A 115,343-nucleotide genomic window follows, 5' to 3' on the forward strand; every position below is an offset into this window, starting at 1 on the left:
CAGCTCGGTGTAAATTTAACACTGTCACTTGGGTTGAGTTTTATCGCACTTAGAGGGTAAAGCATGAAGGTTCTACACTTACCTTATGCATTGGTGCTTAGTAGCAACGATCGTTGAGTTCTCAATTACTGTAATGCTGCAGGTTTCAGGTTTTAATGAGTGAAGTTTGGCGTTCCTGTTGTTGTCGTAACGAAGTTTAAAGCAGCATTGATACCGCTGCTTATACCAATCCGCAATAATACTCAATCATTTTGCGGGGCTAAACGTGCCGCTACCTGTGTTAAAAAATTCTCATTTAGAGCAACTAAATAGCGAATTTTTTGCCTAGCTATCCCCCCGTTTTTCCTGCCTCAAAATAGACCGCTTAATTAAGCGAATTGGTATTAAAAATTAACGAGGCTATTTTAAGGCTTGTTTATCGTTATTTAAGTTGGAACGTTGTTATAATAGGTAATAATTAAATAGTCAGTAGCGCAGAGAGTCCAATGGAACTTGAACAAGATAGCAATTTAACACTTCCTTTATTTATTCTAGATGAAACACTAAGTACCCGTGACTTAGCGCAGCCTGACTTGGAAATTTCAGTTATCTTAAGTGATGAGCTGCTTACTCAACTATGCCAGAACCCCAGTGCTGACAGTAGTATAGGCATTAGCATTGCAGACTATGAGTTGAATATCATCAATTCAAGCTTTGCTACCATAGCGCATAGCGAGCATGACGCTCAATTAACCATAACACAGGGCCCTCTATTAAGCGCTGTGGTGACTACTGTTGAAAACCTAACATTCGTATCACCGCAAATCGATATGATGCCTACATTCGATTTAGGTGATGAGACTGAATAATGAAAAAAAATATTATAGGTACTTTTGTACTGATTATCTTAAGTGGTTGTGCTTACTTAGGTAATGCACATTACAATGAATTATTCGGTCCTGAGAAAACACAAGATCGTATGGTTGCTCATAATAGCGGTGCTGGGGCTGAGTTTTTACAGCAAGTAAAGCCTGTACTCGATAACCGCTGCGTGGTTTGTCATGGCTGTTATGATGCGCCTTGCCAATTAAAACTCTCTTCTCCTGAAGGTATCGACAGAGGCCTCAGTAAAGAGTTGGTTTACGATGGTACTCGGTTGTTAGCCTCAACGCCGAGCCGATTATTATTTGATGCAACCACCACTGAGCAATGGCGTGATAAAGAATTTAGCCCGGTATTAAACGAGCGAGCACAAACTGAAGAAGCCAATTTAGCGGGTAGTGTGTTATTTAATACGCTGGTATTAAAGCAAAGTTCACCCTTGCCAGAAGATGAAGTATTAGATGAACGTTTTGATTTTTCACTTAGCCGCAACCAAAGTTGTGCGACGATGGGTGAGTTTGACCAATTAGCGGATGAGCAACCGCATGCGGGTATGCCTTATGGCTTGCCTGGAGTGACTGCTGCTGAATTTCAGCACTTACAAAACTGGATCAAAAAAGGCGGGAAAATGGCGCACATCAAGCCGCCATCAGCTGCTGAGCTTGCGCAAGTAAAAAACTGGGAAGCATTTTTAAATCAAGATGGTTTGAAGTACCAATTATCAGCGCGCTATATTTATGAGCATTGGTTTTTAGCACACATCTATTTTAGTGATGCACAATCACCTAACTTTTTTAAGTTGGTACGCTCAAGTACTCCCCCTGGTGAAGACATTAAACTAATAAGTTCTCGTCGCCCTTACGATAATCCAAACGTTGAGCGTGTTTATTATCGACTGCTTCACGACCGTTCTACTATTTTATCAAAAACGCATTTACCGCTTAAACTTAATGATGAAAAGTTGGCACGTATTTACCAGCAATTTATTGCGCCAAATTACACTGTATCTAGTTTACCAAGCTATGAGCCTACCCTTGCATCAAACCCGTTTAAAACGTTTGAAGCACTGCCTATAGATGCAAAATATCAATTTATGCTCGATGAAGCTGAGCTAATTATTATGGGCTTTATTAAAGGCCCTGTTTGTCGTGGTCAAATAGCACTCAATGTGATTAATGATCATTTTTGGGTGGCGTTTGCTGATCCTAAGAAGGTAGCGACTCCGGCGGTAGGTAAAATGCTGGTGCAACATGAGGATGCATTAGAGTTGCCCGCAGCAGAGGAAAGTAATGCGTTACCGATTTCTAATTGGGTCAAATACTCGGTTCGCGAAAAACGTTACTTAAAAGCCAAGGTAGAGCTTGCTAATAATCTGTTCAAAAACGGCGAGCATTTAACCACCGACTTATTGTGGAAAGGGGATGGGCACAATCAAAATGCGGCACTGACTATTTTTCGACACTTTGATAGTGCAACTGTAGTTAAAGGCTTTATTGGCCAACAACCTAAAACTATGTGGGTGCTTGATTACGCGCTGTTTGAGCGTATTCATTACTTGTTAGTTGCGGGCTTTGATGTGTATGGCAATATTGGCCATCAATTAATAACGCGCTTATACATGGACTTTTTACGTTTAGAAGGTGAGCACAACTTTTTAGCTTTGTTACCTGAAGCTCAGCGAGAGACAATTAAACAGAGTTGGTATCGAAAATCACCACCTAGTTTGTCGACCTTTTTTGAAAACAATCGTGAGTTTAGTCAACCCAGCGGTATTAACTATCAAACAGATGAACCGCAATCAGAGCTATATGGCTTAATTAAAGAGGCATTAGAGCCCGTTTTAAGTCCTCGTTATGACTATAAAAAAGTACCCGCACCATTAAGTGCGATTAATACCATGCCTGCTAAAGCAGTTAACTTACTGCCACAGCTATCTTATGTGCTAGTGAAAGAGCAGGATGGCCACACAGGCTATACGATTATTCACCATAACGCGCACTATAATATTTCGAGTCTACTAAACGAAGATGGACAGCGCGCCTATGAAGAAGATACGGTGACAATTGTTCCGGGCTTTATTGGTGATTACCCTTCTGCAATTTGGTATTTAAATAACGCCCAACAGGTTTCGGCCTTTGCAGAACAGTTACCGCTAATGCAAGTGGAAGCTGATTATCGCGCTTTAAAGTCTAAGTTTGCGATTCGTCGAACTCACCCGCAATTTTGGCAATACAGCGATATTTTACATCAGGTTGCCCGCCAGTACCGAGGTGTTGAATTTGGCATGTTTGATTATAATCGACTAGAAAATCGTTAGGTACACGCTAAACGGTTACAAGAGCCCAGCTTAACTAGCTGGGTTTTTTATATTTAATAATTTAGTAATTAGTTTGCTAAGCTTAGGCTACAGTTAAAACAAAAAAAGTAACCTAGTGTATGTTCAACATTGTTAAGAGTATTCGCAAACGTTACCGTTGGGCTTTAGTTGCTATTGCCTTGTTGGTCAGCGTATCTGCATTACTGATGCAATACTTCTTTTCAGTGCAAAAATACGATGCAAAAATTATCAATATAGCTGGCAAGCAACGTATGCTTTCGCAAAAAATAGCTTGGCATAGCAATGCATTAATTAATCAAACGGATAATCACGCACAACATCTTCAATCGTTAAAACACTCCCTTGAGTTATTTGAACAAGCCCATGAATATTTACTCACTAAAGATGAACAAGGTGACGCAGTTTATCTAAATACACCTTTATTTGATTTATATTATGCCCCCCCAAGCAACTTAGATGCAGAAGTGTTGGCCTTTATAACGCAAGCTAAAAATTTGGTTTCTCAAAAGGAGCCTATTAATTTGGCTTCGTTTTCCGTGAGCGAAGTTGAAGCATTACTTAAAAAATTAGACACTGCGGTGAGCTTATTTGAGCAACAAGCGGTAAAAAAGGTTGATTGGATCTCTAGTATTGAACTGCTTTGTTGGTTTTTTACTCTGGCATTATTGTTTTTAGAACTTAGATTTGTGTTTATGCCGATGGAAAAACGAGTTCTGCAGACCTTACAAAAGTATCAACAACAAAAAGAATTTGCAGAGCAGGTAAGTAATAACAAAGAGCACTTTATTGCACGAGCCAGTCATGAATTTAGAACCCCATTACAGGGGTTAATTACCTCGATCGATGAGCTAAAAATTCCCACTTCACAGCAGGATATACAACGCCAAGCTCGGTATTGCTCGGCGAGGTTGTTGGCGATGTTAGATGAATTACAAGATTTACAAGCGCTGAGTTTAAATCGTTGGTCGTTAAACCCGACCTCTGACAACTTACTAACCACCATAAATAAAGTGTTAGTTGTGTATGAATATGGTTGTACTGAGAAAGGGTTAAAGTTAATCAGAGAGTTAGCAGCGAGCTTAGACTGCGCGGTGATTGTAGATCATGCACGCCTACAACAAATAGTTAATGAGCTACTTAGTAATGCATTAAAGTTTACAGAGCAAGGAGAGGTGAAAGTCATCGCTACGCTCAACAATAACCAACTATCGCTGAGCGTCGAGGACACCGGCTGTGGCTTTGATCACCTTATCGAGCAATTAGAATTAGACAGCACTGAGCAAAGTAACCATTTTCAAGGACTCAGAACAGGCCTTACCCGTGTACAATATATTGTTGACGCATTAAAGGGTGAAATTCGTTTTGAAAATAATCATCAGCAAGGGGCCTCTGTATTTTTAACATTACCATTAGAGATGGATACTACTTTAAGCAAGTCATCGTCAATTCCTGATAACTTACATTGTTTAGTGGTTGAAGATAACCCACTTAATATGCTGGTACTCACTAAGCTATTAACCGCATTGAACATACACGCTGAATGCGCTGAGAATGGCAAAATAGCGTGTGAAATGGTCGCCAAAAAATCTTATGACGTCATCTTTATGGATTTAAATATGCCGGTTATGGATGGGTTTGAAGCTACTAAAATCTTGCATGATAACGATAAAACACTGCCGATTATTGTGGTTACCGCAAACACCTCTGATAGTGATCTTGCTCGCGCTAAAGCTTGTGGAGCAATAGGTCATATTCATAAACCCATAGATCAGCAAAGCATAATCGCGGCGCTAAACGATGCTTTTCTACCTGAGGTTGATTAAATCTCACTTGCCTAATTATTCCTTATTACGTTAGTTTGAGTTTTTAAGCTCTGTTTTGGGATCTAACGTGCGCTCAATTTTACTACAGCAATTTAGTGGTTATTTATCTACCGATGACAGTGTTCGGTATTATATCGACGATTTAACTTGGCAAGTAAAACAGGGTGAACATTGGGTCTTACTCGGGGGTAATGGTGCTGGAAAATCAGCACTCGCAGCAGCGTTAATTGGTGAAGCAAAACAACAAAGCGGGCAACGTCATAGTACCTTTAACAAGCTACAATTAGTGTCAAGTGATCTACAAAAGCAGTTACTTAACACGCATCGTAAAAGTGAAAAGCCACAAAAAGTAACAGACATGCTCTTTGCTGAGCCTCAAATAAATAGCGATTTATGCCAACAGTTAATCACCGCTTTTAATTTTGATGCCTTACTTAATCGTGATTTTACTGATTTATCTACTGGCGAAACGCGTAAATTATTATTAATTAAAGCGCTATCTGCTAACAGTGATTTAGTTGTGCTTGATGAACCATTTGATGGCTTAGACTCTGAATCGGTTGGACAGCTAAACCGCCTATTACAGCAGTTGAGCGCACAAACCTGCTTTGTGTTTGTGCTAAACCGTGTTGACGAAATTCCAGCGTTTGTTGATCACTTTGCTTATGTGAATAATGGTCGTTTACAACATAGCTTGGCAAAACCGTGTGCAGCAAAACAAGCGGATTTATTCAAATTACTTCATTTAGAGCATACATCATTAAGTATTCCCGATGCGCCTGAGCGCTGTTTTAAATCAGCGACAAACACGCCACTCGTTAAGCTCACTAATGTTCATGTGCGTTACAGCGAACAAACAATTTTTGAAAATTTAAACTGGACGATTAACCAATATCAGCACTGGCAACTCACCGGGAAAAATGGCTCAGGTAAAACTTGTTTATTAAATTTAATTACAGGTGATAACCCTCAGTGCTATAACAATGAGATTGAAGTGTTTGGTTTTAAGCGTGGCACAGGGGAGAGTATTTGGGATATAAAACAGCACATTGGTTATATTTCAAATACGCTACATTTGCAGTATCGAGTGAGTATTTCGGCGCTTAATACTATTATTTCAGGGTTTTTCGATAGTATAGGTTTATATCAACAAGCCAGTGAGTTACAAACGCGTTTAGCTAAAGAGTGGTTGGCACTAATTGGTTTAAGTGACAAAACAAATAGTGCTTTTACCCAGCTATCGTATGGCGATCAGCGACTATTACTGATTGTGCGCGCAATGGTTAAACATCCTGCTTTGCTTATTTTAGATGAGCCATGTTTAGGGCTTGATGAGGCAAATCGTCAACGCGTTTTACTGCTGATTGAAAAGGTGTGTGCTGCAAAAACGAGTACCGTTATTTATGTAAACCATCATGCAGCAGATACCATTAAAGGGATTGAACACACCTTAAAAATGGAAGATTTTAAACCGGCTCACTATGGGCAACATGCTGCTCATAGTGAGACGCTTATGTAAGCTTGTTTATAACTGAGTAACCTTAAACCCTTGGTCGCGAAGTTGTTTAATTAAACCATGCTGCTCAACTAAGTGCAGAGCACCTACCGCAATAAACACCTTGCCTTGTTCAAGTTTAGGCGTGAGCTGAGTGACCCAATTATTATTGCGCTCAATCAGCATAACTTGCTCGCTTTGTTGACCGTATTGGCTGTCATCAAAACTGGTGTGGTAATAGCCGGTTAGGGTTTGCATATCGCCCTTTTTCCATGCATCCACTAGGGTGATAAAGTAGGTATTAATATCGCTTAGTTGCTCAAAAGTTTCTGCTATCATGGCATTGCTTAATGACTCTAAGCCATTAAACATCTGTAGTTGTTGCTCTATGGTTTCAAGCTCCGCAATGTTAATACTGTGCTTTTGCGCGTACTCGAGTATTTGCTTATCGATGCCGTTTTTATCTGAATAGCCCGCGTTTTGAAACTCAATTTGCATCATGGTCAACATAACAGCCCAAGGTTTGAAACTGTTGAACATGGCAATATCAATCGATTTTTTAGCAAAGTAGTTTTTGAGGAGTTGATAATTTTTTTCTGAAAGCTCGCTCTGTAGCTTACGCCCGTTAGTAAGCAGCATAAACGGCATAGAACGTTGCTGCATTTGTAATGGTGATAGTTTACTAATATCCACTTCAACAACAACTTGATTACTGTTATCCAGTGCGTGAGTCACTTTTTGTGGTAGCCCTTTCATGCTGGCATCACCCACATGCACGGTGCCAAATAAATACGAGCTAGCGCCTTGCTTTTCTATTTTGAATAGAGCTGGTGCTGCATAGCCATTGACGCTAAAGGCTAAAAGTAATAACACCATAAATAAATGACTAATACGTAATGACACGTTCATAAAATCCTATCCAAGTTTAAGTCGTTTTATAAATACTAACTTAGTTTACTTTATAGGTAACGTAAAAATGCCTGATTAATCAATCAGGCATTTATCGGTGTTATTGATACCAATTATTGCTGTAGGCCATGTTGCCATAATTAGCCACCGCACGAGCTTGCTTGATGAGTGCGCTATCGTTATGTCTGGGGTGTAATTGCTTATTTTTATAAATATAGGTGGTTGCCGGTTTATCTGGCTGCAAAATAACAACGTTATCATTTTGCATGTAAGCAAAGTTTTTATCGTACTGCATCATTGCACGCTGCTTATTTTTGGCCACAGGGCGAGTGAGATCGTGACCAATCATTGGGTGTTCACCGCTGGCGCCAATAAGCGACAGTAAGGTGGTAGGAATATCCAGCTGACTGGCTAATTGATGATCGCGTTTGGGCTTAATACCGTTTCCAAAAATAACCGCAGGAATTCTAAAGTGATCAATAGGTACAAGGCTGGAACCAGACACGCGTGAGTCGTGATCAGCAATCACTATAAACACAGTATCGTCCCAGAAAGATGATTTTTTCGCCTTTTCAATGAATGTGCCTAGGGCATAATCTGCATATTTAGCTGCGTTATTACGGCTTTGCTTTGGTTGCTCAAACAGGGCTATTTTACCGTCCGGAAATTCATAAGGGCTATGATTAGAACTACTAAAAATCAGACTAAAAAATGGCTTTTGCTGTTGTTGTAATTTATTCAGCTCTTTATCTGCTTGAGTAAATAAATCTTCGTCAGATGCGCCCCATGAACCATTAAAGTTAATGTTAGCGAAGCTTTCACTATCAACAATATCACTAAAGCCGTTACCCAAAAAGAAGCTACGCATGTTGTCAAAGTGACTTTCTCCACCATAAATAAACTGAGTATGGTAGTCCTGCTTTGCTAAAAAACTAGCCAAGGTAAAAAAGTCACGTTGTGATTTATCGAGTTTTACAACCGCGCGTGAGGGAGTCGGTGTAAAACCGGTTATAACTGCTTCAATACCGCGTACAGAGCGAGTGCCGGTAGCGTATAAGTTATCAAATCCCCAGCCCTGTTGATAAAGTGCATCTATATTGGGCGTTAAGGGTAAGCCACCTAAGATACCTACATAACGAGCGCCCAAGCTTTCTTGCAGAATAATAACCAGGTTTTTCTTTTTACCTTGGTAGCTTGCCTGATGAAAAGTGCGGGTAGGGGCATTTGGATTATTAAATATTGCTTGAGGATTTTGCATGGTACTGCGTACTGTGGCGAGTAACTCCTCTTGAGGGACCTTGCCATAATATGCCTGACTTGATTGCTCATTGGAGAGCTGTTTTAACGCAAATGCTACGCTATATAGTGAATTAAGCGTGAGGTCATTCAGCAAGTGGTCGGTAGAAAATGCCACCATAGCGGGGTTTAATGGACGATGGCCTAATGAATTTCGAGCGCCTAACAGTGTTAGGCTACATATAATAACAGCTAATAGTGATAGTTTTATTGCCCCTAGGGACGAGCGGTTTTGCCATTGCTGAGTAAGAATTTTGTTAGCAAATTTAATGGTGAAAACGAGCGCTAAAACAGCGAAGAGGACTTCGAGTTTGTAACCTGAAAAAATCATTTTAGAGACTTCTTTAGGATAAATAAGGTATTCAATAAATAGGCGATTAGGGCGTAAGTCGTATTCGTTAATAAACGTGGGTGTAATAACCTCAAAAAACACTAACATCGCAGCCATTATTACTAAATACCACTTTACGACTCCTCGAATATAAGCAGTTAATTTGAGAGCATGTGCTGCAAGTGTTAGTAACAAAGCGGGGGTTATGATGTAGCATAATGTTGCTATATCAACACGTAAACCGCCTACAAAAACAAAGTGCCAGGCGCCTTCGGTAAATACACGGCCACTTTGCCACAAACTTAAACCTAATCGCGCAAAAGTTAGCAAGCATAGGAGTGCGAAAAAAAATACCGCTAAAACCCACAATGGCCCCAGTACTTTTTTAGTGCTACTGATTAAGTCCATAGCACAGACCACCAAACTAAAATAGCAATAAGCATGGCGATAAAGACACTGGCGGATGCAATATCTTTAGCTAGGCCTGATAGTTCATGATATTCGCTACCGATGCGATCAACCACCACTTCGACTGCGGTATTGACCAACTCAGCAAATAACACAAACAATAAGCTGGCAATCAATATTAATTTGCTACTTAAAGTAATTTCTTGCAAGCAGGCAAATACGCCTAGCAAACTAAATAAAACCAACTCTTGCTGAAAAGCAGCCTCAAATCGGCTCATCCATTTTAGGCCGTTAAATGTATGGCTTAAGGTAAAAATTAGGCGCATTAGGCCTTGGCGTTTTATAACGGTTTTATTATTCATATTTTAGTTTCGCTATGGTTAATCGTTTGACATGACGCGAGTAAATCTTCAGAGGTTTGGTAGGTTTTACTCGCAACACCGGTTAAGCTTAAAAGGGTATGAAAAATAGCATCGTGTGATTGCGCTAAAGTGCTATTTAAGTTGTTTAGACACTTGGCTGTAATGCGCTGATTATGCTCATCAGCCCAGATGTAAAGAGGCACATGGGTTTGAGCTGTTGGTGCAAATGCATAGGGAAAGCCATGTAAGTATGCGCCATTTTCACCGAGCGACTCGCCATGGTCTGACACATACAGTAACTGCTTATCAATATTAGCTGGCAGTGCCTTTAACTGTTCAATAACTTGAGCGTTGATAAAATCACTATAAGCAATTGTATTATCGTAGGTGTTAACCAGTTCTTCAGCGCTACAGTTTTGAATATCGCTGCGGTCGCAGGTTGGACTAAACTGTTTAAATTTTTCAGGGTAGCGCTTAAAGTAAGTAGGGCCATGTGAACCCATCATATGCAGCACTATAACCGTATTAGCCTGACTCAAATTGGCAAGCTTGTGCTTTAGTGGGGCTAGTAACGCTTCATCAAAACAGTATTTACCATCACATAGTTCAGATGCTTTGGTATCAATACTAATAGTAGGTACGCGCGTGCAGACGTTTTTACAGCCACTATTATTATCAACCCACAAGACATCTGCGCCTGCTTGTTGTATCAAATCAATCACGTTTTGCTGATTATCACTGTCTAAACGAGAAAAATTGGCATGAGTTTGCAGTGAAAACATACATGGTACTGACGCTGCTGTGGCCGTGCCACACGACGATACGTTATCGAAATAAGTGACATTATGTTTTTGCGTGTATTGGTTGGTATTACGCTCATAGCCTTGGTAGGAAAAATTTTCAGCTCGAGCGGTTTCACCTACCACGATGACAGTAACTCGTGTTGTGCTTGGTGATGCTAAAGTTGGCGTGGTATCAATATTTTTAAATTCAATATCGCTATAAAGTAACTGGTCACGGGCGTATTTGTAGCCACTAGAGAGATATTGAAATGGAATAATTTCTTTTTTAAGAATACGGTTATTACGACCCGTTGCCGCGTAATCGGCGTAAAAGTTAACGACCACTAATGCAATCAGTGCAAAGCTTGCTAAAAGCAGTTTAAGACGGCTAATAACTTCTTTGTATGGGCGAGCGCAGTTTATTTTTATTCTACTCAAAATAAAGACAGGTAATGCGGCAAAAAGCAGTAAAAAGCCAACAAGTTGCAGGTTTAAATAGCTTAACGCTTCACTAGAGTCAGTTTCGACGGTGTTTTGTATCATGGAATAATCAAACACCACACCATAGTTCAATGAGCCATATAACGCCGCACTCGAGAGCACTAGCAGCAAGTAGTTAATGGGTTTTAGTATTCCCCGAATAGAAACCACTGAAAAGAATATGATTAGCAAACAAATCAGTAGTAACGGCACAGAAAACAAAAATAGCCATGAAAATGTGTGCAACGAGGTAATAGCGCTAAACGCACCATGCATAAATGGAATATTAATAACTAAGCCGTAATAACAAGCCATAAAAATAATGAATGCATTAGCACTGCAATTAAAATAAAAGCGTTTTTTAGTATTTGCTTGCGGTTGCTTACTGAGTTTGAAAGTTAAGTTCATAACACGCCTCTTTTTAGTGAACGTTGTTATGCTAGGCTGCCACGCTTAAGAAACTCTTAAGGAATCGATTTATTTTAATTTTGTTAGATAAAAATGAGGCGGCTTACTAAAAATTAATCAAACCAGAATTCAGTGTTATAAGAATAGTGAATTTCCTGAGTTGAAATGAAGGGATAAAAAATCTATTTAATCTGGCTTAATTGAATTTTAAAACCTGAGTAAGTGTGTTTTTATAATTATTATGAATTGAATTTGGTGTTGACTTAGCGCCCTGAGCGCGGTACTAATATAAAAAGACAGCGAAACAAGATGTTCGCAATGACTAAATCTTAAATGGTACTGAATTTTATGCTTAAAAATGCACTTAACCTAGTCCTAATTATTATCGTGGTGATTATTCCCGCGAGGGCTTCGTAGTGCTTTAAAAAACTAAGCATTGAAAAGCCCTCCGCACTTAACCGTCCGGGGGGCTTTTTAGTTTTAGAGTTAAATTTTTAATGGGTTGTCACACAGGAATGAGGATTTACTAATGACAGGCGCAGAACTAACAATCGATTTACTCGCCAAACACGGCGTAGATGAAGTATTTGGCTACCCAGGTGGTGCTATTATGCCCATTTACGATGCCTTGTATGGTGCGCCTGTAAAACATTATCTTACTCGTCATGAGCAAGGTGCAGGGTTTGCCGCCGTGGGCTATGCACGCAGTACTGGACGTTTAGGTGTGTGCTTGGCAACATCAGGCCCTGGAGCGACTAATTTAATTACCGCATTGGCAGATGCCATGATGGACTCAGTGCCTTTACTTGCTATTACAGGGCAAGTACCAACCGCTGCTATTGGCTCTGATGCTTTTCAGGAAATTGACGTGCTTGGCATGTCGCTTTCGTGTACTAAACACAGTTACATGGTTGAGCGAGCAGAAGATTTAGCCGAAATATTACAAGAAGCGATGCATTTAGCACAAAGCGGCCGTCCAGGCCCCGTTTTAGTTGATATCCCCAAAGACATTCAAATGGCGCAGGTGCCTTTTAAACCTTGGTTAGCAGCTGATGAATACTTACCGCAACTTGATTTAAACCAAGTTGCTATCGCCAATCAATTACTCAGTGAAGCCAAACGGCCTGTTGCCTATGTTGGTGGGGGCGTTCATGCCGCTGATGCGCAAAATGAATTAATGCAATTTTTAAATAAAACGCAAATGCCTGCGGTTTCAACCCTTAAAGCATTGGGCAGTGTATTACCTGATTACGAATATGATTTAGGCATGCTAGGTATGCATGGCGGTCAAGCGGCTAATTTAGCCGTGCAAGAATGTGATGTATTAGTGTGTATTGGCGCTCGCTTTGATGACCGTGTAACAGGTAACTTAGCTAAGTTTGCTGCAAAAGCAAACGTGATTCATTTAGACATAGATGCAGCCGAGGTTGGTAAACGCAAACCCGCAAAGGCTTCTTTAATTGCTGATTTAAAAACCTCACTTCCCGCCCTTGAGTGCGTCGTTACGCCAAAAGCGTGGTGCGATCATAATAAACAAATGATGGTTAAGCATGCATGGCGCTACGACTATCCGGGTGAAAAAGTATTTGCCCCTTATTTACTTAATCAACTAAGCCAGCGTATGCCAAGCACCAGTGTTGTTTGCTGCGATGTGGGTCAGCACCAAATGTGGGTTGCGCAGCATATGAAATTTAACCATCCATGCAACCACTTAAGCAGTGGCGGTGCAGGCACCATGGGATTTGGTTTACCTGCGGCAATCGGCGCACAAATAGCGAGAAAAGATGACTTTGTGATCACCGTATCAGGTGATGGTTCAATCATGATGAATATCCAAGAGCTTGCCACTATTCGTCGTAATAATTTACCAGTAAAAATACTGATACTTGATAACCAGCGTTTAGGCATGGTTCGCCAATGGCAGGAGTTATTTTTTGAAGGGCGCTATAGCGAAACCAACTTGTCAGATAACCCTGACTTTGTACAGCTAGCGGCTGTTTTTGGTATTGCGGGGCAAACGATTACCCATGCCAATCAAGTGGATGATGCAATCACAGCCTTATTAAATAGCGATGGGCCTTACATTGTTCATGCTTGTATTGATGATAAAGAAAACGTATGGCCACTTGTTCCACCTGGGGCTGCTAACGATGAAATGATGACGGAGAAAGCACAATGAAACACAGTTTAACTATTGCCTTAAAAAGCCAAAGTGTCGCAATCGAGCGCTTTTTACGTGTCGTGCGTCATCGTGGTTTTGATTTAACTCACTTGCAGCTCAATATGGACGATGGCCAATATAATATGGCCATGACGGTTGATAGCGATAAACCAATTTATTTGCTTACCAGTCAACTAAATAAATTGGTTGATGTGAAACATGTCACGCTGCAAAGCTTACAGCAACAAGCTGTATAACAAAAAATTTAACAGATTTTACGAGTAACTGTTCACGTGGTTACTCATCAATTTTAAGAATGAGGAATGCCCGCATTTATTGCGGCAAATACTGAGGTAACTATGGCTAAATTAAGAAGTGCAACGACTACTGAAGGACGTAAACGCGCAGGCGCAAGAGCATTATGGCGTGCAACAGGCATGACCGACACCGACTTTGGTAAACCCATTATTGCTGTGGTTAACTCATTTACACAATTTGTGCCGGGGCATGTGCATCTTAATCAGCTCAGTGAACTTATGGCTGAAACCATCACCCAAGCGGGCGGTGTTCCAAAAGAATTTAATACCATCGCCATAGATGACGGTATTGCCATGGGGCACGGCGGTATGCTTTATTCACTGCCATCGCGCGATTTAATAGCCGACTCAGTAGAGTACATGGTCAATGGCCATTGTGCTGATGCGATGATTTGTATCTCAAACTGCGACAAAATCACCCCTGGGATGATGTTAGCGGCGCTGCGTTTAAATATACCGGTTATTTTTGTATCGGGTGGCCCTATGGAAGCGGGTAAAACTAAATTAGCCAATATCGATATTAAACTCGATTTAGTAGATGCCATGGTTAAAGGTGCCGATGAATCGGTAAGTGATGCCGACTCAGAGCAAGTTGAACGCTCTGCATGCCCTACCTGTGGGTCGTGTTCAGGGATGTTTACTGCCAACTCAATGAACTGTTTATTAGAAGCAATAGGCCTTGCGCTGCCGGGTAACGGTACCACGCTTGCGACCCACAAAGACCGTAAACAATTGTATGTTGAAGCAGGTGCTCGCATCGTTGATTTATGCCGCGAGTATTACCAAAAAGATAACCAAGACGTACTGCCTCGTGCCATCGCTAATAAAACCGCATTTATGAACTCTATGGTGGTTGATATTGCCATGGGCGGCTCATCAAATACGGTATTACATTTACTCGCAGCGGCACAAGAAGCCGGTGTAGATTTTGATATGTCACACATTGATGAACTTTCACGTAAAACCCCGTTTTTATGTAAAGTTGCTCCAGCTACCGCGCAATACCATATTGAAGACGTACACCGCGCTGGTGGCATGATGGCCATAGTACGCGAGCTTGGTAAAGCCGGCTTGGTTGATTTATCGGTTAATCATGTTGCCGGCATGACCATGGGTGAGCTGGTAAAAAAATGGGATGCAACGGATCCTAATAACGAAGTGGCGCGAAAGTTTTACCGCGCGGGTCCCGCTGGTATTCGTACTACTAAAGCCATGAGCCAAGATTGCCGTTGGGACGAAGGGGATAATGACCGTGAACATGGTTGTATTCGCAGTGTTGAACATGCATTTCGTCAAGATGGCGGCCTCGCGGTACTTTCAGGTAATTTAGCGGTTGATGGCTGTATTGTTAAAAGTGCCGGCGTTGTCGATGAAATGCTGCACTTTGAAGGCACTGCTGTTGTTTATGAGTCTCAAGATGACTCTGTAGAAGGGATTTTAAATGGTGAAGTAAAAGCCGGCGATGTAGTTGTAATTCGTTACGAAGGCCCTAAAGGCGGCCCAGGCATGCAAGAAATGCTATACCCAACCAGCTACTTAAAATCAAAAGGCTTGGCTGAAAAATGTGCCTTGATCACCGATGGTCGCTTCTCGGGTGGTACGTCAGGTTTATCGATTGGCCATGTGTCTCCCGAGGCAGCCAGCGGTGGCGCGATAGCTTATGTTGAAAATGGCGATAAAATTATCATCGATATCGCTACTCGAGAAATTACTTTAGCATTAAGCGATGAGGAACTCGAAGCTCGCAGGCAAAAACAATTGGCTCGTGGTAAACAAGCTTATAAGCCGCTTAACCGCGATCGTTATGTGTCATCTGCGCTTAAAGCGTATGCGCTACTAGCAACCAGTGCCGATAAAGGTGCGGTGCGTGATTTAGCCAAACTGGAGGAGCTTAGTTAGGTATGGTTTCTCAAGAACTCGATTATTTTCGCGCTATTATCCAAGCCAATATGGAGCCTTTAGCTAAGGTGACTGAGGTGAGTGAAATGGCCGAATTGAGTGCACGATTAGGTAATCATGTTTGGTTAAAGCGTGAAGATCAGCAACCGGTGTACTCGTTTAAATTACGCGGTGCTTTTAATAAATTAAATAAGCTGCCAAAGGGCTCGGTCGTGATAACCGCATCGGCAGGCAATCATGCTCAAGGGGTGGCGCTGAGTGCTTCACACCTAGGGCATCAAGCCACCATTGTTATGCCCGTAACGACGCCTGAAATTAAGGTTAATGCGGTAAGGGCATTGGGCGGGGAAGTCGTGTTACATGGTCATCAATTTGATGCCGCAAAGGCGTATGCGCTTGAATTAACTGAGCAGCGAAACGGCGTATTTGTACCTCCATTTGATGACCCTGATGTCATTGTTGGTCAAGGCACGGTTGCCCGTGAACTAATGCAGCAGCTGAACGACTTAGACGTGGTATTTATTCCCGTTGGCGGCGGCGGATTGCTGGCGGGTATGGCGGTATACATTAAATCGCTGCGCCCAGATATCAAAGTGATTGGGGTCGAGGCTAATGAAAGCGCTTGTTTAAAAGCTGCCATGGACGCGGGTGAACCTGTAGAGCTAGAGAGAGTAGGAAGCTTTGCCGATGGTGTTGCCGTAAAAATAATTGGTAGCGAAACATTTAGACTGGCGCAAAAGTTTTGCGACGAAGTGGTGACCGTATCAGACGATGAAATATGTGCAGCCATGCAAGATATTTTTGTATCAACCCGTGCCATTGCAGAGCCTTCAGGTGCACTTGCTACCGCTGGGCTTAAAAAATGGTCTCAGCAGTCGGGTTTAAAGGGGTTAAATTTAGCGGCTATTTTGTCTGGTGCTAATTTAAATTTTGATCGCTTACGCTATGTAGCTGAACGTACTGCATTGGGTGAGAAGAACGAAGCATTATTAGCGGTAACAATTGATGAAAAACGCGGTAGCTTTAAACAATTTTGTGCATCACTAGGTGGGCGCGCTATTACCGAATTTAACTATCGTTATGCGGGGCCTGGCGAGGCGCAAATTTTTGTTGGTATTGCACTGCGCCAAGGATTAGCAGAACTTGAGGAGCTTAAACTAAGCCTAACTGATAATGGCTATACGTTTTGCGACTTGTCAGATAACGAATTAGCAAAACTTCATGTACGGTATATGGTTGGTGGTAAAGCGCCAGAGCAGCTACATGAACGCTTACTGCGGTTTGAGTTTCCAGAGTACCCAGGTGCATTAGCGCGCTTTTTAGATACACTGGGTAGTAATTGGAATATCACTTTATTTCACTACCGTAATCATGGCGGTTCAACGGGTAATGTATTGGCAGGTTTTGCTATTGAACCAAGTCAATATGAGATGTTTAATGAGCACTTAAACCGCCTAGGTTACAGTGTTCAAGACGAAACCCATAACCCGTGTTTCACCCAGTTTTTAACCACACAACCTCAAGCAGAAAAGCTCGAAAAAATCGCTCTAGCCTAACTCTATCCTAAGCAAGCATCTTATCCCGATGCTTGCTTTATTAGTTGTTTTACATATAGTTATAATTAATTATCATGTTTATGGAAGCCTGCTTTGCTACTTAAAGGAATAATAATTAGCACCTGCTTTTTTTGTAGCCAGTTAATGGCGCAGGAATCAATCACGTTACAATTAAAGTGGACGCACCAATTTCAATTCGCTGGCTATTATATGGCCAAACAAAAAGGCTTTTATAATGAGGCCGGTTTAGACGTCACTATTGTGCCTGCCGATCCAAAACGGCCAAATAGTTTTGGTGCGGTAGAGCGAGGAGAGGCGCAATTTGGTGTAGCACATTCAGGTATATTAGAACGCCGTATTGCCGGTGAACCCTTTGTAGCCATGGCTGCCATATTACAGTTTTCTCCTTACTGTTGGATGGTAAAAGAAAGCTCTGATATTTTTCATGCCCGTGATTTTGTCAATAAACGTGTAAGTGAAGTGAGTAAAGAGAGCAATTCTGAGTTGTTAACTATGCTCAAGCGCAGCGGTATAAATATCGAAAAGTTGGCTATATACAAAGGCGATAAATTACAAAAAGCATGGATGGTAAATAAAATAGATGCCATCGAAGTCTATGTTACCGACTTACCTTATTATATGGATCAGCAAGGTATTGCTCATCGACTTATATGTCCACAACGTTATGGTATGGACGTATACGCAGATATTTTATTTACCAGTGATAACATGATTAAGTACCACCCCGATACGGTAGAAAAGTTTTACCAAGCGAGTTTAAAAGGGTGGCGCTATGCGGTAATGAATATGGATGAAGCCATCGCCATTACTCAGCAGTTTTATGCCCCTGAGCGTAGTTTTCATCAATTAGCTTATGAGGCCGAAGTGCTAAAAGACTATATTGCGCCACCAAGCACCAATGTGGGTAATATGTCGATGGCCAAATGGCGTTTAATTGCTGATTTATATGAGATTGACCAAACAAAGTTTGACGAAGTAAAATCCGATTTTATTTATAAATATAAAAAACAAGAAACGTTGCAGCTTTCTTGGATGCTGATTGCGGCCATTATTATTAGTATTATTTCTATTCCCCTTTATTTACGGTTAATGTTCAAAGCACGCTAATGGCTAATTTAACCAATAGAAAAGGTGGGAAAGTTAAGTAATCCCCTTGCTCTGCGAGGTTAAAAAAATAACCGCTTAATTAGGCGTGAGTGTACTGGTATAATTTATTGCCTTTTTAATATTTTAAGCTGTTATGACCTTAACTGAGCAATTTACTGCCCTCGATTCGTTACTGATGAATACGCGCTCGTATTGGCAATGTACTGCGTTTGATTTTGACTGTTTACCGTGGCCTGAATTACACGACCCCCTAACTGCTTTAACTGATCAGGACGTTGCTGAGTTAGATACTGATCAAGCGCAACTTTATCAGTTTTTTTCACCTTACATACCCGGTATTGAGCAATTAAGCCGATTAGCTTCACTCCCTGTCATAACAAGCAGTCGAACGGATTATCCGTTTTGGATTAGTAACGGTATTAAAGGACGAAAGTTTACACAGCTACAAGACTTTGTTGGTGCGCTACCTGCCAATGATCAGCCTATTTTAGAGTGGTGTGCAGGCAAAGGCCATTTAGGACGAATGTTAGCTTTTAATGGTGCGCCGAGCGTGCACAGTATTGAGCTACAATCTCACTTATGTGAGCAAGGACAAAAAAGTGCGCAGCAACAGGGGCTTGCTATGCAATTTAGCCAAGCTGATGTACTCACAGATAACACTCAGGATTTTTTTAACCCACAAACCCATGCCGTTGCTTTACATGCCTGCGGTGCGTTACATCAAACTTTTATGCATCAAGCCAGTGCGGCCAAAGTAACACAAATTAGTTTTTCACCTTGTTGCTATCACTTGTTTACCGAGAATAATTATCAAGCAATGAGCGAACAGGCGAAGCGAAGTGCGCTTAATTTAACTCATCGAGATTTAAAACTCGCCTTGCAAGAAACCGTCACAGCTCCATCGCGAGTGGGCAAAGTACGAAAAACAGAAGTTGAGTGGCGACTCGGGTTTGATGCTTTAAGAAAGTCACTCACCGGTGAGTCGGCGTATGTTAGTGTGCCCTCAGTGAATAAAGCAATATTTTCAGATTCGTTTGAATCATTTTGTAAGTGGGCGGCAGATAAAAAAGCCTTAAAACTGCCAAAAGATATTGATTACAATAAATTTTTATTGATTGGGCAGGCGCGAAAAAAGATAACCGAGCGAGTTGAACTGGTTCGACATGTGTTTAGAAGAGCAATAGAAGTTTGGCTTGTGCTCGATCGTGCTTTATATTTGCAACAGCAAGGCTATAACGTCAGTGTTAGTACATTTTGTGAGAAGCAATTAACACCCCGTAATATTTTAATTTTAGCCAGTTTAACGCCCTCGACCTAAAAGAGATGTAATGAGAAATTTAAATAACCTACTAGAAAATAATAAACGCTGGGCATCTAGAACGAGCGAAGCTAATCCCGAATTTTTTAAAGTTTTATCGATGCAACAAAATCCAGAATATTTATGGATTGGTTGTTCTGACTCACGAGTTCCTGCTAATCAAATTGTTGATTTATTACCAGGTGAATTGTTTGTGCATCGTAATGTTGCCAACGTGGTAGTGCACACAGATCATAATTGCTTATCGGTTATGCAGTATGCGGTTGAAGTATTAAAAGTTAAACATATTATGGTTGTTGGCCACTACGGTTGTGGTGGTGTACAAGCGGTATTAAACGAAGATCGCTTTGGCTTTATTGATAACTGGCTACGCCACGTTGGTGATGTAAAAGAAAAGCATTTAGAGCAACTTAATGCTCTACCAGAAAAACAGCGTCTTGATCGTTTAATTGAGCTTAATGTGATTGAGCAAGTGCGTAACGTATCGCGCACTAGCATTGTTCAAGATGCTTGGTTACGAGGTCAAGAGCTCACAGTGCATGGCTGGGTATATGGATTAGAAAACGGTCACCTGCATGATTTAGAGTCGGTAGTTAGCTGCGCTGAAGAAGAATGCACTAGCTATAAAAAAGCAGTACAACATGTACTGAACAAGTCAGCGGGTAGTCACGCTTAATATGGCCAAAACGGCGCTAATAATCGGCAGTACCGGCTTAGTTGGCAGCCAGCTATTACAACAGCTGTTAGCATCTTCTAGCTATTCGCAGGTAGTGAGCTTATCGCGCCGCCAATTAGACTTTTCTCATCCTAAATTAATTAGCCATGTTATTGATTTTGAGAACCTGACACATTACGTTGAGTTATTCAAAGGTGACGTGTTTTTTTCCTGCTTAGGCACCACGCTAAAGCAAGCTGGAAGCGCAGCAGCACAGCGTAAAGTTGATTTTGAATACCAATTTATTTGTGCGCAAATGGCGGCCAATAACGGTGTTCCTCATTATTGTTTGGTTTCATCAAGTGGCGCAAATGCGCATAGCATGAGCCGTTACCTAAAAATCAAAGGGGAACTTGAGCAGCAGGTAAAGCAGCTTGGTTTTTTGCGCTTGAGTATATTGCAACCGTCTTTGTTAGTCGGCGAGCGATCAGAGCTTAGAATTGCAGAAAAGTTAGTTGAGGTGGTACTGCCACTGTTAACGCGTTTTGGCATCTTCAAACGGTATAGACCAATAACCGGTGAGCAAGTAGCTAATAAATTGCTAAGGGTGAGCATAGAGCAGCAACAAGCAACGGGTTGCTATGTGCTCGACGAGCTATTTGAATAACTGAGTGATTAGCGCCATAAAGCAGGTTCGTCTATGGCGTTATATTTATTATTCTGCGTCTGTTTTTGCCGATAATTGCTGTTCAAGTATCGCTACTTTTGCTTCTAATTCAGTCAGCTTTTCACGGGTGCGGATCAGCACTTGGCTTTGAATATCAAACTCTTCACGGCTTACAAAGTCCATTTCGGCAAGCTTATTTTGTAACACTTGCTTGGTTTTACCTTCAAGTGTATCAGCCAGGTTTTTTACACCTTGTGGCATATTGTTGGTGATTTGTTTCGCAATTTCTTCAAGTTTTGCTGGGTTAATCATAGTCGTCCTTTGCCTGTTGCCTAAAATGATAATAACTAATATTACCTTATTGGCTAGGCGTATTGTAGTGATTACGTTAAAATTGCCCGTCTTTTTGCAATCACCTGGTCGTTATGAAACTCAATCCTAAACAAGATGAAGCGGTAAAGTACATTAGTGGTCCTTGCTTGGTATTAGCTGGCGCAGGCTCGGGTAAAACGCGAGTTATTACCAATAAAATCGCTTACTTAGTACAGAAATGTGAGTATCAAGCGCGTAACATTGCGGCGGTTACCTTTACCAACAAAGCGGCTAAAGAAATGCGCGAGCGGGTTTTGCAAACCTTAGGAAAGCAAGAGTCTAAAGGTTTATGGGTCTCTACATTTCATACGCTAGGGCTTGAGATCATCAAAAAAGAGTTAAAAACACTCGGGTTTAAACCTGGTTTTTCGCTGTTTGACGACCAGGATACGAATCAATTACTCGGTGATTTAACCGAAGATGAGCTTAAAAAAGACAAAGACTTACTTAATCTACTTAAAATGCAAATTGGTAGCTGGAAGAATGAGCTCATTTTACCAGAGCAAGCTATTCGCGAAGCCAGAGAGCCACAAAAAGCCTTGTTTGCTCAATTATATGCGCGCTATCAAAACCAACTTCGCGCTTATAATGCACTCGACTTTGATGATTTAATTATGATCCCCACGCTGCTTTTAAGCAGTAATGCCACTTCACGTGAACGTTGGCAGCAGCGTTTTCGCTATTTACTGGTGGATGAATACCAAGATACTAATACCAGCCAATACCAATTAGTAAAATTGCTGGTTGGTGAGCGTGCACGGTTTACCGTGGTAGGAGATGACGATCAGTCTATTTACTCTTGGCGTGGTGCTCGCCCACAAAATTTGGTGTTATTAAGTAAAGACTATCCAGGATTAAGATTAATAAAACTAGAGCAAAACTACCGTAGTGCAGGGCGTATTCTTAAAGCGGCTAATATATTGATTGCGAATAACCCCCATGAGTTTGAAAAAAAGCTCTTTAGTGAACTTGGCTATGGTGAGCAAATTAAAGTCATTGGCTGTCGTGATGAAGAGCATGAGTCTGAGCGTGTGGTTGCAGAAATTATTTCGCATAAGTTTATGAAGCGCACTAGTTATAAAGATTACGCGATTTTGTACCGAGGTAACCACCAAGCGCGTGGTTTTGAAAAGTCGTTAATGAGTAACCGTATACCCTATAAAATTAGTGGCGGGATGTCGTTTTTTTCACGTTCTGAAATTAAAGATATTATGGCTTACTTACGCTTATTAGTGAACCAAGATGATGACAATGCCTTTTTAAGGATCGTGAATACGCCACGGCGTGAAATAGGCACGGTGACGCTTGAAAAACTAGGCACCTTAGCCAATGAAAAACATCAAAGCTTGTTTGCCACCTGTTTTGATAACGACTTAGGGTACAGACTAAAAGGACGTGGTTTTAATGCGTTAGCTGGATTTGCCCGTTGGGTGGTTGAGCTGTCGGATAACGCAGTTCGCAGCGATACCTTAGAAGCGGTAAAAGATTTAGTGCGAAATATTAATTATGAAGCCTATTTATATGAATCATCACCGAGTGCAAAAGCCGCCGAAATGCGCATGAAAAATGTCTCGGAGCTGTACCGTTGGATCACCGATATGCTGACTGGCGATGCCGATAACCCGCCAATGACGTTAGCTGAAGTGGTTAGTAAATTGACCCTACGCGATATGCTAGAGCGTAACGAGGAAGAAGATGAAGCAGATGCAGTACAATTACTTACGCTGCATGCTTCAAAGGGACTCGAGTACCCTTATGTATTTATGGTAGGCATGGAAGAGGGGCTATTGCCACACCAAGTAAGCATTGATGAGGATAATGTAGATGAAGAGCGCCGCCTTGCCTATGTAGGTATTACCCGCGCGCAGCAAGAGCTAACCTTAACGTATGCTAAAATTCGTCGTCAATTTGGTGAAACATCGCAAACGGAGCTCAGCCGGTTTGTGCAAGAGCTACCACAAGATGACTTAGCCTTTGAAAACAAAAAAGCGCCTAATACTCAAGCTGAACGCATGGAAAAAGGCCAAGCTCGGGTTGCAAATTTAAGGGCAATGCTAAAAAAACCACAATAGCATGTGTTTAGCGTTATTTTGATTCTGAGCTTATAAGTGTTGAACGTATCGCGCTTTTAAGTGGGTGCTGTTTGGCAACAAACAAGTTCAAGCCATGCTTATCTAAAAGGGCTCTGAAGTTTAATATTGACGGGCCTTTAGCAATCACTTTAATGTGTTTAAGTTTAGTGATAGCCAGCAAACCTTGTAGCTGCAAGTCATAGCATTCCTGCTGCAATATTCGTTTACTGAAAGTGGAGCTTAATAGTAAGTAATCAAATCCTATCTCGGTCACTAAATTAAGCTCGCATTTATCCTTTGCGAAATTATTTAGACCAATAGAGTAGCCCAGTGCTTTAAGCTGTTTTAAGTTTTCTAGTTGCAGCGCACTGGCGTAACGTAATTCTTGATCATCAAACAACAAACAAAGTGGATCAATGTTTAATGGCTGCTTTAGTGCAGTAGTTAATAAAGAGAACTCATGCTTTTCTAAAAGCAGACTTGAGCAAGGCAGAAGAGCAACGCTTATTTCAGAGTCTTTCGCTTGTTGATACGCTTGTAAAATCAGTTGGAGTTCTACTTTTATATGCTGTTCTTTATCACTTGCAAATTTCTTTAAAATATCAAAACTAGTAAAGCCAAGTACAGGGTGTTCACCAAACGCTTCAAATAATGAGGCATATTGATAATGCTCATCCATAGAAATAATATCTGAGCTACGAAACGTCATAGGTAATACATCAAGATGGTGCAATGTTTGTGACTCATGTTGCAGCATTGGCTCTGTGAGTAACGGGTGAAATAATTCGAAGCGATTTTTACCAGAGTTTTTAGCGTAATACATTGCGGCATCTGCATCTCTAATAATTTCATCTGTATGTTTATAGCTTTGTTTTGAATAAGTGATACCAATACTCGCGCCGCTTTGCACACAAATACCTTTTGTACAAAAAGGCTTTCGCATGATGTTGATGATTCGATTTGCAACATCTTCAGCTTGGTTTGGCTCGGTTAAATGAGTGAGTAAAATTACAAATTCATCTCCTCCTAAGCGTGCTAATAAATCATGCTCACGGATACATTGAGAGAACAACTGACCCACGCTAATTAAAAATTCGTCTCCGGCATGGTGCCCAAGCTGGTCGTTTATATCTTTAAATTTATCAAGATCAATAAACAGTACCGCAAAGTGCTCATCAGGGTGACGTTGGTAAAACTGTAGCGTTTTTTCTAGCTGCGTTAAAAATAAATTACGATTAGGCAAGCTTGTTAATGAGTCATGGTGCGCATCGTGATACAGCTGCTGCTCTATTTTTTTACGCTCATCAATTTGCATCTGTAAATGCAAATTTGCTTGGCTTAGCTCTTTGGTTTTTTCGTTTACTCGAGAAGCGAGCTCTTGGTGGCTCTTTTTCAGCGCCTGTGAGGCTAATTTTGTTTGTAATACCGTGGCAATTTGATGCGATACAAAGGTTATGAGTTCTGCATCATCTTGTGTGAAAAGGTGTTCATTATTATAAGCTTGGCAAACAATTAAACCTATAACTCCTTGCGATGTTTTTAGCGGAGCGCCAAGCCAGCTGGTGGCTCTTCTAGATTCATCAATTGGTTTTTCACGCTCTACAATGCCACTATCTAATAACTCTTGTGCTCTTTGCGGGTGAATTATTTGTGTTTCTTCGGTGCTGATCACCAGCTCACTGTACCCTTTTGCAAAGCGCCTTGGTTGGGTGCTGCCTTGAAATTCGTCAACACTGTAAGGAAAACTAATCCAGCCCGTTTCTTTATCATACAAGGCAATATAAAGATTTTTTGCGTAAGTGATGGTTTTTATTATTTCGTGTATTTGAAAATAAGCATCATCTAGGTTTTTAGCTTGAGTTGTCAGCTCTGAAATTTTAAATAATATTTGCTGGCGTTGCAGGGCGCTTTTTCGCTGTTGTATTTCAACATTTAAAGCATCATTGCTTTGCGTTAATGCACGGGTTCTTAGTTTTACTTCTGATTCGAGCAACTCTCGTTTCTTAACGCGTTCAATAGCTGTCGCTAAATAAAGTGACATTGCTTCAAGTAGGTTTATTTGTTGCGAACTATAACCTTGCTCAGTGTCGTAACTTTGCGCTGCTAATACGCCAATAATATTTTTTTCTTGATAAACTGGAACGCCTACCCAGTGTTCTGCAGGTGTACCTAATGCTTTGAATAAGCCTTGCTGTGCAGCATCATGCATTTGTTGCTTAGTGAAATAAGTGGTCTTTCCTTGCTTAAACACATAACCCGTTGCGCCTTCTTCAAAATTATTCTCCCGATTAAGTGGTACAGAAATTCCATCTTTTTCATCAGAAAAATAAGACAGTTCCAACTGTTGCGATTGCGGCTCAACAAGCACCACATAAAAGCTTTTACTCGGGACATACTTTTGTAAAATGTCATGAATAGCTGGGTAAAGTAAGGTTAATTCGGCAACAGTACTTGCTTGCTCTGATAGCTGTATCAGGGCATTGTGGAGGTGGTAGGCATGTTTGTACTTTTTCAATAGTGCTTTTAGTCGTTTATTTTGGCGCACTACGCTACTCGGTACAATGAGTTTATCTTCCAATGATGTTTAACCAGTTATAATTTTTTGTATAGTTATTAATCATTATAGTTCCACTTTTAACATTTTGCGTCAAGTAGATATTTATCTTAATTATGCTGCGAAAAGTCGATAATTAGAAACCAAAAAGGCTTACTGTGAGTAAGCCTTTCATTTATAGTTTTAGCCTGACTGATTTTATTTAGCAGTCATAAAGTCGATTGCTGCGCTTATTTCATCATCAGAACAATCCATACATGTACCACGTGGCGGCATTGCATTGAAGCCGTTGATTGCATGATCTAATAAGGTATCTTTTCCTTTAGCAATACGAGGAGCCCAATCGTCAGCTGATTTAGGAGCGCCTAAAGCACCTGTACCATGACAAGCAAAACAGGCCGCTTGATATACTTGCTCGCCTGAACGAGGCCCTGTTGGTGCAGCAACCGCTACTTTTTCACCTTCAAGGTAAACAGCACCGATAGGCGCTAAACGTTTTTTAATTGCATCTTCAGTCATAGAGTTATCATATGGCTGTGCGTATGCGGTGGTTGCTAGCACAAGTAATGCTGCAGCTGATAGTTTTTTCATTTTGCCTTGCCCACTTCAATTTGAACGTGATCAATCACGATTTTAAATGACGGAATTTAAACCAATTATAACTCCACTAAGTCATTTATAAAATGCTCAGAGTCGATTTTATTTAGAAATACGACTAATGATTGTCTTAACTCAATAAAATTACATGGTTTAGCGCATAGTTAAATTATAAAACGGGATCATCACGCCTTTAATGCGATCAAAGCCCTTACGACTAACTCATAGCTAATACGTTACGCACTAACTTATCGATTCCTGCATCTGCATCCATAATAGATTGTGCCAACATATAGGCCGGTGTCGTAACGAGTTTATTGCTTTTATCAATAACAATATCATTCACTTTACACTCTACGTGTTCAGCGCCTAATGTGCTAAGAGCCTCGGCTGTGTCGCTATTATTACCAATAGTAAGCTGAGGTTTATGATAAATAAAAGGCAATAGAGCCGGTGCAATACACATGTAACCAGTGGCTTTTTTTGCATCCGCAAACGCTTTACAAGCGCTAAGTACTGCCTCGTTTACTTTAGCGTTAGTGCCATTAATAGCAAAGTCAGATAGATTTTTAGCTACCCCGAAGCCCCCAGGGACAATGAGTGCATCAAATTGTGTAACGTCTAATTCAGCGAGTGACTTTATATTGCCACGGGTGATGCGAGCTGATTCAATTAATACATTTCGCGGCTGTGCTATTTCTTCACCAGTGATGTGATTAATGGTGTGGTACTGCTCTATATCAGGTGCAAAGCACTGATACTGAGCATTATTTTTTTCAATGTGTAATAAAGTCAGTACCACCTCATTAATTTCACTACCATCAAACACACCACAACCTGCTAAAATTACAGCTATATTTTTCATATCATTTCGCTCCATTAAAGTCTCTTAAATAAAGTTTAACACGATGAATCAGCCGATTTAAAAATTTATTTGCTCGTTTTTTAGGCGCAAAGCACGTTGTTATGCGCTATATGCCATTTAGTGATTAGTAGCCATGAAAAAAATTATAAAGGATCGCTATGATCTTTGATCCATTATGCTAGAATGCTCATCCAGTTATTTAAATGGACGTAAATAATTAAGGTGGGTTATAAAACCAGTGACGGTATAAATGCTTTTTCCACATTAATAAAAAAATAATAAAAAAGAACCTCTAATTATCTTTTTTTAAACAAAACAATAAATTACAAATTAATCTAGGCATTTCAAGATGCTTCGGATGAATTGCTTGTGGGTGTTATCTACATAGTTATCCACAACTTACTAAAAATGTAGCGCGATTACTCACATTAATTCACAGTCGTTTTATTTACTGCCTTATGGCATGCTTACACTCATATTACTTTTTTGTATTTAGGATCCAATTTTACCATGGCTCAGATCCCCGAAAACCCGCTTATTTTAGTTGATGGCTCTTCATATTTGTTTCGTGCTTATCATTCACCACCACATCTAACGAACTCTAAGGGTGAGGCCACCGGTGCCATTTATGGCGTGGTAAACATGCTTAAAAGTTTGATCAAACAATATGATCCCTCACATATGGTGGTGGTATTTGACGCCAAAGGTAAAACCTTCAGAAATGATATGTACAGTGAGTATAAAGCGAACCGTCCGCCAATGCCTGATGATCTGCGTACTCAAATAGCGCCGCTGCACAGTATTATCAAAGCAATGGGTTTTCCGTTAATTAGTATTGAGGGCGTGGAAGCCGATGACGTAATCGGTACTTTTGCACGGATTGCCTCTGAGCAACAACGTCATGTGCTGGTATCGACTGGTGATAAAGATATGGCGCAGTTGGTCAATGAGCATGTAACCTTGATTAATACCATGACCGACAGTATTTCAGATCCCGAAACTGTGGTTGAAAAGTTTGGTGTTGGACCTGAACTTATTATCGATTATTTAGCTTTAATGGGCGACAAAGTAGATAATATTCCTGGCGTTGAGGGTTGTGGACCTAAAACAGCAGTTAAATGGTTACAAAAGTACGGATCGCTTCAGGGCGTAATTGATAATGCTTCTGATATAAAAGGTAAAATAGGCGAGAAACTGGCAAAAGCGATTGATCATTTACCGTTAAGCTATGAGCTTGCCACTATTAAATGTGATGTTGAGGTTGAATCTGATCTTGATACTTTTAAATTACAAACACCGAATAAAGACGAATTAATTGCCTTATACGGTGAATGTGAGTTTCGTCGTTGGCTAGCTGAATTGCTAGACAACCCAAAAGATGCCGACACACATTTAGCAGTACCAACGCAAGAGAATGAGCTGCCAAAAGTTGAAGCTGCGCACTATGAAACTATTTTAACTGAGGCCCAATTTGAGACATTAATAGAACAGCTTAATGAAGCTGAGCTATTTGCTTTTGATACAGAAACAACCAGTTTAGAGTATATGAAAGCGCAATTGGTCGGTATGAGCTTTGCGGTTAAAGCAGGGGAAGCGGCTTATTTACCAATAGCACACGATTACCCCGGTGCGCCCGAGCAGTTAAGCCTTGAATTTGTGATGCAAAAGTTGGGGCCGATATTAGCAGACGAAAATAAAGCTAAAGTAGGTCAAAATCTAAAATACGATAAAAGCGTGCTTGCCAATGCAGGCTACGAATTAAATGGTATTAAGTTCGACACTATGCTGGAGTCTTATGTATTTAATAGCGTAGGCACCCGTCATGATATGGACTCGTTGGCGCTTAAATACTTAGGCCACAAAAATATTAGTTTTGAGGATATTGCTGGTAAAGGTAAAAAGCAGCTTACATTTAATCAAATAGAACTTGAAAAAGCAGCGCCTTATGCCGCTGAAGATGCCGATATTACTTTGCGTTTGCACCAAGTGTTATGGCCGAAACTTGAAGCGGATGAAAAACTAAAATCGGTGTTTGAAGATATAGAAATGCCACTAGTAAGTGTTATTTCTGATATTGAGCGCACCGGTGTTGCTATCGACAGCAACATGTTGGCCACGCATAGCCAACGTTTAGGTGAGCGATTACTTGAGCTTGAAAAAGAAGCGTTTGAAATCGCGGGCGAACCGTTTAACTTAAGCTCACCAAAGCAACTACAGGTGCTGTTATTTGAAAAGCTCGAATTGCCCGTTATCAAAAAAACACCTAAAGGCGCGCCCTCTACAGCAGAAGAAGTACTACAAGAGTTAGCGCATGATTACCCATTGCCTAAAGTGATTATTGAGCATCGTGGTTTATCTAAGCTCAAATCAACCTACACCGATAAGTTACCCTTGATAGTCAATGAACGCACGCAGCGAGTGCATACTTCTTATCACCAAGCGGTAACAGCAACAGGTCGATTAAGCTCAAGCGATCCTAATTTACAAAATATTCCTATTCGTTCAGAGGAAGGGCGTCGTATTCGTGAAGCGTTTATTGCCGCAGATGGGTATAAAATTGTGGCTGCCGATTACAGCCAAATAGAACTGCGTATTATGGCGCATCTCTCGCAAGATAAGGGATTACTAAGCGCATTTGCTAATGGCTTAGATGTTCACAGTGCCACGGCTGCTGAAGTATTTGGGGTTGAGCTTGAAGAGGTAACATCAGATATGCGCCGTAAAGCTAAAGCGGTAAACTTTGGCTTAATTTATGGCATGTCAGCATTTGGCTTAGCACGTCAACTTGATGTACCACGCCATGAAGCGCAGCATTATATTGATAAATATTTTGAGCGTTTTCCGGGTGTTTTAGAATACATGGAAACAACGCGTGAGAAAGCGGCCGAAAATGGCTATGTAGAAACAATTTTTGGCCGTCGCTTACATTTACCAGAAATAAATGCGCGCAATGGCGCTCGCCGCAAAGGCGCTGAGCGCGCAGCAATTAATGCACCGATGCAAGGCACTGCGGCTGATATTATTAAAAAAGCGATGTTAAGCGTGCATGCTTGGGTTAATCAGCAAGCACCTAATACAGTTAAGCTGCTCATGCAGGTACACGATGAATTGGTATTTGAGATTAAAACAGAATGTACTGAGCAATATACCAAACAGATTTGTGAGCTGATGTCACAAGCGGCGCAGTTAGATGTACCACTTATTGTTGAAGCTGACGAAGGTGATAACTGGGAACAAGCACACTAATTTAGCGCTACTGTACTGGTTTTAATATAGGCCAAATACAGAGTCCAAAAAGAGAATCATAAAGCGCCGCTAGGCGCTTTTTCTTCATCTTGCAGGTTAAAAAAAAGTTAAATTAAACAGCAGTTTGTATTAAATCGTTAGAGGTTCGTCAATTCGCTACGATTATCAATAATATGCTTGTATTTTTACACTTGCTTTTGGTAAAGTGCCGCCCGTCCTCATCCTGTAGGACATCCTGTTGATGATGCATCGTAAGATGCAACGTATTAATAGCTTCTCCCCAGTTTGCTATATCGGCCTATCATATATTTGATGGGCCGTTTTTTTATTGTCTTGCATCCAAGCGTTAAATTTATTCTCTAATTGCACTTAGCGTTTCAAGTGATACCATCAGTCTACTTAGCATTTTCGATTTACCACACAGTAACTAATGATTTTCAGCTGGGCTGATCAAAGTATTATTTTTACCGGTATAAGTCTTTTTATTTTAGGAGTGCATTATGTTTAAAACGTTAGCTATCGCAGGTTTATCTTTATCATGTTTACTAGTTTCAGGTGCTGCATCGGCAAACTGGCAACTATTGAACGATAAAAGCCAATTAAGTTTTGTATCAATTAAAAAAAATAGCATTGCTGAGGCAAGTCACTTTACTCAGTTAGCAGGGCAGCTGAGCGATCAGGGTCAATTTAGCGTAAACGTTGATTTAACCTCAGCCGAAACCTTTATCCCTATCCGTAACGAACGTTTAAGTAAGATATTGTTTGAGTCTGACACGTTTGCAAACGCAGTACTAACCGCTGACTTATCTGATAAGTTGTCACTTATTAAGCAACCAGGGCAGTACGTATTAAAAGGTATTAGCGCTGAGCTAGACTTTCATGGTCATAAAAAGCCACTTGCTGTTGATGTACTCGTAAGCAGTGCGGCCAATGGAGATTTAAGTGTGGCATCATTCACCCCTATCATTATCAACAGTGATGACTTTAAGATCACCGAAGGGGTAATGCAGTTACAAAAATTAGCCGGATTACCTTCAATTGCTACTGCCGTGCCAGTTACTTTTGCACTGACATTTAAAAAACAGTGATTTCACTTAACGAGCTTAGCAAGCAACTCAGCGAGCCAAGCAAACCTTTTGAACAATGGCAGCCCGCTCACTGCGGGCAGTTAACATTATTGATTGATGAGCAAGGTAAATGGTTTTACGCAGGTAGTGAAATTACTCGTCACTCAATGGTGAAACTTTTTGCCAGTGTATTATGTAACGAAGATGGGCAGTTTTACTTAAAAACACCCGTTGAAAAAATCGCGATCGAGGTGAAGGATGCGCCTTTTATTATTGTAAATTGGCATAGTGAAAAGACATCAGAGGGAAGTGTTATTTGTTGTATTGATAACTTAAACCGTACATGGTTATTAAGTCGTTCTGAGTCACTTTATATCAATGACTACAAAGGCGCGGCTGTGCCTTATATGCAGTTACCCTACGGCTGCTTTGCGCGAGTTGCGCGAAATGTGTTTTATCAGTGGGCTGAAATAGCCGAAACAGATGAGCTCGGCTATTTTATTACCTCCGCACAGCAGAAATTTTACTTACAGTAATTATTCGCTATCTGGCGCTACTAAATCAGCAGGTGGAACGGCCACTATTGGGCCTAAATACCACTCATCTAGCTTTTTAGCGACTTCTGGTAAGCCGGTGCCTTTGAGTGATGAAAATGCATGAACCGTAATATCGCCATCTAATTCACTTAACTCACGACGTACGCTAAGAACTTGTGATTTACGCGGACCTTGCTTTAGCTTATCGGCTTTGGTTAATAGTGCCAATACCGGAATTTCACTGCCTACAGCCCAATTAATTAAATCACGGTCTAAATCTTTTAATGGATGACGAATATCCATCAATACCACAATACCTTTTAAGCTTTGACGTTTTTGTAGGTATTCGCCTAGCGACTTTTGCCATTTCTTTTTCATTTCAATTGGCACTTTCGCAAAGCCATAACCTGGTAAGTCAATTAGGCGCATATTATCTACATCGGCAAGTTCAAATGTGTTGATCAGCTGAGTACGGCCGGGTGTTTTACTGGTTCGTGCTAACTTTTGATCGGTTAGGGCATTTAGCGCACTTGATTTACCTGCATTAGAGCGACCGGCAAACGCGACTTCAATTCCCGTATCAGCAGGTAATTTAGTGATGTCTGGCGCGCTTGTAACAAAAGACGCAGTGTTATACTTGATACGAGATTTGAGCACAGGCTCTCCTAAAACTTAAAAAAATAACATTGGGTAAACCAAATTCACCCGTGGCGCGTATTTTATACTATAAAGTAGCTATTAAAAAGTGTATTTGAGCATGTAAGATCATTGCTGACAGTACATTTTAACTGGCTTAGCGTTTAATTTTACTCAAAACCCTATAATTTATAGGTTTAATGTGTGTAGAAAACGTGCCAGAGAATTTAATATCGTGTAGAATATAAAAATCACAACATCCATATTGTAGATGATACAGGGTCGGAAACAGAGAATTCACCATGAAAAAAATAGCACTATCTTTAACTATATTGCTTGGTGCGTTGTCAGCAAGCAACGCAACAGCATTTGATGGCGATGTAAACGCAGGTAAAGAAAAATCAGCAACGTGTGCGGCTTGTCACGGCCCAGACGGTAATGCGCCGGTTAACATCTACCCAAAAATTGCAGGCCAACACGCAGATTACATATATAAGCAACTTACTGAATTTAAATTAGGTATGACTTCGGGCGGTAAAGAAGGTCGAATGAATCCAGTAATGAGCGGTATGGCAATGCCATTGAGCGATCAAGATATGAAAGACTTGGCTGCTTACTTTGCTTCTTTGAACATGTCTGAAGGTGCTACACCGAAAGATGTTCAAGAAACAGGCGCCATGTTGTATAAAGCAGGTGATGCTGAGCGCGGTATCCCATCATGTGCGGCTTGTCATGGTCCACGTGGTAATGGCTCTTCACTTGCTAAATTCCCAAAGATTTCTTTCCAACATCCAGAATACATCAAGTCACAACTTGAACAGTTCAGAGATGGTGTTCGTAATAACGACCTAAATGGTGTTATGCAGGACATTGCTCAGAAATTAACTGATAAAGACATTGAAACACTCTCTAAATACCTTGGTGGTCTACACTAAAGTCGTATTTATTTAGATGTTGTTAACATAATATAATGTTAATTAGTGAAAAAGGCAGCTTTAGCTGCTTTTTTTGTGCGTGCTGAGACCGATAAAGCTCCTTCCCTTGTAAGACATTGACCATACTTTGTTGTAAGAAAAATCTCATTTTATTTTTATTTTTTAATGTAACTTATTGTAAATTATACTTTTAGTGTTTTTTGTCATATGTAGTACAAGAAAAAAGATATAAATTAGTTGTAACAAAATTATTAACGAGTAAATTAACCCCTGTCGCAAAAACAATAACAAATAGGAAAACGTTATAAGGATAGTAGCGCGGCACGACTGAATAGCACATAGAGTGTGCTACCAAAGGAAATATCAAAAAAGTGTTAGGAAGACCGAAAATAATAAAATACTCATGGAAGTTTAATAATAAAAACAAAATGGAATGCTACACGGAAGATAAATAATAAAAATACGGATAGAAAATAATAATAAAAACAATAAAGACTAAAAAGTCGAAGGGAGAAGTGTCCATATAATGGCGCTCAGATTAGTAGGCGGTAGAGATGTTTTCTCTACCGCCTTTTTATTTGTCCTGTTACAATACCCCCCGTTAAAAAAAAGCACCTTAACTGTGCTTTGGCGCGCAAAACGCCCAAACTGAATTCTCCTGGCTAGGCCAGCACCGCGATGCCCATTGAGTTGCGCCTCGCTCAAAACCTCTTAAGTGAGACGATCAAAATATGAGTAGAAAGAAAAAGTCACGTAAAATTCCATCAAATGGTCCCGTTCGTTTAAGTCAAGATAAGCTTAAAGAAATGCGCGCATTGAAAGAGCAACGTGTTAAAAAAACTAAGGGCGCTAAACCTGGTTCACGTAATGCACCGGATGCATTGAGTAATGACACTCAAAAAGCAGGTTCGGCTGCTAAAGATAAACGCGTTGGTAGTAAAAAAGCAGTGCCATTAGTTGCACCTGCTGCTGAACCAAAAATCGAAATGAAACGTAACCTTAAACCTGTAGCAGAGCTTAAAAAGGCTGTTGAACCAGAATTAACGCCTGAACAAGAGTTAGAAGCCCTTGAAAATGATGAGCGCTTACTTAAATTAGTTGAGCGTCATGAGCAAGGTGAAATGCTAACGGGTAAAGATGCAAAATACTTTAATAGCCGCATAGCGCGTCACCAAGTGCTTTGTAAATTATTAGGCATTGAAGATGAAGAAGAGTTTGAAGATGACTTCAGCGATGAAGACAGCAATTCAGACTTTGATCAATACCTATCAAACGATCTAGCGAATGAATGGCTAGATGACGACGAAGATAAGTAATAAGGACACGCAATGAGTACAGCAGTGATCTTAGCCTTAGTTGTAGGTGCTGCTATTATAGCGGGCTTGGCATTTTATGCGGGTCAGTTGCTCTACAAGCTAAATGTGCAAAAAAAGCTAATTAGCAAAAAACAGGCAGAGCAACAGCAAAAGCTAAAACAGTCGCGTTTAAAGCGTAATGCGAAGTTAGCCGATAGTATTCATTTAATTGCACGTGCTATGAATGAAAAGCAATGTGATTACTCTGAGGGGTGCTTGCGTATTTGGGTGCTTATGTCGCAATATAGTTTTGATACTGAGCGCGACCTAACGAGTGCATACCCGGGCATTTATAAAATGTACGACGTGGTAAAAGAAATGCCAACCCATGATTCGCGCAAAAAATACGCTAAAAAAGAAATTTTTAAGCAAGACACCGCACGCTGGCGCGCAGAAGAATCACTGAGTGATGAAATTGAAGCTGACTGTAAAAAAATTATTGTTGAGTTTAAAGCAGCCCAAGGCAGCGAAAACGTGGTTTTTAATTAATTTTACGGCATAAATAAAAAAAGCAGACCTTGGTCTGCTTTTTTTATGCGTGCTAGTTTTAAATTATATAACGCGTGAGAAGCGAGTGGCATTTATTTGTTTTTGTAAATGCGCATCAAAGCACATACAAATAATACGAATAAATAAATTCCCTTTTGGTGTTATGCTAATTAGGTTGTTTTCTATTGTTACCATTTCATCGGCAATTAATGGTGCGAGTGCCTCTAAGGCATCTTTAAAATAGTCATTAAAACTAATTTTATATTTATGAGCGAAGGTAGTCATATTAAGCTCAAACTGGCAAATAAGCTGCTTAATCGCATCGGCGCGAATAAGATCATCTTGGGTTAAATGCATGCCTTTATTAATGGCACTGCCTGCTTGCTCGTCAACTGCTTGATAATAATGTTTTAACTCTTTTTTGTTTTGTAATATGGCCGTGCCTATTTGCGAAATAGACGAGACACCTAAGCCCAATAAGTCGCACTCGCCATGAGTGGTGTAGCCTTGAAAATTACGATGCAGCTGACCAGTATTTTGTGCAATAGCTAACTCATTATCAACTTTTGCAAAGTGATCCATACCTATAAATTGATAGCCCGCCTGCGTCATTTGCTCTAGGGTATTTTTAAACATGGTGAGCTTATTATGCGCACTGGGTAAATCGGCGTCTTTAATTTTACGTTGGGCGGCAAAACGTTCTGGTAAATGAGCGTAGTTAAATACTGAAACGCGGTCAGGGTTTAAGGCAATAAGTTGCTCAATCGTTTGCGTAAAGCTCTCAGGTGTTTGTAGTGGCAGGCCATAAATCATATCAGCATTAATTGATTTAAAGCCCAACTGTTTTGCTTGGGTAATTAATTGCTTTACCTCATCAACATGCTGAGGGCGATTAACAGCCAGCTGAACCTGATCATTAAAATCTTGAATACCAAATGACACACGATTAAACCCCAACTCGCTTAAATCAACCAGCATATTGTCAGCCAGTGAGCGAGGGTCGATTTCGATACCGCGCTCGCAGGTATCGCTAAAGTTAAAGTGTTGCTCTAGCAGCTTTACTAAGCGCGTCATTTGCGCTGCGGTTAAAAAAGTTGGTGTGCCGCCCCCCAAATGTAATTGCTCAACCCGATAATCTTGAAACAGCGGCGCTTGTGCTGCAATTTCTTTAGCTAAAAAGTCTAGGTAGGTATCGGCTTTAGATTGGTGGCGAGTAATGACTTTATTACAGCCACAGTAATAACAAAGCTGACTACAAAAAGGAATATGAATATATAAAGACAACGAACGGGTTTGCGATGATTCAATAGCGCTAATCAAATCTTGTTGCTGATAACCATCAGCTAACGAAAGTGCGGTCGGGTAAGACGTGTAACGCGGGCCCGATACATTATATTTGTTTATTAAAGTTTGATCCCATTGAGGAAGTTTAATCATCACGCGCACCTTATCTTTTAAGTTGCTGCGTATTGTAAAAAAGCAAAGGGGAGGAGGTTTTGATCTACAACAAAAAAAGGTGCCGCAGCACCTTTTTAATATATAACGCGGCTGCGTTACATTATGGCGTCTTTTAAATACTGAAATAACTCTTTGTAGCCTCTCGCTGGTTTTTCAGCTTTTACTTCTTTGGCGGCATTACGCACCATTTGGCGCATTTTTTGGCGCTCAAGCGCAGGGTATTGTTCAATTGTTTCGTTGATTAAGTCATCGCCTTGTTCAATTAAATCACTGCGCAGTTGCTCAATTTTTTTGATCATAACCTCAGCTTGGTTATTTTTATTAAGCATGACATCAATAATCGCTTTAATATCTTCAATATTTTCTACAGTACGAAGAGTTTTTGCGATGTAATTTAAGTGGCGGCGGTAGGCATCACTTTTATTACTAATTTTATCAGCAACCACCATTGCTTCTTTTAAGTCATCATTGAGCGGCAAGCGTTCGCGCTGCTTTTTACCCATTTTGGCAATTTCAGATCCTAACTGATGAAACTCTTGCGCTTCGCGCTTAAGTTCACTTTTTGATACATATATAATTTCTTCTTCAATTTCAGCAGGCTTGCCTTTTTTCTTCGCCATGGGGTGCTCTTAAATAAAAATAACTTCATCTATTATACGCGATTCTTTTAGTGATTAATATTAGCTGATGTGGTGCAGTGAGTGTGTTAGCATTTAAATATAAAAAATGTGTGCAATATGGCCTTCAGGGCTCAGGACAGAATTTATGAAAAGCCAACACCAAGATCCAATTTATTCGCAAATCTCTCAAGTAAAAGACGCTGTATCAGAAGTACTTGAACATGCTAAAAAACTAGGCGCTACAGCTGCAGAAGCTGCTATGTCGAGCACTTCGGGGCTGTCGGTAAGTACGCGTATGGGTGAGGTAGAAACCATTGAGTTTAACCAAGACGGTGGTTTAGGTATTAGCGTGTATGTTGGCAATAACAAAGGCTCGGCATCAACGGCTGATTTAAATCCTAAAACATTACGTGCTGTGGTCGAAAAAGCCATCGATATTGCTAAATTCACCTCAGACGATCCATGTAATGGCATTGCTGATAAAGAACTGCTTGAGTTTGCCCCTAAAGATTTAGACTTGTTTCATCCTTGGGATGTAAGCCCAGAGCAAGGGATTGATTTATGTCATGCCGCAGAGCAAGCCGCATTAAACGCCGATGAGCGAATAGTGAATTCAGATGGCGCTAGCTTTTCATCGCATCAAGGTTTGCGAGTGTATGGTAATAGCCATGGTTTAATTGCAGGCTTCCCTCGAACCCGTCACAGCATTAGCACTATGGTGATAGGTAAAGAGGGCGAGCATATGCAGCGCGACTCAGCCTACACGATTTCTCGCGATCAAGCGGGGTTAAAAGATGCTGCAAGTGTTGGACTTGAAGCCGCGGCAGAAACCCTAGCAAAACTAGACAGCCAAAAACTAGGCACCATGAAAGTGCCGGTTATTTTTAGAGCTGATATTGCTAATTCATTGTTTGGCCATTTAGTATCAGCAATTGGTGGTGGCGCACTGTATCGTAAATCCAGCTTTTTACTTGATAGCTTAGGCACACAGGTATTTAGTAAAACGGTTAATATTTCAGAGCGTCCGCATTTACTTAAAGGCTTAGCGTCATCGCCATTTGATAGTGAAGGGGTTAAAACTCTCGACAGAGAAATAATTCACGGCGGCGAGCTGCAAACGTATTTATTAGCAAGCTATGCAGCACGTAAAATGAATATGACCCCAACCGGGCATGCTGGCGGTATTCATAATTGGTTAGTAGAGCAAACGCATCAAGATTTAACTGCATTATTAAAAACCATGGGTACGGGCTTATTAGTTACGGAACTGATGGGGCAGGGTGTGAATACCGTAACGGGTGACTACTCTCGCGGTGCGGCTGGTTTTTGGATTGAAAATGGGGAAATACAATACCCAGTAAGCGAAATTACGATTGCTGGTAATTTAAAAGATATGTTCAAAGGTATTTCCGCTATAGGTGGCGACATAGAGCGTCGCGGTGGGATTCAAACGGGCTCAGTGCTGATTGAACAAATGCAAGTGGCGGGTGCTTAATACCCATTCGCAATAATACTTAATTCAGCGAATTGGTATAACCCCACTTTGTTTGCTTAAATTAAACTTAATTTAAGCAAACCTTCTTTTGATGTTTTTAAGGTGTGATATGGCTAAAGATAGATATGCGCCAAAACCGTTAACCGATATTATGGCAGGACTGAACAACCGTTTAGCAGCCTATGCGGGAAAAAGCCGAGCACTGGATACACAGCAACAATTGTTGCGCGATTTTTTAGGCCCCAAGTTAGGTGAAAAGTGCCGAGTGAGTAATTACCGCGATGGCACCTTAATGATAGAAGCCGTCTCTGCACCTATTGCGCTTAGGCTTAATTATTTAAAAATGGACATGCAATCGCATTTTAGAGCTGCAGGTATGGCTGAGCTTGGGCAAATAAAAATTACCGCCAATCCACAGGCAACTCAACGATTAAGCACCCGACCTAAAGCGGCTGATGGCAAACCAACGAACTCCCTTAAAATGAGTGAACAAACGGCTGATTATTTAAATGCTATCGCCGATTCTGCTCCACCGTCATTAAAAGAAAAGCTTCAGCGCTTAGCTTTACATGGTAAAAATAAACCTTAGTTAAATACCATTTAGCTCCTTCCTCGGTTTGTTTTACTGGCTTTAAAATACTTTGTTACATATTCGATTTTATTGTTATTTAAATCAGGTTTATGATGCTTAGTTAGTACTTCCTAAATTAGGTTGTAGCTGATGCGTATTTCATTAAGCAGATAATAGACTGCATCCTATTGTTGTTTTTTTGAGTTATCAAATCTTAATGAAATGCGTATTTATTCTAATTAATATACGGAATTATTATGAAACAAATAACAATGACTGCCGCCAGTATTGCATTGGCGTTAGGTTTGGTTGGTTGCGGCGAAAAGCCACAAGAAATGCAAGCAGAAGCAACAACAGTAACCGCACCGGTGGCAACCCCTCGTGCCTTAGGTGTTGATTTACAAAATATCGATGAAAGTGTTCGTGCACAGGATGATTTTTACTATCACGTAAATGGTCAATGGTTAGAAAAAACTGAAATCCCTGGCGATAAGTCAAACTATGGGTCGTTCTCACAGTTATATGATGAATCGCAAAAAGCAATGAAAACAGTACTAGAAAATGCCAGTACCAATAGCAGCGCAAAGCCAGGTTCGGATGAATATAAGATCGGCGCATTTTATACTAGCTACATGGCTGAAAATGCTCGTGAAGAGTTAGGGATGTTACCACTTGAGCCGGCTATTAAAAGCATTGATACAGTGAAAGATAAAGCCGCGTTGGTCACACTGATGGCACAGCTACAAGTTAAAGGCGGAGATCTTCCTTTTGGCTGGTATGTTAATAATGACGCTAAAAACTCAAGTGAAAATGCGCTTTATGCCTATCAAGCGGGACTTGGTTTACCTGACCGTGATTATTATTTAAAAGATGATGAAAAATTCACAAAAATTCGCGCGGCTTATCAAACCTATATCACCGATATTTTAGCTAAAGCTGGCGTTAAAAATGCCGCTGATGCAGCCAAAGCGATACTTGCCCTTGAAACGACACTTGCTGATGCACAGTGGAGCCGAGTACAAAGTCGTGATGCAACAAAATCTTATAATAAAATGAGTGTTGCTGCCGCTAACGAGCTAATGGGTGAATTTGATTTAAGTGCTTACTTTGAAGCAGTTGGTGTTGATGCCGAAGAACTGATTGTGAGCCAACCGAGTTACTTTGAAAAATTTGCAGACATTTTCAAAAATACAGACTTAACGGTTTGGCAAAACTACTTAAAATTCCATTTCGTTAGTAATTACGCGCAGTTGCTAAATAAAGATTTAGTGGATTTAAAATTTAATTTTTACAGCACCACGTTACGCGGTGTTGAAGAGCAAGCGCCACTTTGGAAGCAAGCCGTTGATGCATCAAACAGTGTACTGGGTGAAATTTTAGGTAAAGTTTACGTTAAAGAAAACTTCCCGCCAGAAGCGAAAGCGCGCATGGAAGAATTAGTTGATAACGTGATTAAAGGCTATTCAGTGGCAATTGAAAACCTTGAGTGGATGAGCCCTGAAACAAAAGTTGCGGCGCAAGAAAAGCTGAATAAGTTTACGCCTAAAATTGGTTACCCAGATAAATGGAAAGATTATTCAGATTTAGCGATTAACCCCGATGAACTAGTAGGTAACTATATTCGCTACAGTGAGTGGGCTTATGCAGATATGATTGCTAAATTAGGTAAGCCAGTTGATCGCTCTGAGTGGCATATGACGCCACAAACAGTGAATGCTTACTACAACCCAGTGAATAACGAAATAGTATTCCCTGCGGCGATTCTACAGCCTCCTTTCTTTAATTTAGAAGCAGATGATGCGGTTAACTATGGTGCTATTGGTGCGGTTATTGGCCATGAGTTAGGCCATGGCTTTGACGACCAAGGTGCAAAATACGACGGTGATGGCAATTTACGTAATTGGTGGAGCGAGTCAGACCTTAAGCAGTTTGAACAGCGAAGTGCTGCCTTAGTTGCGCAGTATAATCAATATAAACCGTTTGAAGATGCCAGCGTTAATGGTGAGCTGACACTGGGTGAAAACATTGGTGATTTAGGCGGCTTAACCGTCGCTTATAAAGCGTATCAATTATCGCTGGGTGATTCTAAAGCGCCCATTATTGAAGGCTATACGGGCGACCAACGCTTCTTTATGGGCTGGTCGCAAATTTGGCGTCGTAAATACCGTGATGAAGCATTGCGCAATCGTTTAATGACCGATTCACATTCACCGAGTCATTATCGCGTGATTGGTATTTTGTCGAACATGCCGGAATTTTACCAAGCGTTTGATGTTAAAGAGGGCGATAAAATGTATATCAAGCCTGAAGATCGCGTAAAAATTTGGTAATTTAAGCTGAAATTAGCTTAAGCGGTTAGCCCCACTAATCGCAAAATAAAAAGCCAGTGAGCATGATGCTCACTGGCTTTTTAGTTACTTTTATACCTGATGATAAAACTAGCTATATTTCGTTTTTATGGCGCTGATAATCTCGACATTGGCTGCAGGAAAATCATAGTTATCTAGTTCGTCTATACTTACCCATTCGCTTGGTTGCCCTTCTGCGCCATGAGCTTGACCATTAAAGTTACTGACCACGTGTACATTAAGTCGTACGCATTTATCGCCATAGTCGTGCTCTATAGTGACAAGTTCGCTTGAGCTATGAATAGTCAGTCCTACTTCTTCAAATAATTCGCGCTTCAGTGCTTGAAAAACACTTTCTCCGGCTTCAACTTTTCCGCCTGGAAATTCCCATAAGCCGCCTTGGTGCTGTTCATCTGCACGTTTACAAATAAACACATTGTTGTTTTTTTTAATTACACCCACAGCAACATTGATGATTACTTTAGTCATTATCTCTCCCTTAAATAGCATAAAAAAAGCGACGCAAGCGTCGCTTTTTATCTAACTTAACAAAGTGGTGTTATTTTAATTTACCACAACATTGTTTGTATTTTTGACCTGAACCACATGGACATGGATCGTTACGACCCACTTTTGGCTCGCTACGCGCCATAACCTGAGCGCTTTGTGGTGCTTCACCACCTACGTGCTCTGCTTCTTCATGTTGATATTCGCGAGGGGCATTTTCACTTTTACGGTGTTGCTCTTCTACTTTTTCAACATCTTCTTCAGCGCGAACTTGCACTTTACTTAAAATACCGACGACATCGACTTTTAAGTTTTCTAGCATTTCAGAGAACAATTCAAACGACTCACGTTTGTATTCTTGCTTAGGATTCTTTTGTGCATAACCACGTAAGTGAATACCTTGGCGTAAGTGATCCATTGCAGCAAGATGGTCTTTCCAATGTTGGTCAAGACTTTGAAGCATAATGGCTTTTTCAAACTGACGTAGTACAGAATCGCCAACCATTTCTTCTTTTTGCTTGTAAGCTTGTTCAACCGCTTCTTCAATACGCTCACGCAGTTTTTCTTCGTACAGTTTATTGTCATCAGCTAACCACTGAGTAATTGGTAACTCAATTAAGAAGTCTTGTTTTAAGCGTTCTTCAAGTCCTGGTATATCCCACATTTCAGCCAAGCTTTGTGGAGCAATGTATTGATCAATCACACCAGCGAGCACATCACCACGGATAGCAGTAATCGTTTCTGAAATATCACCTTCTTCAAGCAATTCATTACGTTGAGAGTAAACAACACGACGTTGGTCGTTTGCTACATCATCGTACTCAAGTAGCTGTTTACGCACATCAAAGTTACGTGCTTCTACTTTACGCTGAGCGTTTTCGATTGCGCGGTTAACCCATGGATGTTCAATCGCTTCGCCGCGTTGCATACCTAGTTTACGCATCATATTAGTCATGCGCTCACCAGCAAAAATACGCATTAACGCATCGTCCATCGATAGGTAGAAACGGCTTGAACCGGCATCACCTTGACGGCCAGAACGACCACGTAATTGGTTATCAATACGACGTGATTCATGACGCTCAGTACCAATAATGTGTAAGCCGCCAGCATCAATTACCGCATCATGACGAATTTTCCATGCTGCTTTTATTTCAGCAATTTGTTCGTCAGTTGGGTTCTCAAGTTTTTCAACTTCGCTGTTCCAATTACCACCAAGTACAATATCGGTACCACGACCGGCCATGTTGGTGGCAATGGTGACTGTGCCTGGTAAGCCCGCATCAGAAACAATGTCTGCTTCTTGTGCGTGGAATTTAGCATTAAGTACGTTGTGCTTAATTTTTTCTTTGCGTAAAAACTGCGATAAGTACTCAGAGCTTTCAATTGAGATAGTACCTACAAGTACCGGCTGACCACGTTCTTGACAGTCTTTAATGTCTGCTAAAATCGCTTCGTACTTTTCTTCTTGCGTTAAGTAAACTAAATCAGCGCGATCATCGCGGATCATTGGTTTATTGGTTGGCATAACCACAGTGTCTAAACCGTAGATAGACTGAAACTCAAACGCTTCTGTGTCGGCTGTGCCTGTCATACCTGCTAGCGTTTCGTACAAGCGGAAGTAATTTTGGAACGTAATAGAGGCTAATGTTTGGTTCTCGTTTTGAATTTTCACACCTTCTTTTGCCTCTACAGCTTGGTGTAAACCTTCTGACCAACGACGCCCTTCCATTGAACGACCCGTGTGTTCATCAATAATGATAACTTCGTTTTCTTTAATAACGTAGTCAACATCTTTTTGGTAAAGCTTATGCGCACGAAGAGCTGCATAAACGTGGCTAAGTAGCGTGATGCTCGCTGCTGAATACAGTGAGTCACCTTCTTCAATTAGGCCGCGCTCGGTAAGTAACTCTTCTACTTTTATTTGCCCACGCTCAGTAAGATGAACTTGCTTAGATTTTTCATCGATGGTGAAATCGCCATCGCCTTCAATTCCTTCCTCGTCTTCTTTTTCTTGTAATTCAAGTAGAGGAACAATGGTATTAATTTCAGTGTATAGCTCAGAGCTATCTTCAGCGGGACCAGAAATAATCAGTGGCGTACGTGCTTCATCAATAAGGATTGAATCCACTTCATCCACTACAGCATAAAATAATGGGCGTTGTACGCGCTCATCAATACTAAATGCCATGTTGTCACGCAGGTAATCAAAACCAAATTCGTTATTGGTACCGTAAGTGATGTCAGCTGCATAAGCTTGTTTTTTCTGTTGTGGCATCATGCCCGGAACATTACAGCCTACGGTTAACCCTAAAAATTCAAATAATGGGCGATTGGTTTCAGCATCACGCTTAGCCAAGTAGTCATTTACGGTAATGACATGAACACCTTTACCTGTTAAGCCATTTAAATATGCTGGAAGTGTCGCGGTTAGGGTTTTACCTTCACCAGTACGCATTTCTGCAATACGGCCTTGTTGTAAAACCATACCACCTAATAATTGCACGTCGAAGTGACGCATACCGTTTACACGCTTTGACGCCTCACGTACCACAGCAAATGCTTCTGGTAGAATATCGCTTAGGCTTTGTCCGTTATCGTAACGTTCTCTAAACTCAGCTGTTTTAGCTTTTAAATCTTCATCTGAAAGCGCTTCTAGTTGCGTTTCAAGTGCATTGATCAGTGCGACCGTCTTTCTTAGGTTTTTAATAGTGCGGTCATTGCGACTACCAAAAATCTTGGTAAATAAATTAGATATCATGATAAAACCGTTACAATGTGTTTTTTTGCTAGCCGTGCATCGGCTAACCCATTTTTTACAATTGATAATTAATGTATTCTTTGAATTAACCTTTAGGACACATTAATTAGCAATTTTGTATTAAGCTGCTTAAAAAGCACTGTTTATTACCTGCGCTACTATACCAGACTCTGCTAAACATCAAACTACCTCAATAAAAAGATCTTCATTTAAAACAGAAAAATGAGATCTCGCTCATAAAAATAGCATTATGTAGCTAAAGTTGATTAGAAATGCTTTAAAGATATGGTGTTGAATAAATTAAAAACAAGAGCAAAGCGCTTAAATTTCACCCTTAAATGCCTTGTTTGTCGCTATCGTTTTTTAATCCTTAAATTGAGCAATAATTTTATTAATTAATCTCGGTAGGTCACTTAAGTCATGCGGTTTATCGGCAGATATGTATGCACGGAAGCCTTATCATTAAAGAGGTTGTTAATCGTAAAAAAGGTGTATGTTAATATCTTCTGTAACCAGCGTTTGCTAATATTATTTTTAGTAGCATAGAGTTAGTCATCTTTTTTATTGCTATATAACACGTTGATTGAGTTTAATAAAAGGGTAATAAAGTGCAAACCAACAAAGATAACTTAGTAGTCCTTGGCGCTGGTTGGCTTGGCCAAGCCTTATGTATTGATGCACAAAAACAAGGTTGGCAAGTGCAAGGAACTCATCGAAGTGACACTCATCAATTTGATTTTGAGCGTCAGTTTGTTCTACAAAACGGCGAGCTGCAGCACCAAGTGGATTTACAAAACGCGTACTGGGTGTGTGCTATACCTCCGCGCAGTCGTGACAGCGAAAGTGATTATTCTCAAGTGCTGGAGCAGGGGTTAAAGCTGGCAACTGAACTTAATTGCAAAGGTTTTTTATTGTGCTCATCGACTGGGGTATATGACCAAGAACCTGGCGTTTATAGTGAAAGTAGCGATATATCTGGCACTAACGAGCGACAAATAAACCTCTATGATGCTGAAGAGCAAGTACTTGAACAGCAAGGTAAAGTTCTAAGATTAGCCGGATTGTTGGGGCCAAACAGAGAGCCGGGTCGTTTTGTGGCAGGTAAAGAGCTCAACACCTCTAGTCAGCAAGTGGTGAACATGGTGCATCAACAAGATGTGATCAATGCCATTTATGCGGTACTCAACAATTGGTCACAAGGGCAAAGTATTTATAATGTAGTTAACCCTGCGCACCCGAGCAAAGCAGATTATTATGCAAAAAAGTGTGAGCTGTATGGCACACAAATGCCAAGTTTTAGTAGTGATGAAGTCGCTGAGCGCAAAGTTATTGGCTCAGCGATAGAAGCGTTGGGTTTTAGTTATCAGTATGGTATTTAATAAGAAGGTAAGGGGGAGTGGCTTATGAAGTCACACAACTTACCTTCACTTAGTAGCGTGTTGGCCGCTTCAATATCGGGAGCAAAATACCGGTCTTTGTCGTAATAGCTAACATGTTGGCGTAGCAGTGCTTTGGCACTTTCTACTTTATCACACGCGCGTAGTGGTGCTCTAAATTCAAGCCCTTGGGCAGCACTTAGCCATTCTATGGCTAGTACGCCCTGCGTATTATTAGCCATATCAACCAGTCGTCGTGCTGCAAACGTTGCCATGGAAACATGGTCTTCCTGATTAGCTGAAGTCGGTAAGCTATCTACCGAAGCTGGGTGTGCTAAGGATTTGTTTTCAGAGGCCAGTGCAGCAGCGGTGACTTGAGCAATCATAAATCCTGAATTTACCCCGCCGTTTTTTACTAAAAATGGCGGTAATTTTGATAAATTAGAGTCAATCAGTAGGGCAATACGTCGCTCAGCTAAGGCGCCAATTTCAGCAATAGCAATCGCCAGGTTATCAGCGGCCATAGCAACGGGCTCAGCATGAAAGTTTCCGCCTGAAATAATATCCCCTACATCGGCGAATACGAGAGGGTTATCGGTTACTCCGTTTGATTCACACAGTAGTACTTCGGCGGCTTGACGTATTTGGGTTAAACATGCACCAAGAACTTGCGGCTGGCAGCGCAGGCAATATGGGTCTTGTACTTTTTCACAATTAATATGTGAGTCACTAATTTGTGAGTGGGTATCGAGTAATTCTCTAAATACGTGAGCCGTATCTATTTGCCCTTGCTGACCACGAATGTAATGAATACGCGCATCAAATGGCGCGCGACTGCCCATGGCCGCTTCTATACTGATAGAGCCAATAACACAGCTTTGTGCGTACAAGTCTTCGGCTCTAAATAAGCCTTGTAGTGCAAATGCAGTGGATGCTTGGGTGCCATTCAATAAGGCTAACCCTTCTTTTGCAGCTAATGTTAGTGGCTCAAGACCTGCAATTTTTAGCCCTTGTGTAGCGCTTATCAGCTCACCTTGATAACGCATTTTACCCTCACCTAATAAAGGCAAACACATATGCGCAAGCGGTGCTAAATCGCCCGATGCACCCACTGAGCCCTTTTTAGGCACGCAAGGGTAAACTTCACTTTTAAGCAGCTGCATAAAAAACTCAAGCACAGCTAAGCGAATACCAGAATAACCGCGCGATAAAGAGTTTATTTTTAGCGTGATCATCAATCTAACGGTGCTGTCATCCATTAACTCACCAATACCTGCGGCGTGTGAAAGCACGATACTACGTTGTAATAGTTCGAGTTCATCGTCAGCGATTTTAGTATTGGCCAATAACCCAAAGCCGGTATTAATACCATATACAGTGCGATGCTCGTTTATCACGTTTTGTACTGTTTGGGCACTGGCTGCTATTTGCGCCTGTGCATCATTGGCCAGAGTTAAGTGTATGGCTGATTTGTTAATTTTTCTTAGCGTGTTTAAATCAAGCTGACCCGGTTTGAGTGTATATGAAATCATGACTTGTCCTCATTAAGCATTGGTAAGTCTAGCTGCTGCTGTTGCGCGCAGTTTTTTGCAATTTCATAACCCGCATCAGCATGGCGCATTACACCGGTGGCGGGATCGTTCCATAATACTCGAGCAAGACGCTGTTCTGCTTCATCGGTACCATCGGCAACAATCACTACGCCTGAGTGCTGGCTAAACCCCATGCCTACACCACCGCCATGGTGAAGCGATACCCAAGTAGCACCGCCTGCGGTATTAAGCAGGGCATTTAATAGTGGCCAATCGGAGACCGCGTCAGAGCCATCTTTCATACTTTCAGTTTCACGGTTAGGACTGGCAACTGAGCCTGAATCGAGATGATCTCGTCCAATAACTACCGGCGCTTTAAGCTCACCGCTTTTAACCATATCGTTAAAGGCAACAGCTAGGCGCGCTCTGTCTTTTAAACCTACCCAACAAATACGTGCAGGTAAGCCTTGAAATTGAATTCGCTCACGCGCCATATCAAGCCAATTATGAAGATGTTTATCATCTGGAATTAGCTCTTTTACTTTTGCATCGGTTTTATAAATATCTTCAGGATCGCCAGATAGCGCTACCCACCTAAACGGGCCAATACCTTCACAAAATAATGGACGAATATACGCAGGCACAAACCCAGGGAAATCAAATGCATTACTCACGCCTTCTTCTAGCGCCATTTGACGAATATTATTGCCATAGTCGGTAGTCGCTGCCCCCGCTTTTTGTAATGCCAGCATCGCCTTTACTTGGACTGCCATTGACTGTTTAGCCGCTTTTACAACTGCTTGTGGGTTATCGATTCGCATTTTAGCTGCGTATTCCATACTCCAATCTTGTGGCAGGTAACCGTTAAGTGGATCATGAGCTGAGGTTTGATCGGTAACTATATCGGGGGTCACCCCACTTTTTACTAAGGTACTAAACACATCGGCGGCATTACCTAGTAAACCAACAGAAAGCGCTTCACCTTTTATGCAAGCATCTGTTATTAATTTTAGTGCATGCTCAAGATCTGTGGCTTTTACATCGACATATCCTGTTTTTATCCGAAAATCGATACGGCTTTCATCACATTCCACCACCAAGGCACTAAAGCCTGCCATAGTAGCCGCTAATGGTTGCGCCCCCCCCATACCTCCAAGGCCACCCGTTAATACCCACTTACCTTTAGCATTATCAGCAAAATGTTGTTTTGCCATAGCCACAAAGGTTTCGTAAGTGCCTTGAACAATCCCTTGAGAACCAATATAAATCCAAGAGCCAGCGGTCATTTGACCGTACATCATCAAGCCTTTTTTATCTAACTCGTTAAAGTGCTCCCAGTTTGCCCAGTGCGGAACAAGGTTAGAATTTGCAATTAATACCCGCGGTGCATTGCTATGAGTTTTAAATACACCCACCGGTTTGCCAGATTGCACTAATAGGGTTTCGTCATCTTCTAGGCGTTCAAGCGTTTCAATTATTTTGTCATAGCTTGGCCAGTCACGCGCAGCACGGCCAATCCCGCCATACACCACCAAAGCTTGAGGGTGCTCGGCAACATCAGGGTCTAAATTATTCATTAGCATGCGTTTAGCTGCTTCAGTTTGCCAGCTTTTTGTGGTTATTTGATTACCATGTTGCGCGCGTATTGTGCGCTGTGTGTCCAGTCGATGATTCATTTTTCACTCCTGTTAAATAGTGTTAAGCGTTATGCGCTTTTATTATTATTTTTAAATGTTAATTGTCCGCCTAAGCGATACTTACTGCCCGGCGATATAAGTCGTGCAAAGCTTACAATTCCGTTTACCGACCAAGTACGGCGTATTACTTGTAAACAGGGCTCTTCATTATATAAGTTAAGCCATTGGCACATTTCACTGCTTGGTGTAATAGCCTCTACCGTGTGCCTTGCTTGTGTTAAAGGGGCAACTGTTGATAAGTATTCGTGTGGGGTAAGGGCGGTAAAATCTTGTTGTAAATAATCTTTTGCAAGGGGCGGATTTACAAAGCGCTCTTCGACTTGTAAGGGGCTGTCGTTTTCGTTATGAATAATGACACTTCGGTACACCACGCTATCTACCTCCACACCTAAAGCAATTGCAATTGGCGCCACGGCATTAATCGATTCTAATACTTGCACTGTGCAGCTGTAGTTTCCGTTTCGCTCTTTTACTTCATTGGCGATGTTTTTAATTTCAAGTAATGACGACTGTGATTTGAAGCTTGCTACAAACGTACCTAGCCCTTGGCTACGGGTTAAAATGCCTGTATCAGTTAGCTCACTTAACGCTCGACGTGCGGTCATTCTGCTTACCGAAAACTGCTTTGCCAGTTCATTTTCTGAGGGCACGCGTTGGTTTTCAAGCCAAAGCCCACTGCGTATTTTGTCCACAATAAACTGTTTTATTTGTGTAAATTTAGGTGTTGGCATAAACGCTTTTGGTGTATTAAAAATAAACAATACTTAATAAGATGGCATAATTACCTTGTATATACAAGATGTGTTGTTAAACTCGTTTGAACATTATCGCGGAGAAACTTATGCAAGCCACAGAATCTACAGAACAGTTAAATGATATCGATTTATTGCTCACAGATGCCAACATTGCGACCATGGATAGCAATATTGATGCGCCTTATGGGGCGATAGAAAATGCGGCATTAGCTATTAAAAATGGCAAAATAGTGTGGCTAGGTAAGCAAGCTGACTTACCTAATTTTGATGTGTTAGCCACCCCGATATTAAGTGTAAAAGGGCAATGGTTAACCCCAGGCTTAATTGATTGCCATACACATTTAGTGTTTGCCGGTTCTCGTGCGCAAGAGTTTGAGCAGCGTTTGCAGGGCGTGAGCTATCAGCAAATAGCCGCGCAGGGAGGGGGAATAGCAAGTACAGTTAAAGCAACCCGAGAGGCTGACCACGAACAGTTATTTGTAGCAGCAAAAGAGCGTTTAAATGCATTGTTAGCTGAAGGGGTGACGACGGTTGAAATTAAGTCAGGGTATGGGCTTGATATAGACAATGAGAAAAAAATATTGGAGGTGGCTAGGCTATTAAATCAACATCATCCTATTGAAGTGGTTAACACCTTTTTAGGGGCACATGCGCTACCTTTGGAGTTTAAAAACCGCAGTGATGATTACATAGATTTGGTATGCAATGAAATGCTAAGCACGCTTGTTGAACATGACCTAGTGGATGCAGTTGACGTATTTTGTGAAGATATTGGCTTTAGCTACGCACAAACACAACGCGTATTTGATGCAGCTAAAAAACAGGGTTTGGCAATCAAGTGTCATGCCGAGCAATTATCAAATCAACACGGTGCAGCGCTGGTAGCACAATACAATGGCCTGTCGGCTGATCATTTAGAATACCTTGATGAAGCCGGCGTTAAAGCTATGGCAAACGCAGGCACTGTGGCGGTATTACTGCCTGGGGCTTTTTATTTTTTAAAAGAAACGAAATACCCACCAATTGAGCTGTTAAAGAAATACAAAGTACCCATTGCGATCGCCAGTGACTTTAATCCCGGCACATCACCCTTGTGTTCGTTGCAATTAATGATGAATATGGCCTGTACCTTATTTAATTTCACCCCAGAGCAGGCATTAACTGGCGTAACAGCACATGCGGCTCGTGCTTTAGGTTTTACTGATAGAGGGGTATTAAAAGTTGGCGCTCGCGCAGATATAGCTCATTGGCAAATTGACCACCCTGCACAATTAAGTTATCAGTTTGGGGTAAATAAACTGTTAAATTTATGGATATTGGGTAAACTTAGTTAGTTTGTATAAAATTAACTCTTAAACCTATGTTTTATTTAATGTCAGTGAGTACGTCAGCTATGGATGGAACGTTATTGAGCTACAGCAATTTAGCTATTTTTTTAAGTGGTGCACTTTTAATGGCAATGGTTGCCACGCTATTAACCGTTAAAAGTAACGTTATGAGACTCAGCTTTTTATGTACTGGGCTCATTGGCTTAGCTATGGTCAGTAGTGCAATACCTTGGCTCGCTATTTTACTAGCGCTAGGTTTTGGTTTTAATTTATATCAAGCGAAGTTACAAAAGCAAAAAAAACCGCTTCTTATCAGTGCCTGTGCAAGCGCATTTCTTGTTTTATTATTAATAGGGTATCTCTTTTTTACGCTGCATTTAGCGTGGTTGCTCATGGCTATTTTACTGCTCTCAGTCAGTGGTTTTTTAGCTGATAATGAGCCTAAAACTACTGCGCCTTTAAAGCCGCAAACCGAGCCTGAGGTGTATGTTGAAAACTCACCCTTAGCCAGCTTCCCCGATAAACAACAGTTACGTCAAAAGTATAATGAGCTTACCAATGAAGGTTCATTCAGAGCCGCACTTATTGTATTAAGGCTAGAGGGGTTTGCGCAGGTAAATCAGCATATTGGACGAGATTTTGGTGACTTATTGTTGTCGCAGTCGGCAAATCGAATAAAAGACTTACTAGACAGTGATGAAGTGTTGTTCCTTGCTCCGCATGCTAAATTAGCGCATTTAGGCGGGTTAAATTTTGCGTTTATTTGTGATCTACAAAGCCATAATCATTTACATCAACAGCTTATCAAGCAAATTATTGGCGCTACATTAAAGCCCTTTAACGTAGCTAATTGCACTATTGAAGTAAAGGTAAGAGCCAGTTATGTTCATTGCGATCAACAAAGTACGAGCTTTGATGATTTAATTAGTTATGCGTATTTGGCACTTGATAGTCAGCCAAGTAAACAAATAGTGGCTTATCATCAACAAATGACGGTTGAGCATTTAGAACAACAAGCGCGATTAACAGAGCTTGCGAATATCAGCTTTGCTGATGAGTTTGAGCTGTTTTTTCAACCCGTTATTCGCAACGGCGATGGCCAAATTGAATTTTTAGAATTGTTATTACGTTGGCAACACCCCACGCAAGGCACCTTATCGGCAAGCCGATTTATAAATGATATTAGAATTGCAGGGCTTGGTTATTCACTGGCTACCTTTGTTATAGAGCGTGCTGGCGAATTAGCCATGGCACTTCGCATGGAAGGGATGTCGGTACCTTTGAGTGTTAATTTATTTGGCCCAGAAATGCTCAATGAAGAGTTTGTTGATTTTGTTTACGGAGTAATTGGTGAGCATCAACTAAGGCCAGGCGATTTAATTATTGAATGTCCGCTTCATGTTTTTACCAGCCTCGATGATAAAGGCAGAGCCATGATCGCAAGGCTTAATAGTTTAGGTTTAAAAGTGTGTGTTGATGGTTTAGGTGATAACCCTGTATTACTTTCTAAGTTACCAAGTTTAGCGGTGGAGTATATTAAGGTATCTCCTGCCTTAACTGCTGACTTTAGTAATCAAAATAATATACGCAGCTTAGTAAGCGGCATGGTAGAAATGCATAATCAGCAACAAACAAAAGTGATTTTTGAAGGTGTTGAAACACTGGACCAACTTAAATTTGTGAAAAGTTTGAAAGCTTATGCCTCACAAGGCTACTACTTTGGACACCCTTTAAGTAGCTTAGGGTTAATGAGTTGGTTTAAACAGTGGTTACAGGCACAAGAAGACTAGGGTCTGTTGATCTTTCAAGGTTAAATTTGCAGCAGTCTGTTTGGTATTTAGGCAAGGCAGAGCCTATGTGGTGTGGTTATTCCCCATAAATAGGCGATAACGCAGCATCAATGCCAAACAGGCGCAGCCCTTCGGGTTCTGCCTAGGGGCGATTTACTCTTTGTTGCTCGATTTTTACTTAGCCCACTAGGTTACAAACCTCGCGCCGCGATTAAATAGCCCCTAGTTTGAACAAATTTTAATCCGCAAAGGTCAACAGACCCTAGGGAAGATTAGATTTTTTGCTTTGTTTGTAGGTAGGTATTTACTAAGGCGCTGATTACTTGACCACATTGTAATTTACCTGCAGCAAGAGAGTGAGGATGTTGTGACGGTGCTGCTTCGCATAAATGTAAATAAGCACTGTGATGATTACTTGCAGCTAAATAAACATAATGCTCGCCATCGCTAACATCAAAACCGCAATAATTAAATGCGCTTGCAGGCATGTTGGTTAGGCTATCTAAATCAACTTCTATTCCTAACGGTGCGTTATCAAATGCGTTTAGTGCATTGTTAGTTGCCTCCGTTAAACTTATTTCTCGCCTAACATTAATCGCTTGATAGCTGGTGAAACTAAATTTTGCACTTTGCATCGCATTAAAAATTTGTTGATTATTTTTAAGCTCATGTAAGCCAATTACATGATAACTGTTAAGGTGCTGCTCTTGATAGGCGTAATGAAAACCATTGCCACTGTGTCTGCCTTCACACTCTCTAAAGTCGGCATGGGGGTCTAAATTAATGGCGTTAATTGCGCTGTTTTTATATTTTGCAAGCGAGCGAATAATACCTAAGCAGTTGTTATGTCCGCCACCAATAATGATGGGTTCAAGACCGGCTTTAAAAATCATGCTTAAAATTGCTTCAACCCGCACATCAATCTCAGCGCACAACTGACGTAATTGGTCTAAATCGAGAGGATTTTGGTTATCAAGCGAGTGTGCTTGTTCCATTAAGTCATCGAGGTTTACTTCGCCAAGCAGTAACACTTTTTGCATGGCAATAGCGTGATTGTGAGGTTGGTTTAAAAAGTGTTGTAAAAAAGCGGGCCAAGCATGCTGTGCTCCGCCTTTACCTAAATTGGCTCTAGGTCCAATGTCTTCGCAAACGCCCAGTAAAACAAAGCGCATACCAAATTGTGCAGCATCAGTAAGCGCTTGTTGTATATTAACGTTTGCGTCAAGTAATGCCATTGACTGCCACGCTTTTTGTTCACCTGCACGGTTAGAACAAATGCGCTTGAGCGTGCTTTCGTTATATACTTTAAGGTGTGCTGTCACGCTACAGTTCTATTATTTCTAGCTCTAATTCTTCAGCAGAAAGTACAATACCTGTACTGTCGGCATAAACAAAATCATCATCGAAAAATGATACACCCGCAAAGTTAACGCCTATGCCGCTTTCACCCGCGCCTTCACTGTCAGCTGCAACCGGAATTGATCCAATGGCTTGAATTCCTAAATCCAGTTCTTCAAGTTCATCAACATGGCGCAGTGCACCATATACAATAATACCTTGCCAATTGTTTTCAAGTGCCAGCTCAGCCAGTTCAATATCAATTAAGGCTCTACGAGTGGAGCCTCCACCATCAATAAGTAAAATCTGATCTGTACCATCTTGAGAAAGCAATTGACGGATCAGTTCATTATTTTCAAAACATTTTACCGTTTTAATGCGGCCACCAAAACTGTGTCGACCACCAAAGTTGATGAACATAGGTTCAAGCACGTCAACCACATCAGCGAAATGGTCACATAAATCAGAAGTGCTGTAATCCATTATTTTATCCTCAAAAGATACATAAGTTAGTAACTTAGTATACCCTCCTTATATTCAATAACAACGACTTAATTGCAGTAAATTTAGCCAGAAATAGAACTAAATCAATAACACGACTCATAATTTTTTAATAAAATTGTCATCTTTATAAATAAATATTTTTAAAGCTATGGACTGAGCGTTTATAAGTGCGAGAGATTTAAGTTCTGATTGGCGAGACTGTTAAAATTAAACAATACTGTGATCAGGCCGATGATTATATTGTCCATTTGTATAAAGGGAGTTTGTTAATGGTTAAATTTTACTGGTAGCCCTTTTTTATGGTTTTTAATGATAGGCATTATTGTTTATTTCATGTAACAAAATTATGTTAATACAAGAAAGCATCACGTTATACTGAACTGGCAAATTTAATATAGGTATTTACAATGAACTTTTTACAGAATCTAACGATTAAACGTCGTTTACAATTTAACGCATTAATCGTTGGCTTAGCCATGATTGTTATGCTGTGCATCATCATTTATGAAGCACGTATTATGCTTAAATTAAATGAAACTATTCAGTACGCTGAAGAGCTAGATGTGCATGAGCTTTCGATGCGTAAATACGAAAAAGACTTTTTGTTTTACAAAGATGAGTCTAGTTTAGAGCTATTTGCACAAGAATATAAAAAACTACAATTTAAACTAGAAAAGCTATCTGTTTTATCTGCAGATTTAAATATTGCTACGGCTCAGGTCAATCAATTTTCTACGTTAGCCCAACAGTACTATGACGACTTTCAAAATGTTGTAAAACTACAGCGTAAAATCGGGTTGCACCCAAAAGACGCTTTATATGGCGAGCTGCGAGAAGCAGTTCATAAAATAGAAACATTGCTTAGTGAGCAAAATAATTACCAATTACTCACCACTATGCTACAGCTACGCCGAGCTGAAAAAGATTTTATGTTACGTTTAGATACCAAGTATTTAGATCGATTTAATAAATTAGCAAGCGAGTTAAAACAACAAGTAAATGCTGCAGAGCTACCTAATAATTTACGCAATCAATTGGTCTCGTTAATGACCAACTACCAAAATAAATTTACTGCATTGGTAGAGGCGCAGGTGGAACTAGGCGTCGATTTAAATTCGGGTGCCCTAGGGAAAATGAGAATAAGTGTTAAGAAAAGTGATGAAGTGGTCACTTTGATCACTACTGCGACTAAAGAGCAAGTAACTGAAACGGCGCAGCAGGCGCAATTATTGGCAATAGTCATTTTTATAATTGCAAGTATTATCGTTATGCTGCTTGTGTACTTAACCAGTCGTTCAATTATCCAACCTATAGAAAAAGTTTATCAAGCAATAGATAAGATCAGAAAAAGCAATGACTTAAGCTTGTTTATAGAGCATAAAGGGAAAGATGAAGTAACGAGGATGACCATAGACTTTAATAGTTTAATTAGTGACTTTAAAGATCTCATCTATGAAGTAAATACGGCTCTAACAACGCTTAATATAGCAACAGGGAATCTATCTGAAACAACCTCAGCGACTAGCTCTGGTATGCAAGAGCAATTACATGAAGCGGATATGGTAGCAACCGCTGCTACAGAAATGCAGGCAACGATTCAAGATATTTCACACAATACTGAAGCCGCCGCTAAAAAAGCTGAATCGACCAATGTAAGCGCCCAGCAAGGTCAGGTTGAAGTAGAGTCAACCATTAAGCATATTAATGCCTTATCTGATTCACTTGGTAAAGCTTCCAGCGTGGTGTCTCAGCTAGAAAAAGATGGTGAAACCATAGGTTCTGTGCTTGATGTGATACGTGCGATTGCAGAGCAAACTAATTTACTTGCTTTAAATGCTGCCATTGAAGCGGCGAGAGCGGGTGAACAAGGTCGTGGCTTTGCGGTTGTTGCAGATGAAGTGCGCTCACTTGCACAGCGTACACAGGAGTCAACCAGCGAAATAGAAGGCATTATTAACACCCTACAACAGCGTACTCAAGAAGTTGTGAGTATCATGCACCAATGTCGTACTCAAGGTGGCGAAAGTGCTACACAAGCAACAAAAGCGGGTGAGCTGCTAGGATCAATTACCATTGATGTGCAAACTATTATGGAAATGAGTACACATATTGCTACTGCTATTGATGAGCAAAGTCAGGTGGCTTCTGAGGTAAATAAAAACGTGGTCCGTATTCGAGATATTGCCGAGGGGGCTGCGGCTCACTCACAAACTAATGCGCAAACCAGTGAAGAGGTCTCTGAGCAAGCAAGGGTACTTCATCAAGCAATTTCAAAATATAAGGTTTAACTACTAACAGAAAAAAGTGGCTTAATTGCCGCTTTTTTCTCATTCACAGAGTATAAGTTCAGACTAAATACTAGGGGACAAACTTTATGGGTACGCTGTCTTTGTTGTTTTCATGTTGTTTAACACGCTCTAAATACGTATCCCATAAGCTTGTTTGTTCAGCTTGTAACTTAGCAAAATATTGCCAGCTGAACAGCCCGCTGTTATGGCCATCGTCAAACTCTAAACGTAACGCGTAATGCCCTACCGGCGTAATGGTTTTAATACCCACTGCTTGTTTATTTAGTACTAACTTCATAGGCTCAGATCCATGGCCTTGAACCTCTGCTGAGGGAGAGTGTACCCGTAAAAACTCAGCGCTAAATATAACTTCAGAGTTATCATCAAAATAAACATCTAAATTTTTACTCACACTATGATAGTGCACTTTTGTAACTTGTTTCATCGTCATCTCGCTTACAAAAAAGCCTCCATATTGGAGGCTTTTAGTATAACTGTTTGTGTTTTCAATTAAAGAATAAAACGACTTAAGTCTTCATCTTCAACTAGCGCACCTAAGTGTTTTTCAACGTAGGCGGCATCGATAACAAGGCTTGAACCCGCTTTTTCAGAAGCGTCATATGAAATCTCTTCCATTAGCCTTTCCATAACTGTATGAAGGCGACGCGCACCGATATTTTCGGTTTTTTCGTTTACTTGCCATGCTGCCTTAGCAATACGCTCAATTGCGTCGTCGCTAAATTCAATAGCGACTTGCTCTGTTTTGAGTAGCTCGCGTTGTTGCTCAGTAAGTGACGCGTGTGGCTCCGTTAATATACGTTTAAAGTCATCGGCTGTGAGTGCTTCAAGTTCAACACGAATAGGTAAACGGCCTTGTAACTCAGGGATCATGTCTGATGGTTTAGACATTTGGAATGCGCCTGAGGCAATAAACAACATGTGGTCAGTTTTTACCATGCCGTGCTTGGTATTAACGGTAGAGCCTTCAATAAGCGGAAGTAAATCACGTTGTACACCTTCACGACTTACATCTGGGCCTGAGGCTTCACCACGTTTACAAATTTTGTCTATTTCATCAATAAACACAATGCCGTTTTGCTCTACTGCAAAAATGGCCTGTTCTTTTAATTCTTCAGGATTAACCAGTTTACCGGCTTCTTCTTCAGTAAGTAACTTAAACGCTTCTTTAATTTTAAGCTTACGCTTAGTGCGTTTATCACCACCCATGTTTTGAAACATTCCCTGTAACTGGTTGGTCATTTCTTCCATACCAGGAGGAGCCATAATTTCAATATTAGGTTGAGCTTGGGCTAAATCAATATCAATTTCTTTGTCATCTAATTGGCCTTCGCGTAACTTTTTACGAAACGATTGGCGTGTCGATGAATTTTCATCGCGCTGAACTTCACCGTATTGATCTTTCGCTGGAGGCAGTAATACATCTAAAATACGTTCTTCAGCCGCTTCTTCAGCGCGATGTTTGAACTTTTTAGTTTGTTGCTCTCGTGTCATTTTAATTGAAACATCAACTAAATCACGGATGATAGTTTCAACTTCTTTACCGACATAACCTACTTCTGTAAATTTAGTGGCTTCAACTTTAATAAAAGGTGCATTGGCAAGCTTTGCTAAACGACGAGCAATCTCAGTTTTACCTACACCCGTAGGGCCAATCATTAAGATATTTTTTGGCGTTACTTCTGCGCGTAAGTCTTCGTTTAACTGCATACGGCGCCAGCGATTACGAAGGGCAATAGCAACCGCTTTTTTCGCTTTAGCTTGGCCAATAATATGTTGGTCTAGCTCATGAACAATTTCTCTTGGGGTCATATCAGACATAGCGAGTTCCTATTACAATTCTTCGATAGTTTGGAAGTTATTCGTAAATACACAGATGTTGCCAGCAATTGTTAGACTTTTCTCTACAATTTCACGAGCACTTAAGTCGGTATTTTCTAATAAGGCGGTTGCAGCTGATTGCGCAAAGTTACCGCCGCTGCCAATTGCGATTAGGTCGTTTTCTGGTTGCACCACGTCACCGTTGCCGGTGATAATTAGCGAAGCTGTTTCATCAGCAACAGCAAGTAAAGCTTCAAGTTTACGCAGGGCACGATCGCTACGCCAATCTTTAGCCATTTCTACAGCAGCTTTAGTGAGGTTACCTTGGTGCATTTCTAGTTTGCTTTCAAAACGTTCGAAAAGAGTAAAGGCATCAGAAGTGCCGCCAGCAAACCCAGCGATAACTTTGCCATTATAAAGGCGTCGAACTTTTCGGGCATTGCCCTTCATTACTGTGTTACCAAGAGATACTTGGCCGTCACCACCAATAACAACTTTGTCATCACGGCGTACACTTACGATTGTAGTCATGTTATTCCTCATCATCGCGCTGCAAGGAGCAGCGCGTAAAAAACGATTATGAAGAGGTTATATGGGTGAATGGTTTAAATTCAAGTCCAGCCCCAAATTCCGCAGCCGACAATATTAATTCGTTTAAGTTTGTTCTTGTCACTTTCTGCATGACGCTTGGTTTCATAAGGCCCTAAACGCACTTTGTACCAAATACCATTGCTGCCTGTGGTTTTTTTGATTTCTGAAATTAATCCTGCAAACGCTATTTTAGCTTTTAAGGTTTCAGCTTGCTGATGGGTTCTAAATGAACCACATTGCATGACATAAGGGCCTTTTTGTTCAAGTTCTTTTACTTCAACCTGAATCTCATGCTCTTTAATTTCTTTAATAAATTTAGGTGGCCGCGGTTTAGCTATTTCTACTTGTTTTTCGGGTGTTGGATTTGCTTGCTTTTCAACAAGCTCTGGATCGGCATTGTTTTTAACAAACCAGAGTCCGTATGCAAAACCACCGACTAGTAACAAGGCAATAAGGATCAACAAAAACGGGAAGGGTTTTTTAGCCGGCTCTTGTTTAATGTTTTTTCTATTTTTTGGTTTTTTATTAATATAATCGTGCTGTGCCATGGTGTTATATGTGGCCTTACCTAAATCATGTCTGTAGGGTCTACGTCTAAACTCCAGCGAACTTTTTGTGCAAGTTTGCTAGTGCTGAGATAATCAACCATTTGCGCGAGATACTGATGTAGTATGCGTCGATCTTGCGCTTGAATATGTAATTGAAAACGATACATTCCCGCAATTTTTTCTAATGGCGCGGGGATCGGTCCGAGCAATTGTATACCAGATACCCCATTGACAGGAACCAAATCCGTTAGAAAGTCGACGACTTGCTTTATGTTATGTCCTTGTGCGCGAACAATTGCCATACTCGTAATAGGTGGCAACTGCGCATCACTTCGCTCAGTGAGTGCAAAGCGGGCAAAATCTTGATAGCCATTATTAACTAAATCTTGTAATAACGGGTGCTCAGGAAAGTGCGTTTGTAATAATACTTCACCGGGTTCGCCAGAACGTCCCGCGCGTCCTGCAACTTGAGTTACTAATTGTGCTAAATGCTCAGTAGCCCTAAAGTCACACGAATACAAACCACTATCGACATCTAAAATAAGTACTAAGCTAACATCAGCAAAATGGTGACCTTTTGCCAGCATTTGCGTACCAACTAAAATACGTGCGCCGCCTTGGTTTATTTCATCCAGTGCTTTTTCAAGGCTACCTTTACGCCGAGTTGAATCACGGTCGATACGGCTGATCGGGGTGTCTGCAAATTCACTACTTAAAAACTCTTCTATTTGCTCGGTGCCTTTGCCGTTAGGAAAGATTTGCGTACTACCACAGTCAGGGCATTGATGTGGTACATGATATTGATCGCCACAATGGTGGCAAATCATTTGGCCTATTGCCTTATGAAAAGTCGCACTGGTGCTGCAGCGGTTACATTCACTCAACCAACCACATTCATGACAAATCAAGGTAGGAGAAAACCCACGGCGATTTAAAAATACCATCACCTGCTTTCCTCTATTCAGGTGCTGGCGCATTATTGCAAGACTGGCATGTGCAATACCGGCTCGATCAGGCTGACCTTTCATGTCAAGCAGCTTAAACTGATTATCGGTGGCGGTTTGTGCGCGCTCACTTAATGTGAGTAACTGGTATTTGTTATTAATTGCTTTATGCAGTGTTTCTAATGCCGGCGTGGCGCTACCTAAAATAAGTGGAATTTGATGCTGATAGGCACGATACGCAGCTAAATCACGGGCATGATAGCGTAAAGTGTCTTGTTGTTTAAATGAGGCATCATGCTCCTCATCAACCACAATCATCCCGAGCTTTAAAAATGGCAGAAAAATACTCGAACGGGTACCTATAACAATGGCGCAACTGCCTTTTTCACAAAAGCGCCATGTTTGCAGACGCTCGTTATCGGTTAATGCCGAGTGCCATAACATAATAGGGGTGTCAGGAAAGCGACGTCTAAAACGATTGACCGTTTGAGGCGTTAGCCCGATTTCAGGAACGAGCACTAACGCCTGTTCGCCACGTTTTAATACTTCTTCTAGGCATTGCAGGTAAACTTCGGTTTTTCCGCTGCCAGTGACACCTTCTAGCAAAAAGCTATTAAACCCCGTACTTTGATTAATTGCAGTGCAGGCAATGGATTGCTCTTTATTCAAACGAGGTTTGCTGCCAACCGTTGGCGAGGTATGTTGCCATTGATTGTCGTGCTCAATGGTTTGAATTATTAGCTCTTTATCTAAAAGGGTATCAATGGTTTTTTTATTAAACCCGAGGGCTTTGAGTTCGGTTAATGATGATTTACCGGATGCTGATAATTGCTTAAGCAAATTAAGCTGTGTTTTAGCTTTTAAAGACGGTAAAAGTGCCCCCTTTTCGCTTAATGTCACCATGTTTATACTGGTTTTATCAGGGCACTCACCTTGGCGCAGTGCACTGGGCAATGCAATATGAATAGTTTCACCGAGTGGATAGCAATAATAACGCGCTGTAAACTTCAGTAGCTCTAAATGCTGCGCAGATAACACCGGTGAGTCGTCAATAACTTCAATAATAGATTTGATTTTGCCTTCGGGGACTGCTGTATCCGCTTTTAAGCTAAGGATAACCGCTACTTTACGTTGATTGCCAAAAGGGACTAACACACGCATACCAGGCTGTAATTGAGTCAGTGGTGCTAATTGCTCATCCACTTTATAATCAAAGGTGCGAGGCAAGGGGACTTTTATTGCAACTTCAGCAAAACGCATAACAACTCAACCAATTAACGTAATGGTTTAATGTACTAAAAATAGCATTAAAAGCCTACCGACAAATCAGTAATCAATAGGTGTTTGCCGACTTTTTAGCAAAAAGGGTAATTAAAGCTTGTGTGCGTGCAGGTTGTTGGATAAAATTCGCGACCAATAAATTTGTTTTAACGACGTATGGTGCCAGACTTCGGGTTTGGAGAGCGATGCGGCCTTAACTAGAGGTTCCTATGAAAGAAGGTATTCACCCTAAGTACGAAGTAATTTCTGCAACTTGTTCATGCGGAAACAAATTCGAAACTCGTTCTACTCTGTGTAAAGACATTCACTTAGACGTATGTTCTGCGTGTCACCCGTTTTACACTGGTAAGCAAAAGATTTTAGACACTGGCGGCCGTGTTGATCGCTTCAACAAGCGCTTCGGTGCACTTAGCAGCAAAAAATAATTTTTTGTTTCTATGTAAAAAAAGCACCTTAGGGTGCTTTTTTTGTGGCCAAAATTTACTTTCCTACCTGCTTTCTTAGCAATTTTGTATTTATTTTTTTTGCATAACTATTTCCTGTTCTTATTCTGAGTATGCATAAACATTTGCAGACAAAACAGCCAATATTCTCTATATTTTTATTTGTTAAACTTTAAAGATGGTACTCAAATGCAGGTAACGTGAGGTTATTTGTGTTTAAAGTTAAATAAAATTCGGTATTTCACTATTTTAATTTAAGACTAAAAAATACGCTTTATAAAAATAGAACAAGGGCAAAAAGTACCTGTGTTTTTCATTTTTATGACGAATTTATATTTTAAAAATGTCAGGATAATCTAGGGAAGTTGCTGATAAATCACTTAAAATTAACAGTTCTAGCATATAACAGGATAGACCTGATATTGCTTGGAATTTAAAAATAATAAAGGTATCGTAGATTAAAAACTACCTCTCACTTTAACTTAAATTGCAGGATATAATCGCGTTATGTCAGATTTTCGTGAACAAGCACTACATTACCATGCCCATCCCGTTCCAGGTAAAATCAGTATTGAGCTGACCAAGCCCGCTGAGACGGTTAAAGACCTCGCGCTCGCATACAGCCCCGGTGTCGCAGAACCTGTTCGTGAAATTGCCGCTGATCCAGCAAATGCCTACAAATATACTGGTAAAGGAAATATGGTTGCGGTTATTACTAACGGCACCGCAATTTTAGGCTTAGGTAATTTAGGTCCACTGGCTTCAAAACCAGTTATGGAAGGTAAAGCGCTACTATTTAAGCGTTTTGCAGGGTTAGACTCTATAGATATTGAAGTTAAGCACCGTACTACCGAAGACTTTATTAACACGGTGGCTAATATTGCCGACACCTTTGGTGGAATTAATTTAGAAGATATTAAAGCGCCCGAGTGTTTTGAAATAGAAAAAGCGCTTATAGAGCGTTGTAGCATTCCTGTTTTTCATGATGATCAGCATGGTACGGCTATTGTAACGGCTGCGGGTATGCTAAACGCGCTGGAAGTACAGGGCAAAGCAATTGAAGATGCAATTATTGTATGTTTAGGTGCCGGCGCTGCAGCTGTTGCCTGTATGGAGCTTTTAATTAAATGTGGCGCGTTGCGTGAACATATTTATATGTTAGATCGCAAAGGAGTTATTCATACGCGTCGTGATGACTTGAATGAATATAAGCAATTATTTGCAAACAATACCGATAAACGTACTTTACAAGATGTAATTGAAGATGCCGATGTGTTTGTGGGTGTATCGGGCCCTAATTTATTAGCCCCTGAAGATTTAAAATTAATGGCTGATAGACCCGTGGTATTTGCTTGTTCAAACCCCGATCCTGAAATCGATCCGCAATTAGCACACGCTGCACGTAACGATTTAATTATGGCTACAGGTCGCTCTGATTATCCGAATCAAGTTAATAACGTATTGTGTTTTCCGTTTATTTTCCGTGGTGCGTTAGATGTACGTGCCAGTGAAATAAACGACGAGATGAAAATTGCTGCTGTAGAAGCAATCCGCAGTATTGCTAAAGAGCCCGTACCGGCTGAAGTGCTTACTGCCGCAGGCATCGACAAATTAGAGTTTGGTGCTAAATATATTATACCAAAACCAATGGATCCACGTTTGTTACCACGTATAGCTAAAGCGGTTGCGCAGGCGGCGGTTGATTCAGGTGTGGCACAAATTGATATGCCAGAAAACTACATGGCGTAATTGTTAAGTGTAAATTAGCGCAAAAAAAACCTCAGCATTTGCTGAGGTTTTTTTGTATAAAGACCCTTCTAGTCTTCATTTAAAATAGGCACTTCTAGTCCCATTTCTTGCATTATTTTCTTCACTTCTTCAGGTACTTTTTCTGCGTTATCTTTACGCAAATCATCATCATTAGGCAGCGGTTGCCCGGTAAACGCATGCAAAAACGCTTCGCATAAAAGCTCGCTATTTGTTGCATGACGTAAGTTGTTTATTTGACGACGAGTACGTTCATCAGTTAATACTTTTAATACATTTAGCGGGATCGAAACGGTGATCTTCTTTACTTGTTCGGATTTTTTCCCGTGTTCTGCGTATGGGTGAATATATTCACCATTCCATTTAGCCATAAGATGTATCGTTGCCTCAGATTATAAATTGCTCACACAGCATCAAAGCGTGTAAATATGCGTGAAATTCTATCGGTTTAAAAAAGATAGTCAAATACTAGTTATTTAGCTATCTAGACATTTAAATGTTTTGACATCTTAAATTGCATGCGCTACCTTTTAGACGTCTAAACATCCAAATTAGTAAAGGTAGCGAAAATGAGTGAAAAAAATAAGGCAACAATTGCTGTTCGTAGTGGAATAGAAGCCGACAAACAGCATGGTGCGGTTGTTCCACCGCTTTATTTATCAACAACTTACTCATTTGCTGACTTTGATACAAAGCGTCAATATGATTATGGCCGCAGTGGTAACCCTAATCGTGACATTTTGGCTGAGGCGCTCACGGAGCTTGAAGGTGGCGCTAAAGGCATTATTACCGCAACAGGCATGGCAGCCGTTCACCTAACAACACAATTACTTAATAGTGACGATACGTTAGTGATCCCTCATGACTGTTATGGGGGCAGCTATCGCTTATTTACTTCGCTAGAAAAGCGCGGCTTATTAAAACTAGAAGTGGTCGATTTTACCAAAAGCGACAGTTTGACACGCATCCTTGCTATTAAACCTAAGCTGATTTGGATTGAAACACCTAGCAATCCTATTTTACGCTTAACAGATATTAAAGCGGTAACTGATACAGCTAAACAGTGTGGTGCACTGGTTGCCGCCGACAACACATTTTTATCGCCAGCATTACAAAACCCGATTAAGTTTGGCGCTGATATTGTGGTGCACTCAACCACAAAATATATCAATGGCCATTCAGACGTTGTTGGTGGCGCGGTTATCGCAGCGACTGCTGAGTTAGGTGAAGAGTTAGCGTGGTGGGCAAATAACATTGGCATCACCGGCGCGCCATTTGATAGCTATTTAACGCTCAGAGGCTTACGTACGTTAAACGTGCGTTTAAGGCAACACCAAGAAAATGCACTCGCCATTGCACAGTATTTAGAACGCTCCCAGTTTGTTGCCCAAGTTTACTACCCAGGTCTTGAATCACACCCTCAACATGCGCTAGCTAAGGCGCAGCAGCTTGGCTTTGGTGCTATGGTTAGCTTTGATATAAAAGGCGATATAAACGATGCTGCAGCGTTTTTAACGCGCTTAAATGAATTTAGCTTAGCGGAATCATTAGGTGGAGTAGAAAGTTTGATTTGTCACCCTGCGACTATGACCCACGCCGGCATGGACGCAACCGCGCGTGCAGAAGCCGGAGTAGGCGACACGCTTATTCGTATCTCGGTAGGGATTGAAGATGTAAATGATTTACTCGCTGACTTAGACAGGGTATTTAATTTGGTGCGCCCAGGGCAAGCCGATACCGGGCTATCGGCAAAAAGTGGTGCTAGTGAGTCATTTGGTTCAGCAAAGTTAAACGCGGCGCATCCGGCGTTATGGTAGTGCATACCAATCTTCAAAATACAAAACATAAATGCGAGTCGGTATTAATATGGTAAATCAGGTTCATAAATTTGGTGGTTCGAGTTTAAGCTCAGCGGATCGCTTTAAAAGTGTCGCAAATATTATTTTAACTCACGCTCAAGCTGGGGATTGTGTGGTGGTATCGGCTGCCGGTAAAACCACCGATACCTTAGTTAAACTGTGGCAAAGCTACCAACAGCAAGACACTCAAGCTATTGCTGATATTGTATTGCTATTGAGCAACCATCAAATAGCTCTAATTGAGCAATTATTAATAGCTAACGCTAAGCACCATGCGCTTGATTTACTTGAAACTGAGCTCAGTATTATTACCAATCAGGCTAAGCAAGGGACATTAGCTGAAGCTGCGTTATTAGCACATGGTGAATTGTGGTCTGCAAGGTTACTAAGCGCTTACTTAGAACTGCTTAACGTTAGCGCTTGTGCCCATGACGCTAGGCAGTTATTTACGTTAGATACCGGACAGCTGCAGCATGCTAATAATCAGCTGCAGTGCTTAAAAGCCATACAGACGAGTAAAATTAATGTAGTTACTGGGTTTATTGCGGCTGATTTACATGGTGAAACAGTGACCTTAGGGCGAAATGGCAGCGATTACAGTGCCACTTTATTAGCGCGGTATTGCAATGCTAAAAAAGTCTCTATTTGGACTGACACTCAAGGTGTTTTTAGTACTGATCCGCGTAAGGTTGCTAATGCGGTTAAGTATGCGCGAGTGTGCCGTGATCAAGCGAATTTATTAGCGAGGTTAGGTAATCCAGTATTACACGCTAAAACATTATCGCCATTAAAAGATACCGATATAGAATTAGTTGTTCGCAGTAGTTACGATCCTCAAGGCAGTCATACCGAAATAGTTAAACTAGGAATGAGTAAACAAAAACGCTTTTTAACCACAGTAAATAATGTGGATTTACTCATTGTTGATGATCTGAGTGAAGGCGAAGTAGCACATGTTAGCCAACTTATTCAGCATAGTTTGCATCACTTTGAACACGAAGGCGAAATCTACTTACTAGTCCCTGCGTCAGCGACACATCAGGTGGCTAATTATTTTGCTGGCCGCGCCAATATTAGTGAGTCAAACTTAAATGGGGTGGCGATTATTGCACCTGATCAAGAGGTAGCGCCGCTTGGTAAGCAAAGTGAAGCCTTATTACAAACACAATCTATCCAGCCTCGGTTTACCCATTACGGTGAGGGATATACGTTACTATTAACCGATCAAGTACTTGAAAGTGATGTGCTGAGCCTGTTACATGACAAGCTCATTAATAAAGCACAAGAAATAGCTTTAATTATTGCAGGACTTGGTAATGTAGGTGCTGAGTTTATGCGCCAATTACCTGCTCAACTAGCACGCTTATCAACTGATTTTAACGTCAAGTTAGTAGCGCTTTTACGCTCAGAGCAGATGCTGGTGAATGCTAATGGATTAGACTGTGAAAGCTGGCAACTTCAATGGGAAAACCATGCAAGCTCCTATAAACAAGCCGATTTATTGTCATACATAGATACTCTTGAGTATGAACATAAAATAGTGATCGACATTACCGCCAGTGAACATTTTAGTCAGCTTTATAGTAAGTTAGTTGAATTAAACTGCCATCTAATTAGTGCTAATAAATACGCGGGAACCGCATCGCTTTCGTGGTATCAAACACTACGTGAAAGCCTTGCTCAACGTGGCTTACATTGGCGTTATAATGCAAGTGTAGGAGCCGGACTACCGATTAATTTTGCCTTGGCTGATTTACAAAATAGTGGCGATAAAATAACGCGAATAGAAGGCGTGTTTTCAGGCACGCTGTCATGGTTATGCAGTATGTATGATGGCAGTAAAGCGTTTTCAGATTTAGTTATAGAAGCGCAAGCTTTGGGGTTCACAGAGCCTGATCCTCGAGAAGACTTATCTGGACGAGATATGCAACGTAAGTTGCTTATTTTAGCGCGTGAATTAGGTATTGAATTGGAACTTGATGACATTTCTTTATCTGCTTTGATGCCCGATGAGTTAAGTGCAGGCAGCTGGAATGACTTTATTGATAATAAGGCTCGTTTAGATGCATTTATTGAGCAGCATGCGCAAGCGGCTCAGCAACAAAATGCTGTACTGTGCTACACCGGGTTATTAGAGTTTGAAAACAACACGCTAAACGCTAAGGTAGGGATTACCTATGTACCAAAAAGCGAAGCGGTTGCGAATTTGACCCCTGGCGATAATATTTTTGTGATTAATACCCAGTGGTATAAGCAAAACGCATTAGTGATACAAGGCCCCGGTGCGGGTAAAGAAGTGACTGCTGCTGGCGTTCACTCTGACTTATACTGGTTGGTACAAAATATTAGTTAGACCATCAAAAAGGCCGCTAATTTGCGGCCTTTTTACTGTTCGCTATATTTAAAATAGCTCTTCTTCAGTTTTAGTGTTTTCTTCAAATATATCATTTGGTTGTGATAACACATACTTGGTAGGAGCGGTGCCTTTTTCAAAGTATTCAAAACGGCTGGTGTAATCGTTTTTATGACTTAATAATCCGGTTTCTAAATCAATACGAATAGAAACTAAGCCTTCAGGTGGTTCGATGGGCGCAGCAGGTTTGCCATCCAGTGCGGCGCGCATAAAATCAACCCATGCAGGCTGAGCTGTTTTTGCGCCTGACTCAGCACCTGATATTTGACCACTTCCTAAGTTGTTATTGTAGGTTGAGCGTCCCAGTGTATTACCTGGGTTATCAAAGCCAACCCAAACTGATGTCATCACATCGCGGTTAAAGCCACTAAACCAAGTATCTACAGAATCATTTGTCGTGCCTGTTTTACCAGAAAGATCGCGACGTTTTAGCGCTTGTGCACGCCAGCCTGTTCCACTCCAACCGGTTTTATGTGACCAGCTACCGCCACCCCAAATAGCACTATTCATTGCGCTGGCAATTAAAAATGCATTTTGTTTAGAGATGATCTGCGGCGCACAATTTGGTGCTACTTGCTCACCTAGCATTAGCGAGCTAGGTGTTGTCGTTTCATCATCACAAATAATGGTGGGATTGGTTTTAAATAACGTATTACCCATTGCATCTTGGATTTGTGAAATAAAGTACGGCTCAATTAGGTGACCGCCATTAGCAAAAGCACTCATCCCACGAGCTAATTCAAGCGGCGTAATGGATGCACTGCCTAATGCCAGTGACTCACTACGATTTATATCTTTATCGTCAAAACCAAATTTTAATAAATGATCGGCTGTTCTTTGCAGTCCAACGCCCCTTAATAAACGTACGGAAATTACATTCTTAGATTGGGCTAAAGCACGACGAATGCGAATTGGGCCATTATAAATAGCTGGGCTGTTTTTTGGTCGCCATGCAACGCCTTGGCTCTTATCCCATTGATTTATAGGAGCATCATTTAAAATTGACGCTAGTGTGTAGCCTTTTTCAAGCGCAGCTGAATATATAAACGGCTTAATATTTGAGCCTACTTGGCGTTTAGCTTGTACAGCTCGGTTATATTGGCTTTGTTCAAAACTATATCCACCAACAATGGCTTTTATGCGCCCGTCTTGTGGGTCTAAAGAAACAATGGCGCTCGCCGCTTCAGGTATTTGACTTAAAATATAGCTATTATCGTCATTTTTGCGCAGCCATATTTGCATGCCTGGAGTTAATATATCGCTTGCTGTTTCAGGCGCAAAGCTTTGGCGATAGCGTGTAATAAACTTACGTGCCCATTTTAGGTTATCCCAAGTAAGGGTTGTGCGCTCGCCGCTTTTAAGTATAACTTCAGCGCTTTTATCGCTCACGCTTAACACCGCAGCCGTTTTTAAAGGGCCAAATTCATTAACAGTTTTTAAAGTGTTTAATAATTTCGACTGCGTTAATGGCGGCTCTGTTTGCGGATCCCACAATATGGCTTCAGGGCCTCTAAAACCATGGCGCATATCGTAGGCATGTAGGTTATTAACTAGAGCTGTTTGTGCTGCTTTTTGAACATCTGATTCAACAGAGGTGTACACTTTAAACCCTGAGTTATAGGCTTTATCTATACCGTAGCGTGACACCATTTCTGCTCGTACCATTTCTGAAATGTACGGCGCATATAAGTCAATTTCAGCTCCATGAAAATACGCGGTAATTGGTTGGTTAGTGGCTTCATTATACTGCGCTCTTGAAATATACTTCTCTTCAAGCATTCTTCCTAACACCACATTTCTTCTTGCTTTAGCACGTTCTGGATTACGAATAGGATTAAGTGCCGAAGGGGCTTTTGGTAAACCAGCAATCATTGCCATTTGCGCAAGAGTTAACTCTTTTAGTTCTTTACCATAATAAACTTGAGCCGCAGCACCAATACCAAAGGCACGATTTCCTAATTCGATTTTATTTAGGTAAAGCTCAAATATTTCATCTTTTGAGAGGAGGTTTTCGATATGAATGGCAATAAATATTTCTTTTACTTTACGAATGTAGGCTTTTTCTCGTGTTAAAAAGAAGTTACGAGCTAATTGCATGGTAATAGTACTGGCACCTTGCTTTTTCTCACCAGTAGAAATAAGTACTAGCGCTGAGCGCACAATACCAATTGGATCAATACCGATATGATCGTAAAAGCGGTTATCTTCAGTTGCCAAAAAAGCCTGCAATAAAGGCTGGGGAATTTGGTCTATAGTTACAGGGATCCGTCTTTTTTCACCAAATTGGTTGATTAAAAGCCCATCTTTAGTAAATACTTGCATAGGCGTTTGTAATTGCACGTTTTTTAAAACTTGCACGCTGGGAATATCGGATTTAACGTAGTAATAAAGGCTGAGCAATGTAATTAGTGCAAGTAATGCACAAATGATCAAAAATTGTAAAGTTCTTTTTAATAAAATCACTGATATTTCCCTAAACGGACTCCCAATTACAGGTTGAGACTGCTAGTATATATTGATTAAAAATTGAATAATATTTTTTAAGATATAAATTATAACTTGTTTATTATTAAAACAAAGGCAAAGTTGCAAACATGCTAAGTCAACTAATAAAAAAACCATCACCAATGATGGTAGGTATTGATATTGGATCGCACTCTATCAAGGCCGTACTTTTAAGTGAAACAGAAACTGGGCTTCGACTAGAAGCACTTGCAATTGAACCTATGCCAAAAGGCGCTATGAGCGAGCGTAATATTCAAGATATTGAAGCAATTGGTAATGTGATAATCAAGTTAAAACGAAAGCTACCAAAGTCGCTAAAATTCGCGTCTGTTGCCGTCTCTGGGCAAACCGTGATTACCAAAGTTATTTTCATGGATGTTTCCTTAAGCGACGCTGAATTAGAGTCGCAGATTGAAATTGAAGCCGACAGCTTAATTCCTTACCCACTAGATGAAGTGAGTCTTGATTTTGAAAAGCTCTCTACAAATAGTGCTGACCCGAGCAAAATAAATGTACTGCTCTCTGCCGCTAGAACCGAAAGCGTTGAAGCCAGAGTCGGTGCGTTAAGTGCTGCGAATTTAACCGCAAAAGTAGTGGATGTTGAAAGCTATGCGCTAAGTCGCGCTATGGATGTTTACTACCAACAGTTACCATCAGATGCATATGACAAAACGGTTGCAGTGGTTGATATTGGTGCTGTACTCACCTTGGTGAGTGTAGTGCAATCTGGTGAGACAATTTATACCCGTGACCAAGTATTTGGTGGCGACCAATACACAAATAGTATCGTTGCTTACTACAACAAAGGCTTTGATGAAGCTGAAATTGGCAAAACAACCGGTGATTTACCTCCAAACTATACATTTGAAGTGTTAGCTCCTTTTCAAACATCGTTACTCCAGCAGGTTCGTCGTGCTGTTCAAATGTTTTTAACCACCACAGGTAAAGAACAATTGGACTATATTGTATTGACGGGCGGCTCAGCGATGATTAAAGGCATTGATAGATTGCTGATTGAAGAATTAGGAATACACACAGTTGTTGTTGAACCATTTGATAAGATGGAAATATCCCCTAGAGTTGATCGTAATATAATACAGCGCCACCGCACTCAATTTGCAATTGCGACTGGCCTGGCGTTGAGGAGCTTTTCATCATGCCACATATAAATTTATTACCTTGGCGTGAGCTACAGCGTGAGCAGTCTAAAAAGAAATTTATAACACTTCTTATGGCTGTGGTTATCGTCTGTTTTGCTGGTATGTATATGCTGAGTGTGTTTTATGGTGCTCTAAAAGAAGGACAGACGTTAAAAAATAATTATCTTAGTTCAGAAATTACAACCCTCGACAATAAAATTCGCGACATACGTGATCTAGACAAGAAAAAAGAAAACTTACAACAACGTATGCGTTTAATTGAAGAGTTACAAAGTAGTCGTAATTTAGGCACCCAAATAATGGATGAAGTGGCAAAAATAGTGCCTGCAGGGGTTTATTTAACCAAGCTGGAGCGCAAAGGTAATCAAATTCATGTGTTAGGCAAAAGTGAGTCTAATAATCGTTTATCTACTATGCTCAGACAGGTACAAAGCTCTTACTTATTAGAGCGCCCGACTATGCAAGGTATTGTTGCCGGCGATCAATCTTCACGTTTACTCAGCGATTTTAATATGGAGTTTTACGTAAAACCATTTGGCAAAATAGGTGAGGTACGTAATGAACCTTGATTTTAAATCGTTTACAGAAATCGATTGGAATGAAATCGAGCTCGATAACATCGGTGAGTGGCCTGTTATTGTAAAAGCAATATGCGGAACTTTTGTAGCTTGTTTGGTGTTGTTTTTTAGCTACAGCTTATTAGTGTCGGATGAAATAGACAGCTACCACAATGCCGTTGCTAAGGAAATTGAGTTACGCACAACCTACCGAACTAAATATGCAGTTGCCAGTAAGCTTGATATTTATCGTGAGCAAATGGTTGAGATGGAAGATAAATTCTCTCAATTATTAAAACGCCTACCTACTTCAAATGAGACGCCAGGATTATTGGACGACCTTTCTTATGTGGGAACAACCAGCGGGTTAACATTTTTAAAAATTGGTTGGTTGCCAGAAGTTGAAAAAGAGTTTTATACCGAGTTGCCAATTAAAATTGAAGTGGTAGGTACTTATCATGAGTTTGGCGAATTTGTAGGGAAAGTGGCTCAACTACCAAGAATTGTCAGTTTACATGACTTTTCTATTTTATCATCTGGCGAAAAGCAGCTAACATTCAGTGTAGTAGCAAAAACTTACCGTTATGAAGAGGGGGTGAGATGATGAAGCAGCTTCTCTTTTTAACCACTGCGATGTTTTTGCTCAGTGGCTGTAACGAGGATACATCGGAGCAAAAAGAATTTATTGATCAGGTTAAGGCAAATACCACGGCACGTATTGAAAAAATACCTGAGCTAGTTAAGTTTGAGCACTTTGAGTATAACGCCAAAGATTTACGTAGCCCTTTTGTAGCGCCAGAACCAGAAATTATTCAAAACAAGCTAACACAAGTTAAAAACTGTCTTCACCCAGATCCAGAGCGTGTTCGTCAGCCACTGGAGAAGTACCCATTAGATAATTTAGCAATGAGGGGCACAATAGGATCGAACGGCAAAACATGGGCGCTCATTACAGCTGCTGATGACACCTTGCACCGAGTAACAATAGGAAGCTATTTAGGCACCTATGACGGAAAAGTAAGCAGTGTTAATAGTGACTATATTGAATTAGTAGAATTAATCCCTGATGGGTCAGGTTGTTGGAAAGAACGTTTGACCAAATTAGAAATGTTAGAGGCGGCAACCAATGGCGCAAATTAATAAGAAAAAAGGTATACCCTATATGCACAAAGGTGAGTGTTCGCATCATCGTATTTTATCTGCTTTATTGTTTGTTTTTTTACTACTAATGACAAAAGCCGTAAGTGCAGCCCCTTTACTCTATGACGTTCGGTATAATCCATTGCTTAAAGGTGAAACCGAATTACAGCTAGTTTTTGATGAAGAGTTGCAGCAGCAACCAGCAGTACAAGTTTTTAATAGCCCTGCAAGAATAGAGCTACTATTTGATGGGGTAGAATTAGATGAAGGGTTGACGAATATCGCTATCAACCAAGCTGGTATCAGTAACATCACGAGTATGATGACCAGTGCGGGTTTAAAAGTGACCATTAACTTGGACCGATTAAAAATTTATGAGACTGAAGTAAACAATAATTTAGTTTCTATTAGAATTTCTGATAACCCACTCACAGAGCAAATTTTAGCAACCAGCGAAGATAAGCCTGCTTACACGTCTAATTATATTAACGGTATTCAAGCAATTGACTTTCGACGTGGAGAAAAAGGTGAAGCGAAAGTACTTGTTTATCTACAAGATACTCAGGCAGCTGTAGAGGTGCATGAAAGCGGCGGAAAAATCATTGCCGAGTTTCATCATACCGATATTTTAGATGATTTATTGTATGAATTAGATGTACTTGATTTTGGTACTGTGGTGAGCAGTATTGAAACGTTTAAAGAAGATAACCTTACACGTTTAGTGATTGAACCGAACACTGCTTTTGCCTATACCTATCAGCAAATTGAGAATATTTTTACCTTAACGGTTGAGAAAGATGAAACGCAAAATGCCTACTTAGATGGTGGTAAAGAGTACTTGGGTCGTCCTATGACGCTTAATTTTCAAGATATCTCTGTTCGTGCTGTGTTACAGATTATTGCTGGTTACAATGATTTTAACTTGGTAACAAGCGACTCAGTGACAGGCAATATTACTCTTCGCCTTGATGGGGTTCCGTGGGATCAGGCGTTAGATGTCGTGCTTAGAATAAAAGGCTTAGACAAACGCATGGACGGTTCTATTTTAATGGTTGCACCATCTGAAGAGCTGGCTGCCCGTGAAGCAAAAGAGTTAAAAGCTAAACAGCAAGTTGAGGATTTAGAGCCACTTTACAGTGAATACATCCGCTTAAATTATGCAAAAGCAGAAGATTTTGCCGACTTATTAAAAACAGATACCAATAGTATTATTACAGCCAGAGGGAGCGTGTCTGTTGATCAACGTACTAATACGTTATTAATGAAAGACACTGCAAAAAGTATTGAAAGTGTTCGTCGTATGGTCGAGACCTTAGATATACCGGTTAAACAAGTGGTTATTGAAGCGCGTATGGTAACCGTACGTGACAACGTAACTGAAGACTTGGGGGTTCGTTGGGGGTTTAGTGATCAGCAAGGCTCAGACGGTGTTTCTGGCACATTAGAAGGAGCTGAAACGATTTCTAATGGTAATATTCCTAGCCTTTCTGATCGACTTAACGTTAATTTACCTGTGGCGAATCCATCGGCAAGTATAGGTATGCACATTGCTAAATTGGCTAACGGAACATTAATTGATTTAGAATTAACCGCCCTTGAAGAAGAAAACAAAGGTGAAATCATTGCAAGCCCACGCATTACTGCTGCTAATCAGCAAAAAGCGCGTATTGAACAAGGTACTGAGATCCCGTATGTGGAGTCAGCTTCAAGTGGTGCAACAACCGTAAGTTTTAAAAAGGCGGTACTAAGCCTAGAGGTGACACCTCATATCACACCCGATAACAAAGTTATTTTAAATTTAATCATTACTCAAGATACCCGAGGGGATACGGTTCAAACAGGTACAGGCCCAGCGGTTGCCATCGATACGCAACAAATTGAGACTCAAGTACTCGTTGAGAATGGACAAACGGTAGTGTTGGGTGGTATTTTCCAACAGCAAATTATTAATTCGACCAAAAAAGTACCTTTATTGGGCGACCTTCCTTACGTAGGAAGACTATTTAAAAGCACAAGCGAGTTCAATGAAAAGCGCGAACTGCTGATTTTTGTCACACCTAAAATCCAAATAGACTAAATATTTAAGCTATCTAGGTTGAATACCAGCCTAGATAGTATGGGTATGTAATTTAGTTATCGTGGTGTGAACACTCCCTATAAATGTACAATAAGACAGTATATAATTTTGATCATGTACTGTACTGCGGATGTATTTAAGGCTGCGTTTATGTTGTTTGTAATTCAGGCTCTTGTAAAGTTACCATGCGAAAGCTTTCATGAAGCAACAATGTAGTAACCTTAATTGCATAAATTTTAACCCTAGAAGATAAACTTGCCTATAATAAGGTGCTTTTTTGTTAACCAGTGGGTAATTATTTAGTTTAATTACTCGTTATATGGCTTTTTATCCTAATTGACTTGAAATACCCGACCGATTACTGAGATAATCCCTTTCTTAATTTTGGGGCCAGGTCGTTAGGCGGGGTTTTATTTCAAATTTTAGAGTTCGTTTGTACTAAAAGATATGGCTGAGAAACGTAATATATTTCTAGTTGGCCCCATGGGGGCTGGCAAAAGCACGATTGGTCGTCACATCGCTGACCAATTACACCTTGAATTTGTTGATTCTGATCAAGAAATCGAACGTCGCACGGGCGCAGATATTGCCTGGGTATTCGATCTTGAAGGTGAGGAAGGCTTTAGACTTCGTGAAGAATCTGTTATTGGTGACTTAACCGAAATGCAAGGTATTGTACTTGCAACCGGTGGTGGCTCAGTAATGAGTAAAGAAGTTCGAAACAAGCTTTCGGCTCGCGGTATTGTTGTATACTTAGAGACACCGATTGAAAAGCAAGTTGCACGTACGCAACGCGACAAGCGTCGCCCATTACTGCAAACAGAAGAAGCACCTCGTGATGTACTTGAGCGCTTAGCAGAAGAGCGTGAACCATTATATAAAGAAGTAGCTGATTTTGTTGTACGCACTGATGAGCAGAGCGCGAAAGTTGTTGCTAACCAAATCATCGAGAAATTGGATTTTTAAAAGCCAGTATTAAAAAGGACTAACCCAGCATGCTTGAATTAACTGTTAATTTAGACGAGCGAAGTTATCCTATTTATATTGGTCAATCTGCACTTCAAGATACAGGCCGTCTAATCCATCACATTGGTGATTGTCGGCCTATCATCATTACTAATGAAACGATTGCACCGCTGTACCTTCAACAGTTGCTTGATTCATTAGCACAGCTAAACCCACTGCATTTTATTATTCCAGATGGTGAGCAATATAAATCACTCACTTGGTTTGAAAAAATTTCGGCATTCCTACTTGAGAATAATTGCGGCCGTGACACCTGCTTAATTGCATTAGGTGGTGGCGTTGTAGGTGATTTAACTGGATTTGTTGCTGCTTGTTATCAGCGTGGCGTCCCTTTTATCCAAATACCAACCACTTTATTATCTCAAGTTGATTCTTCAGTTGGCGGCAAAACAGCGGTTAATCACCCGCTAGGTAAAAATATGATTGGGGCTTTTTATCAACCCCAAGCTGTATTTATTGACACGCGTTCGTTGCATACCTTACCAACACGCGAGTTTGCTGCAGGCATGGCTGAAGTTATTAAGTATGGCTTGATTTACGATACTGAACTGTTTGCTTATCTAGAGCATAACATCGCTAAATTACAACAATTAGACGAGACGTGTTTACAGCACATCATCTTCAGATGCTGTGAAATTAAAGCGCTTATTGTTGCACAAGATGAAAAAGAGCAGGGCCTTCGTGCGTTGTTAAATTTAGGGCACACGTTTGCGCATGCTATTGAAGCACAAATGGGTTACGGTGTTTGGTTACATGGAGAAGCGGTCGCGACAGGTATGGTGCTTGCTGCAAAGCTTGCTTATACTCGCCAAGATTTAACACGAGAAGATGTAGAGCGTATTGCTACATTAATAGCGCAATATAGCTTACCAATCGAGATACCTAGCGATATGACCAGTGAGCACTTTTTACTGCATATGCGAAAAGATAAAAAGAATAAAAAAGGGACTATCCGATTCATTTTACCCACCGAATTTGGTCAATGTGCATTAGTTGATGATGTGTCTGATGATCAAGTCAGAGCATTGATCGAGCAATAAATGCAGTCACAAATTTTACCGAGCCGTGCGGCTTTGGTGGATAGAATCGCATTGCAATTTGAATATGGTCAAAACCTAATTGTTTTGTTGGGCACTTCTGGTTTAGGTAAAAGCTATTTGCTTGAAACCTTCATCACTGATAAATATAACGATTTTAATAAAGTGTTTGTGCAAGTTGGCGCTCAAATGACTGATGTGCAATTGATGACTCAATTATTAGAGCAAAGCTTTAATGCCCCTTTAATTGATCACAACCTGAGCTTATCACAAAACTATTATCAATTAGCGAAGCAACAACAATGCGGCGCGTGTTTATGGGTTATCGATGGCGGCAGGCACCTATCTGAAGAACTAATTGCAGAGCTCGAGCTGTTATCAAAAAGTGCGCCCAATGTGCTTTACATTATGATTGCATCGCAATCTAAATTGCCGTTTAAAGAGGCAGTTAATATTCATTTAGAGCCATTAAACTTGGTTGAAAGTAAGCAGCTAATGGGATGGTACTTCACGGCTTTACCTTATGATGAAGACCCTGTATTTAAAACCTTTTTAGTTGAAGCCCAAGGTAACCCAAGTCTTTTATTAGCCTGGCAGCCTAGCGAACAAGTTGCTGATATTATCGTAAAAGACAAAGTATCTTGGCGCTTACAGTTGCTCACACTATTACTCATAATTATGTTATTGATTATTGGCGTTGTATACAAAGCTGATATGACCCAATGGTGGAAAAATGCTAATAGTCAAAGCGATGAGCAAGTCCTCACAACCGCTATTACAACCGAGCAAGCTATTCAAAATAAACAACAACCGGTTAAATCACCACCCCTGTTTACTTCACCACAGCCTATAACTAAAGAGCCAACTACAGATGAGAGTGCCCACAATGACGTGCCAGCAATTGTAGGAAGTTTAACTGAGCCATCGACTTTAACTGAACAAGAAAAGCCAGCACCGCCGCCGGTTGAAGAAGCCATTAGCGTACCTGAGGTGGTAAAGCAGCAAAGCCAAATAGTAAAAATACCCAGTAACTGGTACCTAGAACAACCTGAAGATAATTTTGTTATTCAGCTATTAGCCGTAACTCAGCAGCAGGTAGGCAATGAGTTTATTGCTGAACATAAGCTAGAAAGTATTACCAATACATATCAAACTAAACGAAATGGTAAAATGTGGTGGGTGGTAACAACAGGCAGTTTTGCTAACTTAAATGAGGCAAAACAAGCACTGCAAGCACTCCCTGCTGGAGTAAGAAAAAATAAACCTTTCTATAAAAAAATTAGCAAAATAAAACAAGAAATTGCACGAGTTGATCAGTAAACTCAGTGACTTTAGTGTAAAATCGCGCAACACCGAATTGAAGTAAAGAGCCAATGCAGCAAAAGAGTAGAGCCTTCCTTAAATGGGCTGGCGGAAAATACAGCCTCGTTGAAGATATTAACGCGCGACTAAATCAAGCAAGTAAACATGCAGATACCTTGGTTGAACCTTTTGTTGGTGCGGGCTCAGTGTTTTTAAATAGTAATTTTAAACACTATGTACTTAACGATATAAATGCTGATTTAATCAATTTATATAAAGAGCTTAAACGTTCGCCGGATGAGTTTATTGGCGATGCAAAAAAACTATTTGTTGATTTAAATAACCATCCAGATGCGTATTACGATTATCGTGTGCAGTTTAACCAAAGCAGCGATGTGTATGAGCGAGCTATTTTATTTTTATATATGAACCGCCATGGTTATAACGGATTATGTCGATATAACTTAAAGGGCATTTTTAATGTGCCTTTTGGTAAATATAAAAAGCCTTATTTTCCTGAAAAAGAAATGTACTTTTTTGCCAACAAAGCACAAAAAGCAACATTTACCTGCTTAGGCTACGATGATGTATTTAAACTGGTCCCTAAAAATGCGGTGATATACTGCGATCCGCCCTATGTGCCATTAAGTAAAACCGCATCGTTTACCTCTTACGCTAAAGGCGGATTTAATTTAGATGATCAGGCTAATTTAGCTAACTTGGCTGAGCAAGCGGCATTTGAGAATAACACGCCAGTCCTTATTTCAAACCACGATACCGTGTGGACACGCAAAATTTACAGTCAAGCATCACTGGATAAAATTCAGGTTAAACGTACGATTAGTCCAAAGGGCGGTTCACGAAATAAAGTGGATGAGCTAATGGCTATGTATTTAGCACCGAAGTCACGGTTGCATAAATAGCCAGTACAAATAATACAAACAGTACTACGGCAATAGCTATTAGCGTAATTGGAGAGTGGTGCTTAAAGTCTGTTTTGCGCTTATCTTCAGATTGAACACCAAAAAATGCAGCCAGTACGCTTTGTAACGCGCTAAAAAAGTGCTGCATTTAATTAAAATAATGGCTTGATTGAAGAGGGCTTGTGTTTGTCATCAGTACCCGTTAACAACTCTAGCAAGTCTAAGTAATGAAACTGAGCGCTACGGCTATCACCTGTTAACCAAGAGGCCCAAGACGAATCCTCTTCAATTTGAATGCAACGGGTTACGCTATTATTAATAGCGTTGGTTTGCTCTTTATGAAGACAAATGTTGGCAGAGCTTAAATCTTGCTCAGTATTTGAGCAAAGCGATGTTGCTCCAATAATAACACTTACCGACGTGATTAATAATCCAATTTTAAAAGCACGCATAATATAAACCTAATAATTTAGTTCTTCTCGCAGCATAACAAAAACTGCTTAAATAATACACTTTATTTTTGTTATTGTTTATTTGTATTGTGTTTTAAATACTGAGTGACACCCGCTTAAAAACTGATTCTTTTTTTAATTATAAAGCCTACATCCTCAGCAGGTTATTCTTTTTCATGAATAGCCGCAATAAGGCTTTAACATTACTTATTTGGCGCTATTTTTAAAGGTACTACTTGGGTAACTTCGCTAATTAAGTTACATTAACGGCATAAATTATTCATTAACGGATTAGCGATGCTCAACTGTGAACAAAAATACTTAATAGCGCCCTCAATATTATCTGCAGACTTTGCACGATTAGGCGAAGATGTCGACAAAGTGTTAGCCGCAGGTGCTGATGTCGTTCATTTTGATGTAATGGATAACCATTATGTACCTAACTTAACGATTGGCCCAATGGTATGTAAAGCACTTCGCGACTACGGGATTAAAGCCCCGATTGATGTGCATTTAATGGTAAAACCGGTAGATAGCTTAATTCCACAATTTGCCGAGGCGGGTGCATCAATTATTACCTTCCATCCAGAGGCGAGCGAGCATATTGACCGTACTTTGCAATTGATAAAAGATGAAGGTTGCCAAGCAGGCTTAGTGTTCAACCCTGCAACGAGTTTAAGTTACCTCGATCACGTAATGGATAAAGTAGATGTGATCTTATTAATGTCAGTAAATCCTGGGTTTGGTGGGCAAAGTTTTATTCCACAAACACTCGAGAAACTGCGAGAGGCAAAACAACGCATTGTTGAATCTGGACGTGATATTCGTTTAGAAGTAGATGGTGGTATTAAAGTAGATAACATAGCAGCGGCGGCTGAAGCGGGTGCCGATATGTTTGTTGCAGGCTCAGCTATTTTTAATCAGCCTGATTATAAAACGGTGATTGATGAGATGCGTCAGCAATTAGAAAGTGTTAAATAATGAAATATGATGCAGCGTTTTTTGACTTAGACGGCACCCTAGTTGATAGCGTGTACGACTTGTATATGGCTTTAAATTTAACACTTAGCGATTTAGCGTTTCCAATTGTCAGTCAGCGATTAGTTGAAAGTTGGGTAGGTAACGGCATTGAGGTGTTAGTTAAACGAGCCCTTTGCGGCGATATGCAAATTAGTGAGCATCTCGATGAGGCTTTAAGCGAACGAGCTATCAATCTGTTTTATCAACATTACAGTGAGCAGGTCGGTGAATACAGTGTGTTATATCAGCATGTTGAAACTGGTCTTGCTGCCCTCAGTGGTATGCCTAAAGCACTTATTACTAATAAAGCACGCCGCTTTACTGAAATGCTTTTAGATAAGCTCGCTATTCGCAGTCATTTTGAAGTGATTGTTTGCGGTGACGACATGGCAAAAAAACCGTCACCTGAGCCGCTATTATTTGCTTGCGATGCATTAAATATAACGCCTGATAAAGCGATTATGATTGGTGATTCAAAGAGTGACATACTCGCAGCGCAAGCCGCTAACATTGACGTGATAGCGCTTACTTATGGGTATCACCAGGGAGAGCAGTTAGCGGATTATAATCCGCAGTACCTATGCGATAACTTCTTAGCTATAATACCGACACTAACACAGCGTTAAGCATTTTTAATTAAGTAAAAATAAAGGAAAATCATGAGTAAACCAGTAGTATTAAGTGGCATGCAGCCAACCGGTGGTATGACAATAGGCAACTATGTTGGCGCTATTAACCAGTGGGTTAAGCTACAGGAAGAATATGATAGCTACTTTATGCTTGCAGACTTGCATGCAATTACCGTACGCCAAGACCCTGAATTATTGCGTGCTCGTGTACTCGATGGCGTTGCGTTATATACGGCATGCGGTATTAACCCAGAAAAAGCGGCATTATTTGTACAATCTCAGGTACCTGAGCATGCGCAACTTGGCTGGGTATTAAACTGTTATGCGCAAATGGGTGAGCTTAATCGCATGACCCAGTTTAAAGATAAGTCGGCAACGCATGCTAATAATATTAATGTGGGGTTATTTGCTTATCCGGCTTTGCAAGCGGCTGATATTTTACTGTACCAAGCAGACAAAGTACCTGTAGGTGAAGATCAAAAACAGCACCTTGAATTAACGCGTGATATTGCAACTCGCTTTAATAATGTTTACGGCGATATTTTTACGCTGCCAGAACCGTATATTCCAGAATTTGGTGCGCGAGTCATGAGCCTGCAAGATCCACTGAAGAAAATGTCTAAGTCAGATGAAAATCCAAATGGCTTTATTATGATGTTAGACGAGCCGAAAAAGATTGAGAAAAAGCTAAAAAAAGCAGTTACCGATTCTGACGAGCAAGCGCGTATTTACTTTGATCGCAAAGAAAAGCCAGGTGTATCTAATTTACTTACGCTACTAAGTGTGGCAACTAAGCGCTCAATTGAAGAGTTAGTCCCTGAATACGAAGACAAAATGTATGGCCATTTGAAAAAAGACACCGCAGCAGCTGTTGTCAGCATGATTGAGCCAATTCAAACACGTTTTAAAGAAATTCGTGAAGATCAAACACTTCTCAATGACATCATGAGAACAGGGGCTGAAAAAGCCAGCGCGCGTGCAGAAACTACATTAAAAGCAGTTTATGATGCGGTTGGGTTTATTCCACGCCCATAAGCGCGTTTATTTGCAGATACAAAAATGCCGCTAATTTAGCGGCATTTTTTATATTTTAATGTTTTGTAGCAGAAATACCGGCAGACTCACAGGCTCTAACTATAAATTGATAACCGTAAGGCATGCTTTGATCAGGCGTTATTTCAATAATTTCGTAATCATTGAGCTCGATTGACTTACTCTCTGTTGATTTCTTACAACGTGAATAACTGTCTGCTTCATAACTATAGGCAAACATGGCAATTAAGCGCTTACTACGTTCAAAGTAGCCTTTAGTATCTAAAAACTGCCTAACCGTTTGAGTGTTCTCATCTTCGCCTTCTAAGCGAATACCAAATGTTTTTGTCTGAGCGCTGTCATTGTCTGAAGAGGGGAGTTTTTTCTCTATTTGCTCACTCAACTTTTCTATGGCTTGCTCTTGTTCAGCGGGTGATTTATTTGCGAGCGATTGGCTATTTTCAAAGCTATTTACTATATCGTTTAATACTTTTTCAGGCGGTTTTTCATCAATAAATGCAATCAGACTTACAAACACTACCGTCGCTAAAAAAAAGCGGGTTAATGCAGTTAGAAGTGGTGAGTAGCTTTGGCTAATAAACTTTATGCGATCAGATCCAAATGGCTTGATTAGTAATAACACTATGATGTAAAAAGGCAAAATAAGTTGTAAGCCGAGCAGTGTTGCCAGAGTTATTCCTAGTGTCCAAGGCGGTAAATATAATAAAGTGGCAAAGTTATGAGTGTAATTAAAGTGATTAGCTGATACCTGAGTGACTTCATTTACAATGCCACTAGCACTTGCTAAAACAAAGTTAGCAATACTGGCATAAAATACCAAAATAAGTGCTTTACCGGCGAGTGAATTCCATAGTTGATTAAACTTAGGCCAAAATTCTACGATCAGTGCAACAATGGTGATGCTGGCGCACAACCAGGTTAACTTAAAAATAGCTAAACTTATAAGTGCAAGAAGGTAAAGCTTTTGCGCGGTGTTAAGGTTAAACCATATGCTTTTTATATGGCTAAGCAGTTTAACTTGGTGTGGTTGCCAGCTTTTTTGCTGTTGCTTAAACTGCTTATTAGCACGCCATTTTGCAATTTTTAAATACCTTAACACCGACTTTCCTTATCTAAAGCGTATTACCGTTATTTATTTAATAACGGTTTTAAGTAGTGCCCAGTATGAGAGCGCTGGCATTCAGCCACTTCTTCTGGTGTACCTGCAATCAGTATTTCACCGCCGCCAGCACCACCTTCAGGACCTAAATCAACGATCCAGTCGGCTGTTTTGATGACATCTAAATTGTGCTCAATCACTACAATGGTATTGCCATGATCGCGCAGACGATGCAGTACTACTAATAACTGCTCTATATCTGCAAAGTGCAGGCCTGTTGTTGGCTCATCTAATATATATAGCGTTTTACCGGTATCACGCTTAGAAAGCTCACGTGCTAACTTAATTCGCTGTGCTTCACCACCAGAAAGTGTTGTAGCGGCTTGGCCTAAGCGGATATAAGAAAGTCCAACATCCATTAGGGTTTTAAGTTTGCGTGCTATGGCCGGTATTTTATCAAAGTAGTCATGGGCATCTTCAACGGTCATATCGAGCACTTGGTTGATGTTTTTGCCTTTATATTGTACTTCTAAGGTTTCGCGGTTATAACGTTTACCTTTACATACATCACACGGCACATATACGTCAGGTAAAAAGTGCATTTCTACTTTAATAACGCCATCACCTTGGCATGCCTCACAACGCCCACCTTTAACATTAAAGCTAAAGCGACCTACTTTGTAACCACGTGAACGGGCTTCTTGAGTACCCGCAAACAGTTCACGAATACCGGTGAAAATACCAGTATAAGTTGCAGGGTTTGAACGCGGTGTGCGGCCAATAGGGCTTTGGTCAATATCAATCACTTTGTCAAAGTGTTCAAGACCTGCAATTGACTTGTAAGGGGCCGCTTCTGCGGTTGTGGCACCATTAAGCTCAGTGTGAGCGAGTTTAAATAAGGTGTCGTTGATGAGTGTAGATTTACCTGAGCCCGATACACCGGTAATACAGGTCATTAAGCCAAAGGGTATTTTTAAATCAACATTTTTTAAGTTATTACCGGTAGCGCCAAACAGCTCTAACCATTTATCATTAGTAGCATGGCGCTCTTTAGGCACTTCAATTTTACGCACCCCCGATAAAAACTGACCGGTAACCGAGTCTTTGCTCGCTAAAATATCATCGCGTGTACCTTGAGCAATAACATGGCCGCCATGCACACCAGCACCTGGACCAATATCAATAATATGATCAGCGGCGCGAATGGCGTCTTCATCATGCTCTACAACAATAACGGTGTTACCTAAATCACGTAAATGCACTAAGGTTTTTAATAAACGGTCGTTATCACGTTGGTGTAAACCAATTGAAGGTTCATCCAGTACATACATTACACCTACTAATCCAGCGCCAATTTGACTCGCTAAACGAATACGCTGTGCTTCACCGCCAGAGAGCGTGTCGGCGCTGCGCTCAAGTGATAAGTAATTTAGGCCAACATTTATTAAGAAAGATAAACGATCGCGAATTTCTTTTAAAATCTTCTCCGCAATTTGGCCTTTTTGCCCAGTCAAATGCAAGCCTTCAAAAAAGCTCATTGCCTCACCAATACTCATATGTGTGATGGTTGGTAAGTTAGTTTGACCAATAAATACGTTACGTGCTTCTTGGCGAAGGCGCGAACCTTTACAACTAGGACACGCTTGACTAGTTTGATACTTAGCTAGCTCTTCACGCACAGAGTTTGATTCAGTTTCGCGGTAGCGGCGGTTCATATTATTTAACACGCCTTCAAATACATGATTACGTGTAATTAAATCACCGCGGTCATTACGGTAATTAAATGCAATTTTAGTATCACCCGAGCCATCTAGAATAATTTTCTTATGTTCTTTAGCTAGTTCCTGATAAGGCACATCTAAATCAAAGTCGTAATGTTGTGCAACTGCTTGCAACATTTGATAGTAGTAAAAGCTACGTTTGTCCCAACCTTTAATTGCACCGCCAGCTAAACTTATCTCAGGGTTATGAACCACGCGATTAGGGTCAAAGTATTGCCTTACACCTAAACCGTCACAGCTTTGACAAGCCCCAGCTGGATTGTTGAACGAAAATAGACGCGGTTCAAGCTCTGTCATCGCATAGCCACAGGTTGGACAGGCAAAATTTGCTGAAAACAGCATTTCTTCAGCATTGCTATCGTCCATAAACGCAATGTTGGCAACGCCGCCTGACATTTCAAGTGCTGTTTCGAATGATTCCGCGAGACGTTGTTGCTGGCCGTCTTTGACTTTAAAGCGATCAACCACGACTTCAATTGTGTGCTTTTTATGTAAATCTAGCGGTGGTGGATCAGATAGGTCGCACACTTCGCCATCAATACGTGCGCGAATGTAGCCTTGGCTTGCAAGCTGCTCTAATAGCTTTACATGTTCGCCTTTACGGTCTTTAACAACAGGCGCCAAGAGCATTAACTTTGTGCCTTCAGGCAGCGCCAGTGCGGTATCGACCATTTGGCTGATTGTTTGCGCCGCGAGCGGTAAATCATGAGTCGGGCAGCGAGGCTCACCGACTCGTGCAAACATCAAGCGTAAATAATCGTAGATTTCAGTAATAGTTCCCACGGTTGAACGGGGATTATGCGAGGTTGATTTTTGTTCTATGGAAATAGCAGGAGAAAGGCCTTCAATATGATCTACATCGGGCTTTTCCATTAATGACAAAAACTGCCTTGCATAAGCAGAGAGTGATTCAACATACCGGCGTTGCCCTTCTGCATACAGCGTATCAAATGCAAGTGATGACTTTCCTGAACCAGATAAGCCAGTAATAACAATTAGTTTATCACGTGGGATGGTTAGGCTGATGTCTTTTAAATTGTGCGTGCGGGCGCCTCGGACTTCAATGTTTTCCATGCTATCTCGTTTATTGCCAAAATTATTTGCTCAGTATCGCATAATACGCTGCAATATTAATCCTTGATCATCGAAAAAATCCTTAGTTATAGACGATTAATTATTGCCAAGCTTGTGATAGAATCCTTGCCTAATTTTTTAACACAGTAAGATCACGCAAATAATGACCGCATCTTCACTTAATTCACGAGAAAAACGCGCCGCCGTATCGTTAGCGAGTGTGTTTGCATTTAGAATGCTCGGCTTGTTTATGCTGATGCCTGTTTTAGCTATTTATGGTCAAGAGCTTGAAGGCTTTTCACCTATCTGGATTGGTTTTGCAATTGGTGCGTATGGTTTAACTCAGGCCGTATTACAAATCCCAATGGGGAGACTTTCCGATAAAATAGGTCGTAAAAAAGTCATAGTCGGTGGTTTGGCGGTGTTTGCTTTAGGTTCGGTAATTGCCGCTTTGGCAGAGTCTATTCAAATGGTGACGGTAGGGCGTGCATTACAAGGCATGGGAGCTATCGCCAGCGCATTATTAGCGTTTGCATCAGATTTAAGCCGTGATGAACAGCGCCCCAAAGTGATGGCGGTGATTGGCATGAGCATCGGCATGAGCTTTGCGTTTGCGATGTTATTAGGGCCGATAGTGGCAGCTTCATGGGGCATTGCAGGCGTATTTTGGCTAACGGCTATTTTGGCTGTGTGTGGTATTTTTATAGTCACTATGCTCGTTCCCAGTGCAATAAATAAAGCCCCTAAAGGCGATACGCTTGCCAGTTTTAGTGACATCAAAAAATTGATTAAACACCCACAGCTGGCACGTTTAAATGCAGGCGTATTATTGCTGCATCTAACATTAACGACTATTTTTGTAGTATTACCAAGCCAATTAATTAAAGATGGCTTAGTGGCCGAAAACCATTGGCAGCTTTATATTCCGGTTTTATTTTTGGCGTTTTTTTTAATGGTGCCCGTGATGATAGTGGCAATTAAAAAAGAGAAAGAAAAACAAGCCTTTATTGGTTCTGTTATGGTTTTAATAGTCAGCATGTTAAGTATGTCTATGTGGGCAAACAGCGTTGTTGGTATTGCGGTTTGTATGCTGTTATATTTTGTTGCGTTTAACTTTTTAGAAGCCACTATGCCGGCTCTTGTGTCGCGTATTGCTCCAGCAAGCCAAAAAGGCTCAGCCATGGGGGGGTATTCATCGAGCCAGTTTTTAGGCGCTTTTTTAGGCGGCATGCTTGGCGGGTATGTAGCACAAACAACTAGTACGCAAGCTGTGTTTGCGGCGGCGGCACTTGTTGGGGTAATATGGCTTATTATTGCGTGGAAAATGCAAGTCCCACCGAAAAGCAAAGTTATTAGTTTAATGACCCAATTAGATTCTGAAGAGCAGGCACAAACACTGGCTTCTCAGTTAGTTGCTTTACCCGGCGTAATAGAAGCAACCGTAGTTCGCGATGAAAGTCGTAGCTACTTAAAGATTAATGATAAAGAATTTGACCTAGACCAAGCCCGAAGAGTGGCTGGTTTAATCTAACGTTTATAGGAGATGGTTCCATGGCACGCGGTGTGAACAAAGTAATTTTGGTTGGTAATTTAGGGCAAGATCCTGAAGTTCGTTACATGCCTAATGGTAATGGTGTAGCAAATATTACCTTAGCAACTTCAGATAGCTATAAAGATAAAAACACTGGCCAAATGGTTGATAAAACTGAGTGGCACCGTGTGGTATTTTTTGGCAAGTTAGCTGAAATTGTGGGTGAATACTGCCGCAAGGGATCACAAATTTATGTAGAAGGTAAACTTCAAACCCGTAAATGGACTGATCAACAAGGCCAAGAAAAATACACCACTGAAATCGTTGTTGATGGCTTTACGGGTCAAATGCAAATGCTAGGTGCACGCGGTGGCGATCAACAAAGTGGTGGCTATCAAGGTAACCAAGGTGGTCAACAAAGTAGTGGCTATCAAGGAAACCAAGGCGGGCAACAAAGCGGTGGTTATGGTCAAAATAACCAAGGCCAAAATAGCCAGCAAGGCAGTTATGCTCCACAGCAGCAATCTGCACCTGCTCAGCAGCCAGCACCGCAGCAAAACAACCAATACCAGCCACAGCAGCAAGGTGGTTTTGCACCACAACAAAATAGTGCACCACAACAGCAAGGCGGGTTTGCACCTAAGCCACAAAATGCACCGCAAGGTGGCGCATCAAACCCTATGGAACCAACAATCGACTTTGATGACGATATCCCGTTCTAATCTAAGACAAAAAAATGTTGAAAAATTTTCTAGAAAGCCGCTATTAAGCGGCTTTTTTATTAAAAAATGACCGTATTCCATTTCTACAGTTTTTAAATCTGAATAAACACTTCCTAAAGTAAACATATGAATGTGTAAAAAGCACTGTGATATTGGTGTTTTTATTTTTTGAGCCAAGCCCTCCTTTGTTCAAACTAATATATAAATAATGACTGCTGTTTAGTTAACTAATTGAAGGCTAAATATAATGTTTATAAACATTAAGTACTAACTTTTAAACCTTCGCTAAACTTTTATTATTGGCTTGTACAATTGCAAATAGTAGACAACACTTTAATAACTTATTTGATGTGCCGGTGGGTTATGAAAGCCAGTAAATTTCACTTTACCAATTATTCAAATGCTTTGTTTTATGCTCTGTGTATCGCCTTGCTAGTGATTATTAATAGCGGTTTAAGTTTGGTTTTACAGCATCAAAACGAGCAAGTTGGTTTAAAGCTAGCGAAGCAATTGCAACAGCCATTGGCCAATGAAAAACAACTTATTGCAAATACGCCTTTTACGCTCGCCCCTAATAAAAACTCTATTTATATAGAAAAACAAAAACATTATTTTAGCGCTAACTCAAAAGGAATTTTGCTCTACTCATGGCCAGTTTGGTATAGCTATAGCTATTTGTTTTTAATAATAAACGCGGTTCTTTTGCTCGCTATGCTTTGTATTCGACGTTTTAAAAAGCCTAAAACAATAAAAAACAGCACAATGACCTCTAAACGTCAGCAGCACTTTAATAATAAGAAAGTACGTTATGCACCCAAAGTGAGTTCTTTACAGCTCGCTCCAATAGCGACAACTAATGTGCAGGAAGCAATTAAATATAATGTATTTGCACTTATTCAGTGTGAATGCCATTTTGATGCAAACACTGACTTACAAGCGACTCTTAAAGTCTTATTGGCAAAAGACTTTATTAATACGACTGAAATATCCGTTAAGTTATTAACTGCAGGCAATTTCGCTTTTACTCTCAAAGGGATTGATGCAATTGATAAACTCAATTGCGCTAAATATTTACATCAATGCATTGTAAGTGCCGCTCATGTATTGGCGCCAAGAACTGCACAGAGGCATGTAAAAGTAGGTTTATGTACTTATTATTCAGAGGCTGATCAGGTTATGGTGTATCAGTTGGCAAAGTCGGCACTTACTCTTTCGCAGCAAAATCGAGTTAAGCATTATCACCAATTAGCGTTAAATTATGGTCATGTCCAACAGCTCGATAGACACTCAATACCACAACGAATTAAAAAGCAAAAATTGGCTATTTTATTTCAACCAGTATACGAGCTCGATAGCGGCGCTATTATTAAGCATTACGTATCAATTAAAAGTAATGACAGGGGAAATAAACAATTACTTAATCAAGAAAGTATCAGTCAATTTTATAACGAAGGTGAGGCGCTATTGCACGATCAAGCGGTAGTTATGCAAGTAAAAAAACTATTGCTTATAGATAAATCATCGTCAGTTATTAGTATTAAGTTACATCCTAAAAACTGGTTTAATAACGAGTTTTGGAGCTGGTTAACTGCTTATATCAATGACTTAAAAAACCAACATACACTGCAATTTTCTATAAATGAATCAGAATTCTTAAATAATCAATTACGTTTGCAAGGCGCTTTTGCAGCAATAGCGGCACTAAACTGCAATATTGTAATTGATGATGTGAGAAGCAGTAAAAATATTTTTAAGTTTACGCTTAATAAACAAATATCAGGGCTTAACTTAGCTTCTGAACTTGTCCATGGGATAGAGCGCAGTAATTCACAACAAAAATACGTTAGGGGAATTGTGCATATAAGTAGATTATTGAGCTTGTCAGTATTTGCACTTGATGTAGAGACGCCTCAGGAGCTACAACTTTTAAAAGTAATAGGCATTAGCGGCGCGCAAGGAGGATATTTTTCTAAATTTCTTCCCAATTATACTCAAGTCGCATTTCACTAATGCTAAGCAATTAACAAGTTAAATATACTCTACACTAATTTGCGATATTTTAGCCCTTCTAAACCTTGCAACCCACCAGTATGTATTGCAATAATTTTGCTGTTAGGGGCAAAGTAATCATTATTGATGAGCTGCCAAAGTGCGTACATCATTTTACCGCTGTAAATAGGCTCCAAGGGTAATTGATGTTGATGCTGCATGTGTTGGCAAAACTGCCATAAATCAGCTGTAAAACGACCATATCCACCACCGTGAAATTGCGTAAGTAGTTGCCAGTTATTTTGTGATTTTGCTTTAGGGCTAAGAGCGCGTATTTCGTCCCGCAGGTAGTCGGCTTGCTTTAAAACAGCAATCCCTAGTAGGTTGATTTTATTTGAGCTGCCCTCTATCAATCCAGCCAAGGTGCCGCCACTGCCAGTTGGACAGATTAAGTAGTCGTGCTCAGGTAAACTCTGGGCAAGCTCTTTACATCCCTCTATAGCAAACTCGTTAGTGCCTCCTTCAGGTAGAATGTATGCGTTTGGAAAGCGTGCCTGTAATGCGGCTAAATAGGCTTCATCATGTCGTTGTTTGTACTCTATACGATTGACTGCATATAACTGCATACCACATTGCTGTGCAAATTTTAGAGTAGGATTATTTAGATCAAGCTGTGGGCCGCGCACAATTGCGTGGGTTGTTAAGTTAAACTCTTTACCAGCAGCGGCGCACGCATGAATGTGATTTGAAAAAGCACCACCAAATGTAAGTAATTCAGATTTACCCAGTTGTTGCATACGAACTAAATTGTATTTGAGCTTTCGCCATTTATTACCGCTGATAAGTGGATGCAATAAATCATCGCGCTTAATAGTTAAAGTTATTTTTTTGTCTGTTAGTAATTCACTGGTAATTGTTTGTAAATAGCTATGTTCATTAATACTGAATGGTATTGGCATTATCACTCTTTTTCATTAGTTACATGATGAATGTGCTGTGTAATAGCGTTATTTTGACTCAGTTTTTATTACTTAAGCAAACTAAAAAATATGAATACGCGGCTAAATTGGCATCTTAATAGCGTAAAATGCAGATAAATCTCGGTGTTGTTAAATAAATTAGCTATTTAGTACAAATGAAACGGTTATTTACTGGCATGAAACGGGATAATAGTTGTAAACTGAGATAATAAATGAACAAAGCTTGTGTTTTGTGCTTCAAGTACATAGCATAAGGTTTTATTATAAAAAATAATAATAACCAAATAATTGCCGCTTTTTTGGGACTGGAATATATGCGAATTGCTCCTTTATCTCTGTTAATTTCTGCTAGCTTTTTTGCAAGCACAGTATTTGCACAAGATACAACTACTGTAAACAGAATTGAATCAGAGATTAATACGAAACAAACAGAATACACTCGTTCAACGACGATGCTCGACAAATATTTAAAAGAAGAGAATCAACTTCAAACACAACTTGAATTGCTCAGAACGCGTTCCACACAGCTTGATAAAGAAAAAAACCAAGCGTTGGATGCGATGAATGATATGTATCGACGTTTAATTGATAATCCATCGCTAGACATTACCTCTGCACAGTCGCGTTATCAAAAAGCCGTTGTTGATCAAGAACAAAATAAAAATGATATTTCTATGCAATTGGCGGCAATTGCATCCCATCTAAAAGATATTGAGCAAATTCGCGCTGATAAACATGCACTTCAAAACACTATTGAAAGCTTAAAAGTGCAATATACCACGGCGCGTGTAGAGCGATTACGCAATGAGTTTACCCGAGAGGGTACGCTTGAAGTTGACCATACCATTAACTGTAAGCGCACTGAAACACTGGCGGCATGTGAGCAGAGCGGTCAGCAAATAGGGCTGAAAAAGGCAACTAAACGTTTTTTAGATCAAATATTTGAAAATCTTACAGAAAAACGTCTTGTTGAACCTAAGCGAGACATGGCAGGGGCACAAGTACAAATTTTAAGTAGTCACGTGATTAAGAGCGCATTTAGCGGGCAAGGTGATTACAACGTCAATTTAAGCGTTACTATGCGCGGAGATGTAAACAGCAGTCGTTTATGTCACTTACTTAGTGTGAATAATAGTTTTTGTTTAGAGTATGGTACCCCGCTGGCAAATACTTATCAGCCAGCTTATAGCACTACTTTCTCTGATAGTCAGTTAACATTCAGCGATAATGGGGATAATAAAGCCGCTGCCGTTGTCGCTAAAACAGTTAATAAAAAGCCTAAAGTGGTCGCTGAGAACAAGAAAGATCAATTAGTTCAGTTAACCTTACGCTCTAATGTACACGGCGATGAAGTATTTATTAATGATATTCGAGTAGGTTCTACTCGTTTGGTGACGAACTTACCACGTGGTTTGCATAAATTAGAAATACGCAAAGAGGGTTACATCCCTTATAAAGCGCGAATTGACTTAAAGAAAACGCGAACGCTTTTTGCTCAGTTGGAAAAAAAGTCAGAGTCGATTGCTGCACCGACTAAAAAGCGAGAGCAAATAATACAAGCAGATTGCCCAAAAGGAATGGAAGTTGATACACGCCCACCTATGGTGGACCCATCAGCAGTGATGATCCCCGTTGGCAAATTTAAAATGGGTGATATAAACGGCAATGGGCTTGAAAATGAACGCCCCGTGGTTGAAAAAACGATTAGTGAATCTTTTGCTATGCAGAGCAAAGAAGTGACTGTTGGCGCATTTGAAGCGTTTGTAAACGAAACGCAATATAAAACCGAAGCTGAAAAAGGCAAAGGTTGCGCATATTACCTCAACGGCGAACCTGTTTGGGAAGCAAGCTTAAATTGGCGTGCTCCAGGATTTGAGCAAACCAATGAGTTTCCTGCTGTGTGTTTGACAAAAAATGATGCTATTGCTTACGCTGAATGGTTTTCTGATAAAACAGCGCAAACGTATCGTTTACCTACTGAGGTTGAGTGGGAATATGCGGCGCGTGCAGGCACTGAGACAGAGTACCCATGGGGTAACGAAATTGGTAAAAACCTAGCTAACTGTGGTTGGTGTGGTAGCGAGTGGTCGAATAAACGCACGGCTCCGGTAGGGTCTTTCTCTGCAAATGCATTTGGCTTATACGATACTGTAGGCAATGTATGGGAATGGACTAGTAGCACAGGGAATAAAAAAGATGCCGTTGTTCGCGGAGGTGCATGGAATTTTGCCCCTAGCCTTGCTCGTGCATCAACGCGTTTAATTTTAGCGCCAGATTTTAGAGCTAATTATATTGGCTTTCGCTTAATGAGCGAACGATAATATTTAATGGGGAAGCGGTGCTTCCTCTTTTTAATGATTAAAAAGACGGCTGCGCTTTACATTGCTCATTGTGTTGAGAATGTTAAAGTAAGCGCAACTACAATAAGAACGAATTTCAAAGGTCATCCAGCCTCATGTTTAAAAAACTCCGTGGTATTTTTTCAAACGATCTATCGATCGATTTAGGTACAGCCAACACACTAATTTATGTAAAAGAAGAAGGTATTGTATTAAACGAACCTTCAGTTGTTGCTATTCGTCAAGAGCGTGCTGGTGGACCTAAAAGTGTTGCATCTGTAGGTACAGAAGCTAAGCAAATGTTGGGCCGTACGCCTGGTAATATTAAAGCTATACGTCCAATGAAAGACGGTGTGATCGCTGATTTTTATGTTACTGAAAAAATGTTACAGCACTTCATCAAACAAGTGCACAATAATAATTTTATGCGCCCAAGCCCACGCGTGCTTATTTGTGTGCCATGTGGTGCTACGCAAGTTGAAAAGCGTGCAATTCGTGAATCAGCAATGGGTGCAGGTGCTCGCGAAGTCTACTTAATCGAAGAGCCAATGGCAGCTGCAATTGGTGCCGGTTTACCGGTGTCTGAAGCAACGGGTTCTATGGTGGTTGATATTGGTGGCGGTACAACAGAAGTCGCTATTATTTCACTTAATGGTGTTGTGTATTCATCTTCAGTACGCATTGGTGGTGATAAGTTCGATGAAGCCATTATTAATTATGTACGTCGTAACTTTGGTAGCTTAATCGGTGAAGCCACCGCTGAGAATATTAAACACCAAATTGGATCGGCATTTAAAACAGACGAGCCAGTAGAGATAGAAGTGCGTGGTCGTAACCTTGCAGAAGGCGTACCTCGTTCATTTACGCTTAACTCGCATGAAATCTTAGAAGCATTACAAGAGCCACTAATGGGGATTGTAAGCGCTGTCATGGTGGCGCTTGAGCAGTCTCCACCTGAGCTGGCATCTGATATTTCAGCGCATGGTATGGTGTTAACTGGCGGCGGCGCATTACTTAAGGATTTAGATCGCCTGCTAATGGAAGAAACGGGCATTCCAGTGGTTGTTGCTGATGATCCACTTACGTGTGTTGCACGTGGCGGCGGCAAGGCCCTTGAAATGATTGATGTGCACGGTGGTGACGTTTTTAGTTACGATTAATGAAATCAATGTTTGAAAAAACGGTTTCTTTGCAACTGCGACTTTTTGTCGCAGTGCTTTTGAGTATCGTATTGATCCTTGGAGACAAGTACACGCAAGGTGGCGAGAACATTCGTACTAGTTTGAATACGTTGGTCAGTCCACTTATTTATGTTGCTAACCTACCTTACGAAGTATTTAGCTTTAGCGCCAAAAGTTTGCATACCCGTGAGCAGTTACTAACCGAAAACGAAGCACTCAAAAAGAAGCAAGTATTGCAAAGTGAGCAAATCCAGCAGTATGAGTTTTTAGCAAAAGAGAATCAAAAACTTCGTGCATTACTTGGCTCTTCCTCTAAACACACCAATCGTAAAATTATTGCTCAAGTACTTTCTGTTCATTCAAATCCTTATAGTCACCAAGTGGTGATAAATCGGGGAACCACCGATGGTTTAAGCGAAAGCCAAGCGGTGATTGATGATATGGGGTTAGTCGGGCAGTTGACTAAAGTTGGTTCAACAACCTCGCGGGTGCTGTTAATTACAGATACCACCCATGCAACACCGGTGCGTATATTACGAAACGATGTGCGCACAGTGGTTGAAGGTATCGGTAAAATTAACGTGCTAAAGCTATCACATGTGCCGCATAGCTTAGATGTGCGTATTGGTGATGTGCTGGTGACATCTGGCCTAGGAGGTACCTTTCCTGAAGGTTATCCGGTAGCGGTGATCACCGAAATAACTCGTGATGAAGGCCAACCTTTTGCGCAAGTATTTGCTGAGCCGATAGCTCAATTAGATCGAATTCGGTTATTAGTGGTGTTATGGCTAAATCAGCAGGAGTTGATGGGTGATGATTAACCGTCATATGCTTTTAATCGCATTAAGTATTTTCTTTGCATTAGTAATGGCGCTAATGCCGTTACCTTTTTCACTTGAACCATTTCGTCCTGATTGGGTGCTATTGGTGCTTATGTACTGGTCTTTAGCTTTACCGCATAGACTAAATATAGGGACTGCTTGGGTTGTTGGGTTATTAATTGACTTAGCAACAGGCTCCTCATTGGGTGTTAATTCCTTAACTTATTCAGTGTGTATTTTTGTTACTGCAAGTAACTTCCAAAAAATTCGCAATTTTTCATTGTGGCAACAAAGCCTACTTATAGGCTTGTTCTTAACGCTTTACCACTTAATGCAGTTTTGGTTAAATCACTTTTTACTTGGCGTTTATTTTAGCCCACATTACTTATGGCCTGTATTAACAGGCATGTTGAGCTGGATATGGGTATTTTTATTACTTCGAAAATACCGTAGACATTTTAGGATCAGATAATGACTTGCGCAGTATATTTAGCCTCCGCGTCTCCCCGTCGTAAAGAGCTTCTAACCCAATTGGGTATTGAATTTTCACAGTTTAGTGTTGATGCCGATGAAAGTCAGCTTGCTAATGAGCTCCCGCATGACTATGTAGAGCGTTTAGCGCGTTTAAAGGCGCAAATGGGCGTAGAGCAAGGTTATACTGACCGGCCAGTGCTAGGTAGTGATACTGTGGTGGTGATGGATAACCAATCATTATGTAAGCCTCGAGATAAAGACGATTTTACTCAAACCTTAAAGCGCTTATCAGGGAACACGCACCAAGTGTTAACTGCCATCGCTTTTGCTACATCAGATAAAGTACTCAGTTGTGTGGTCAGTACAGATGTCACCTTTAAAACGCTCAGTGATGAAGAAATACATGCTTATTGGCAAACGGGCGAGCCTCAAGATAAAGCCGGTGGTTACGGTATCCAAGGGGTAGGTGGGCGCTTTGTAACGCATATTTCGGGTAGCTATTTTGCCGTTGTCGGCTTACCTTTATATGAGACAGAACAATTATTAAATACATTCTTAAGAGGGTAGCATGAGTACAGAACTACTGATCAATGTCACGCCAAGTGAAAGTCGCGTTGCCCTAATCGAAAACGGTGTATTACAAGAAATTCAGCTAGAACGTATTGGTAACTTAGGTATCGTGGGTAATATTTACTTAGGTAAAATAAGCCGCGTGTTACCAGGTATGCAAGCCGCTTTTGTTGATATAGGCCTAGAGAAAGCCGCCTTTTTACACGCTTCAGATATCGTTAATAGTGCCTCTATTGTTGAGGGCGTTGACGACGAGCCGATTAAAAAAGTCCAAGATATTCGTGAACTGGTTCGCCAAGGTCAGTACATTATGGTGCAAGTGGTTAAAGACCCTTTGGGTAGCAAAGGGGCACGTTTAACCACTGATATCACGATACCTTCACGGTATTTAGTGTTTATGCCTGATGCGACACATGTTGGGGTGAGTCAGCGTATCGAAACGGAAGAAGAGCGTGCAAGGCTGAAAAAAATTGTAGCCGAATACGGCGATGAAAACGGTAGTTTTATTGTCAGAACAGCTGCTGAAGGCGCAAGTGAAGCGGAGCTGAGACACGATGCAGCTTTTTTAAAAAAGCTCTGGGATAAAATCGTCTCTAGACGCAGAAAAACAAGCAAAGCCAGTATCTTGCATGAAGATCTTACACTTGCCTTTAGAACGTTACGTGATTACGTAGGTGAAGATATGGAGCGCATCCGTGTTGACTCTAAGCTTACCTACCAAGAGCTTAAGCTGTTTACTGAAGAGTTTGTGCCTTTGTTATCACAAGTGCTTGAGTATTACCCAGGTGAGCGCCCCATTTTTGATTTATTTGATGTAGAAAGTGAAATTCAAAAAGCACTGCATCGTAAAGTTACTTTAAAATCGGGTGGTTATTTGATCATAGATCAAACTGAAGCGATGACCACTGTTGATGTAAATACAGGCGCTTTTGTTGGTCACCGTAACCTTGAAGAAACTATTTTTAATACCAATGTTGAAGCAACCTCAGCTATTGCCCGTCAACTAAGGCTACGCAATTTGGGCGGTATTATTATTATCGACTTTATTGATATGGTAAGCGATGAGCATAAACGCCGTGTAATGCACTCATTAGAATCTGCGCTCGCTAAAGATCGTGCTAAAGCCAATATTAATGGTTTATCGGCATTGGGGCTGGTTGAAATGACCCGCAAGCGAACTCGCGAAAGTTTAGAGCATATACTGTGTGATGTATGTCCTGCATGTTCAGGGCGAGGCTCTCAAAAAACGGTTGAGACCGTATGCTATGAAATCCTTCGTGAGATAGTACGTGTTAACCGCGCTTATGCAGCTGATAAGTTTGTAGTTTATGCATCTCCTGCAGTATGTGAAGCGCTATTAAATGACGAATATCATAACCTTGCAGAGTTAGAGTTATTTATTGGTAAGCAAGTTAATATTCAAACAGAGAGCTTATACAGCCAAGAGCAGTTTGATGTGGTAATGATGTAATGAAATTTAAAGCGGCCTGTTTCTTTTGTGTGCGCAAATTATGGCAAATAAGTGCTGTAATTTTGGTGCTACTGGCCGTCATTGTTTCTATTTTAAAATACACCTTACCCTACGCAAATGACTATAAAGGCGAGATAGAAAATTATCTTGATAGCAAGTTTGATATTAGCCTATCGATAGGCGCTATATCGGCAAGTTGGCAAGGTAATGGCCCAGCCTTAGTACTCGAAGAATTATCATTTAAAGACAACCAAACAGCCCCTATCTCTTTAACCATAGCTAAAACCAGTTTAGAGCTAAACCTTTGGGAAAGTTTAAAGTCGCTGCAGCTTAAATCAAATTACTTTGTGATCAATGGCTTTCATACCAAGGTTAATGTCGCTAATTTATTTGCTGGTAATCAAGATGAAGTTTCATTTGAGCAAAAAGAACTAATAGAAGGACTGTTTTTAGGCGAAACCGGTCACTTTGCAATAGAAAACTCCAGCATCAGCTTTGTACTAGAAGATAACAAAGAACGTAAACTGTTATTAGAAAACATTGTATGGCAAAACCAAGATAAACAGCATCTTGGTAGCGGTAGCCTAGCGTTACCGGGTATTTCTGTGGGTAATTTTGATGCCCGTATTGCGCTCAAAGGTGAAACCTTAGAGCAAATGGTGGGCGATTTATATGTGCAGGCTAATCAGGTTGATGTGTCAAATTGGTTAGCCCAGTACATTAATACTCAAAAGCAGCAACTGCATAGTGATTTAAATTTACAAGCATGGCTTAGGCTAGAGCAAGGCTTAGTAAGTGACGTAAAAGTACAGTGGTTACCGAGTGCGGTAAATTGGCAACTCAATGAGCAAACACAAAAAGTCAGCCTAAGTGAAGGGGGATTTCATTTATACCCTGAGCAAAATAGCTGGCGGTTAAAAAGTACCGGCCTAGCGTTTAGTACCAACGAGATAACGTGGCCTAGCCTCGAATTTGAAGCTTTATTAGGCAAGCAAAATAAAATATGGCTACAACAACTCGATTTAGCCCTATTAAATGATTTAGCAGAATTAACTAATTTTACTGACTTAACCCCTTTCTTAGCTCGCCAACCCAGTGGTGAAATAAAAAACGCGTACCTAGAGTTTGCCGATGCAAAGCAATGGCAACTATGGTTTGAAGCCGATGAAATTAGCTGGCAAGAGAAAAACGCCGTACCCGCCGCTCAATCTTTAAGGGTTGATGGATTAGTTAATCAGCAATATGGGCGGATCACTATTTTTGGTGAAAACAGCCATTTAATTACAGGTGCTAGTTTTAGTAATAATATTGACTATAACCAGCTAAACATCGAATTAGATTTAGCTAAGCGCTCAGGCGATTGGCATATTAGCAGTGATAACCTGTGGCTTGATAACAATGAAGTGACCTTAAGCGCACAGATGCAATTAAGTTTAGGTAAAACGCCTCGCTTAGATTTATATGCCGAAGCATTTGCCCCCGATGCTAGTATTGCTGGCCATTATTTTCCCTTAACGTTAATGAGCCCTGAGTTAGTTAGTTATTTAAATGGCGCAATAAAATCAGGTGAAGTAACAAATGCTCAGGTGTTATTTTCTGGTCCATTATCAGGCTTTCCATTTGACGATGGTTCTGGGCAGTTTGATGTTTTAGCGCAAATAGATAATGCTACCTATCAATTCGATCCGGCTTGGCCAGCAGTCACAAATGCCAGTGTAAAGCTGCATTTTGCAAATCAGCGAATGGATATTTATAGCCAGCAAGGCCAACTGGTAAACCTTGACGTTGGCAGTAGTGTGCATGTGAGTATTGATGACTTAATGGGCGATGCGCCATTGGTGGTTAGTATTGATAAGCAAGCTGAGCTTGAAAAAATGCACGATTTTTTTGCCGCCACGCCTTTAGCAAATCCATTAGCTGATATTTTTAATGTTGTGCAAGGACAGGGGCTTGCCAGCGCAAATATTGAATTGCTAATCGGTTCACAATTTGAGGGCGGAGCGAGTGTAACTGGTAAGGTTAATTTACTCGACGCACCTCTTTATATTTCTGCTCCCGGTATTTCGCTTGAGCATTTAAAGGGTGAACTTAGCTTTAATAATCAACAAATAAACCTCACCGATGCTACGGCTACATGGCTTGGTATGCCATTAACGATTAACTACACTAGTGACGCAAACGCAGAGGATTATCGCGCTAATATAAATATAAATGCTCAGCTTGATGCGCAAACACTCATAAACCATGGTCAAGGCATTTTAGATGGTTACTTAAGCGGGCAAAGTGACGTTGATATTGCTTTAGAGCTTAATTTTACCGAGCAAGGGTTTAACTATCGTGCCGAAGTTGAATCGCCACTTATTGGCTTAAATAGTTCCTTGCCAGGAGTATATACAAAAAGCAGTGAGCAAATTTGGCCTCTGAGTGCGGTTATTCAAGGTGATGATATCTCTAATCTGATCACTGCAAATATTAATGAGTTATTTTATTTCAATGCCATTCTAGACAATACTCAATCGCAGTTTACCAACGCTCATTTTATCATCGGTGAAAAAGACTTAGGGCTTAACTCACAAAATTTAGCGGTGAGTATTAATTTAGTGCAGAGTGAGTTATTACCTTGGATTGATTTAATTGATCAAATTATTAATGTAGCTAAAGCGCAGCCTGAGAGTGCCTCGCCGGGCGTGATGCCGCCTTTACATGAAGTGGTTGCGAATATTAACTCTTTTAACGTGAGTGGCATGCAGTTTAATGATTTTGATATGCGTTTATCGCCCCTAAATAATAATTTGCAATTAAAGCTCAATGCCAAAGAGTTAAGAGCCGAAGTATTTATACCTAGCGGGCAATCAAGTCAGCCGATTCGAATTAATAGCGATTATTTAAGGCTTAATTTTTTAGATACAGAATCAGAGCAACCGAGCGAAAAATCAACCCCTGAACAACTTGCATGGCTTACAAAATTACCGGCTATTGAATTTGAATGTGCCGATTGTAAAGTAAGTCATTATCAGCTTGATAAGGTAAGCGCCTCATTGTTAGGCGATGGTAAAAAGCTGCTTATTTCTGAGCTAGTGGTTGATAAGGGCGATCATATATTACGTACTAAAGGGCAGTGGCAAAATGGCCTAACAGCAATGAGCGGCGAACTTAAAAGTGATGATATTGGCGCTTTATTTAATGAATTTGATATCACCACTACTATTAAAGACTCAAACGCCAATCTAAATTATCAACTAAATTGGCAAGCGGCACCTTATAACTTAGACATTGCTAGTTTAGACGGTGAAATTAGTTGGGATTTAGGCGAAGGCCATTTAACTGAGGTGAGTGATGGAGGCGCACGGGTATTTTCATTACTGAGCCTTGATTCATTAATGCGTAAGCTAAAACTTGATTTTAGAGATGTATTTTCTAAAGGTTTTTTCTATAACAGCATGCAAGGCACCATGCAGATAGATAAGGGCATTGCCTATACCCAAGATACTAAAATGGATGGGGTGCCTGCCGATCTCTCTATAAAAGGGTATGCAAATTTAAATACTCTCGAAATTGACTACGACTTAGCCGTGGCACCACAAGTAACCTCGAGCATTCCGGTGATTGTGGCTTGGATGGTTAATCCAGTAACGGGGCTTGCAGCTTTAGCAATTGATAAAGTGATTCATTCTGCCCGAGTGATCTCAGAGATCAACTTTAAAGTAACAGGCAAAATGAACGATCCTCAGGTACAAGAGTTAGATCGTAAGAGTCGAGAGGTGACTTTACCGCAAGCAGCACAAAGTCAGCCACAAGCATCCTCAGAGTTAAAACTTAAAGATGCCGAGGTTAGCGCCACACAATGAATAAACAACACATAAACTCATCTCCTGCGATTATCGCATTGCAAATGTGCTCTGGCTTAAACCCTGATGATAACATTGCACTTTTAAAGCAAGCATTAGCTGCTCTGCCAAACACGCGACCTTTGTTAGTATGTTTACCTGAAGCGTTTTTAGTGTTTAGTAAACACGCAGGTGATACGTTGTTAGTGTCTCAACGTATTGAACAATATAAACAGCAAATCAGTGAATTGTGCCGTAAACACAACATTTGGTTAAACGCTGGCACGTTACCAGAGCCATATAACCAGCATAAGTATTACGCCGCCTCTCATTTATTTAATAATCAAGGCAATATTGTTGCAAGCTATAACAAAATACACTTGTTTGATGTTGAGGTAGATGACCAGACTGGCAGCTACCGAGAATCCGATTTTACTCAAGCCGGCGATGAGGTTGTGGTCGTTGATTCGCCCTTTGGTAAAATTGGTTTAACAGTGTGTTATGATTTGCGTTTTGCTGGTTTATTTAATGCCTTAGTTCGCAAAGGCGCCGAAATTATATTAGTACCCAGTGCGTTTACTGTTCCAACAGGTAAAGCGCATTGGCAGCCGCTACTTGCAGCACGAGCAATAAAAACACAGTGCTATGTTATTGCTGCAGCGCAATATGGAACACATGAAAACGGTAGACAAACTTATGGTCACAGCCTGATGTTATCGCCCTGGGGTGAAACATTAAGTGAAAAACCAACAGGGCTTGGTTTTATTAGTTGTACCGTAGATTTGAACCAGTTACACAAAATTAGACGAGATATGCCGCTGCAATCTCACCAACGATTTAGAGAGCCATTATTATGAATTCGGTTGAACAGCATTTATTACACGACAGCCAGCTAAATCGAGAAGAACTCGAAAAAACATTAGCTTATATTCACCAGCACAAAGTTGATTATGCCGACCTTTATTTTCAATCGAGTCATCATGAGTCTTGGGTATTAGAAGACGGCCTTGTTAAAGAAGGGTCTTATAACGTTGAACGTGGTGTTGGCGTACGGGCTGTTAGTGGTGACAAAACTGGTTTTTCGTATTCAGACGCAATTAATTTAGAAGCGCTAAATAAGGCCGCAACTGCTGCACGTAGTATTGCCGATGCAGGTGAAGATAAAGCGGTTAAAGTATTTAGTGACGTGGCTGCTAAAGAGCAGTACGCGCCACATCAACCAATTTCTAGCATGAGCGATACCGATAAGGTTAATTTGTTACGTGAGCTTGAAAACTATATTCGCGAATTAGCCCCAGATGCTGAGCAAGTCATTAGCTCAATGTCTGCGGTATACGAAGAAGTATTAATTGCAGCTAGCGATGGCACCTTTGCTACCGATATTCGCCCACTGATCCGTTTAAACTGCTCTGTATTGCTAGAGAAAAATGGTCGCCGTGAACGTGGCGGTGCTGGTGGCGGTGCGCGCCTAGATTATGGTTACTTTAAAGAGCTGGTTGATGGTAAGCCGCGTTGGATGGGTTTTGCAGAAGAAGCCGTTCGTCAAGCTAAAGTAAACTTAGAAGCTATTGATGCCCCTGCAGGTACTATGGAAGTGGTATTAGGTAATGGCTGGCCAGGTGTGTTGTTACACGAAGCGGTAGGCCATGGCCTCGAGGGTGACTTTAACCGTAAAGGCGCGTCTGCGTTTAGCGGTAAAGTAGGGCAAAAAGTTGCTTCAGAGCTATGTACTGTGGTTGATGATGGCACTATGGCCGATCGCCGTGGTTCACTTAATGTGGATGACGAAGGTACGCCTGCAGCCTATAACGTACTTATCGAAAACGGTATTTTAAAAGGCTATATGCAAGATAAAATGAACGCGCGTTTGATGGGGGTAAACCCAACAGGTAACGCACGTCGTGAGTCATACGCGCATTTACCAATGCCACGTATGACCAACACTTACATGTTAGGTGGAGAGCACAGCCAAGCTGATATTATCAGCACGGTTAAAAAAGGCGTGTTTGCCCCTAATTTTGGTGGCGGCCAAGTGGATATCACCTCAGGTAAGTTTGTGTTTAGTGCCTCAGAAGCTTACTTAATTGAAAATGGTAAAATTACTCAGCCAATTAAAGGGGCAACATTAATTGGTAATGGTCCTGAGGTTATGCAACAAATTTCTATGGTAGGTAATGATTTAGCGCTTGATAAAGGTGTAGGTGTTTGTGGTAAAGACGGTCAAAGTGTACCAGTAGGCGTAGGCCAGCCAAGTTTGAAAATTGATCAGTTAACGGTAGGTGGTACCGCTTAATTTTATTAAAAAGTCGTTAAAAAAACCGCGTTTCTACGCGGTTTTTTATTTTAAGAATTAAAGCTCAAAGGGAGCAACACCGACAGCTTGCATTTGATAACCCACTTGGGCTATTTCGCCAGACCAAGTTTGCGTTTTAATAATACCCGTTACAACAATCGCATCGTATAAGCTATCGATAGGGACACCGCCTTTAATGGTCACATGAACCAGCTGATTTGGCGGCGGCGGGGGCACATGAATACAGGCACCAAAGTAAGGGACTAATAAAAACTCGGTGATAAGTTCGCTATCGCCTTCAAGAGGTACAACAAAACCAGGTAAGCTAACAGACTGCCCATCAAGTGCTTTAACAACTGGCGCGTCTAAATCAGGTTGCACCCAGTTTTGTTCACTGCCTTCGTGATTAGCTTGTGCTTGAGTATCTATTTGTACATGGCCCTCGGGTATGAGGTCTTCCCAAAAAATTTCCTTGGGTGGATTTGCAATGCTAGCAAAGCTAATTAGCACTGCGCTTAATAGCATTAAAGAGTGTGTAGTTACTTTAAACAACGTCATGATCATCCTAAAGTTTATATTTTTATACTCATACCATCACTGAGAGAATAAAAGTAAGCGCGTGTAGCGGGGATCAAGCCAATAATAAATCCCGCAGCCATAATAACGCCAATCAAAGTGAGTTCATAGTCAGAGAGCATGCTGATATTAATACTCACTCCAGCTTGGCTTTGTAAGTAACCCGCGGTTGTACCCATAAGCGCATAAAATAGAGTGCAACCTACTAAGCAACCTAAAAAGGTGGTAAGCAGTGATTCCATACTGATCAGCGAAAATAATTGCCAAGGGCGGGCACCCACAGAACGCAGTATTGCCAGTTCTCTGCGGCGTTGATTAAGGTTAGAAAGTAATGTGGTTAACATACCGAGCAAGCTAATAATGACCACCACAAATGAAAATAACAGCAGTATTTTTTCTATTATTGCCAGCATTTCCCAAAGCTCTTTTAAAGTGACTGTGGGCATAATGGCTAATAGAGGCTCTTGTTTATATTGGTTAATGTTACGCCTAATTTGTAGCGTATAAAGCGGTGAGTCGAAGCCCATTAAAAAGGCGGTAATTTGTTTTGGGTGCCCAATTAATGCATGGCTCGAGTGATCATGATGATCGTCATGATCATGATGGCCGCCACCATGGATCAGCTCAATTGCCGCCAGTGGCACATGCAAGGTTTTATCCACCGGGGTACCGGTAGGCTTTAAGATACCAGCCACTTTAAAAGGGTTATCATCATGATGATGAAAGCTAGTATTGCCCATGCCATGAGAAATCACAATTTCATCACCAATTTTATAGGCCAGTTTACTTGCAACCTCACTACCTATAACAACTTCATTGATGCTAGAAAAAGCCTGTCCTTGTTCAAATGCTAAGGGCTGTTTTTTAGCAAATCGATAGTGCTTAAAATAATCGAGTGTGGTGCCTAAGACAGCTTGACCTTTATGGCTATCGCCAAGGCTGATAGGAATGCTCCACTTAACCCCGCGCTGTTTTGTTATGTATTGATAGCTTTGCCAACTCACCCCATTGTTAGTATGGCCAATTCTAAATACCGAGGACAGTAGTAATTGAATATCGCCAGTGCGTGCGCCAACAATTAAATCGGTACCCGAAATGGTATTACTAAAACTACTTTTAGCATCTACGCGAACTCGCTCAATACTGAGTAATAACATGACGCTAATCGCAATAGTGAGCAATGTCAGTAATACGCTGGCACGTCTATTGAGCAAACTTTTATAGGCAAGTTTAAATAAAATCATACATCACCTTGTAAACTTACTAAGTCGATTGTGCGGCTAAAGAGTGGCTTTAATGTTTCATCGTGACTGACAAAAACAAGCGTGCTGTTACTTTTTTTTGCTTGTTCAAATAGCAGCTTAATAAAGCTTTCACGATTTTGCGTATCAAGTGCTGAAGTAGGCTCATCGGCAATGATAAGTTCAGGGCTGCCTATAAATGCCCGCGCTGCAGCAACTCGCTGTTGTTGCCCAATACTCAAAGTGGCAACATTTTGATTATGAAAGTGCGGCTCTAACCCCAGTGCATTGAGTAATCTGGCTGCTTCACTCTCTAAATTATCGGCTTGGCTGAGCACGTGTTGCTGACGCTTTTTCGAAAATTGGCACCCTAAACACACGTTTTCTAATGGGGTTAAATAAGGAAGTAAATTAAAGTTTTGGAAAATATAGCCAATATGATCCGCTCTAAATACATCGCGCTGTGCGTTGGTGAGCGCACTTAGGTTTTGGTTTAAAACACAAAGTTGGCCGCTAGTGGTTACATTAATGCCTGCCAGTAGCGCTAGTAAGGTAGATTTACCACTGCCGCTTGGACCATGTAAAAAAACATGTTCCCCGTCATTAATCATAAGCTGCTTAATAGCGAGAGTCGGGGTGACTGCGCTTTTTTGCCATTTGAAAGAGACATTCTCAAGGTTGATCATAACGGCTTACCAACTCCAATAGTTAAGTCTTTTGCGCATTTTAAATTGTCTAATAAAATTAAGCGGTTTAGCTTTGAGCTTTTCATCACTATGCAACAGTTCATTGGTTGCGCAAAGTACTCGTTGGCTTGACTTACCATCTGTGTATGGGTGTAACTCTTGGCAAAAAGCTTCAATATTATCTACAAGTTCTTTTGGGTAAGTTAGTGCGTAGTCTATTGCAGCTTCAACGTTATTTTTATCCGTAATATCAAGTAAGTGTTTTTCAGGTGCTTTATTGCAAAACGTTACAACTGGTTTTCGTTGTACCAAAAACATCAGTAATATGGATGAAGTGTCGCACAGCATTACATCAGCAGATTGTAATAAAGGAATAACATTGTCTGTTTCAACAAAGGTTAGATTGTCATTACTTAACGCTTTGTATTTATCAACCCACTCTTGTGCCATTTTAGGATGAAACTGAACTAAGAGTCGCCATTTACCGCTTTCACTAAAGTGTTTTATTTGTTCATAAAGTTTAGGTGCAAGAGATAAGCGTTTTGAGAATGTAGAGCAGATCAATACTGTTGGGCGAGAGTCTGTTTCATCAATGTGGCTAGGCTTTGAGTTACCGTTAAAAAATTGATCTAGGGGAGGCCAACCTGTTTCTACTACCTTAAAATAACCCAATTTTTTTTGTAACGCCGTAAATGGAGCCGTTGTATTTGGGCCTTGTGTACAATATAAATCAAAGCAGCCCCGCACTTTAAAGTGATCGTTTTGGCCTTTTTTATTTAGCTTTCCAGCATCAAAGCCGTGAAAAACAGCCACTTTCTTTCCGGGAAAAAATGTAGGGATAGAGTTCGCTGGTGCAAAGGTTGCGTCAGGCGCCCATTGATTTATTTCATGAATAGAATTTAGTGTTTTTTCATCACTTTTCAAAAAGTCAGGATTAACATTATCACCCTCTAAGAACCATTTAACTACCCCTCCTTGAGCTAATATTTCTGCTTGCAAAGGCCTTAAAATAGCATAGGAATAATTTTGAGAAATATACATTAAATATTTCTTATTCTTAGTGGCAGTTAAATAGTTCAAGCTAGCTCCTTAGGGCAAGTAATCATGCAAGTTTACCCCAATGCGCCAGCTAGATAAATATACTGAGATGATTTGTTTTTAGCCTAAGATTGAGCTTTGTGGTTGGCTAGATTATTATAGAGCGCCTAACCCCAATTCCATACTTTGCTCTTTGAGCATGCCAAACCCCGGAGATAGCATGACTAGCTATAAAGTTTTAGACGTAAACGATGACTTACCCATTCGTACCAAAGGTAAAGTACATAGTGGCAAAGTGCGTTCAGTTTATTGGTTAACCGATGCAGATAGCAAACGCTTAATAAATGAAAAAGGCTATAGCGTTCCTGCCGATACTGAATTAGCCATTATGGTTATTTCTGACAGAATTTCTGCTTTTGATTGTATATGGCAAGGTGAAAATGGCCTAAATGGCGTTCCTGGTAAAGGGATTGCATTAAACTCAGTGGCTGCTCATTGGTTTAACATGTTTAATGAAGCCGGTTTGGCGGGTAATCATATTGTTGATATTCCTCATCCATACGTATGGATTGTTCGTAAAGCCAGTACAGTTAAAGTTGAAGCGATTGCTCGTCAATATATTACCGGCAGTATGTGGCGCGACTACGCTAAAGGCGAAAGACACTTTTGTGGTTTGCAACTTCCCGAAGGCTTAAAAGCGAATCAAAAGCTTGAGCAAGTACTTATAACTCCCTCTACTAAGGGTATTATAGAAGGGGTTGCTGATATTCCTGCCGTTGATGATGTAAACATCACTCGTGAAAATATTACAAACAACTTAGATGTTTTTAATTTTAAATCGGCTGACGATGTCACCAAATACGAAAAATTATTGGTTGAAGGGTTCGAGTTAATCAGTAGTGAGTTAGCTAAGCTAGGGCAAATTTTTGTTGATACCAAATTTGAATTTGGTTATGTAGAAGATTTAAATGGTGCGCAGCAACTTATTTATATTGATGAAGTAGGGACACCCGATTCATCGCGTATTTGGGATGAAGCATCTTATAGAGATGGCAAGATTGTTGAAAACTCAAAAGAAGGTTTCCGTCAGCTGTTAATTAATAACGTACCAGAGAGTGATGTGTTATTAAATAAAGACCGTATGGCTGAGCGTGAGCAGTTAGCAAAAGATTATATTTTACCTGAGTCAGTAATGCTTGAAGTGTCTGACACTTATGTGGGCATCGCGAGCAAAATTATTGGTAAAGAGATTATTATACCTAATGATCCGCGCCAAGAAGTGATTGCTATTTTAGATGCTGATTACGGTTTAATCGTTAAATAACGTAGTAAGTAGACAGATATTGCAAAGCTCATTTTAACTAATGAAAAAGTATGTATTTTAAGTAACTGAGCTATAATTCTTGCAATTAGTGCTCGTCTCTAATTAACTTAACCTATGGTGAATTTTTGGGTGTGGTTATGTTAGAGCGAGCATGGCAAGTTATTGCAAAACGTCGTTATTTATTAGTACTGGGTGTATTGTTTAGTGTATCGGCTTTTGGTAATACCATTAATTTGGTTATTAAAGATCAGCATGACCAAGTATTGCCTAATGCTGTCGTAGAAATAAATCATTTACCTTCTTCAAAAACTTCGGGCAATTTACCCACAGCGGTAATGGATCAAGTTGATAAACAGTTTTCTCCAGAGTTGCTTATTGTGCACCAAGGTCAGTACGTCGACTTTCCAAATAGCGATAATATTCGCCACCATGTTTATTCTTTTTCAAAAGCTAAACCTTTTCAATTAAAGCTCTATTCTGGCCAGCCAGAAGAACCTATTAAGTTTGATAATCAAGGTGTTGTTGTTCTAGGCTGCAATATTCATGACTCCATGGTGGGCTATATATATGTCGCTAACAGTAGTCATGTGTATACCAGTAACGAGCAAGGCCAGATAAAGCTGCAAGTAGACACTTTTCCTGTGCAAGCCAGTGTTTGGCATTCACTGCAAACAGCTCCCTTGGATAATAAAAAACAGTTTAATATAGAATCAACCAGCCCGTTATCAATAACTATAAATACATCTACCCCTGCACCACGTAATACCTTTGGCAGTCAATTTAGGGAAGGCAATGGCCAATAATTTACGCAGTCGCATTACAACGCTTTGCGTTGGCTTGGTATTACTCACTACCTTGGTTAGTTTACTGAGCTTTTGGTGGTCTACCAGTAAATTTCAGGCAGAAAAAGTGCAACAAAATATAACGGTTGCGCAAAGCGTTTATAAACAATATTTAAAATCAAAAGAGAGCTTATTATTAACAGCCGCAAAGGTGTTAACTGCTGATTTTGGTTTTAAGCAAGCGGTTGCAACTCGTGATGCAGCCACTATTAGCAGTGTGTTATACAACCACAGTCAACGGATCAATGCGGATCTTATGCTGTTGCTCGATTTATCAGGGCGGTTAGTGTCAGCTAATGTTAATGCACAAAATTTTGCCGATAATCTACAACCCTTGATGGATGAGTTATTAAATAATTCTGAGCAATCGAGCTTTGTGGTGTTAAATAACCAGCTGTACCAAGTGATTTTATTGCCCGTTAAAACTCCCAGAACCATAGCTTACAGTTTGGTCGGATTTAAAATAACATCTGCAGTGGCTACTGAGCTAAAAAGCTTAACCGGAATGGAGGTTAGTTTTGTTGCGCAATTAGATGATTTTGCAACAAGCTCGCTAGTATCCCAACCAGATAACTTTCAACCAATAGCGTACTTTACCAATAAAACTACGGCTCGTTTTTTTGCCGAATACTTGACCTATGAAAACGAACAAATAGCTTTACCCTCTTTACAATCGCATCCGATAACCTTACTGCTTAGCGCAGATTTAACCTCGAGTTATCGCGATATTGAGCAATTATTATTAACGCTGATCACACTCGCTGTTTTAACTATGTTATTTGGTGTGATCACCAGTAGTTTGTTAGCAAATAATTTAACGACAGGACTTTCACAGTTAGCGGTTATTGCCAGACAGTTTGCAAAAGGCGACTACCGCTTTAAATTTGAAGGTAAAAAGCAAAGCAGTGAAATAGAAACGCTCGTGAATGCTTTTAATAACATGGGTAATGATATTAATAAGCGTGAGCAGCAAATAAGTTTTCAAGCACATCACGATACTTTAACAGGGTTTTATAACCGTTCAGCCATGTTAGATTTATTAGCTAAGCGGCTCACTAATGATGCGCGGTACACGCTTGTTGCTATTGATATAAAAGGCTTAAGGCATATAAACGATAAGCTTGGTCCACAAGTAGGGGATGGATGTTTAATTGCAGTGGCAAACCGTATTCGCCAATTTTCTGATGAGCTAGGTGGTTTTCATGCTCGAATTGGTGGCGATGAATTCTTAACGGTTTACCCTTGTGCAGAGATTGAGCAGGTAAAATGTGCAGTGGCTGATTTACTCAAGCAATTACAGCTAGCTTACAAGGTTAAAAATTTAAAAATAAGCTTACGTTTTAATGCCGGTATTGTGCAATACCCAGAGCAAGGGACTAAAGCAGACGATTTAATGCGACGTGTACTCATTGCTGTAGATGCAGCTACAACGAGTCAGCAAAGCTTACATTATTATCAAGACGGTGAAGATGAGGCGCATTTAGACCGTTTAATTATGCTTGATGAACTCAAACAAGCAATTGATGATGATAATGGACAATTATTTATGACCTATCAGCCTAAATTGAATATTAAAAGTCAGAAAATTGATAAGGTAGAGTCTCTTATTCGTTGGCAACGAAAAGATGGTGGCTGGGTCTCGCCTGAGGTCTTTATTGATTTAGCCGAGCAGTCAGGGTTAATAGTAGAGCTGACCGCTTGGGTTGTCGAGACTGTGATTGCACAAATAGCCGATTGGTCAAAAAAGGATATTCATTTACAAGCCGCTATTAATGTTTCTGCCCAAGATATTGCTCATTCAGGTTTTCACGCTTCGTTGGTAGCCACCTTAAATAAATACCAAGTAAACCCAAGCTCTGTCACTATTGAACTGACGGAGCGCGATATGATTGAAAATGAAGCCCAAGGTATTAAAGCGTTAGAAGATTTAAAAACTATTGGCGTTAAAATTTCATTGGACGATTATGGCGTAGGGCAAACATCACTAGGACGGTTAAAAATGTTACCTATTGATGAGCTTAAGTTAGATAAATGCTTTATTTTAACTCTGCACGAATCACAAAAAGATCAATACATAGTGCGCTCTTCAATCACACTGGGTCACCAATTGGGGTTTTCTGTTGTGGCTGAAGGGGTAGAAACCGCTGAGTCTTTATCAATGCTTCACGAAATGCAATGCGATCATGCGCAAGGTTACTATTTAAGTCGCCCTTTAAAAGCGCAGCAATTAGAACAATGGTTAGAGGAATATCAGCGTGTACATTAAGTTATTATTCGCCTTGGCACTCTCATTTTGTAGTGCGTTAAGTATGGCTGCTACGGGGAAATTATTAGCAACACCTGGGGTGTCTCAAATTGAAGGCAGTGCAGGGGGCGGATTAGTTCCTTGGGCGCAGCTAGCAGGTTATGCTAGTGAGGACGAATGGGCTGTTAATGGCTTTTGTAGTCGTGCTGATGTAACAGATTACCGCCTAGATGCCTGCGGCATGCAACTAAACCTATTCAATCGTGTTGAGCTCAGTTATGCAGTGCAGCAGTTTGATGTGCCTGCACTCAATACCGAAATAGAGCAGTCAATTTCTGGGGCTAAAATTCGTTTATATGGTGATATAGTATACAGTAAGTGGCCACA

Annotated in this window: 92 protein-coding genes (1 of these 92 running past the window's edge); 58 read left to right on the top strand and 34 right to left on the bottom strand. The window is 40.6% G+C overall.

All coding sequences use genetic code 11. The annotated features are described in order from the left end of the window. Positions 1-485 precede the first annotated feature (485 nt). From ACTRWE_RS03285 to modF, 4 genes are all read left to right on the top strand, one after another. Entirely contained in the window at positions 486-848 is a 363-nt protein-coding gene (locus ACTRWE_RS03285) for a hypothetical protein (protein WP_013463853.1), read from the top strand. Further along, the gene (locus ACTRWE_RS03290; RefSeq protein ID WP_016899318.1) at positions 848-3,178 is read left to right on the top strand and encodes a fatty acid cis/trans isomerase; all 2,331 of its coding nucleotides are present in this window, start codon (positions 848-850) and stop codon (positions 3,176-3,178) included. The genes ACTRWE_RS03285 and ACTRWE_RS03290 overlap by 1 nt, the downstream gene beginning before the upstream one ends. 119 nt (positions 3,179-3,297) lie before the next feature. Beyond that, positions 3,298-5,022: a response regulator gene (locus ACTRWE_RS03295; RefSeq protein WP_462879478.1), complete on the top strand. Its 1,725-nt coding sequence runs from the start codon at positions 3,298-3,300 to the stop codon at positions 5,020-5,022. Between the two features lie 67 nt (positions 5,023-5,089). Beyond that, positions 5,090-6,541, top strand: coding sequence for a molybdate ABC transporter ATP-binding protein ModF (modF, locus tag ACTRWE_RS03300; RefSeq protein WP_462879479.1), 1,452 nt, complete (start codon positions 5,090-5,092; stop codon positions 6,539-6,541). 6 nt (positions 6,542-6,547) lie between these two features. Here the strand turns inward: modF and ACTRWE_RS03305 are convergent, their stop codons facing one another. The 4 genes from ACTRWE_RS03305 to ACTRWE_RS03320 all read right to left on the bottom strand — a co-directional run bounded on the left by ACTRWE_RS03305 (position 6,548) and on the right by ACTRWE_RS03320 (position 11,493). Continuing rightward, positions 6,548-7,426: a TraB/GumN family protein gene (locus ACTRWE_RS03305; RefSeq protein ID WP_462879480.1), complete on the bottom strand. Its 879-nt coding sequence runs from the start codon at positions 7,424-7,426 to the stop codon at positions 6,548-6,550. Positions 7,427-7,526: 100 nt separating this feature from the next. Further along, the gene (locus ACTRWE_RS03310; protein ID WP_462879481.1) at positions 7,527-9,461 is read right to left on the bottom strand and encodes an LTA synthase family protein; all 1,935 of its coding nucleotides are present in this window, start codon (positions 9,459-9,461) and stop codon (positions 7,527-7,529) included. Continuing rightward, on the bottom strand, positions 9,452-9,823 hold the full coding sequence (locus tag ACTRWE_RS03315; RefSeq protein ID WP_008112748.1) for a diacylglycerol kinase: 372 nt from the start codon (positions 9,821-9,823) through the stop codon (positions 9,452-9,454). Before ACTRWE_RS03315 ends, ACTRWE_RS03310 begins: the two co-directional genes overlap by 10 nt. Beyond that, positions 9,820-11,493 (bottom strand): phosphoethanolamine transferase, encoded by a 1,674-nt coding sequence (locus ACTRWE_RS03320; protein WP_462879482.1) that lies wholly within the window; start codon positions 11,491-11,493, stop codon positions 9,820-9,822. Before ACTRWE_RS03320 ends, ACTRWE_RS03315 begins: the two co-directional genes overlap by 4 nt. Before the next feature lie 529 nt (positions 11,494-12,022). Between ACTRWE_RS03320 and ilvG the strand changes: the two genes are divergently transcribed. The 8 genes from ilvG to ACTRWE_RS03360 all read left to right on the top strand — a co-directional run bounded on the left by ilvG (position 12,023) and on the right by ACTRWE_RS03360 (position 21,194). Next, positions 12,023-13,672 (top strand): acetolactate synthase 2 catalytic subunit, encoded by a 1,650-nt coding sequence (ilvG, locus tag ACTRWE_RS03325; protein WP_033104316.1) that lies wholly within the window; start codon positions 12,023-12,025, stop codon positions 13,670-13,672. Then, positions 13,669-13,911, top strand: coding sequence for an acetolactate synthase 2 small subunit (ilvM, locus tag ACTRWE_RS03330; protein WP_028834467.1), 243 nt, complete (start codon positions 13,669-13,671; stop codon positions 13,909-13,911). Before ilvG ends, ilvM begins: the two co-directional genes overlap by 4 nt. Before the next feature lie 102 nt (positions 13,912-14,013). After that, the gene (gene ilvD / locus ACTRWE_RS03335; RefSeq protein ID WP_013463862.1) at positions 14,014-15,870 is read left to right on the top strand and encodes a dihydroxy-acid dehydratase; all 1,857 of its coding nucleotides are present in this window, start codon (positions 14,014-14,016) and stop codon (positions 15,868-15,870) included. 2 nt (positions 15,871-15,872) lie between these two features. Beyond that, the gene (gene ilvA / locus ACTRWE_RS03340; protein WP_462879483.1) at positions 15,873-17,426 is read left to right on the top strand and encodes a threonine ammonia-lyase, biosynthetic; all 1,554 of its coding nucleotides are present in this window, start codon (positions 15,873-15,875) and stop codon (positions 17,424-17,426) included. A gap of 144 nt (positions 17,427-17,570) precedes the next feature. After that, positions 17,571-18,554: an ABC transporter substrate-binding protein gene (locus tag ACTRWE_RS03345; RefSeq protein WP_462879484.1), complete on the top strand. Its 984-nt coding sequence runs from the start codon at positions 17,571-17,573 to the stop codon at positions 18,552-18,554. A 133-nt stretch (positions 18,555-18,687) separates the two neighbouring features. Continuing rightward, positions 18,688-19,872 carry a methyltransferase gene (locus ACTRWE_RS03350; RefSeq protein ID WP_076923016.1) on the top strand — a complete coding sequence of 395 codons (1,185 nt, stop codon included), beginning with the start codon at positions 18,688-18,690 and terminating at the stop codon, positions 19,870-19,872. A 10-nt stretch (positions 19,873-19,882) separates the two neighbouring features. Beyond that, positions 19,883-20,548, top strand: coding sequence for a carbonate dehydratase (can, locus tag ACTRWE_RS03355; protein ID WP_262976418.1), 666 nt, complete (start codon positions 19,883-19,885; stop codon positions 20,546-20,548). Between the two features lies 1 nt (position 20,549). Continuing rightward, a complete protein-coding gene (locus ACTRWE_RS03360) occupies positions 20,550-21,194 on the top strand; it encodes an NAD(P)H-binding protein (protein ID WP_462879486.1) in 645 nt (214 codons plus the stop codon). A 48-nt stretch (positions 21,195-21,242) separates the two neighbouring features. Here ACTRWE_RS03360 and ubiK read toward each other — a convergent pair whose 3' ends face one another. Next, positions 21,243-21,506, bottom strand: a complete 264-nt coding sequence (gene ubiK / locus ACTRWE_RS03365; RefSeq protein WP_008112735.1) for a ubiquinone biosynthesis accessory factor UbiK — start codon at positions 21,504-21,506, stop codon at positions 21,243-21,245. Positions 21,507-21,619: 113 nt separating this feature from the next. On the opposite strand from ubiK, the gene rep reads away from it, so the two are divergent. Further along, the gene (gene rep, locus ACTRWE_RS03370) at positions 21,620-23,638 is read left to right on the top strand and encodes a DNA helicase Rep (protein ID WP_016899315.1); all 2,019 of its coding nucleotides are present in this window, start codon (positions 21,620-21,622) and stop codon (positions 23,636-23,638) included. A gap of 13 nt (positions 23,639-23,651) precedes the next feature. On the opposite strand, the gene ACTRWE_RS03375 is transcribed toward rep, so the two are convergent. From ACTRWE_RS03375 to elbB, 3 genes are all read right to left on the bottom strand, one after another. Next, on the bottom strand, positions 23,652-26,216 hold the full coding sequence (locus ACTRWE_RS03375) for a bifunctional diguanylate cyclase/phosphodiesterase (RefSeq protein WP_462879487.1): 2,565 nt from the start codon (positions 26,214-26,216) through the stop codon (positions 23,652-23,654). Positions 26,217-26,390: 174 nt separating this feature from the next. Beyond that, complete coding sequence (locus ACTRWE_RS03380) at positions 26,391-26,783, bottom strand: c-type cytochrome (RefSeq protein ID WP_016899314.1); 393 nt, start codon at positions 26,781-26,783, stop codon at positions 26,391-26,393. Between the two features lie 223 nt (positions 26,784-27,006). Next, positions 27,007-27,654 carry an isoprenoid biosynthesis glyoxalase ElbB gene (gene elbB / locus ACTRWE_RS03385; protein WP_462879488.1) on the bottom strand — a complete coding sequence of 216 codons (648 nt, stop codon included), beginning with the start codon at positions 27,652-27,654 and terminating at the stop codon, positions 27,007-27,009. Positions 27,655-28,164: 510 nt separating this feature from the next. On the opposite strand from elbB, the gene polA reads away from it, so the two are divergent. The 3 genes from polA (at position 28,165) to ACTRWE_RS03400 (ending at position 32,503) form a co-directional block, all read left to right on the top strand. Then, positions 28,165-30,900 (top strand): DNA polymerase I, encoded by a 2,736-nt coding sequence (gene polA, locus ACTRWE_RS03390; protein WP_462879489.1) that lies wholly within the window; start codon positions 28,165-28,167, stop codon positions 30,898-30,900. A gap of 500 nt (positions 30,901-31,400) precedes the next feature. Continuing rightward, a complete protein-coding gene (locus tag ACTRWE_RS03395) occupies positions 31,401-31,988 on the top strand; it encodes a YceI family protein (protein ID WP_013463874.1) in 588 nt (195 codons plus the stop codon). Continuing rightward, complete coding sequence (locus tag ACTRWE_RS03400; protein ID WP_462879491.1) at positions 31,985-32,503, top strand: DUF1285 domain-containing protein; 519 nt, start codon at positions 31,985-31,987, stop codon at positions 32,501-32,503. The genes ACTRWE_RS03395 and ACTRWE_RS03400 overlap by 4 nt, the downstream gene beginning before the upstream one ends. On the opposite strand, the gene yihA is transcribed toward ACTRWE_RS03400, so the two are convergent. Next, positions 32,504-33,160, bottom strand: coding sequence for a ribosome biogenesis GTP-binding protein YihA/YsxC (yihA, locus tag ACTRWE_RS03405; RefSeq protein ID WP_013463876.1), 657 nt, complete (start codon positions 33,158-33,160; stop codon positions 32,504-32,506). A gap of 281 nt (positions 33,161-33,441) precedes the next feature. On the opposite strand from yihA, the gene ACTRWE_RS03410 reads away from it, so the two are divergent. The 3 genes from ACTRWE_RS03410 to ACTRWE_RS03420 all read left to right on the top strand — a co-directional run bounded on the left by ACTRWE_RS03410 (position 33,442) and on the right by ACTRWE_RS03420 (position 35,918). Then, the gene (locus ACTRWE_RS03410; RefSeq protein ID WP_462879492.1) at positions 33,442-34,074 is read left to right on the top strand and encodes a c-type cytochrome; all 633 of its coding nucleotides are present in this window, start codon (positions 33,442-33,444) and stop codon (positions 34,072-34,074) included. Positions 34,075-34,805: 731 nt separating this feature from the next. Further along, positions 34,806-35,390 (top strand): Der GTPase-activating protein YihI, encoded by a 585-nt coding sequence (yihI, locus tag ACTRWE_RS03415; protein WP_013463879.1) that lies wholly within the window; start codon positions 34,806-34,808, stop codon positions 35,388-35,390. Positions 35,391-35,402: 12 nt separating this feature from the next. Further along, complete coding sequence (locus tag ACTRWE_RS03420; protein ID WP_024602131.1) at positions 35,403-35,918, top strand: DUF2489 domain-containing protein; 516 nt, start codon at positions 35,403-35,405, stop codon at positions 35,916-35,918. Between the two features lie 63 nt (positions 35,919-35,981). On the opposite strand, the gene hemN is transcribed toward ACTRWE_RS03420, so the two are convergent. Together hemN and yjgA are read right to left on the bottom strand one after the other, a co-directional pair. After that, positions 35,982-37,355, bottom strand: coding sequence for an oxygen-independent coproporphyrinogen III oxidase (hemN, locus tag ACTRWE_RS03425; protein ID WP_462879493.1), 1,374 nt, complete (start codon positions 37,353-37,355; stop codon positions 35,982-35,984). A gap of 116 nt (positions 37,356-37,471) precedes the next feature. Further along, entirely contained in the window at positions 37,472-37,996 is a 525-nt protein-coding gene (gene yjgA, locus ACTRWE_RS03430) for a ribosome biogenesis factor YjgA (protein WP_462879494.1), read from the bottom strand. A gap of 145 nt (positions 37,997-38,141) precedes the next feature. Between yjgA and pmbA the strand changes: the two genes are divergently transcribed. The 3 genes from pmbA to ACTRWE_RS03445 all read left to right on the top strand — a co-directional run bounded on the left by pmbA (position 38,142) and on the right by ACTRWE_RS03445 (position 42,392). After that, entirely contained in the window at positions 38,142-39,491 is a 1,350-nt protein-coding gene (pmbA, locus tag ACTRWE_RS03435) for a metalloprotease PmbA (RefSeq protein ID WP_462879495.1), read from the top strand. 109 nt (positions 39,492-39,600) lie between these two features. After that, positions 39,601-40,080 carry a DciA family protein gene (locus ACTRWE_RS03440; protein ID WP_462879496.1) on the top strand — a complete coding sequence of 160 codons (480 nt, stop codon included), beginning with the start codon at positions 39,601-39,603 and terminating at the stop codon, positions 40,078-40,080. 239 nt (positions 40,081-40,319) lie between these two features. After that, a complete protein-coding gene (locus ACTRWE_RS03445) occupies positions 40,320-42,392 on the top strand; it encodes a M13 family metallopeptidase (RefSeq protein ID WP_462879497.1) in 2,073 nt (690 codons plus the stop codon). A 108-nt stretch (positions 42,393-42,500) separates the two neighbouring features. On the opposite strand, the gene mutT is transcribed toward ACTRWE_RS03445, so the two are convergent. Together mutT and secA are read right to left on the bottom strand one after the other, a co-directional pair. Next, positions 42,501-42,899, bottom strand: a complete 399-nt coding sequence (gene mutT, locus ACTRWE_RS03450; protein ID WP_016899312.1) for an 8-oxo-dGTP diphosphatase MutT — start codon at positions 42,897-42,899, stop codon at positions 42,501-42,503. Between the two features lie 70 nt (positions 42,900-42,969). Further along, positions 42,970-45,678 (bottom strand): preprotein translocase subunit SecA, encoded by a 2,709-nt coding sequence (gene secA, locus ACTRWE_RS03455; protein ID WP_462879498.1) that lies wholly within the window; start codon positions 45,676-45,678, stop codon positions 42,970-42,972. A gap of 608 nt (positions 45,679-46,286) precedes the next feature. Between secA and ACTRWE_RS03460 the strand changes: the two genes are divergently transcribed. Further along, on the top strand, positions 46,287-47,057 hold the full coding sequence (locus ACTRWE_RS03460; RefSeq protein ID WP_411738140.1) for a Rossmann-fold NAD(P)-binding domain-containing protein: 771 nt from the start codon (positions 46,287-46,289) through the stop codon (positions 47,055-47,057). Here the strand turns inward: ACTRWE_RS03460 and hutH are convergent. Genes hutH through hutC form a run of 3 tightly spaced genes read right to left on the bottom strand, consistent with a single transcriptional unit; the run spans position 47,054 to position 51,014 of the window. Next, positions 47,054-48,586, bottom strand: a complete 1,533-nt coding sequence (hutH, locus tag ACTRWE_RS03465) for a histidine ammonia-lyase (RefSeq protein WP_411738139.1) — start codon at positions 48,584-48,586, stop codon at positions 47,054-47,056. The two genes, ACTRWE_RS03460 and hutH, sit on opposite strands and share 4 nt — an antisense overlap. Then, entirely contained in the window at positions 48,583-50,262 is a 1,680-nt protein-coding gene (hutU, locus tag ACTRWE_RS03470) for a urocanate hydratase (protein ID WP_411738138.1), read from the bottom strand. The genes hutH and hutU overlap by 4 nt, the downstream gene beginning before the upstream one ends. A gap of 29 nt (positions 50,263-50,291) precedes the next feature. Beyond that, positions 50,292-51,014, bottom strand: a complete 723-nt coding sequence (gene hutC / locus ACTRWE_RS03475) for a histidine utilization repressor (RefSeq protein WP_411738137.1) — start codon at positions 51,012-51,014, stop codon at positions 50,292-50,294. 110 nt (positions 51,015-51,124) lie between these two features. On the opposite strand from hutC, the gene hutI reads away from it, so the two are divergent. Both hutI and ACTRWE_RS03485 read left to right on the top strand, forming a co-directional pair. After that, entirely contained in the window at positions 51,125-52,372 is a 1,248-nt protein-coding gene (gene hutI / locus ACTRWE_RS03480; RefSeq protein WP_411738136.1) for an imidazolonepropionase, read from the top strand. 59 nt (positions 52,373-52,431) lie between these two features. Further along, positions 52,432-54,156, top strand: coding sequence for an EAL domain-containing protein (locus ACTRWE_RS03485; RefSeq protein ID WP_462879535.1), 1,725 nt, complete (start codon positions 52,432-52,434; stop codon positions 54,154-54,156). 272 nt (positions 54,157-54,428) lie between these two features. Here ACTRWE_RS03485 and ACTRWE_RS03490 read toward each other — a convergent pair whose 3' ends face one another. Both ACTRWE_RS03490 and rraA read right to left on the bottom strand, forming a co-directional pair. Continuing rightward, positions 54,429-55,478 carry a formimidoylglutamase gene (locus ACTRWE_RS03490; RefSeq protein ID WP_090494866.1) on the bottom strand — a complete coding sequence of 350 codons (1,050 nt, stop codon included), beginning with the start codon at positions 55,476-55,478 and terminating at the stop codon, positions 54,429-54,431. 1 nt (position 55,479) lies between these two features. Further along, the gene (gene rraA, locus ACTRWE_RS03495; RefSeq protein ID WP_008115004.1) at positions 55,480-55,977 is read right to left on the bottom strand and encodes a ribonuclease E activity regulator RraA; all 498 of its coding nucleotides are present in this window, start codon (positions 55,975-55,977) and stop codon (positions 55,480-55,482) included. Positions 55,978-56,405: 428 nt separating this feature from the next. On the opposite strand from rraA, the gene ACTRWE_RS03500 reads away from it, so the two are divergent. Next, on the top strand, positions 56,406-58,286 hold the full coding sequence (locus ACTRWE_RS03500; RefSeq protein ID WP_090494865.1) for a methyl-accepting chemotaxis protein: 1,881 nt from the start codon (positions 56,406-56,408) through the stop codon (positions 58,284-58,286). 70 nt (positions 58,287-58,356) lie between these two features. On the opposite strand, the gene ACTRWE_RS03505 is transcribed toward ACTRWE_RS03500, so the two are convergent. From ACTRWE_RS03505 to priA, 5 genes are all read right to left on the bottom strand, one after another. Beyond that, positions 58,357-58,731: a gamma-butyrobetaine hydroxylase family protein gene (locus ACTRWE_RS03505; protein WP_008115008.1), complete on the bottom strand. Its 375-nt coding sequence runs from the start codon at positions 58,729-58,731 to the stop codon at positions 58,357-58,359. 65 nt (positions 58,732-58,796) lie between these two features. Continuing rightward, positions 58,797-60,125, bottom strand: a complete 1,329-nt coding sequence (gene hslU, locus ACTRWE_RS03510) for an HslU--HslV peptidase ATPase subunit (RefSeq protein ID WP_013463899.1) — start codon at positions 60,123-60,125, stop codon at positions 58,797-58,799. A gap of 12 nt (positions 60,126-60,137) precedes the next feature. Continuing rightward, positions 60,138-60,656: an ATP-dependent protease subunit HslV gene (hslV, locus tag ACTRWE_RS03515; protein WP_462879499.1), complete on the bottom strand. Its 519-nt coding sequence runs from the start codon at positions 60,654-60,656 to the stop codon at positions 60,138-60,140. A gap of 80 nt (positions 60,657-60,736) precedes the next feature. Continuing rightward, on the bottom strand, positions 60,737-61,264 hold the full coding sequence (locus tag ACTRWE_RS03520; RefSeq protein ID WP_462879500.1) for an SPOR domain-containing protein: 528 nt from the start codon (positions 61,262-61,264) through the stop codon (positions 60,737-60,739). Positions 61,265-61,284: 20 nt separating this feature from the next. After that, positions 61,285-63,468, bottom strand: coding sequence for a primosomal protein N' (priA, locus tag ACTRWE_RS03525; protein ID WP_462879501.1), 2,184 nt, complete (start codon positions 63,466-63,468; stop codon positions 61,285-61,287). Between the two features lie 230 nt (positions 63,469-63,698). Here priA and rpmE point away from each other — a divergent pair, with 230 nt between their 5' ends. Next, positions 63,699-63,914 (top strand): 50S ribosomal protein L31, encoded by a 216-nt coding sequence (gene rpmE / locus ACTRWE_RS03530; protein WP_008115018.1) that lies wholly within the window; start codon positions 63,699-63,701, stop codon positions 63,912-63,914. Between the two features lie 525 nt (positions 63,915-64,439). Next, entirely contained in the window at positions 64,440-65,681 is a 1,242-nt protein-coding gene (locus ACTRWE_RS03535; RefSeq protein ID WP_016899301.1) for a malic enzyme-like NAD(P)-binding protein, read from the top strand. Positions 65,682-65,749: 68 nt separating this feature from the next. On the opposite strand, the gene metJ is transcribed toward ACTRWE_RS03535, so the two are convergent. Further along, complete coding sequence (gene metJ / locus ACTRWE_RS03540; RefSeq protein WP_008115021.1) at positions 65,750-66,070, bottom strand: met regulon transcriptional regulator MetJ; 321 nt, start codon at positions 66,068-66,070, stop codon at positions 65,750-65,752. Positions 66,071-66,268: 198 nt separating this feature from the next. Here metJ and metB point away from each other — a divergent pair, with 198 nt between their 5' ends. Both metB and metL read left to right on the top strand, forming a co-directional pair. Next, positions 66,269-67,516, top strand: a complete 1,248-nt coding sequence (metB, locus tag ACTRWE_RS03545) for a cystathionine gamma-synthase (protein WP_462879502.1) — start codon at positions 66,269-66,271, stop codon at positions 67,514-67,516. A 49-nt stretch (positions 67,517-67,565) separates the two neighbouring features. Next, positions 67,566-69,911, top strand: a complete 2,346-nt coding sequence (gene metL, locus ACTRWE_RS03550) for a bifunctional aspartate kinase/homoserine dehydrogenase II (protein WP_462879503.1) — start codon at positions 67,566-67,568, stop codon at positions 69,909-69,911. A gap of 48 nt (positions 69,912-69,959) precedes the next feature. Here the strand turns inward: metL and ACTRWE_RS03555 are convergent, their stop codons facing one another. After that, entirely contained in the window at positions 69,960-72,434 is a 2,475-nt protein-coding gene (locus ACTRWE_RS03555) for a penicillin-binding protein 1A (protein ID WP_024602146.1), read from the bottom strand. A 131-nt stretch (positions 72,435-72,565) separates the two neighbouring features. Here ACTRWE_RS03555 and ACTRWE_RS03560 point away from each other — a divergent pair, with 131 nt between their 5' ends. The 9 genes from ACTRWE_RS03560 (at position 72,566) to ACTRWE_RS03600 (ending at position 81,698) form a co-directional block, all read left to right on the top strand. Then, complete coding sequence (locus ACTRWE_RS03560) at positions 72,566-73,645, top strand: pilus assembly protein PilM (RefSeq protein ID WP_013463905.1); 1,080 nt, start codon at positions 72,566-72,568, stop codon at positions 73,643-73,645. Further along, a complete protein-coding gene (locus tag ACTRWE_RS03565; RefSeq protein ID WP_008115031.1) occupies positions 73,633-74,205 on the top strand; it encodes a PilN domain-containing protein in 573 nt (190 codons plus the stop codon). The genes ACTRWE_RS03560 and ACTRWE_RS03565 overlap by 13 nt, the downstream gene beginning before the upstream one ends. Beyond that, positions 74,195-74,797: a type IV pilus inner membrane component PilO gene (locus ACTRWE_RS03570; RefSeq protein ID WP_008115035.1), complete on the top strand. Its 603-nt coding sequence runs from the start codon at positions 74,195-74,197 to the stop codon at positions 74,795-74,797. Before ACTRWE_RS03565 ends, ACTRWE_RS03570 begins: the two co-directional genes overlap by 11 nt. Continuing rightward, positions 74,797-75,333, top strand: a complete 537-nt coding sequence (locus ACTRWE_RS03575) for a pilus assembly protein PilP (protein WP_008115036.1) — start codon at positions 74,797-74,799, stop codon at positions 75,331-75,333. Before ACTRWE_RS03570 ends, ACTRWE_RS03575 begins: the two co-directional genes overlap by 1 nt. Further along, positions 75,320-77,410: a type IV pilus secretin PilQ gene (locus tag ACTRWE_RS03580; RefSeq protein ID WP_036955760.1), complete on the top strand. Its 2,091-nt coding sequence runs from the start codon at positions 75,320-75,322 to the stop codon at positions 77,408-77,410. Before ACTRWE_RS03575 ends, ACTRWE_RS03580 begins: the two co-directional genes overlap by 14 nt. 447 nt (positions 77,411-77,857) lie before the next feature. After that, entirely contained in the window at positions 77,858-78,376 is a 519-nt protein-coding gene (gene aroK, locus ACTRWE_RS03585; RefSeq protein WP_008466255.1) for a shikimate kinase AroK, read from the top strand. Positions 78,377-78,405: 29 nt separating this feature from the next. Then, positions 78,406-79,476 carry a 3-dehydroquinate synthase gene (gene aroB, locus ACTRWE_RS03590; RefSeq protein WP_033104301.1) on the top strand — a complete coding sequence of 357 codons (1,071 nt, stop codon included), beginning with the start codon at positions 78,406-78,408 and terminating at the stop codon, positions 79,474-79,476. Then, positions 79,477-80,793 carry an SPOR domain-containing protein gene (locus tag ACTRWE_RS03595; RefSeq protein WP_290157294.1) on the top strand — a complete coding sequence of 439 codons (1,317 nt, stop codon included), beginning with the start codon at positions 79,477-79,479 and terminating at the stop codon, positions 80,791-80,793. A gap of 53 nt (positions 80,794-80,846) precedes the next feature. After that, the gene (locus tag ACTRWE_RS03600; RefSeq protein WP_462879504.1) at positions 80,847-81,698 is read left to right on the top strand and encodes a Dam family site-specific DNA-(adenine-N6)-methyltransferase; all 852 of its coding nucleotides are present in this window, start codon (positions 80,847-80,849) and stop codon (positions 81,696-81,698) included. Here ACTRWE_RS03600 and ACTRWE_RS03605 read toward each other — a convergent pair. After that, complete coding sequence (locus ACTRWE_RS03605; RefSeq protein ID WP_013463909.1) at positions 81,661-81,846, bottom strand: DUF2970 domain-containing protein; 186 nt, start codon at positions 81,844-81,846, stop codon at positions 81,661-81,663. The genes ACTRWE_RS03600 and ACTRWE_RS03605 overlap by 38 nt on opposite strands. 4 nt (positions 81,847-81,850) lie before the next feature. Further along, positions 81,851-82,150, bottom strand: a complete 300-nt coding sequence (locus tag ACTRWE_RS03610) for a hypothetical protein (RefSeq protein WP_462879505.1) — start codon at positions 82,148-82,150, stop codon at positions 81,851-81,853. A 297-nt stretch (positions 82,151-82,447) separates the two neighbouring features. Here ACTRWE_RS03610 and rpe point away from each other — a divergent pair, with 297 nt between their 5' ends. The 3 genes from rpe to trpS are packed head-to-tail and all read left to right on the top strand — an operon-like array spanning position 82,448 to position 84,834. Beyond that, positions 82,448-83,131, top strand: a complete 684-nt coding sequence (gene rpe / locus ACTRWE_RS03615) for a ribulose-phosphate 3-epimerase (protein WP_028834492.1) — start codon at positions 82,448-82,450, stop codon at positions 83,129-83,131. Further along, complete coding sequence (locus tag ACTRWE_RS03620; protein WP_008115059.1) at positions 83,131-83,796, top strand: phosphoglycolate phosphatase; 666 nt, start codon at positions 83,131-83,133, stop codon at positions 83,794-83,796. Before rpe ends, ACTRWE_RS03620 begins: the two co-directional genes overlap by 1 nt. Positions 83,797-83,829: 33 nt before the next feature. After that, on the top strand, positions 83,830-84,834 hold the full coding sequence (trpS, locus tag ACTRWE_RS03625; RefSeq protein ID WP_008115060.1) for a tryptophan--tRNA ligase: 1,005 nt from the start codon (positions 83,830-83,832) through the stop codon (positions 84,832-84,834). Between the two features lie 55 nt (positions 84,835-84,889). Here trpS and ACTRWE_RS03630 read toward each other — a convergent pair whose 3' ends face one another. Beyond that, positions 84,890-85,951 carry a hypothetical protein gene (locus ACTRWE_RS03630; protein WP_462879506.1) on the bottom strand — a complete coding sequence of 354 codons (1,062 nt, stop codon included), beginning with the start codon at positions 85,949-85,951 and terminating at the stop codon, positions 84,890-84,892. A gap of 29 nt (positions 85,952-85,980) precedes the next feature. Next, positions 85,981-88,806: an excinuclease ABC subunit UvrA gene (gene uvrA / locus ACTRWE_RS03635; RefSeq protein WP_024602149.1), complete on the bottom strand. Its 2,826-nt coding sequence runs from the start codon at positions 88,804-88,806 to the stop codon at positions 85,981-85,983. A 163-nt stretch (positions 88,807-88,969) separates the two neighbouring features. On the opposite strand from uvrA, the gene ACTRWE_RS03640 reads away from it, so the two are divergent. The 3 genes from ACTRWE_RS03640 to ACTRWE_RS03650 all read left to right on the top strand — a co-directional run bounded on the left by ACTRWE_RS03640 (position 88,970) and on the right by ACTRWE_RS03650 (position 93,069). Continuing rightward, complete coding sequence (locus tag ACTRWE_RS03640) at positions 88,970-90,337, top strand: MFS transporter (protein ID WP_024602150.1); 1,368 nt, start codon at positions 88,970-88,972, stop codon at positions 90,335-90,337. Between the two features lie 20 nt (positions 90,338-90,357). Beyond that, positions 90,358-91,059 carry a single-stranded DNA-binding protein gene (gene ssb / locus ACTRWE_RS03645; protein WP_024602151.1) on the top strand — a complete coding sequence of 234 codons (702 nt, stop codon included), beginning with the start codon at positions 90,358-90,360 and terminating at the stop codon, positions 91,057-91,059. Between the two features lie 363 nt (positions 91,060-91,422). Further along, positions 91,423-93,069, top strand: coding sequence for an EAL domain-containing protein (locus ACTRWE_RS03650; protein WP_462879507.1), 1,647 nt, complete (start codon positions 91,423-91,425; stop codon positions 93,067-93,069). A 29-nt stretch (positions 93,070-93,098) separates the two neighbouring features. Here the strand turns inward: ACTRWE_RS03650 and ACTRWE_RS03655 are convergent, their stop codons facing one another. Then, positions 93,099-94,007 (bottom strand): 1-aminocyclopropane-1-carboxylate deaminase/D-cysteine desulfhydrase, encoded by a 909-nt coding sequence (locus ACTRWE_RS03655; protein WP_350607959.1) that lies wholly within the window; start codon positions 94,005-94,007, stop codon positions 93,099-93,101. A gap of 335 nt (positions 94,008-94,342) precedes the next feature. On the opposite strand from ACTRWE_RS03655, the gene ACTRWE_RS03660 reads away from it, so the two are divergent. The 9 genes from ACTRWE_RS03660 (at position 94,343) to tldD (ending at position 107,004) form a co-directional block, all read left to right on the top strand. Next, positions 94,343-96,349, top strand: coding sequence for a formylglycine-generating enzyme family protein (locus ACTRWE_RS03660; RefSeq protein WP_028834499.1), 2,007 nt, complete (start codon positions 94,343-94,345; stop codon positions 96,347-96,349). Positions 96,350-96,483: 134 nt separating this feature from the next. Next, positions 96,484-97,527, top strand: a complete 1,044-nt coding sequence (locus tag ACTRWE_RS03665) for a rod shape-determining protein (protein ID WP_013463921.1) — start codon at positions 96,484-96,486, stop codon at positions 97,525-97,527. Beyond that, on the top strand, positions 97,527-98,369 hold the full coding sequence (gene mreC / locus ACTRWE_RS03670; protein WP_016900309.1) for a rod shape-determining protein MreC: 843 nt from the start codon (positions 97,527-97,529) through the stop codon (positions 98,367-98,369). The genes ACTRWE_RS03665 and mreC overlap by 1 nt, the downstream gene beginning before the upstream one ends. Next, positions 98,362-98,841: a rod shape-determining protein MreD gene (gene mreD / locus ACTRWE_RS03675; protein WP_016900308.1), complete on the top strand. Its 480-nt coding sequence runs from the start codon at positions 98,362-98,364 to the stop codon at positions 98,839-98,841. The genes mreC and mreD overlap by 8 nt, the downstream gene beginning before the upstream one ends. Continuing rightward, positions 98,841-99,410 carry a Maf family protein gene (locus tag ACTRWE_RS03680; RefSeq protein WP_462879508.1) on the top strand — a complete coding sequence of 190 codons (570 nt, stop codon included), beginning with the start codon at positions 98,841-98,843 and terminating at the stop codon, positions 99,408-99,410. The genes mreD and ACTRWE_RS03680 overlap by 1 nt, the downstream gene beginning before the upstream one ends. A gap of 1 nt (position 99,411) precedes the next feature. Then, positions 99,412-100,884, top strand: a complete 1,473-nt coding sequence (gene rng, locus ACTRWE_RS03685) for a ribonuclease G (protein ID WP_462879509.1) — start codon at positions 99,412-99,414, stop codon at positions 100,882-100,884. Continuing rightward, positions 100,884-104,732, top strand: a complete 3,849-nt coding sequence (locus tag ACTRWE_RS03690; RefSeq protein ID WP_462879510.1) for a YhdP family protein — start codon at positions 100,884-100,886, stop codon at positions 104,730-104,732. Before rng ends, ACTRWE_RS03690 begins: the two co-directional genes overlap by 1 nt. After that, positions 104,729-105,568, top strand: a complete 840-nt coding sequence (locus ACTRWE_RS03695) for a carbon-nitrogen hydrolase family protein (RefSeq protein ID WP_462879511.1) — start codon at positions 104,729-104,731, stop codon at positions 105,566-105,568. The genes ACTRWE_RS03690 and ACTRWE_RS03695 overlap by 4 nt, the downstream gene beginning before the upstream one ends. Next, complete coding sequence (tldD, locus tag ACTRWE_RS03700) at positions 105,565-107,004, top strand: metalloprotease TldD (protein ID WP_462879512.1); 1,440 nt, start codon at positions 105,565-105,567, stop codon at positions 107,002-107,004. The genes ACTRWE_RS03695 and tldD overlap by 4 nt, the downstream gene beginning before the upstream one ends. A gap of 57 nt (positions 107,005-107,061) precedes the next feature. Here the strand turns inward: tldD and ACTRWE_RS03705 are convergent, their stop codons facing one another. The 4 genes from ACTRWE_RS03705 to ACTRWE_RS03720 are packed head-to-tail and all read right to left on the bottom strand — an operon-like array spanning position 107,062 to position 110,548. Then, positions 107,062-107,562, bottom strand: a complete 501-nt coding sequence (locus ACTRWE_RS03705) for a DUF3299 domain-containing protein (RefSeq protein ID WP_008113743.1) — start codon at positions 107,560-107,562, stop codon at positions 107,062-107,064. A gap of 14 nt (positions 107,563-107,576) precedes the next feature. Further along, positions 107,577-108,824, bottom strand: a complete 1,248-nt coding sequence (locus ACTRWE_RS03710; RefSeq protein WP_462879513.1) for an ABC transporter permease — start codon at positions 108,822-108,824, stop codon at positions 107,577-107,579. Next, a complete protein-coding gene (locus ACTRWE_RS03715; protein ID WP_462879514.1) occupies positions 108,821-109,507 on the bottom strand; it encodes an ABC transporter ATP-binding protein in 687 nt (228 codons plus the stop codon). The genes ACTRWE_RS03710 and ACTRWE_RS03715 overlap by 4 nt, the downstream gene beginning before the upstream one ends. 6 nt (positions 109,508-109,513) lie before the next feature. After that, on the bottom strand, positions 109,514-110,548 hold the full coding sequence (locus ACTRWE_RS03720; RefSeq protein WP_462879536.1) for a CDP-glycerol glycerophosphotransferase family protein: 1,035 nt from the start codon (positions 110,546-110,548) through the stop codon (positions 109,514-109,516). Positions 110,549-110,765: 217 nt separating this feature from the next. On the opposite strand from ACTRWE_RS03720, the gene ACTRWE_RS03725 reads away from it, so the two are divergent. From ACTRWE_RS03725 to ACTRWE_RS03740, 4 genes are all read left to right on the top strand, one after another. Beyond that, positions 110,766-111,869, top strand: coding sequence for a phosphoribosylaminoimidazolesuccinocarboxamide synthase (locus ACTRWE_RS03725; protein ID WP_462879515.1), 1,104 nt, complete (start codon positions 110,766-110,768; stop codon positions 111,867-111,869). A gap of 137 nt (positions 111,870-112,006) precedes the next feature. Beyond that, positions 112,007-112,672 carry a methylamine utilization protein gene (locus tag ACTRWE_RS03730; RefSeq protein ID WP_013463936.1) on the top strand — a complete coding sequence of 222 codons (666 nt, stop codon included), beginning with the start codon at positions 112,007-112,009 and terminating at the stop codon, positions 112,670-112,672. Continuing rightward, positions 112,662-114,977, top strand: a complete 2,316-nt coding sequence (locus tag ACTRWE_RS03735; RefSeq protein WP_462879516.1) for a bifunctional diguanylate cyclase/phosphodiesterase — start codon at positions 112,662-112,664, stop codon at positions 114,975-114,977. Before ACTRWE_RS03730 ends, ACTRWE_RS03735 begins: the two co-directional genes overlap by 11 nt. Beyond that, on the top strand, positions 114,967-115,343 hold the beginning of the coding sequence (locus ACTRWE_RS03740; protein WP_462879517.1) for a DUF3034 family protein. It continues 454 nt past the right edge of the window; the window shows 377 of its 831 coding nt (coding positions 1-377); its start codon is at positions 114,967-114,969; its stop codon lies beyond the right edge, outside the window. The genes ACTRWE_RS03735 and ACTRWE_RS03740 overlap by 11 nt, the downstream gene beginning before the upstream one ends.

This window comes from Pseudoalteromonas sp. G5_S1_54_S4 (assembly GCF_054968565.1).

Excerpts from the sequence above, each read along its gene's own strand:
- ACTRWE_RS03305 (WP_462879480.1), bottom strand. The coding sequence starts at position 7,426 with ATGAACGTGTCATTACGTATTAGTCATTTATTTATGGTGTTATTACTT.
- ACTRWE_RS03705 (WP_008113743.1), bottom strand. The coding sequence starts at position 107,562 with ATGACGTTGTTTAAAGTAACTACACACTCTTTAATGCTATTAAGCGCA.
- ACTRWE_RS03350 (WP_076923016.1), top strand. The coding sequence starts at position 18,688 with ATGACCTTAACTGAGCAATTTACTGCCCTCGATTCGTTACTGATGAAT.
- ACTRWE_RS03665 (WP_013463921.1), top strand. The coding sequence starts at position 96,484 with ATGTTTAAAAAACTCCGTGGTATTTTTTCAAACGATCTATCGATCGAT.
- ACTRWE_RS03600 (WP_462879504.1), top strand. The coding sequence starts at position 80,847 with ATGCAGCAAAAGAGTAGAGCCTTCCTTAAATGGGCTGGCGGAAAATAC.
- metJ (WP_008115021.1), bottom strand. The coding sequence starts at position 66,070 with ATGGCTAAATGGAATGGTGAATATATTCACCCATACGCAGAACACGGG.
- ACTRWE_RS03360 (WP_462879486.1), top strand. The coding sequence starts at position 20,550 with ATGGCCAAAACGGCGCTAATAATCGGCAGTACCGGCTTAGTTGGCAGC.
- ACTRWE_RS03640 (WP_024602150.1), top strand. The coding sequence starts at position 88,970 with ATGACCGCATCTTCACTTAATTCACGAGAAAAACGCGCCGCCGTATCG.
- ACTRWE_RS03735 (WP_462879516.1), top strand. The coding sequence starts at position 112,662 with ATGGCCAATAATTTACGCAGTCGCATTACAACGCTTTGCGTTGGCTTG.
- ACTRWE_RS03650 (WP_462879507.1), top strand. The coding sequence starts at position 91,423 with ATGAAAGCCAGTAAATTTCACTTTACCAATTATTCAAATGCTTTGTTT.
- rpmE (WP_008115018.1), top strand. The coding sequence starts at position 63,699 with ATGAAAGAAGGTATTCACCCTAAGTACGAAGTAATTTCTGCAACTTGT.
- rpe (WP_028834492.1), top strand. The coding sequence starts at position 82,448 with ATGCTCAACTGTGAACAAAAATACTTAATAGCGCCCTCAATATTATCT.
- secA (WP_462879498.1), bottom strand. The coding sequence starts at position 45,678 with ATGATATCTAATTTATTTACCAAGATTTTTGGTAGTCGCAATGACCGC.
- ACTRWE_RS03315 (WP_008112748.1), bottom strand. The coding sequence starts at position 9,823 with ATGAATAATAAAACCGTTATAAAACGCCAAGGCCTAATGCGCCTAATT.
- hutI (WP_411738136.1), top strand. The coding sequence starts at position 51,125 with ATGCAAGCCACAGAATCTACAGAACAGTTAAATGATATCGATTTATTG.
- ACTRWE_RS03580 (WP_036955760.1), top strand. The coding sequence starts at position 75,320 with ATGGCGCAAATTAATAAGAAAAAAGGTATACCCTATATGCACAAAGGT.
- ACTRWE_RS03565 (WP_008115031.1), top strand. The coding sequence starts at position 73,633 with ATGCCACATATAAATTTATTACCTTGGCGTGAGCTACAGCGTGAGCAG.
- yihI (WP_013463879.1), top strand. The coding sequence starts at position 34,806 with ATGAGTAGAAAGAAAAAGTCACGTAAAATTCCATCAAATGGTCCCGTT.
- ACTRWE_RS03605 (WP_013463909.1), bottom strand. The coding sequence starts at position 81,846 with ATGCAGCACTTTTTTAGCGCGTTACAAAGCGTACTGGCTGCATTTTTT.
- mutT (WP_016899312.1), bottom strand. The coding sequence starts at position 42,899 with ATGACTAAAGTAATCATCAATGTTGCTGTGGGTGTAATTAAAAAAAAC.
- metB (WP_462879502.1), top strand. The coding sequence starts at position 66,269 with ATGAGTGAAAAAAATAAGGCAACAATTGCTGTTCGTAGTGGAATAGAA.
- elbB (WP_462879488.1), bottom strand. The coding sequence starts at position 27,654 with ATGAAAAATATAGCTGTAATTTTAGCAGGTTGTGGTGTGTTTGATGGT.
- pmbA (WP_462879495.1), top strand. The coding sequence starts at position 38,142 with ATGAAAAGCCAACACCAAGATCCAATTTATTCGCAAATCTCTCAAGTA.
- ACTRWE_RS03620 (WP_008115059.1), top strand. The coding sequence starts at position 83,131 with ATGAAATATGATGCAGCGTTTTTTGACTTAGACGGCACCCTAGTTGAT.
- ACTRWE_RS03345 (WP_462879484.1), top strand. The coding sequence starts at position 17,571 with ATGGCGCAGGAATCAATCACGTTACAATTAAAGTGGACGCACCAATTT.
- ACTRWE_RS03290 (WP_016899318.1), top strand. The coding sequence starts at position 848 with ATGAAAAAAAATATTATAGGTACTTTTGTACTGATTATCTTAAGTGGT.
- trpS (WP_008115060.1), top strand. The coding sequence starts at position 83,830 with ATGAGTAAACCAGTAGTATTAAGTGGCATGCAGCCAACCGGTGGTATG.
- ilvD (WP_013463862.1), top strand. The coding sequence starts at position 14,014 with ATGGCTAAATTAAGAAGTGCAACGACTACTGAAGGACGTAAACGCGCA.
- ACTRWE_RS03295 (WP_462879478.1), top strand. The coding sequence starts at position 3,298 with ATGTTCAACATTGTTAAGAGTATTCGCAAACGTTACCGTTGGGCTTTA.
- hslU (WP_013463899.1), bottom strand. The coding sequence starts at position 60,125 with ATGTCTGATATGACCCCAAGAGAAATTGTTCATGAGCTAGACCAACAT.
- mreD (WP_016900308.1), top strand. The coding sequence starts at position 98,362 with ATGATTAACCGTCATATGCTTTTAATCGCATTAAGTATTTTCTTTGCA.
- ACTRWE_RS03695 (WP_462879511.1), top strand. The coding sequence starts at position 104,729 with ATGAATAAACAACACATAAACTCATCTCCTGCGATTATCGCATTGCAA.
- ACTRWE_RS03535 (WP_016899301.1), top strand. The coding sequence starts at position 64,440 with ATGTCAGATTTTCGTGAACAAGCACTACATTACCATGCCCATCCCGTT.
- ACTRWE_RS03710 (WP_462879513.1), bottom strand. The coding sequence starts at position 108,824 with ATGATTTTATTTAAACTTGCCTATAAAAGTTTGCTCAATAGACGTGCC.
- tldD (WP_462879512.1), top strand. The coding sequence starts at position 105,565 with ATGAATTCGGTTGAACAGCATTTATTACACGACAGCCAGCTAAATCGA.
- can (WP_262976418.1), top strand. The coding sequence starts at position 19,883 with ATGAGAAATTTAAATAACCTACTAGAAAATAATAAACGCTGGGCATCT.
- hemN (WP_462879493.1), bottom strand. The coding sequence starts at position 37,355 with ATGATTAAACTTCCTCAATGGGATCAAACTTTAATAAACAAATATAAT.
- ACTRWE_RS03520 (WP_462879500.1), bottom strand. The coding sequence starts at position 61,264 with ATGGCACAGCACGATTATATTAATAAAAAACCAAAAAATAGAAAAAAC.
- hutC (WP_411738137.1), bottom strand. The coding sequence starts at position 51,014 with ATGCCAACACCTAAATTTACACAAATAAAACAGTTTATTGTGGACAAA.
- hutH (WP_411738139.1), bottom strand. The coding sequence starts at position 48,586 with ATGATTTCATATACACTCAAACCGGGTCAGCTTGATTTAAACACGCTA.
- ACTRWE_RS03485 (WP_462879535.1), top strand. The coding sequence starts at position 52,432 with ATGGATGGAACGTTATTGAGCTACAGCAATTTAGCTATTTTTTTAAGT.
- ACTRWE_RS03610 (WP_462879505.1), bottom strand. The coding sequence starts at position 82,150 with ATGCGTGCTTTTAAAATTGGATTATTAATCACGTCGGTAAGTGTTATT.
- ACTRWE_RS03320 (WP_462879482.1), bottom strand. The coding sequence starts at position 11,493 with ATGAACTTAACTTTCAAACTCAGTAAGCAACCGCAAGCAAATACTAAA.
- ACTRWE_RS03730 (WP_013463936.1), top strand. The coding sequence starts at position 112,007 with ATGTTAGAGCGAGCATGGCAAGTTATTGCAAAACGTCGTTATTTATTA.
- rep (WP_016899315.1), top strand. The coding sequence starts at position 21,620 with ATGAAACTCAATCCTAAACAAGATGAAGCGGTAAAGTACATTAGTGGT.
- aroK (WP_008466255.1), top strand. The coding sequence starts at position 77,858 with ATGGCTGAGAAACGTAATATATTTCTAGTTGGCCCCATGGGGGCTGGC.
- ACTRWE_RS03690 (WP_462879510.1), top strand. The coding sequence starts at position 100,884 with ATGAAATTTAAAGCGGCCTGTTTCTTTTGTGTGCGCAAATTATGGCAA.
- ACTRWE_RS03655 (WP_350607959.1), bottom strand. The coding sequence starts at position 94,007 with ATGCCAATACCATTCAGTATTAATGAACATAGCTATTTACAAACAATT.
- ACTRWE_RS03505 (WP_008115008.1), bottom strand. The coding sequence starts at position 58,731 with ATGAAACAAGTTACAAAAGTGCACTATCATAGTGTGAGTAAAAATTTA.
- ACTRWE_RS03395 (WP_013463874.1), top strand. The coding sequence starts at position 31,401 with ATGTTTAAAACGTTAGCTATCGCAGGTTTATCTTTATCATGTTTACTA.
- ACTRWE_RS03500 (WP_090494865.1), top strand. The coding sequence starts at position 56,406 with ATGAACTTTTTACAGAATCTAACGATTAAACGTCGTTTACAATTTAAC.
- polA (WP_462879489.1), top strand. The coding sequence starts at position 28,165 with ATGGCTCAGATCCCCGAAAACCCGCTTATTTTAGTTGATGGCTCTTCA.
- ACTRWE_RS03285 (WP_013463853.1), top strand. The coding sequence starts at position 486 with ATGGAACTTGAACAAGATAGCAATTTAACACTTCCTTTATTTATTCTA.
- ssb (WP_024602151.1), top strand. The coding sequence starts at position 90,358 with ATGGCACGCGGTGTGAACAAAGTAATTTTGGTTGGTAATTTAGGGCAA.
- metL (WP_462879503.1), top strand. The coding sequence starts at position 67,566 with ATGGTAAATCAGGTTCATAAATTTGGTGGTTCGAGTTTAAGCTCAGCG.
- ilvA (WP_462879483.1), top strand. The coding sequence starts at position 15,873 with ATGGTTTCTCAAGAACTCGATTATTTTCGCGCTATTATCCAAGCCAAT.
- ACTRWE_RS03595 (WP_290157294.1), top strand. The coding sequence starts at position 79,477 with ATGCAGTCACAAATTTTACCGAGCCGTGCGGCTTTGGTGGATAGAATC.
- ACTRWE_RS03410 (WP_462879492.1), top strand. The coding sequence starts at position 33,442 with ATGAAAAAAATAGCACTATCTTTAACTATATTGCTTGGTGCGTTGTCA.
- ACTRWE_RS03715 (WP_462879514.1), bottom strand. The coding sequence starts at position 109,507 with ATGATCAACCTTGAGAATGTCTCTTTCAAATGGCAAAAAAGCGCAGTC.
- ubiK (WP_008112735.1), bottom strand. The coding sequence starts at position 21,506 with ATGATTAACCCAGCAAAACTTGAAGAAATTGCGAAACAAATCACCAAC.
- ACTRWE_RS03445 (WP_462879497.1), top strand. The coding sequence starts at position 40,320 with ATGAAACAAATAACAATGACTGCCGCCAGTATTGCATTGGCGTTAGGT.
- ACTRWE_RS03560 (WP_013463905.1), top strand. The coding sequence starts at position 72,566 with ATGCTAAGTCAACTAATAAAAAAACCATCACCAATGATGGTAGGTATT.
- ACTRWE_RS03725 (WP_462879515.1), top strand. The coding sequence starts at position 110,766 with ATGACTAGCTATAAAGTTTTAGACGTAAACGATGACTTACCCATTCGT.
- ACTRWE_RS03310 (WP_462879481.1), bottom strand. The coding sequence starts at position 9,461 with ATGGACTTAATCAGTAGCACTAAAAAAGTACTGGGGCCATTGTGGGTT.
- hslV (WP_462879499.1), bottom strand. The coding sequence starts at position 60,656 with ATGACTACAATCGTAAGTGTACGCCGTGATGACAAAGTTGTTATTGGT.
- ACTRWE_RS03440 (WP_462879496.1), top strand. The coding sequence starts at position 39,601 with ATGGCTAAAGATAGATATGCGCCAAAACCGTTAACCGATATTATGGCA.
- ACTRWE_RS03570 (WP_008115035.1), top strand. The coding sequence starts at position 74,195 with ATGAACCTTGATTTTAAATCGTTTACAGAAATCGATTGGAATGAAATC.
- priA (WP_462879501.1), bottom strand. The coding sequence starts at position 63,468 with ATGCGTTTTGCTGAAGTTGCAATAAAAGTCCCCTTGCCTCGCACCTTT.
- mreC (WP_016900309.1), top strand. The coding sequence starts at position 97,527 with ATGAAATCAATGTTTGAAAAAACGGTTTCTTTGCAACTGCGACTTTTT.
- aroB (WP_033104301.1), top strand. The coding sequence starts at position 78,406 with ATGCTTGAATTAACTGTTAATTTAGACGAGCGAAGTTATCCTATTTAT.
- ACTRWE_RS03575 (WP_008115036.1), top strand. The coding sequence starts at position 74,797 with ATGAAGCAGCTTCTCTTTTTAACCACTGCGATGTTTTTGCTCAGTGGC.
- rraA (WP_008115004.1), bottom strand. The coding sequence starts at position 55,977 with ATGGATTACAGCACTTCTGATTTATGTGACCATTTCGCTGATGTGGTT.
- ilvG (WP_033104316.1), top strand. The coding sequence starts at position 12,023 with ATGACAGGCGCAGAACTAACAATCGATTTACTCGCCAAACACGGCGTA.
- rng (WP_462879509.1), top strand. The coding sequence starts at position 99,412 with ATGAGTACAGAACTACTGATCAATGTCACGCCAAGTGAAAGTCGCGTT.
- uvrA (WP_024602149.1), bottom strand. The coding sequence starts at position 88,806 with ATGGAAAACATTGAAGTCCGAGGCGCCCGCACGCACAATTTAAAAGAC.
- ACTRWE_RS03720 (WP_462879536.1), bottom strand. The coding sequence starts at position 110,548 with ATGTATATTTCTCAAAATTATTCCTATGCTATTTTAAGGCCTTTGCAA.
- yjgA (WP_462879494.1), bottom strand. The coding sequence starts at position 37,996 with ATGGCGAAGAAAAAAGGCAAGCCTGCTGAAATTGAAGAAGAAATTATA.
- ilvM (WP_028834467.1), top strand. The coding sequence starts at position 13,669 with ATGAAACACAGTTTAACTATTGCCTTAAAAAGCCAAAGTGTCGCAATC.
- ACTRWE_RS03380 (WP_016899314.1), bottom strand. The coding sequence starts at position 26,783 with ATGAAAAAACTATCAGCTGCAGCATTACTTGTGCTAGCAACCACCGCA.
- ACTRWE_RS03680 (WP_462879508.1), top strand. The coding sequence starts at position 98,841 with ATGACTTGCGCAGTATATTTAGCCTCCGCGTCTCCCCGTCGTAAAGAG.
- ACTRWE_RS03660 (WP_028834499.1), top strand. The coding sequence starts at position 94,343 with ATGCGAATTGCTCCTTTATCTCTGTTAATTTCTGCTAGCTTTTTTGCA.
- ACTRWE_RS03420 (WP_024602131.1), top strand. The coding sequence starts at position 35,403 with ATGAGTACAGCAGTGATCTTAGCCTTAGTTGTAGGTGCTGCTATTATA.
- hutU (WP_411738138.1), bottom strand. The coding sequence starts at position 50,262 with ATGAATCATCGACTGGACACACAGCGCACAATACGCGCGCAACATGGT.